Below are 115,343 nucleotides of genomic sequence, written 5' to 3'. Positions count from 1 at the left end.
TAAACAGGTTAAATTTTAAGTTCGATTTTAAATTTCATTATATAATCAAAAAATTTAAAAATTAAATTTTTCTAGTCTTTGTATTCTCCTCTGTCCCATTTTGCTAAAAATTCATCAAAAAAGTCATCTTTTTCTTGATTAGGATTTACAGTTTCTATTGCTTTAATTTTTGCAATTAATTTTTCACTTTCTTCTGTCTTTTTATATTCTGCTTTTATAAAAGCTTCTACAATATCAAATAATAATAATTTTCCTGTTATTGCACCACCAAATCCAATTACATTTGCATTCAAATGTTCTTTTGCATAAAGTGCTGAAGTCATATCTCTTACTAGAGCTGAACGGATTCCTGGAACTTTATTTACACTATTATTAATTCCAACTCCTGTTCCACAAATACAAACACCTAAGTCAGCTTTTCCATTTACTACAGCTTCTCCAACTCTTCTACCATAAATTGGATAATGTGTTCTTGTAAAATCATAAGTTCCACAATCTAAAACTTCATAACCTTTTGATTTCAAAAAATCCGATAATGCCATTTTCACATCGGTTACTATGTGATCACATCCAATTGCAATTTTCATATTTTTTCCCATCCTTCATCATTTTTTTAATTTTTAAACTAAATAAACTAACACATTTTATTTAACATATCTACTCTAATTTGATGTCTTCCACCGTCATAAGGAGCATTTAAAAAATCTTTTACGATATTTTTAGCAAGTCCTTTTCCAACAATTTCAGAACCTATTGTAATAATTCTAGAGTTGTTATGTCTTCTAGTCATATATGCTGATCTTTCATCAGAAACTTCTGCTGCTATCATTCCTTTTATTTTTGTAGCAACCATAAAACTTCCTGCACCATATGCATCAAACACAATTCCTAAATTATCATCATCTGATAAAACTTCTTTTGCTACTGCACAAGTTGTATCTACAAAATCTTTATCTTCAGATTTATCAATTACATCATACCCATTTTCCAAAAGATAATTTTTGATATAATCTTTTAAACTTTTGCCGTCCGTATCAGCACCTAATATTACTTTCATCACGGTCATCTCCTTTATTTTAATATTCTTTTTACTTTTTCTATTAAGAGTATACCTCAAAAAAAACAAAAATCAATACTTTTTGTTTGTATTTCAAACATAAAATTGTTTGTTTGTTTAGTAAACAAAATTTTTAATATATAATTTTTTATGCTATTTATATAATTTTAGTTGTAGTAAACAAAAATTTAATTTATATTTAAACGAAGAAAAATTTTTAACTTAACTTGACAATTTAAATTTAAAATTTGACAAAAAAAAAGTACCTCCGAACTTTTAAGTTCTTTGGTACAATTAATATTTATTTAAAATTTTAGTTAAATAATTAAATTTACATATTTTTCAATTTTAGTTAATGTCTCTTTTTCCGTATTATTTATTACAATTCCTGTTAGTTTATCTAACGTATAAAAATTTATAAAATCCACCTTTTCAAATTTTGAATCATCCACAAGTAAATATTTTTCATCAGAATTATTTAAAACGATTTCCTGTGTATAACTTTCTTCAAATGTAGAAGTCATAACATCATTTTCCTTTATTGCATTACAGCTAAAAAACGTCTTATTAAAATTTATATTTTTTAATGTCATATTTGCTATTTCTCCCACAAATGACCTCGTTATTTTTCTAAATTCTCCTCCAACAAGAAAAGCATTAAAAGTTTCACTTTTCTTTTCAGACAATATTTCAAAAATAGGTAAACAATTTGTCAAAACTCTAAGTGATTTAAAACTGATTTCTTTTGCCAACAATTCAACTGTTGTTCCAGGACCTAAAAAAATTGTATCTCCCTCTTCTATTAATTTCACTGCCTTTAATGCTATTTCTCTCTTTTTTTCTATATTTAAGACATATTTATCCTCATGCGACAGCTCCTTATACTGAAATGTATTTTTACTTTTAGCCCCACCATGTATTCTTTTCAATATCCCTAATTCTTCGAGTTCAGTAAAATCCCGCCTCACTGTCATATCTGAAACATTTAAACTTGTAACTATTTCTGAAACTCTCACCGTCCCTTTTTCCTCAATTATTTTTGTTATCGCCTCTAATCGTTTATTCTTATTTAACATCTGAAAGCACCTTCTTTTTTTGATTATCATTATTTAAAATATAAAAAACTTCCCTATTAATATTTTATCAAACTTCTTCAAATTTTTAAAGCACTAAATCTTTAAATTGCAACAAATGTATAAATATTCTAAACTTTTTTATTTCTCTATTTTTTTAAAATTATTTAATTATTAAAAACGCAAATATAATTATAGTCTACTAGATTTTCAGTTTCTGTCTTATACGGTGTTCGTTCTAAAAGTTTTAATAAAAATTTTCTTTTTCCCTCAGATATTTTCTTCTCTTTTATTAAAGTTTCATCTTTTGAAAATCCTAAAATTCCTAAAAATAAAAAAATCAAAATTAATTTATTCATATATATTCCTTTCATGATTTTATAAAAGTTCCAAATCCAATACTTTTCCTTTTCCCAATTGAGAAATAATCTGGAAATTTCAAATTTACAGAGAAACTTCCTATAAATGCTATCATATTTACATTTTTTAAATCTCTTGATGTTATTTCCAAATTTTGAGATACATAAATTTTATTTTCTCTGTCAAGCCAAATTCCCAATCCTTTTAAAACTTCTAATATATTATTCGTAATAGCTTGTTCCAATGTATATTCTCTTTTCAAGTATTTTGCATAATTTTTTTCATTTAATGGCAAATAAGGCGTCACAAATCTATACTCGTACATTTTATCACCTGTATATTTTATCTCTTCATCGCATATTTCCAGCTCTTTCTGAATATCAAAAATAAAATTTCCATCAATATTTAAATAATCAACTTCCTCAAAAAGTTTTTTATTTATTTCAATAACCTCTTCACCAATTCCCATCACAGAAAGTGTATTCATAATCAATTTATACTGTAACTTAGGATATGAATAATTATATCCATCTGATAAATGATTATGAAATAATACATTTTCTTTATATTTATCTGCCAAAAAGCCTCTTAATTTTTCTAGATCTCTCATTGAGTGTTTTTCGTTTCTTTTGAATTTTAATATTGAGTATTTCACTAGTAGAACTCCTTAAATTTTATTCATATTTATTTAAAAAATTTTATTTAATAATTATAAAACTCAAAGTTTTATAATTATTTGTCCAAATCCGTAATTAGAAAATTTCCCTATTCCATAAAATTTAGCAAATATAAATATCGCATAAATTAAATTTTTATATTGTTCTTCTATTATTTTAATTTCAATCTCTCCTAAATAAGAATTTTTAATTTTTTTATTTCTTTTTATTTCTTTTATATAATATTTCTCTTTTTTAACAAGAAAATTTTTTCTATTATTTATCCAATTAAAATTCTCGTTGCAGTATTCAGAAAAGTTTTTTAAAATTTCACAAAAGATTTTATCAAATTCAAATATAAATTTATTACTTTTTTCCTCAATTACAGGTGTCACAATTTTTATTTTCAAGTTACTTGTCAGTTCATCAAAATCCTTTTTCAATATTTCTTCTAAATTATAGTATCCAGTCCAAATTTTATCATTTGAAATTATGCCCTTTATTTTAAACTCATTTTCACCAATAAAAATAATTTCTTTATTTAAAGCTTTTCTAAATAATTTTTGAATGACCGAAGAAAAATATTCTGTTTTTTTTATTGTTATCATTATTTTATAGTTTTTTTCTTTATCAACTATAAAAACATTTTCAAAAAAATATCCAAAAAAAGATGATACTCTAAAATCATTTATACCCATTTTAGGAAATATTTTATTAAAAGCTTCATGTATTTTTATGCTGCAATCAGCTTCTGTAATAATAGTATTTTTAACAGGGGATAATGCAACTAAAAAACTATTCATTAAATATCTACCTCTTCTACTTTTATTAAGACCCATCCCATAGGATAATTATTTTCATCTAAAATTGTTCTTGAATTTTCACTGGGATTTGTTGTTAGCAAGTTTATAGTTTTATCATTAAATCCTGTATATTTCCCTATTCTAACTAAACTTATATTCTTATTCTTAAAACTATTAAATATTTTTTTTAAAAATTCATAAAAACTTCTTAGATTGTAGCTGTCTTTTTCCCTTTCTTTTTCAATTTCAAAGTTTAATATATTTTCCATTTTATCATCTAAAGAATCCAACAATTTTTTTATCCCTAAATTTTTTTTGTAATCCATCATCGAATTATCTTTTAAAGAATACTCTGTTAAAATAATATTAAAGTTTATTCCTTTTTCAAAATTCACTTTTTTAGTTTTTTTTATTTCATTGTATGTTCCATTTAAAACTTCACAAAATAAATTTCCTTCTTTTATTTGAAGAACATTTACAGAAAATTTTTCCAACTCAATTTCTTCTGTATCAAAAATTTTAACTGTTTTGAAAGGATCTTTTTTAGGCTCTAAGCCTAGTTTTTCTCCTTTTTTATTTCCATATCTGTCTTCTTTTTCAGCCAATAAAACCTCTGATTCCATTATCTTAGCTTCTTTATCAATCTCTTTTCGATTATAGACTCTTTTCCCATTTTTTATTTCATAGCTACTTTTTATTTCATATTTTTTCTCATTTTCTAAAAAATCACTGTATATAAAAGCTGTTCTTAACGCTCCTTTTATTGAACTTCCTGGAATATATTTTTTATTATTATATCCGATAAATTCAGAAATACTTAGCTGACTATTTTCTTGACTTTTATCATCTAACTTCTCTTTATAATACTTTTCAAAATCAGAAGATACTTTTTCTTTATAAATATATCCCCATTTTTCCTTATAATTATTATATATCCAACTTCTTATATTAAAAAAATTATTTTCTTGAAGTATTTTATAAAAATTTTCTTTTTCAGAATCATTCATCTTATCAAAAACTTCTGACATATCAATTCTATACATATATTTATCTTTAACTGTATATTCATATGCCTCTATATCTTTTCCACTTCCAATATAAATATCTGTCAATGGAATTAATTTCACATTGTATTTTTTTGCTACATTCATTAGTCATCAACTCCCACAATAAAAGGAATAAGACACTGAATACTTTTCTCATCATCTTTTTTCAGATTTTTCAATACTCTCCCTTTAACTGAATCAGGATTCCCTTTAAAATAAGAACCCTCTGTATAGCAAATAAAATAATCTTTAAAAGGATTTTCTGTCATATATGCTTTAGGTTTTTTAGTAAGAAGTTTAGAATTTATAACTTCTATATTATCCTTTTTATTTGGAATATAGTTAGAAAGAACTACAAAACTATTCTTAGCTTTTCTTTCACTAAATACTTTTTCTGGTTCCATTTTAATGATTTCAAATTGTCCTTTACCTGTACTCGCACTTTTTCCATATCCATTAAAAGATATATATTTTAATCCTTGTTCAAATTTTTTCATATTAAAATTATCTCTTATTTTTACAAAAATTTCTATTTCTGTTTCTTCAAAAAATCTAATTTCATTTTGTTCAAATAATCTTATATCATTTTCTTCTTCACTAATAATTCCAAGTCTGTTTATTTGATTTCGTATTCTTCCTTCTATCTTAAAAAATTTATTTTCTTTATTTATTTTCTTATTTTCATCTGTTGTTCCATTTAACATTTCTTCCAAAAAATTTTCATTAATTCTTGAATTACGAGGATTTTTTCTTTTTTCTAATGTAGAAAAATCCCTTTTTCCTTCTAAAACCTCCAAATATATTTGTTCTAATTTTTTACCATTTAAAAGTTCTTCAAATACACTTCTGCTAATATATTTTTTCTTTTTCATAGCTTTATAAAATTCTATTCTTTTTCTATCAAATTTTTTTAATTTAGTATTATCTATTTCATTTAAAAATTCTTCACTCAATTCTCCAAAAATAGGATAATTTCCATTAATTATAGGATTCGAAAAAATAAAAGGTGGATTATAATTTTTTGTTTCTTCTATAATATTTTCAATAAATTTTTCTCCTTCTATCATTTTCAAGGCCCAGATCATTGATCCAAATAAAGTATCCGACTGAATAGGTGTTATAAATGAACTTTTTGGTTTTAATTTTATTTTCCAAGTACTATAACCCATCTTCTAATCTCCTAATTTTATATCATTTAAATTTAAATTTTCTTCTTTTTGTTGTTCATCAAATAAATTTTTTATTTTTAAATTTTCAAATTTTATTTGTCCACTTCCTCTTGAAACTGCTCCTCCAAGCCCTTCTATTTCAACTAATTTTAATCCATCTTTTATTATTTTTTCTATTTCATCTTTTTTATCTATATTTAAAACTTTAAAATTAATTTCCATATCAAAAATTAGATTTCTTGGGACTCTCTCTAAATTTCTTGGATTAGCACTTGAATCAAGTCTATTTATACTATTCTCTATTTTTAATTCTGTATCCGTTCCCGTTCTCTCTTTCATTCTCTTTACTTCTTTTTCTGAATCCTCACTCAAAAATATATCTTTTACTGTTATTCTTGTAGGACCTTTTCTACCATTTCCACCTGCCGTTCCACCAAATACATTTAAAAGTGTATCACCTTCACTATCTTTTGATAAATTTTTTCCATCATATACCTTTCCATCGCTAGTCACTTTTCCAGTATACCATTCCAATAAATATCTCATTTTCCCTTTTAAACTACTTCCTGGTATATAAGGATTTTCTGTTGCTATATCTCTTACAATAGGATTATCATTTCCTCCAATTTCTATAACACCTTCATCTCCACCGATATGTAATCCTGTTTCTAATTTTATTTGTCCACTTATTTTATATATTCCCATTAATTTATATTCTGACATTTTTTATTCTCCTTTTCTATCTATTATTTACCCCACCAAGTCCATACATATATCCTAATACTGTTTCAAAAAATACTAAAAAATCTTTATAACTTTGTATTGTATTTTCTTTAATGACAATGTCAATATTTTTTTCCATAAATTCAGAAAATTCATTTGTTATTTTCTTTCCACCTTTTTTATACTCTAATTTTGATTTTAATATCAATAACTCTATATGTAATTTATCTACATTTTTCTCATTTTCATCTATATATTTTTGCTTTAATTTTTTTAATTCATTAAAAAATGCTCTTAACTGACTATTTGTTATTTTCATATTTTCTGCTATATTTTTAGCTTCTATCGATACAAGCTCTTTTCTTAATACATTTTTTGATTTGTCTCGATAACCTTTTTCTAATATTTCTTTCATTATTTCTGTCACTTTAAATTTTGGACTATTCCAATTATTATTTTGTATATTTTTACCATTCCGATTTCGACTATTACTACCTCTTCTTTCTGAATTATTTTCTTTCTTAAAATCACTAAAAGATATTTTACTATTTCCCATATTCTTCACCTGCTACTTTCTATTCAAATAAATTATATAGTTTAAAACTATTCTCATATATTTTGTTAAAAAATTACCTTGCTTATTGTCTATTTCTTCCATAAATTTATTTCTTAATTCTTTAATTATTTCAACTTTTTCTTCCTTATCTTTAATTATTTTTACTATTTTATTTTTTTCTTCATTATCTCTTACTTTTTCAAGTTTTTTTCTATTTTTTTCAATCTCAGATTCAAGTTCCTTCAATTTTGGCAATATATTTCTACCATAGTCATATTCAAATTTTGAAATATATGTTAATAAATTAAAATCTATATTTTTCCCAGCTTTACTATTTTTATCAATTCCTGACAAAGATTTATATAACTTTTCGGCCATTTCTGTATAATTTAAACACCTATATAAAAATGTTTGTGTAATCATTTCTCCTTCTTCTTTATTTCCATATATTTTTTGTAGTCTTTCAGCAAACTCAAATATTTTTTCAAATTCATCCCATTTAAATGATTTATCAAATAAAGTAAGAGCATTTTTATCTTTGTCAATTTCTTTAGATTTTTCTTCAAGTTCTCCAGCTTCATTAATTCCATTTATTATTTTTAATTTTGGGTGTGAAATAGCTATTCCACCAGATAAAGTTATTTCTTCGTTTTCTGTCACAAACTTTTCAAAATTATTTTTTATAAAATATGATACAAAGATAATTTTATCCCAAGGACCTATTATGACTAAATCATCTCCTCCAGAATAAAGAACATATATTTCACTCAGGTCTATTTCTTTCTTAATCTTGTTGCCTAAATAGATTTCTACTTTTCCTTTTTCAAAAATTGAATTCATCCAATACGAAAAAAAGTATTCCATATTTCTGCTTAAAGTAGAAATTCTTGAGATAGAACGATAATCTTTTTTTTCATCAGTTTCTTCTAATTTCTCCAATTCTTCATCCGAAAGATTCTTTTTTTTCTTAAGTCCTATACTGAATATCATTCCTAAATTGTCTACATCTGCTTTATAAACTGCTATTTTTTTATTTCCCGTTGCTGTACTAGAAATATCTTCAAAACTTTTCAATGAATTTTTATTTTCTTCTAAAGGAGCATAGTTACTAATAAATCTTAATATTGTGGGATAATTTTCAACTATTTCAATATTATTGAGAGATATTACTAAATCTATTTTCTCGTTTTTTCCTGAAATATCAATATCTTTCTTTGATTTAAAAAACTGAATAGACATATTTTCAATCACTTCAAAAGTTTTTTTATTATCTGCTTTATGATTGTATCTTATACCTATAAATTTAGCTTTTGGAATTTTCCCTCCCATTTCCTTAAATTTTTCATTTAATCTATCTAGAGCAGTTGTTCCATCGCTTCTATATCTTACATCAAAAATTGGATTTTCTTTTATTTGATTAAAGAATCTTTTATCTTTTTGCCAATTTAATTTTCTATTTCCCTTTTCAAGAATTTTAGTAAAATTTCTAGCTATTTCATTACCATTTGATTCAATAGTTACAATATTTACAAAAAGCTGCCCAAAAAATTCTTTATACAAATAATCATTCAATTTTTCTTTTATTTCCTCTACTTTTTTCGTCGAATCGTCCGTATTTTGAAGTAAAATATAAAACTTTCCACCAGCAGTTAAAATAATATTTGTTAAATTTAACTCAAATTCTTTTATTAAATGTAATGCTATGGCATCGCTTATCATTTTTACAAAAAAAGATTTTCCTCTCAATGTTTTAGCAGCACCTTCTGATTTTATACCATCATAAATAAAATTCTGAATCCCACTAACATCTCCAACTAAAACTGTAAATTGCTTAATTTCTTTTCTAGGCTGATTCCCATTTTCTAATATGTTATTTTCTTTATGATATTTATAAGAAGCCAATGCTAATGCTGAAGTGCTTTTTAAATGATCAAACAACGAGATATCCGATATTTTTGTTTGTGTGTCCGATGCTATACACCACATATATTTTTCCATTAATAAATATAATTGTGAAAAAAATACATCATAGTTACTACTATTTATATTTTTTATTTCATCAAAAAAATTACATATATGTTTATACAATTCTTCTTCATTATTTCCTCTAAAATTATTCGCATCTATTCCTGTTGCAAGTCGTTGACAAAAAATAGATTCATAACTAAGGGAATTTAATTTATATGCAAAATATGATGAATCATTTTTGTTTTCATCATTTTTTAAAGAAATTGTTTCAAATATTGGATTTAAAGGTTTTCTTCTCCAATGAGTGTCCTCTCTTTGATCTTTTTCAATGGACTCTTCTCTTCTTTCAAAAGCAGAATAATTATCTGCTCTTGCTACTATATTTCCAATTCTTTGTAATTTTTTATCTTCAATATCCTTAACTGAAAGCTTAACTTCATTAAATTCTTTGCTTTCGTGATGTTTTAAAACAAGGTCCTTCAAATTTTCTAACAATTCAGAACTTTCTATTATTCTATTTTCTTCTAAAAAACATATAAATTCTTTTGACAACACAGGATGCTTAAATGTTCTATATTCTTTATTTTTTATATTTTTTACATAACTTGATGATCTATTTGTAAACTTTCCAAAATCATGTAACAGTCCAGCCAAGGAAACAACTTGTTCCATATTTTCTAACTTAAACATCACTCCTCCTTTTTTATATTTAACATTGTTATATATATCCATCTAATTTTATTTTTATTACTATATTTATACCACATTTCTTAAGAAATAACAATTTTTCACTAAATTTTTTTAACAAAAATCTAATTAAATTAATAAAAATTATCATGAGTTCTATTTTATTTTAAAATTTGTTGCATTTTATTATACAATCTATCTTTACTAATACATTACTTTTACTTAACTACAAACTTATTTTACTATACTTTTTGATTTTTCAAAGTTTTTTTGAATTTTATATAAAGGTAAATCATAAAGGCACTTTTATAAAACATATTATTTTATAGTAAAACTACCTTAAAATTAAACTTAAAAGTTATGACTATTTTACTTAAACCCTAGTTTTATATAATTTTTAATAGTTCTATTTTAAATGGGTTCGAGCACATTTTGGTAATTATCATTTTTTTCATATCATATTACTTTAAATATTTTGTATATTTTATTCATATTTAATAAATTTTACGTGTTTGAAATAACTAATTTTTTTTACAGTTTCCCCCTCTTTTATTTCTTCAACATTTCTTTCAGTGTAACTGTATACAGGAATTAATTCTTTTTCTATTGACCATTTCACAAGATTGTAAGTATATCCCCAATTGCCTTGTATTAAAATTATATCTCCTTTGCCAAAATTTTCTTTAACAAATTCTTTTATTTTTTTTAAATTTTCTTTATAATCTTTTTTTATTGAAACATTTGACCACATATTTTGTAGTTCTTCTGGCAAATGCTCAATCTCTTTTACTCCATATTCTTCAACTAGTTCTTTTTCTTGATTTTCTGTTAATTGATGCGAAAATACTAATAATGCTTTTTTATTTTTCATTCCCTATCTTTTTCCTTTCATTTTCGTAAAAATCAATTTTTTTTCGTAATCCTCATATATTATAATTAATACATAAATCATAAAGGAAGTACTTCGTTATGCTTGCCACTCTTATCGTTACTTTAGTTATTAATGCTTTAAATGATTAATCTAATTTCGTAAGTCAACTGTTCGTTTCGTAATCTTTACCGTATATAATTAATACATAATCACAAAGGAGGTGATAAATATGAATCCTATTATTATCAATGCTGCTGCTACTATTGTTGCTACTTTAATCATCAAGGCTATAAATGATAATTAATTTCATACTGCCTTATTTTTCTTATTATAGTTATAAAGGAGGTGCTTATTTATGAACTCAATTATTATCAGTGCTATTGTCACTATTATTACTACTCTAGTTACTGATGCTTTAAATGATCTTTAATTCTTATATCTTTACTGTTTATATTTTTAGGAGGTATTCTTATGATTACTAATATTCGTGATATTCTTCTTATTGATATTATTCCTATGGTTACTAATTAATTTTTTCACGTCTAACCAGCGGTTATTCCGCTGGTTTTTTTATTACCATTGAAATTTTTTTGAAATAAATATACTGTAATTTGCTTTTTGTGAATTTAATAGTATGAAATCTTCTCCTGTAAGATTGTTATTTTTCATTTTTCAACTCTTTTTCAAAATCAAAATCAATAACATCTTCATCTCCATATATATAGTTTGTTATTTCATCTAAATTATTAAATTCTTCTTCCATTCCATCAGCTTTAATTTCATCATTTATTTTTTTGACTACTTCATTTAAATAAATTTTATTTCTTTTTCCTGATAAGAAATATCCTTTCGCCATTAAATAATAATAATATTTATCCTTATCAAATTCAAAATATTCTTCTTCAAACTTTTTAAAATCTTTTTCTTTTATACCAAAAACTTTATCATTAAACCTAAACCACTCAATCTCTCTTTTTTCAAAATCTTCATAATCTTCATATAAAATTAAAAATAATAAAAAACATATAACTTTCTTTAACTTATTTTGCGTTTCTTTTTCATAAAATCTCTCATAATTAAAAATTTTTTTCAATATTCTTTCCAGCTTGTCATAAAAACTATAACTGTCCTCATCCAGCATTCTATCAAGATCAAAAATTTTACTTATTTCACTATAAAAAATGCCATATCATCTCTTCCTGTTATCTTATAAAACTTCGCTACATTATGATAATCCATTTTTTCTATTGCTTCATTAATCATTGTGTATATGCTCAAATGCTCTTTTATAGGCTCTTTCATAAAATTTAAAGTCATAGTCGGGTATAAATGTATATTCCCATTAGCTCTCTTTATTCCCCCATCATTTACAATATATTTTGAAATTTGCTTTTCATTCCAATTAATGGCTCTAATTTGTCTTTCCGATGAAATTCTATACATTGCTGTGGATAATGTTTTCATTCCCAATGTAGTGTCAAAAATAGTATCTAATTTCGATATCTTACCTGAATAAATCAATTTTTTTATTTCCTTATAACTTTCTTCGACAGTATTTCCAACTATCTGAATACCAAATGATTTTATATTTCTCCCTTTCATCTCTTCTGAAATTTTATTAAAACTTTCTATAGTTTCTTTAGTATACAAAAAATATATTTTTTTTATATTTTTAAATATCCTTAAATCCTTTTCAAACGACATCTCAGAAAAAATATCTTTCTTTTGCGAATAACTTACAGCTGATACAATTTTTGTAATTCCAAAATTATCAAGATCAGCTTCTCTTGCAAATTTTTCTCCCTGTTCTTGAATTATATTTTTATAATCTCTTTCCAATAATAATTTCTCTTCAAATGTCATTTTATTATTTTCATAAAAATACAATTTTAAAACTAAGTCCAACAATTCATTATTTTTCCATAACTTTCATCAACCATATTTAAAATTTCATTTTTTATATTATCAAGCATTAGTTCCATATTTATATTTCCTATTCTGCATCAAAAACAATTTCTTTTATTTTTTTGAAATTTTTTTCTAGTGTATTTCTAAATGTTAAACTATCTATTTTAGATCTTGGTTCTCCATTTTCTTTATTATCCTTCAGATTAAATCCACCATGATTTATATCATTTCTAATATTTTTTATATTACCATAAAGAGATTTTAGTTTTTGAAAATCTATTTTTCTTTCATTTAGTTTTTTTACTATATTTTGCATTTTTTTAATATCTCCTGAATATTCTTTTATATTTTCAAGACCTATAAAATTTGAAAATTCTTCCCTTTTATTTTTATTTGTGTAATCAATATTCACTTTATCTAATAAGAATGTTATTAATCCTTCCTGTAACATCGTAATTCCCTGTTGAAATAGTTTTTTTTCAATACACCATTCTACAGCATAAAAAACATTATTTACATTTTTAATTTTAAAATTATGAATATCTTTTTCTATCTTATCAATAACTAAAGTAAATGGAGGATACAAATCTTTCTTCATTTTTTCCATTTCTTTTCTAATATTTTTTATTTTCTTACCTTCTACTATGTTAATTCCCCTATTTGTATATATATCTAATGCTATGTCTTCTAATTTTTTTGAAACATTTCCAAAATTAAGTTTATCCATATCTACATCTTTTGATTTAGATTTGAATTCTTTCTTTGCTAAAGCTGAAAAATGTTCTGCCATTCCAGTTTTTACAAAAGAATATCCTGACAAAGACCAATCTTGTAATTTTGAAAAGCTAGTAAAATCCATAATTGGACTTACTTCTATTTCGTTATCATTATCATCTTTTGCCATATATTTCATTTCAAAAGCACCATAACATAGTTTTTTCACTTTTATATTTTTTAAAAATTTTGCATGTTGTAAAAGTAAAAGTCCCAGCATAGGTAAAAATCTATAACTATGTGTTACATCAAAAGTCACTTCATCGTTTTCTTCTAAAACATCATAAATTTTCTGAAAAATAGCCCATATTTCTTCCTCATCTTTTCCTTTTACAATTTCAATACTTTTGTATTTATAATTTTTTTCTTTTTCTAATTCATTAAATCTTTTTTTTAAAACTTCCTCTGTGCAAAAAATATATTTTTCATCAAAATTATTTTCCTCAATTTCAACTACTGCATTTTGTACATATTTCACATTTTTACTAATTTTATTTTTGTCTTTATCAATATAACTGCTCTCTCTATAACCTATTTCAGGATTTCCTAACCCTAAAAAACTTAAAAATACTCTTCTCGATTTTCCTTTTTCCATTTCGTATCCTCTCCTTATACAATAATTTTAATATTCTTATTTTTCTAAAAGTCTATTTGAATATTTATTTTCATAATAGTTAATAAATTTTTTATCATACATTACAGTTTTCAAAAATTCTATAGAATCTTTTAGATATTTTATATCATTATTTACTTGAATTCTTTTGCCTAAAGAATGTGAAATATCATTTCTTATTTCTTGAGATTTAAATAAAATTCTACACAGTCTATGTTCTTTTTTTTCTAATTCATTTTTATGTCTTATACTGTTTAATTTTCTTTGAGAATAATAAAAATAATCCTTTATTTTCAAACCTATGCTTTTTTCACAATTATTTAATCCAAATATATCAATCACAAAATTTCTTATACTTTCATTTATATTAATTGCAACCATAGCATATTTTTTTTGATTAAAATACCAGTTACCTAGTTCTAAAAGTATCTCATAATCTTTTTCTAATTTTTTAAAATGTTTTAAAAAATTCTCAACTACATTTGGTATTATTAATTTCCCTGGACCTTCTAACATATTTATTTGATCACGTAATTTACCTAAAGATTGTATATTTTGTTTTATAGTTCCAACATAATTTAAATTCAGTCCATCAGAAAAATCTTTTATACTATTCTTAACTTCCTTATCTTCCATTATTTCTAATAAACCATAACTATTTCCATAATTTTTAAATTCATTTGCTCCCTTTATCCATTTCATCAAATCATAAAAAGCCTTCAAATCAACTATAGGTGCTCTTTTTTTAGGTCTATTATTTTCTCTAGGAATATCTCTACCTGCTTCAAACATACCATATGTAATTTTTACAATATTTATTTTTTTATCAAGAACATCAGTTATGTAATTCATAATTAAAAACATCCACATAGCACTTGAACGAAATGAATGAGTTATATCAATGTAAACTTCATCTCCATCACTCAACATTTCACCAATTTGCATTATTAAATTAAAATTTTCAAAAATTTCATTTTCATTAATCCCAAATTTCGTTACTATTGCCTTAACTCTCCCTTCAAACTTTTTATTAAATTTTTCTATATTAATTTTTGAAACATCTGAATCTTTAGTTGTATTTATAATTGTATTTTCCAATTCATCTATGTAATCTTCATCTTCTAAACTTAATTCACCTGTTGAATAATGTAAATATAGTTCATCCCACATTGAACCAACTGTACCAATATATATTGTTTTATCTGTTTTATAATGCTCCTCTAGTACCGAAGTAATAAATGTTCTATCTTTATATAAATTATTTTCATTATCAATATAATAATCCGCTAAATTATATCCCTTGCCTTTTTCTTTCTTTCCTCCGCCAATTCCCGCTATCAGTATCTTCGCCATCTTTATTTTTCTCCTTTTCTTTTAATATCAGTCTTATTCTTTTCTTATATCAACTATTATATTGATATTTATTTTTAATTTATTTGTACTTTATCTAAGGATAACCTAAAAAACTTTCAAAGTCAATAGTAATCCGCAATTTTAACTTTTTATCATTTTCCCTATTTTCAAATAATAAAAAAATAACCACTGTATTTTACAATGATTATTAATATTTTTTATTCTTTATTTTAATAGATAAACTACTTTAACTTCTACAAACACCATATTTTTCTCTTTTTTCAAAATTTTTTATTAAATATTTTTCAAAAAAATGGAAGCCCCTAATCAAAACTTCCATTTTCACTCATTTTTTAAATTTAAATCAATTCATCTGCATCTTCATCATCAAATTTAAAATCATCATCATGCAAATGAACAACTTCCAAGGCTTTTTCATAATTTGTAGATTTTTTAGAGAAAAAATCATGCTGAGTTGTTTCCACGTTTAATCCATTTAGCACAATTGGATTTACATTTTTTACTTCAAATTCTTCTTCAAATCCTAAATTCATAAGGGCCTTATTTGCATTGTAACGAATATACTCTTTTACATCTCCTGTAAGTCCAACATCTCCATACACTTCATCAGTATATCTGCTTTCATTTTCATATAATTCATAAAGCAACGTATTCAACTCGTTTCTTATTCCTTCTTTAGTTTCCTCATCAAAAGAATTATATAATTCTTGAAATAGCAATCCAACAAATACTCCATGAATCGATTCATCTGCAATAATTTTTTTAATGATATCACAACTTGCAACCATTTCTCCTTGTCCTGCAAGCCAAAGTGGTAAAAAGAATCCACTATAGAATAAGTAAGTTTCTAAATAAACTGAAGCTGCCAAAGCCATTGCGATATCTCGTCTTGAAGCCTCAGGATTATTCATCTTTTGATAATATCCATCAATTTTTTTAGCTTTGTATTGTAAATGAGGATTTTCTTGAACCCATTTAAAAGTTTCATTTATCTCTCTAGTCGATGCTACAGTTGTAAATATTGTCGAATAAGATTTCGCATGAATCGACTCCATCATACACATATAAGAAAGTACTGATCTATTTTGCAATGAATCAATATGGTCAATAATTTTAGGCATCCCAGTATGACTTTGCAACGTATCAAGCATTGTAAGCCCTCCAAGTGCATGTAAATAAGCCAATTTCATTTCAGGTTTCAATGCATTCCAGCTATCAATATCCCTCGAAGGAACATACTCCGTATCAATCCAAAATTGTCTTATATTTTGCTCCCAAAAAGTTTCCACATAATCATTTTCAGGGGTATTCCAGTTTACTGCTTCGTATATTTTCTTTTCCATTTTTTATTTTTCCTTTCTTGATAAGTTTGTTTTATCAATTTGCATTCTCAATTAACCCTCATATTTTATTTAAGATTTAAAATAATTCACTATGACTACCTGATGCTAATAAAATCAATATTAATTTATCTTCGACTATCTCATAGATTAATATTTATACTTCTCTTTTTTATCTTTCATAGTCTTCTCCCAAGATATTTTTAAATATTTCTTCTGGACTATTATAGGAATTATAATTTGAAGGATTTTTTTAATTTGTCTCGCTTCTTCAAATGCTTGAGCTAACTCTGAGTTTTCAAGTAGAGAGTTTATGTAAAATGGTATTCCTTTTTCTCTTATAGCCTGTTTCAAAAATATATTAATTACCGTACTTAAATTTAATCCTAAATCTTTAAATAGTTTTTGTGCTTCTTTTTTAGTTTCTTCATCTATCTTTATACTTGTATTAACCATTGCCATAAAATATCACTTCCTTTTATGTTTATTATATATACAGAGTATATTTTTTGTCAATCAGTTAGTTTATTGGAATGTCTATTTATGCCAATCTTTTGGAAAATCCATTTTATATAAAATATCATTTATATCTATAATATCTTTTAGTTTAAATTCAAGTAAACTTAATAATTCTCGTAACTTTTTTGTTAGACTTTTATATTCTTTTTTTGATAAAAATAATTTAAGTCCCTCGTATATCGTAAATAATTTTTGTTTCTTATTATTTGTTATACCTATAATATTATTTATGTTTACAATATTTTTTGATGAGAAATCATACATTCTTTCATTATGTGCTGCTATGTTTCTAAATAATGAACTTGCACGTAAAAAAGTTTTTATGAAATTATTGTTTAAATTAGGTAGAACATAGTATTCTTTTTTATATAAATTTCTAAAATGACTTATTATTTTATTTTGTATTCTATGTTCCAAAATCAAATAAAATCTACTCATCTCTCCAAATGTAAAAAAATTAATTACTATCCAAAATGGTATGTTGTCTTTTGTTGTACTATAATGCTTTATTATACTATTGCTTTTATTATTTCTTAAAAAATTTAGTTTTTTTACTAAATGTGAAATGAGATGTATATTTTCATTTCTAACTCCAACATAATAATTATTAAGTTCCAAATAACTTTCTTTATTTGCATAACATTCCGAATAATAATATGCAATTGCCGTTTTAAAAGCTCTTTCCAATTGTGTCAAAACATCAAAAAACAACATTCTCAAACTTTTATCAAAATCATACAACGCTTTCAAATGATTAAAATGAACTCCCGATTTATAAATATCATTTCCTTTTAAATCTTTCCCTTTTAAAAAAGGTTCTTTGTAAAAATTTATGATGGAATAATAATTATACCTCATTAAATAATAAATTGTTTCATCATCAGTTTTTACCCGTAGTTTATCTCCATTTTCTCCATTTAAAATCTCAACTTGTTCCTTAAAAGTTTTAAATGACTTGTCCATTACCTTTCCCCCTTTTATCTCAAAAATGCAAAAAAGCCCTATCAAAATTGAAAGAGCTTTTTCTACAGTCTACAACAACGCACAATTAAGTGGGTTATTCTTGTAGTACGATCACTAAAATTATTATACTCTATATTTTGATATTTGTCAAATGTAAAAAACTTTCATTTTGCTTCGCTTTTTTATAAAATAACATCTGCCTGTATTTAACTATTTATCCCAACCTCTTGGAAAATCCCTCTCTATTTCTGGATAACCCTCAAATCTCTTTTGATAAACTTCTTTCGGATTAATTCCATTCTTTTTTAAATATTCTTCAAACTTCATTTTTGTATCTTCATCAAAATATTTATAATACATCCAAAAAGTATTTTCAGCACTCTTTTCTATAAAACCAGCAAGCAGCTCGTAATTTGATTCAACTTGTGCTGTTTCCAAAGCAGTATAATATTCATCTCTATCTTCATTTCGTATAACTGTAATCGGATAACCATTTTTCATAAGTTCCAAATTCAGAAGTAATCTCCCAGTCCGTCCATTACCATCAATAAATGGATGAATCTTTTCAAAATCAGCATGAAAACAAGCAACTTTCATTATCAAATCATTATTTTCATTACTGTTAAATTCATCAACTAATTCCGTCAACTTTTCTTCAACCAGATAGTAAGGTGTCGTTTCAAATCCTGCACCCAAAATTTCATTATTACTTTTTTTAAACTTTCCTCTATTCTCAATATCATCATTTAATACAAGAGCATGAAATTCCCTTATCAATCTCAACGATAAAGATTCATTTGTTTTTATAACTTCTTTCAGAAAATTAAGAGCATATTCCTGCCCCTTTACTTCTTCATGCTCCTTCAAACTTTTACCTTTCACAGTAACTCCATATTGAAGAATAATATCAGTTTCTTTCAAAGTAAGAGTGCTACCTTCAATCGCATTTGAATTATAAATAAAATTTGTTTTAAGATTACTTTCTAATTTTGTCAAAACCCCTTTGTTTAAAGGTCTTTCTTTTTCTAAAAAGTTTTTAAAAATTTCAATTTTAGATATTCTATTCATTATTCATCCCCTTTGCTTAGTTAAGTAGAGTATTTTTAATGCATTTAATGAATTTATTTTTGATATTTAATTATTGTGCAAGCTTTGTTTTTTTCATTTAAACTTGTTATATCAATTATTCTATTCTCCGAATTATTTTTGACATCTAAAGTACATTTTTTATTTTGATTATTATCTAATATTAATTCATGTTTCTCTTCTTTAAGTAACGGAGTATCTCTCAAAGATTTTTTATTCAATTCTAATTTAGAATCTTTATCTTTTTCTGATTTTATAGTTATTGTAATTTTTTCATCAGTTGGATTAATTAAAGTATAATTGTATTTTTTTTCTTTAGAATCATTTTTTATTTCATTTATAAAAACAAATGGTATTACTATTGAATAGAAAAAAACAAATCCTAGTAAGATAGGGATTTTATAATTAAATTTTCCAACATTTTTTAAACTATTTATATCTATATTACTTTTTAGTTTTTTATATTTATTCAATTCTTTTTCTGTTTCAATTATCTCCCAATTATTATTTTCCCAAATAGCCAAAATATTTTCTTTTAGTTTTTCTTCTTTGCTTAATAATTGTACAACTTTAGGAATAATTACATAATTTTCTCTTTCTTTTATTTCATTATAGTTATACTTTACATTTTTTATATTTTCTTTTTCTTTATCTAGACGTTTTTTCCATTTTTTGGATAACCCTTTTTCTATTTCTTCATATTTTTTTTCTTTTAGTTTTTCTTTAAATATATTGTTTCTTTCTTTTAATATTTCAATCAATTCGTTAAAATTATTTTCGTTGTTTTCTATCTTCTCAAAAGTTTTATCTTCTTCAATACATTCCTTTACTTCAAATATTTCTTTATTATCTATATATTTTTTTTCAATTATTTTAGTTACATTTAGAATTTTTGATGAATGTTCTTCTATTATATTAAATTTTTCATTTAGATAATTTTCAATATCCTCTAATATTTCTAATGTTCCATCATTATTCTTATGACTAAAATAATCAGTAATTAATTTAAATAAAATAACGAATCCTACAATTACTATATTTATAACAAAAATAGGTATTTTTTTTTCATCATAAGATCCTATTGCAGAAATAACAGCGGCCACTGGAAGTACTGTAAGGACATTCCAAAAAGAAAAATTTTCATTTTTTCTTTTTTTCTTTTCTTCATTTAATTCATTAAATAATATTTCTGAATTTTTTATAACATAATTATCATTTATATTATTTTTAAAAACTTCATTACTTTTCTTATCAATTTCCATCAATAGTTTTACTGGGTTAGTGAAAAATTTTTTATCATTTTTTTTATTTAGTTTTTTATTTAATAATAGGTTATTTACTATTAAAATAATATACGGCAAAACAATTATTAAAATAATTGTAATAATAATAACAATAAAACCCATCTTAATATAACAATATACAAAAGTTTCTGACAAAAAAAATATCAACATAGTTAACAAAAATGTATTTTTATGAATAATTAAATTTTCAAAATCTATCATTTGCTTTTCAACTATTAAATTTCTAATATGTTTAATTTCTTTTTTTTTATTTTCCATTCAAATTATCCTTTCAATTTAAAATCAAATTTTCTTATACCGAACAACTTATACACTCCTCAATAGTCGCCTTCCTAGTCCGTGTATAATAAAGCGACTTCAATCCCAATCTATGAGCATAAATATAAAGCCTAGCCAAATCTCTAGTACTGTCTGTACTCTTCGTATACAAAATAGTTGATATTCCTTGATCTACGTGTCTTTGAATTACAGAAATCAATTTCAAGATATTTTTTTGATCCATATCGTAGGCTGATTTATAGAAGAAGAAGTTGTCATTTGTTAAGTATGGCATTGGGTAGAAAGTCGTACTATCTCCATATTCTCTAACTTCTATTGTGTCAACTACTGGCATTACTGAGGCTGTCGAGTTCATTATGTATGATGTTGATTGGTTTGGAGCGATTGCCATTCGGTAGGCGTTGTAGATTCCATGTTTCATTACTTGCTCTTTTAGGTTTGCCCAGTCTTCTTTTGTTGGGATGTAAATTCCTTCAAATAGTGATTTTACTTTTTCTGTTTGAGGCATGTATTCTTTTGTTACATATTTATTGAAGTAGTTTCCGTTGGCGTATTCGGATTTTTCAAAATCTTTGAATGTTTCTCCTCTTTCTTTTGCAATTTCCATTGATCTTTCCAACGAATAGAAATTAACCATCATAAAGAATACATTACAGAAATCAAGCGCTTCTTTACTTTCATACATAATGAAATTTTTAGCTAAAAATCCATGTAAATTCATTGCTCCAAGTCCTACAGAATGTAATTCCTCATTTGCTTTTTTTATTGTCGGAACAACATCAATGTTTGTTAAATCTGAAACCATTGTAAGTGAATCAATTGCAGCTTTCGTAGCTTCTTTTATTCTTTTATTTTCCATAACAGTTGCAATATTTAATGAACCTAAGTTACATGATATTCCTCTTCTTATCGTATCTTCTTCATAATAAGCATTAATGTCTGAAACTTCTGACAATTGCATTATTTCAGTACAGTTTCCAAGAAGCATACCATTAAACATTCCCATATGTCTTTTTTCTTCAGTAAAGCAATATGTATCGTAAAGTCCGTCAATTTCTTCTACGGAAGTTATTTTTTCAAAAGCGCAAGCATCTCTATTTGGAGTATGTTCCAAATCAAATTTCAATCTAAATGTTTCAAATCCTAACTCCACAAGTTTTTGTAAATTTTTATGTGTTATAAGTAATCTATATAATGGATTACATTCAAATTTTCCACATTCGTCTGTTCCGTTATTTAATGGTAATTCTTTGATTTCAGCATCTCGCATTTTATTTATTTTTGAATGAATACCAATTTCTTGAAGCAACAATCTAATGTTAGAAAGAAATTCTAAATTTGTTGAAGCTATTTGTAATGAATTATTTCCATTATTTTTTGAAATAGTACCGTCTGCATCTGCCAATCCGCTTAACCATTTAACAATACTTGAAATTTCATAATTAAAAGGTACAAAAAATTTATCTTTCAGTCCCTTACAATAATTTAAAATTATTCTATCTTCATCTTCTGATTTACTATATTCTAAGTCATCAAATTTATCTAAAAGTTCTTTTTTTTCTCTATATAAATAAATCATTTTATTTGTAAGATTTTTTCTATCTTTCACATCATATTCGCAACCATCACCTGAATAAAATCCATTTGCATAAGCATTTTCAAGTATTTCACGGTTTTCATTTTCATACTTTGGCAAATCAAATTTTATAAGTCTGTCTCCAACTTTAAGTTCATGTGCTCTTTTTTCAACAACTTTTTCATTTTCATCTTTAATATAAAATTTGTGATATGGTGTTACATCTACAGTTTGAAAATTGTCTGTACTAACTTTTAATAACTTTTGATCAGTTCCTGTTTTAATAACTGTAGTTTTACTCCATTCTTCTCCATTCCAAACATGAACTTTTTCATTTTCATGCTGTCCAATTTCTGTATAACCGTATTCTTTTGTTAAAATTTTTGTATACGGAGCAACACACAAATTTGAGAATTTAACTGATCCAATCTCTTTCAAAGCATGTTCTTTATTTGCATTATCTTTAAAGAACAAATAAGGATATCCGCTTTCTTTTTGTGTTTGAGAAATTTTTACAAGAAGTTCTCTTGCGTTTATTTTTTTCTTTTTAACATTTGGATTATCAACTAATTTTTCGTACATTTCATTCATATCCATTTCATCTAAGTATTGTCCATATTCTAGAAATACTGTGTGTGGATTAAATGTATAGCAAACTTCATCTTCCATTGCTAATTGCATAAATTTGTCTGGAACGATAACTCCGATTGATAGTGATTTTATTCTAATTTTTTCATCGACATTTATTTTTTTACTATCTAAAAATTCATTAATATCTGAGTGAAATACATTCAAGTAAACTGCCCCAGCTCCAGCTCTTTGTCCCAATTGATTTGCATAAGAAAAAATATCTTCTAAAATTTTCATAATTGGTAAAACTCCAGAGGCCCTACCTTCTACACCTTTTATAGATTCACCTCTTGCTCTAATTTTAGACAAGTTAATTGCAACTCCTCCACCAATCGAAGACAATTTCATAGATGAGTCAAAAATATATCCAATTCCACTCAAATTATCTCCCATTTCATCTAAAAAGCAAGAAACAAGTTCTCCTGATCTCTTTTTCCCAGAATTCAAAAAAGTAGGAGTAGCTGGTTGATATTCTTGATTTATTAACATCAAAGCATATTCTTTTGCCTTCTCAAAGTTCCCCTGTGCCAAATACAATGAAACTGCCGAAATTCTATCCTCATATCTCTCTAAAAATTTTTCTCCAGTATCATCCATTAACGCATAGCTTTGATAAAATTTGGAAGCACTCATAAATGAAGCGAATCTAAATTTCTTATCATAAACCATTTTAAAAAGCTCTTTAATTTCATCATGACTATACATTTGATAAAAATCGATATAATAGTCATTTTTTATTAAATATCTCATTTTTTCTTCTAAATTGTGAAAAAATACAGTATTTTTATTTACATAATCCACAAAATATGAATAAACAGCTTCTTTATCCTTTTCAAGCTGAAAATCCTCCCCTTGCTTAACCATTATTTCATTATTTAAGTATATCCACTTTTTAGCTCTGTTATCAACCATTTTTCATCTCCTATTTATTATTTATAATTATTTTCCAGATAATTTATATAATTTTCCACTTCCGTATTAGTTCCCGACAATTCAAATTTCATTAAAACTGGAATACCATATTTTTCCTGAATTTTATCAGCCGCCACTGCAAAAAATACTCCCCAGTTTCTATTTCCGCTGGAACTTACTGATTTTATCAATTTTCTATTATTTTCATTTTCTAAAAATTTATCCGTCGTTTCTGGAACTTCTCCAATTTTTGTTGTAAATGTCAGAAAATGCCCTTCATTTTCAATTTTCAGATTTGGATCTATTTTTATAAAATGCCAATCTGAACGTTGTCTTTCCATTTTTTTTACAAATCTTTGGACATTTCCTGTTTTTGAATCGTAATATATATACATTGATTTCACCTTACTTTTTTCATTTTTGATGAATTTCCTGATTTTTTTGTAAAAATATACTCAAAACTGAATATTTTAATAAAAATTGTTTTGAGTAGTATTATTGATTAATTTAAATTGTATTATTAGCTCAAATTATTTTTTTATTACATCATTGAAATAATCTCATTAATTTCTTCCGGCTTGAATCCAATTGTTCTTTTTACTTCTTCATTTTCTTCAAATAAAATTACTGTTGGAACACTTCTCACTCTGTATTTTACAGCCAATTCCGGATTATCAAAGGGATTTATTCTTTCGTATTCTACACCTTTTTTATCTAATAAGTCTGACACCATTGCACATGGATTACAGTCATTTTTTTCAAATTTCACTAATTTTTTCATTCTCTTTTCTCCTTTAAATTTATATATATTTTTCATTTTATTATACAAAAACACAATATGTTGTGTTTATTTTGATTTTTTTACCGTATATGTAGTGTATCTTATTTTTGAAAATTTTTCAATAAGATTATTTTTAATTTTTGATTAAAGAGTTTTCTAAGTTGATAAATAAAGGGATTTATTAATTATATATTTTATATATGGAAAAATGATTATTTATTATTATTTCTAAAGATATAGGAAAAATGACGATTGGAGATGAAATAATAAAAATATATAAATTTATGAAAAATAAAATTAATTTCTATATACACACAGATTTTTTTATGATAGAATAAAGTAATATAAATTTACTTACAGGAGTTGAGCAAATTATGGAAAATAAATATAAAAATTCATATAATTTATTACAAAATGATCTAAAAAATAAAATACTAATGCTGGATGGAGCAATGGGAACAATGATTCAGCGAGAAAATTTGACTGCTGATGACTTTGGCGGAGAAAAATATGAAGGATGTAATGATTATCTTGTGCTGAAAAGACCTGATATTATTAAGAATATTCATAAAAAATATCTGGAAGCTGGAAGTGATATTATTGAAACTAACAGTTTTGGAGCTTTAGAAATTGTATTAAAGGACTATGACTTGGAAGACAAAGTTTTTGAAATGAATAAAAGGGCTGCAGAACTTGTAAATGAAGCTATTGCAGAATATAGAAGTGAACATCCTGAAGTTACACGAAATCTTTATGTTGCAGGAGCTCTAGGGCCTTCTAACAAGTCAATCAGTGTTACTGGCGGAGTTACCTTTGAAGAACTTATTAATAATTATTATACCGCTGTTTCAGGGCTTCTGGCTGGTGGAGTTGACTTGATTCTATTTGAAACGATCCAAGATACAAGAAACTTGAAAGCAGCTTATTTGGGGCTTAAAAAGGCTATGGAAGAAAATTATACTGTTCCGTTAATGCTGTCATTTACGATTGAAAGTACAGGAACTACGCTTGCAGGGCAAACTGCGGATGCCTTTTATTATGCTGTAAATCACATGAATCCATTTTCTGTTGGACTAAATTGTGCGACTGGACCTGAATTTATGACTCAGTTTTTAAAAACATTGAATAATATTTCAAATACTTATATTTCAGTTTATCCAAATGCAGGATTGCCTAATGAAGACGGGGAATATGAGGAAACTCCAGACACATTGTCAGCTAAAATTGAGCCGTTTTTCCAAAATCATTATTTAAATATTGTTGGTGGATGCTGCGGAACTACGCCTGAACACATTCAAAGAATTAAGGAAAAAAGTATAAATTATGAACCAAGAGTTATTGATAAAAATAAAGATTTTAACGATGTTTCTGGATTAATAGCCTTGGAAACACCAAAAGATCGTCCAGTTTACGTGGGAGAACGTACAAATGTAATTGGTTCACGTATTTTCAAAAATTTAATTGCTGATGAAAAATTTGATGAGGCGACTGAAGTTGCCAGGCTTCAAATTAAAGGGCGAGCAGATGTAATTGATATTTGTCTTGCGAATCCTGATAGAGATGAGATTGCCGATATGAAGTCATTTTTGGATAAAGTGGCAAAATTTGCAAAAATTCCGCTTATGATTGACTCGACAGATATAAATGTCGTTAAGGAAGGGCTTACTTACTTGCAGGGAAAAGGAATTATAAATTCGATTAACCTTGAGGATGGAGAAAAGAAATTTGCTGATATGGCAAAAGTTATTAAGGATTTTGGGGCTTCTGTTGTTGTTGGACTAATTGATGAGGAAGGTATGGCTGTTTCTGTTGAGAAAAAATTGAAAGTTGCCAGAAGAAGTTATGAACTGCTTACAAAAAAATATGGGATTGATGAAAGGGATATAATTTTTGACACATTAGTCTTCCCAGTTGCAACAGGAGATCAAAAGTACATTGGCTCTGCTACAGCAACAATTGAGGCAATTAGGCAAATTAAAGCAGAAATGCCGAATGTAAAGACAATTCTTGGAGTGAGCAATGTTTCATTTGGACTGCCGATTGCTGGAAGGGAAGTTTTAAATACTTATTATATGCAAAAGGCTTATGAGGCTGGACTTGATTATGCAATTATAAATACAGAAAAAGTTATTCCGATGAATGAAATTTCAGATGAAGAAAAAGAACTGTCAGAAAACATTTTATTTCATACAAATGATGAAAATGTATCAAAATTTGCAAATTTCTATCGTGAAAAAAAGGCTGTAAAAAAAGTTGCTGATACAAGTAACCTAACTACTGAAGAAAAAGTTGCAAACTTGGTTGTAGAAGGAAGTAAAAAGGACTTGACAATTTTACTGGATGAATTATTGAAAAAATATTCACCAATTGAAATTATAAACGGGCCTTTAATGACTGGAATGGATGAAGTTGGAAGATTATTTAACAACAATGACTTAATCGTTGCTGAAGTTCTGCAAAGTGCTGAAGTTATGAAGGCTTCTGTTTCACATCTGGAACAATTTATGAAAAAAGATGAGTCATCTGTAAAAGGAAAAGTAGTTATGGCAACTGTAAAAGGGGATGTCCACGACATTGGAAAAAATCTGGTTGGAATAATTATTGGAAATAACGGTTATGAAGTAATTGACCTTGGAATCAATGCTTCTGCAGAAAAAATCCGTGAAGCAATTATCGAACATAAAGCTGATTTTCTCGGACTTTCTGGACTTCTTGTAAAATCTGCCACAGAAATGGTAAATACTATGGAAGTTCTGCGTGAAGCTGGAATTGATATTCCGATATTTGTGGGAGGTGCTGCACTTACAGAAAAATTTACTGTAAACAAAATTGAGCCTGCCTATAAAAATAATATTGTAATTTACTCAAGAGATGCAATGACTGCACTTTCTGATTTAAATAAAATGATTGATGAGAAAAAATTTGAAGAATTTAAGGAACACTTGCAAAAACGTAGAGAATTAGTAACAATTAAAGATGCGAAAAAACTTGAACAACTGAAGGTTAAACCGACAGTAAGTGATATTAAAGATGCTGATGGAACATTCGACTTTTCAAAAGTTGAACTGCCGAAATATAACTTTGAAAAAATTTACAAGCCGCAAACTTTGAATAAGCAAATTTTAACAAATATAAAGGCAAAGGATGTATTTCCATTTGTAAACTTGCAAATGCTTATCGGAAAACATCTTGGAATGAAATGGATTGTAAATAATTTGATTGAAAAACAAGATCCTAGAACAATAAAACTATACAATGAAATTTTAGACATTGTCGAAAATGGCGATGAATACTTTGATATAAAGGCTATTTATAAATTTTTCCCTGCACGTAGAAAAGCTGGAAAAAGAAAAGATGACTTTAAAATTGAAATTCTATCAGATGATTTGTCAACAGTTTTGGAAACTTTTGATTTTCCAAGACAAAAATATGGACAATATTTATCGCTAAATGATTATGTAAGTCCAGAAGGAATCGACTACATCGGATTTTTTGTCGCAACTGCTGGAGAAAAATCAAGACTTGTTTCCAATGAATTAAAGGAAAAAGGCGAATTTTACAGAGGGCATATTGTAAATTCTATTGGACTGGAGCTTGCCGAAGCAACATCTGAATATATTCACAAAATGATGCGTCAAGATGTTGGAATCATTGACAAAAATATCTCTCTAAACGAGATTTTAAATGCCCAATATCAAGGAAACCGTTATTCTTTCGGCTATCCAGCCTGCCCAGACTTAAGCGACCAAAGAAAACTGTTTAATTTATTAAAACCAGAAAGATACGGAATTACATTGACGGAAGAATTTATGATGTACCCGGAAGCAACAGTAAGCGCAATTGTATTCTCGCAACCGTTCTGTAAATATTTTAATATGTAAAATTTTGTAAGTGAAGTGTATTACTCTAAAATTGTAATGCACTTTTCTTATGAAATAGATTCCCATTAGAGCAATGGATTTATTATAACCTCTATTTAACAAGGGGCTTTGAACTCCTTGCAATAAAAAATAAATTAAAAAATTAGGATGATAAAATCAATCATCCTAATAAAATTCATCGTATTTTTTAAATAATTATCTTTTTATTATTTTTCTTTTGCAGTCTTGCTTTTCTTTGCTTCTTTTTTCTTTTCTGAATCTTTCTTATCCACAAAAACAATCTTTTTCACATCATCATACGTTTTTGCAAAATAAAATTTCATCTGATCTGCAATTTCCTTTGGAAGTTCCTCTGTATCAACTTTGTTATCAAAAGGAAGCACAACATCTCTTATTCCAACTCTATGAGCTCCGATTACCTTTTCTTTAATTCCGCCAACTGCCAGAACTTCTCCAGTAATCGTAATTTCTCCAGTCATTGCCACATCTTGTCTAACTTCCTTATTAGTCAATACTGAAATTATTGCTGTTGTAATTGTTATTCCTGCTGATGGTCCGTCTTTTGGTACTGCTCCTTCAGGAAAGTGTAAGTGAACATCTGTTGTTTCATTGAATTTTTCTTTTATTCCAAGTTCATTTTTTATGTGCCGTACATAAGAATATGCCACTCTAGCTGATTCCTTCATTACATCTCCCAGCTTCCCAGTAAGCTGCAGCACACCTTTCCCTTCCATTTTTACCGCCTGCACTTCCAGAGTTGTTCCTCCAACCGCTGTCCATGCAAGTCCATTTACAACACCGATTTTACCTTCTTTTTCTTTAACTTTATCAATTCTGAATTTAGCATTTCCCAAATATTTTTTGACTTTTGCCTCAGAAACAGAGATTTTCTTGCTGTCAGATTTTGATAAAAGTATTTCCTTTGCTATTTTTCTAAATAATTTACCAATTTCTCTTCGTAAATTTCTAACTCCAGCTTCTCTTGTGTATTCGTTTATAATTTTCATGACTGCTTTATCAGAAAATGAAATTTTAAATTCTTTTAATCCATTTTCTTCCTGTGTTTGAGGAATTAAATATTTTTTAGCAATATTTAATTTTTCAAATTCTGTGTATGACTCGATTGAAATAATTTCCATTCTGTCACGAAGTGGTCCTGGAATTCCACCCAAATCATTTGCTGTACAAATGAAAAATACATTTGACAAGTCAAAAGTATGATCAATGTAATGGTCTTCAAATGAGTTATTTTGTGCAGGATCTAATACTTCCAGCATTGCTGAAGCAGGATCTCCTCTAAAGTCAGAAGCCATTTTATCAATTTCATCAAACAGCATTACAGGATTATTCACTCCAACCTGTTTCAATGAATTTATAATTCTTCCAGGCATTGCTCCTACATAAGTTCTTCTATGTCCACGAATTTCAGCCTCATCTCTTACTCCACCAAGCGAGATTCTTGTAAATTTTCTGTTCATTGCACGGGCTACCGAATGTGCAAGTGATGTTTTACCCACACCTGGAGGCCCTACAAGACAGATAATCGAACCTTTTAATGTATTGTTTAATTTTTTTATTGCCAAAAATTCTAAAATTCTTTCTTTTACTTCTTCCAATCCGTAATGATCTTCGTTCAGAATTTTTTCAGCTTTCTTTATATCAATTTCATCGTTAGTAGAAACTTCCCAAGGTAATTCAAGCACAGTTTCAATATATGTTCTAATTACTGAAGATTCTGCAGAAAAATCAGGCATTTTCTTCATTCTTGAGAGTTCTTTTACCAATTTATCCTTCAAATCCTGAGGAATTTTAGCATCCTTTACTCTTTGATCAAGTTCTTCCAATTCCTCGTCAGAATCCGTTCCTTCTCCCATTTCTTCACGCATTACCTTAATTTTTTCACGTAAATAATAGTTTTTCTGAACTTCTGCCATCTGTTCCTTCACACGATTTTCAATTTCTCTTTCAAGCATAAAGATTTCAATTTCTCTTTCAAGTATGCTTAAAATCTTATAGGCTCTTTCTTCCACATCCAGCGTTTCAAGAAGCCCTTGCTTCACATCTGTCGCAATCATAAGATTAGTGCAGATCAAATCAAAAACTTTGTCAATGCTGCTAATTTCCTTTATATTATAAATAATATCAGGCAACACTTTATTAGTTTTCTTTGCATATTTTGAAAATTCATCAATAACTTTACGCTTCAAAGCCTCAGCTTTACTTTCATCAATTGGCTTTGAAAAGATTTCTTCATATTCAGCATAAATAATGCCATTTTCATCTTTTGAAAACTGATTGATAAGAACTCTATGCTTAGCTTCAACAAGCACTTTTACATTTCCATTTGGCATTTTTACTGTTTGTATAATGTGAACTAAAACTCCAGTTTCATAAACATCTTCTGGAAATTTCGGCTCTTCTATATTCGCATCCTTTTGCGACGTAAGAATCAGCTTATTATCAAATCTTGCAACTGCTTCTTCAAGACTTTTCAGGCTTGACTGCCTTCCGATAAAAATCGGAGTTACAACGCCTGGAAATACAACTAATTCTCTTGTAGCTATAAACGGTTTATTTTGCATAATTTCTCCTTTCATATTTTATACTAAATCTAGATTTCTTTTAAATTATAATAAATACAATTCATATTCAATAATTTATGTTTTCTGTATATTTTTAAATAATTCAAATAATTTTACTATTCGACAATCACTTTATTCTTATCTGTAACAGCTTCCTTCGTAATTATCACTTTCTTAACATTGTCTTTTGATGGAATTTCATACATCAAGTCAGTCATAACACTTTCAATAATTGAACGAAGCCCTCTCGCTCCAATTTTTCTCTTAAGTGCCAGCTGTGCAATCTCAACAATCGCATCCTTATCAAATTCCAAATCCACATTTTCCATCTCAAAATATTTTTTATATTGTTTAACAAGCGAATTTTTAGGCTCTGTCAATATTTTTATCATAGCCTCTTCATCAAGCCCATGAAGCGCTGTAATTACAGGCAGCCGCCCAATTAACTCTGGAATTAACCCAAATTTTATCAAATCTTCAGGCAATACATTTTCAAATAAAGTCAAGTCATCCAATTTAGTTTTATTTGTTTCCAGCCCAAATCCAACCCTCTTTTCATTAACTCTATCTTTAACTTTCGCTTCCAGCCCTTCAAATGCTCCACCAACAATAAATAAAATATCCTTCGTATTAATTTCAATCATTTCCTGATTTGGATGTTTTCTCCCACCTTGAGGCGGCACACTCGCAACAGTCCCTTCAATAATTTTAAGCAGTGCCTGCTGAACTCCTTCTCCAGAAACATCCCTTGTAATTGACATATTTTCCGACTTTCTCGCAATTTTATCAATTTCATCAATATAAATAATCCCATGTTCTGCTGTTTCAATATCATAATCTGCAGCCTTTATCAACTTCAAAAGCACATTTTCCACATCATCCCCAACATATCCAGCTTCCGTCAATGTTGTCGCATCCGCAATCGCCAAAGGCACATTCAATGTTTTTGCTAATGTCTGTGCAAGCAAAGTTTTCCCACTTCCAGTAGGCCCTACTAGCAGCACATTGGATTTTTGAAGCTCCACATCATCATCTGTTTTTTTCTGCTGTTTATGCGTTATTCTCTTAAAATGATTATAAACCGCCACAGATAAAACTTTTTTAGGCTGTTCCTGTCCGATAATATATTCATCAAGTTTAGCCTTTATTTCCTTAGGCTTTAACAACGTAATTTCCCTATTCTGCTCATTTTTATCATATTCTCTAAAACTGTCCAATAACTCCGCACTGTCTTCTATACACTCATTACAAATAAATACATCATCCTCTTCTGGACTCTGTACCAGTCTTTCCACTTCATCTTCTTCTCTTCCACAAAATGAACAGTAATTTTTTTTCTTTGCCAATATTTTTCACCTCGTTTTTTCTACAATTTAAATCATAAATAATTACAATATCTTATCAATTAATCCATAATTTACAGCTTCTTCTGGTGACATAAAATTATCTCTTTCAGTATCCGCATAAATTTCTTCGACTGATTTTCCAGTTGCTTCTGATAAAATTTTACTTGTAATTTCCTTCATTCTTTCAATTTCTTTTGCTTGAATCTGAATATCTGTCGCTTGCCCTCTTGCACCACCTAATGGCTGATGAATCATTATTCTTGAATTTGGTAACGAATATCTTTTCCCTTTAGCTCCTGCTGCTAATAATACCGCTCCCATACTTGCCGCCTGACCTACACAAACTGTAGATACATCACTTTTAATATGACGCATTGTATCATAAATCGCAAGTCCAGCTGTAATTACTCCACCTGGGCTATTTATATACATAACAATATCCTTTTCATTATCCTGCGCATCCAGGAACAGCAGCTGTGCAACAATCGCATTTGCCATCCCATCTTCAACTTCTCCGCTTACAAAAATTATTCTATCCTTCAAAAGTCTTGAATAAATATCATAGCTTCTTTCCCCACGTCCATCATTTTCAATAACTACTGGACTATATACTGACATATTATTTCCTCCTCTTTCTGTCAATTTTTTCTTTCATTTCTTGTTTTTATTCTTTCTCATTTACTATCAAATAGAGAAAAAGAATTTCGCAATAAACTATTTTATCACAAAATTCTTCTAAAATCAAAATATTCTTTTCAATTCACAATTTTTCAAAAATTACTATTTAACTTTTGCTTCATTTACTAATAAATCAATTGTTTTTTGATTTACTAATCTGTAGTTTGTTTCGTCAATAAATCTTTCATAGTTTCCATTTTTTCTTACATCAGCGATCAATGCATCTTTTTCAAGTCCGTACATTGCAGCCAATTTTTCAATTTCTTTTGATACTTCTTCATCAGTTGCTTTAATTTCTTCAGCTTTTGCAATTTCAGCCAATACTAATTCTGTTTTCACAGCTTTTTCAGCATTTTCCTTTGCATTTTCCCTCATTGAATCCATTGTTTGTCCAGTCATTTGGAAATATTGATTCAAGTTAATTCCTTGCATTTGCAATTGTTGCGCAAATCTGTTGATTTGATAGTCAATTTCCCTTTGAACTAATGCTTCTGGAATTTCAACTTCTGTTGCATTTACTACTGCTTCTACAACTTTGTTCTTAAATTCATTTTCAGCTCTTGTTTCTTCTCTTTTTGTAATATTTTCTCTAGTTTTAGCATACATATCTTCAACTGAATCAAATCCTAATTCTTTTGCCAAGTCATCATTTAATTCAGCTTCTTCTTTTCTCTTGATTGAGTTTACTTTTACTTTAAATAAAGCTGGTTTTCCAGACAAGTTTGCAGCTCCATAATTTTCAGGGAAAGTAACGTTTACATCAAACTCATCCCCTTTTTTGTGTCCTGCAATTTGATCTTCAAAAGTGTCAATAAAACTGTGAGAACCTAATGTCAAGTCATATCCTTCGGCTTTTCCTCCATCAAAGGCTTCCCCATCTATAAATCCTTCAAAGTTAATGTTTACAACATCATCATTTTTAGCTTCTTCATCTTCTGCAATTTCTTTTAATTTTGCAGCGCTTTCTCTTAATCTTTCAATTTCTTCATTTACAGTTTCATCTGTAACTTCTACATTTTCCTTTTCTACTTCCACACCTTTATATTGTCCTAATTCAAATGCAGGTAATACAGGAATTGTAAATACAACTTCCACTTTATCATCATTATTTTCATATTTTTCAAGTTTAATATCAGCAATTGGTTTTAATTCATTTTCTGCAACTGCTTTTCTATATTCATCAGAAATAATATGATTTAGGATTTCCCCTTCAATTTCCTTTTTGAATTTACTTTCAATAACTTTTGCAGGTACATGTCCTGGACGGAATCCGTCAACTTTTGCATCTTTAAAATGTACTAAAACGTGATCTTTTAAGTGCTTTAATTCTTCTCCTTCCCTAACTGCTGATACTTCATAAGTTGTTTCATTTAATTTTTTTACTGCCATTTCTTTAATTCCTCCTAAAATTTTTTTGTTATATATAATTTATATTAATTAATTTAATTATTTAAAATCCTTTATTTTCAACTCGATAAACAAATCTGAATGAACAGACTTAAATATCGGAGTATAAACTATTTTAAACTTTTTCTTATAAAAATTATTTGTTTTTAATTTATGTCCTAAATTGTATCCAATTACCGATATAATACGGTTATTTTTTTTAACAAATCCCTTAAAATGCCTATTATTTATCCCAAACTTTGTCAAATTCAAAAAACTCACATCAGCATCCATAAAGTTAGGCTCTTGATTATCCAGCCCAAACGGTGAAAGCCTGTTTATATCATGAAGTCTTCTCTTATTCAAATTTTCAATATTCAGCCAAGCATCAATATAAAGCACTTTTTGAACATTCTCTCTATTTTTTCTGGCAAGCTTATTTCGCAAATGCCTTTCTATTTCACCCAAATATTTTTCAGATACAAGAAACCCTGCCGCCAAATCATGCCCTCCAAACCGCTCCAGCTTATCTGAAACACTTTTTAAAATATCAAAAATATTAATTCCTTCAATGCTTCTGCAAGATGCCTTTCCATATCCATTTTTTATTGAAACCAGAATTACTGGAATATTATATTTTATGGAAATTCTTGAACATACAACACCAATTACTCCAGAATGCCATTTTCTACTTTTCATAAAAATATACTTTGGGCGTTCCAGACGCTGTATTTTTTCCTCCAGTTCGTTATAAATCTCATTTTCCAAATAACGCCTGATTTTATTCGCACGCTTCATTTCTTCAATTATTGAGAAAAGTTTAAAATCATCCTCTTGAATAAAGAAATTTACAACAATTTTTGAATTATCAATTCTCCCAAGCGCATTAAAAATTGGTGCTACAAAAAATCCAATATCGCTAGTCGTTATATTTTTCGGATTTATCTTTAAATAGTTAATAATATACTTCAAACCTTTTATTTTCGTTTTTTTTAGATTATTTAACCCTTTTTTTATGATAAATCTATTTTCATCAGTCATCGGCACAACATCTGCAACTGTCCCAATCATTATAATATCCAGATAATCATACAATATCTTTTTATTCGCACCATAAGCTTCATAAACCGCATCTGCAAGTTTAAATGCTACTCCAGAGCCGGATAAAAATTTATTTGGATAATTTTTACTGCTTTTTGGATTTATCGTAAGAACTCCAAGATTTTTTTCCTCATTTTCAGAAATGCCTGTTTTTCTGTGATGATCCGTTATAATTATATCAATTCCTCTATCTTTCAGAAGCATCATTTCCTCAAGATTATTTATAGATGTATCAACCGTTATAAACAATTTCGCATCCCATTTTTTCAAAAATGACAGAACATGCTTATTTATCCCAGTTCCCTTATGAACCCGATTCGGAATGTAATAATCCACATTCAGCCCCAGTCTTCTTAGCATTATTACCAAATATGCCACCCCAGAAATTCCATCAACGTCATAGTCCCCGTAAATTATAATTTTCTCTTTATTTTTACCCGCTTTTTGGATTCTCTTAACGGCATTTTCCATATCTTCAAACAAAAATGGGTTATGAATGTCCTTTTTATCTGAATTTAAAAATTTCTGCACTTTTTCCTTCGTGTTAATTCCCCGATTTAAAAGAAGTCTTGAAATTAATTTGCTCTCACCAAATTCAGAACTTTTTGATACCAAATAATTTTTATCATAGCTTTTTAATTCCCATTTCATTACAAGATTAATCGCTTCCTTTTTTTGTATAGTCAAACACCTTAAAATCAGAATTTTTCATATTCAACAATGAATTCTATACAAGTTCAGAATTTAATAAAACAAATAATCCCGTTGTATAGATAAAAAAACTTATGCTATTGAACATATCTATTCAATTACTTTTTAGAAATCCTGATTTTAAAGCCATTTTGCATCTTCGTTCTATTCAGTATCACTATTTTCTTTTTTTATTTCACTTAATATTGAAGCTATCTTCACACCATATTCAACACTGTCATCCAAATGAATTCTCACTTCTGGAACAAATCTGACTGTTAATTGCGACCCAATTTTTTTTCTAAAAAATCCCTTTAACTTGTTCAAATCTTCAGCGATTTTTTCTTTATTCACATTATCATTCAAATCAAGTATTGAAAATGTCAAATCAAGATATCTTCCATCCTTTGTAAGCTCTACCTTGTGAATTGTAACAAGATTTCTTATTTTTTCATTTTTTATTTCTGTCAAAAGCGTCATTCCAACAATTCTTGAAATTTCTTTTTCCAGTCCTTTTTTTCTTCTATCATTCATAAAATTATCACCTATTTTCGTTATCTTGGGATTTCTTCCATAATGTATGATTCAATAATATCCCCAGCCTTAATATCATTAAAGTCCTGGATACCAATTCCACATTCTTGTCCCATTACAACTTCTTTTACATCATCTTTAAACCGTTTCAGCGAACCTAATTCCCCGTCAAAAATAATAATTCCATCACGAATTACACGGATTTTAGAGTCTTTTGTAACTTTTCCGTCAACAACAGCGGCTCCAGCGACATTTCCAACATTTGATACCTTAAATACTTGCTTAACTTCAATTCTTCCAAAGTAAACTTCCTTAAACTCAGGATCAAGCATTCCCTTCATCGCTTTTTCAATTTCTTCAGTTGCATGGTAAATTACGTTGTAGTTTCTAATTTCTACTCCAGTCTTTTCAGCAATAATTCTAGCAGGCGTTGTTGGACGTACGTTAAATGCTATTATAATTGCATTTGATGCTTCTGCAAGTTTTACGTCCCCTTCAGTTACCGCTCCAGCACTTCCTTGAATTACATTAACAACAACTTTTTCCGTATTAAGTTTTTCAAGCGATTCCCTCAATGCTTCAACAGACCCTTTAGAATCGGCTCTTATAATACATTTCAATTCTTTTAATTCTTGTTCTTCCAATTCCTGTGACAAACTTTCCAGTGAAATATGTTTTTTCTTGTTTTGTTCATTTACTTTTCTTTCTCTAATAAAGTCTTCTACAATTTTCTTAGCCTGTTTATCGCTTTCTACACCATACAGAATATCTCCTGCATTTGGCACAACATTAAATCCTGTAATTTCCACAGGTTGCGAAATAATTGCCTTATTTATCTTTTTACCTCTGTCATCAAGCATAGAACGAACTCTACCATGAGATTCCCCAGCTACAAACACATCTCCAATTTTAAGCGTTCCTTCCTGTACGAGCACATCGGCAACTGCCCCCATTTTAGGATCCAGTCTTGATTCTACAACAACCGCTTTAGGACGTTTATTAGGATTAGCCTTCAATTCTTCAAGTTCTGCAGTAATCAATATTGTTTCAAGAAGTTCTTCCAAATTAATTTTTTTCTTTGCAGAAATTTCAACAAATTCTGTATTTCCACCCCAGTCAGGCGCCATCAATCCATATTCAGTCAATTCCGTTCTAACTTTCATCGGATCAGCCCCAGGCTTATCAATTTTATTAATTGCAACAATTATTGGAACTCCAGCTTCCTTAGCATGCGAAATAGCTTCTACAGTTTGAGGTTTTACTCCATCATCAGCCGCCACAATCAAAATAGAAATATCCGTAATATTAGCTCCACGAGCCCTCATTTCAGTAAACGCCTCATGCCCTGGAGTATCAATAAACGTAATTCTTTGTCCCTTCCAGTTTACTTGGTAGGCACCAATTTTTTGTGTAATTCCTCCAGCTTCATCACCAATTACATTTGTATGTCTAAGCGCATCAAGTAACGAAGTCTTACCATGGTCAACGTGCCCCATAATTGTAATAACAGGTGCTCTTGTAATAAGCTCATCTTCCTTATCTTCCTGTTCAAGATGGTATTTTTCACCATAACTGACTTCTTCGACTTCTTCCTTTTCCACGATTACTTCATAGTCAAGCGCCACTTCTTCAGCCTCTTCAAAAGACAAAATTGCATTTGCCGTAAGCAATTTCCCTTCCATAAAGAACTTTTTAATTATGTCAGAAACATTAATTCCCAGTTTTTCAGCCAGATCTTTAATAACAATTTCATCTCCAATTGTTATCATTCCTATGCTCTCTCCTTCAATTCTGATAATTTCATCCTTGACAACTTTTTCATGTTTTTTATTTTTCTTTTTCTTTTTGTCATCCTTTCTAAAATCAGAACGAAGTTCTTTTTCATGCTGTTCCCTGTCTCTTCTATTCTTTTCGTATTTTTTCTTTTCAAATTTTCCTTTTCCTTTTCCACCAGCTTTTCCCTTTTCAGTAACTGTTGCCGCTGGAATTTCAGTCTGCACATCTTTTCTTCCGCCAGAAAAGTTATTTCTATTATCTTTTCTGAAGTCATCTCTATCTCTATTAAATCCGCCTCTATCGGAAAATCCTCTGTTATCCTGTCTATCTCTAAAGTTTCTTGTCCCGTTTTCCCTATTGTCACGGTTATCTCTATTTTGGAAACCTCTGTTATCTCGATTATCTCTCGACTGGTTATTTCCGTCCCTATTAAAATTTCTATTATCTTTTCTAAAGTTATTTTCTCTTCCTTCTCGCTTAAATCCATCTTTATTTCGATTGTCTCTATTTTGGAAGTTTCTTGTCCCGTTTTCTCTATTGTCACGGTTATCCCTATTATCACGTTTTTGGAAACTTCTGTTATCTCGATTATCTCTCGACTGATTATTTCCATCCTTATTAAAACTTTTGTTATCTTTTCTAAAGTTATTTTCTCTTCCTTCTCGCTTAAATCCATCTTTATTTCGATTATCTCTATTTTGGAAGTTTCTCGTTCCGTTTTCCCTATTGTCACGGTTATCTCTATTTTGATAATTTTGCTTATCTTTATTTATTTCATTTTGCTTATTATTCTGATTACTCAAATTAACTTTCATCTCCATTTTCTTTTTATTTTCGTTTTTATCTAATCTATTTGATTTTTCAAATTTTTGATTTTTATTATTATCTAAATTTTTTATGTTATTCAGATTACCTTTATTAATGCCATCTGATTTTTTTTCTGCATTTAGCTTAATATCTTTTTCCAATGGTTGTTTAAATTTTTCGTAATTTTCATTAATATTTTTATTTTCATTATTAATTTTACTATGTTCAGCATTACTGTTTTTTTGACTATCTGGATGGTCATTTTCTTTTTTTGCAGCAAATTTTGCTGCTTTTTCTTCATTTCTATTCAGATTTTCAGTTTTACTGCCATCACTTTGACTTTGATTCTGAACATCCTTCTGAAGTTTTTTCCTTATCAAGTCAACTTCTTCGCCACTTAGCACATTCATGTGATGTTTTTTATCAATTCCAAATTTTCGGATTTCCTCCATAAACTTAGATGCCGTAAAACCATTTTCCTTTGCTAATTCATGCACTTTCATCCGTTCATCACCTCCACTTTGCTCAATATTCCCTTTATTACCTTTTTATTAAAAATACCGACAACATTGACATCTCTTGAAAAAAGCCTTATCAATTCCTCTTTTTTTTCAACAAATATAATCTCAAAATTAAAATTTTCCTTCAATTTTTCAAATTCTTCAATATATTTCGCCTTTATATCCCAAGGAATTATCAAAAGTTTCACTTTTCCCTTTTTCACTCCATCAATCGTTTCATCAATCCCAAAAACAAAATATTCAGAATTTTTCATCGGCTTTAAAATATCAATTATATTTTTTTTTCACATTTTATTTGCTCCAGCATTTTTACAAGCTGCTCAATTTCAATGTTATATTTCCTATTTTTTGAAAGCCTTTCAACACATTCATTAGTTTTACAAACATAAAACCCTCTTGCCTGCACTTTCATTTCCCTGTCAAAAATGTATTTTCCATTCTGCTCAGAAATTCTAAAAAATTCAGATTTTTCACCCTTCCTTCTGCAGCAGACACACATTCTTTCAGGCTTGCTTTTTTCTTTATTTTCTAATTTTTTTTCATCAACTGTATCCAAACTTTCCAATTACCTCCTTGTTCGATACAATTTTAACCACTTGTAAAAGTCATTAACGAAATTTTTAATCTTTTTATTTTCAATTTTCTAACAAAAAAACTTAATTTCCTAATCATAGCATTTCACTTTTACAGCCGTCTAATTGTCCCATTTCTATTCCTTATCTTCGCCAAGTCCTGCAAATGCACTTTCTTCAACTTCAAATGAGTCGCTATTCTTTTCAGCATTTTCCCTTTCATCTAAAGTATCTTGAAATGCACTTCCTTCTTCAAGTTCATCTTCATCACTTTCAGCCACTTCATCTGATTTTGTATGAATGTCAATCTTTACACCGCACAATCTTGCCGCAAGTCTTGAATTTTGTCCTTTTTTACCAATCGCAAGCGACAACTGATTTTCAGCAACTACTACTTTTGCAACTTTCAGATTATCTTCGCCTTCCTCAACAACTTCTACAGACAAAACTTGCGCTGGATTTAAAGCATTTTTTACAAATTCCTTAACATCTTCATTCCAAAGCACAATATCAATCTTTTCCCCTTGCAGTTCATCAATAATAGTTTGAATTCTCATACCATTTCGTCCAATGCAGGCACCCTTTACATCCAAATTCTTATCATCTGAATAAACTGCCACTTTAGAACGGCTTCCAGCTTCTCTTGCAATATTCTTAATCTCAATTATACCTTCATAAATTTCAGGCACTTCAAGTTCCAATAGCCCACGCAGCAATTCTTCAGATTTTCTAGAAACAAAAGTTTTTGTAAACTTAGTTGCCTCCTCAACTTCTCCAATAAATATCTTAATTCTGTCCCCTTGCACAAATTTATCCGTTGGCGACAATTCCTTTTGCGGCACAATCGCTTCAAGTCCATTTATATCAACGTATAAATTCCCCTTTTCATCTGTCTTTCTAACATTTGCAGACACAATTGAATTTTCAATTTCCTTAAACTTATTAAAAATATTTCTTTTTTCACACTCTCTAACCTTTTGCACAACAATCTGCTTTGCATTCTGAATCGCATTTCTCTTAAAACTTTCCGCATTAATTTCAAAATCCAGAATATCTCCCAGCTTAGCACGTTTTTTCACAGAAATTGCATCTTCCAGACTAATTTCCTCTTCAGGATTTTCTACATTTTCCACAATCAGTCTTTGTGAATAAACCTTCACATCTCCGCTATTTCTATTTATAGTTACTTTTACATTATCCTTTTCACCATAATTTTTCTTATAAGCCGCAAGCAATGCAGTTTCTATTGTTTCCAGCAATTCTTCCTTTAAAATTCCCTTTTCCTTTTCAAGTTCATCAAGTGCTTCCAAAAATATTTTTTGATCTCGCCCTTTCATCATTCCTCCTCACTATTTAATATGCCATTTGGTAATTCATATATTAAATTTGCCTTTTTTAATTTAGAAAGTGGTATTTCCACTATTTTCCCCAATTTATCATCCAAAAGAAAAACCGTATCATTCTCAAATTTTTCCAATTTTCCTATAAATTTCTTCGCCCCTTCAATATTGTTCTTAGCCTGGACGTTAATTCTCTCTCCCGAAAATCTCACAAAATCCTTAGGCTTTCTCAATCTACGCTCAACCCCAGGTGTAGAAACCTCCAGAAAAAACTTCTCCTCAATCAAGTCATCCGCAATCCCATCAATCTCACGGCTAAAATCAATACAATCATCAAGCGTTGTAGTCCCATCCATTTTCTCCACATACACTCTCAAATAATTATATCCCCCATCCCTCACATATTCCAAATCTGCCAACTCCAGATTCATTTCCTTTAAATGCGATTCGATTTTCTTCTCAAACTCATTTAAAATCTGTTCCATAAAATTACACCTCATATCTAAAACTAAAGAGTGGGCTAACCCACTCTCTACCTAAAATTATTTTCTATAATTATAATAACATATTTTTACTTTTTTTTCAACCCCCTATTTTATTTCCTAACAAAAAAAACAACCTTATAAAAAAGTTGTTGTTTTTTAATCCTTGTTTTAATGGATAACTTACTTTAACTTATTAGATAAATAAAATACACTTATGTTATATATTAGGTTTCAATCCTTGTTTTAATGGATAACTTACTTTAACTTATCTAAATTATTTTTTAAAGGAGGTTAGTGTTATGTTTCAATCCTTGTTTTAATGGATAACTTACTTTAACCCGTACTTTTGAGAAAATCCTTTATTTATCAGTATTACAGAGATTTTTTCAGACATTAAAATCGTATTTTTTGGCTTAATTTTTATCATTTTTTGCTGTTTTTGTTGCATTTTCCGTAACTCCTAACGTGCATATTTATTGGCTTTGAATAGGTTTTTCCCTGCTTTTTTAATTTTTAGTAGTGGTAGGAATTTTTACTACAAACTTATTGTACCACATTTTTTTGATTTTTCAAAATTTTTTTAAAAAATTATTATCAAAATTTATTCTCCTAAATAAAAAGATACTAACACTAGACTTATACTAAAAAACAGAATTTACATTTTATTTATTGACAAGGGGTCTTGACCCCTTGCTAGAAAATTTATAAAAATAACTTTTGTAATTTAGTATTTTTCTTCAAATTTACTTTCAATAATTTTACTTCATAGATGAAAATATTTTATTCAAGGCTTCTTCAGCCTTTTTTAAAAGATTGCTTTTCGGAAATTCTTTTACTGTATAAGTACATCTTTCAGCCAAGCCTTTTTGTGCCATTCCTTTATTTATTTTTGCTAATTCACCTTTTTTTACAATTATAGCCATGATAATCTCTCCTCGAATTAATTTATACTATTTTCTAATAACAAAGAAAAATTAACAGCTCAGGATATTTATTTTATTAAATTCTAAGTTTGTATAGTTTCTAATAAACCTCCGCACCCTTTAAATTTATCTTCTTCTTCTCGATAGTCCAATTATCTGATAATTCTGCAAGTTCCTTTTTCATATTTTCTAAAAATTCATCATTATCGTAATTTAATGAAATTAAAGTTGGACCTGCACCGCTTATATATTCTCCCAACGCACCATGTTTTTTAGATGCTTCAAAGATTTTTTCTGAATTGTTTATTAATGCAAATCTGTAAGGCTGGTGGATTTTGTCACCTAAAAGAAAACGTAAGTTGTCGTATTCTCCTTTGTTAAAAGCATTTACAAGTAATCCTAGTTTTGAGATGTTGTTTATTGCATCAGAAACTAGGTACATTTTTGGCAAGACACTTCTTGCTTTTTCTGTAGATAATTTAAAATTTGGAATCATTACATAAAAGCATAAATCATCAGAACTTATTAGCGAACTGTAAACAAGGTTTTCCTTGTCGTGAGCAGTAAGTACCATTCCTCCGAAAATTGCAGGCACTACATTGTCAGGATGCCCTTCCATTTCCACAGCAAGTTTTGCTACTTCGTTAATATCCAGCACATCTCCCGCAAATTTATTTGCAATCAAAATTCCAGCAACGATAGCCGATGAACTGCTTCCAAGTCCACGTGAAATTGGAATATCATTTCTCACAATATTTACTTTATAGCTTGGAATATTTTTTACTAAATATTTTTCTGTATATTTTATCGCTTCAAAAATTAAATTGTCCTCAATCGGAATTGAAAATGGCTTTCCATTTTCCAAAAATTCAATTTTATTGCTTTCTTCTACTTCGAGTTCCAAAAAATAATCCAATGCAACTCCTAAACAATCATAACCTACACCAATATTGGCCGATGTCCCCGGCACTTTTACCTTAAATTTTAAACCCATCTTTATTCCTTTCTTTTTATCATCATAATTTCTATAAGAATAGCCTTGCAGCAAGGCTCAATCTAAAAATACAACAAAATATTAATAATAAATACATAACTTTATAATTTTTATTATCTTTCATAAAATACAACACAGCTAATGAAATAATTACAAAATCAATAAATGTAGGTAAAAATATTATATTTACAAAAATAAATAATAAACCTATCCAATAATTTATTCCTAATAATGAAAATCCTGTATGAAATATATCTTCAAATAAACAGAAATATAAAACTATTATACAAATATAATACTTGTATGCCTTGCTCTTTTTTCTTATAAATATATATAGCAGACCAAATAGTATAAAAAACAGAAGTTCTCCGTTTAAATATCTTGCATTTAGTATAACTTTTGAAAAATATTCAATGTCGAATAATTTTATTCCCATTAATAATGTCTGTCTATTCAAATAAAATAAAGTGATGCTTTGGAAAATAAAAATTTCAAAATCAAAAACAAATTTATTTCCAAATTTATCATTTTCTTTTTTTACAAAAGAATTTAAAATAGAAAATATTAAACCTGCATTTGTTATAAAAAATAAATTATTTTTAGACAACACTATTGATACTGTCAAAAAAATTATTTTCAAATAATTTAAAAAATCTACCTTCTTTATTAATTTTTTCAATTCCTTCAAATACTTACTTACATCCATTTGTTAATTATCAACTTTCAAAAAATACTATATTGTCAAATCCAAGTAATGAGCCCATTTTATTTGACTCAATTCTCGTAGTGCCTTCAATGCTCTTCTTCCAACCTCACTATCTACTGTTAAAAGCATAATTGCGCTATTTTCACGTCTACCAACGTTCATTGTAGCAATATTTATATTTTCTTTTCCTAAAGTTGCTCCTACAGCTCCGATAACTCCTGGGACATCTTCATTCCCTAAATAAATCATATTGTCAGAAATTGCCATATCCACATCATGATTTTTTATACTTACAATTCTTTCTTCATTATTCATTCCGATTGTTCCAACAACGTAGATTTTTTTACCTTCTTCATTTGTTATTACAAATTCTATTGCTGAAGAATAATTTTTATATTTATGATCTTTTTTATTTATTGAAATATTAATTCCTCTTTTTTCAGCCAATGGCTTTGAATTAATGTAGTTTACTTCTTCCTTTAGTACAGGCTCTAAAATTCCTTTAATTGCAGTTGAATCTACAAGAGCTGTTTCTTGTTCTGCAATTTCTCCATAATAATTAACGGAAACATTTGTAATTGGAGTTTTTTCAATTTGGAAATAAATTTTTCCTAATTTTTCAGCTAGATTTATATATGGTTTTACAATTAAAAATTCTTCTCTTCCAATTGCAGGCAAATTCACAGCTGTTTCAACTATTTCTCCACGAAGTCCATTCAATACCTGCTTTACAACCTGAGTTCCAACATTTCGCTGTGCTTCATAAGTTGTTGCTCCAATGTGTGGAGTTGTAACCACATTGTCAAATTCATATAAAACACATTCTGAACGTGGTTCAACAGAATGTACATCATATCCAAAACTTGCGATTTTTCCATTTCTTAATCCTTCTGCCACAGCTTCTTCGTTAAAAAGTCCTCCACGTGCTGCATTTACAAGTCTTACCCCATCCTTTAACTTGTGAATATTTTCAGCGTTTATCATATCCAAAGTTTCCTTAGTTTTAGGAGTATGGATAGTTATCACATCCGCCTTTTCCATTAACTCATCAAGCGTTTTAGCCTTTTCACAGCCGTATCTCTTAAATCTTTCATCTGAAATATACGGATCATAGGCAACAAGTTTCATTCCAAATGCCTTCATTCTTGTAGCAACCAATCCACCAATTCTTCCAAGTCCGATAATTCCCAATGTTTTTTCAAACAATTCATTCCCAACAAAAATTTCTCTTTCCCATTTTCCACTTTTAATAAAATTATTTGCCGCAACAATATTTCTCGCAGAAGCAATCATAAGCCCAATCGCAATTTCACAAGCTGAAACCGTGTTACTGTCTGGAGTATTCGCCACAATTACACCGTGTGCAGTCGCTTCTGGAATATTTATATTATCTGTCCCGTTTCCAGCACGCCCTACTATTTTCAAATTTTTAGCCTTATCCAGCAATTCCTTGTCTACTTTTATAACGCTTCTCACAATCAAAGCATCATATTCATGAATTATTTTTAAAATTTCTTCCCGTGAAATTCCCACTTTCACATCAACTTTTACATCTCTAGCCTTTTGCAGCCCAGCAACCGCTTCATCATCAATATATTCACCAACTAAAACTTTATACATTATTTCCTCCTCATAATTCTGTAATCTATATCTAATATATTATCATAAATTAAGCCACAATTCAATATATATGCCAATTCTTTATAAATCTTCCTAAAGTCTGAATAGCAGTTCTCAAATTTATATACCATAAATGTAAAAATTAAAAAATTATGGATTTACAATTTATCATATTTATTATATAATATACCCAAATTATTTTTATATTGAACTATTTAAAACTAATACTAAAATTTCATTTTAAAATAAGCAAAAATCTTACTTTTTATAAAATATAATTATAATCTGAAATTAATTATTGAAAAATCTTGTTTTTTTTATAAATCAAATATATTATAGTTTTAAGTTCTGTTTTAAATTAATTTTTTATGCTTTATATTAAAATAAAAAAGGAGAATTACAATATGGCAAGTTACAAAAATTTTGACTTTAAAAAACTGTATTTTCTCGTGTATATTGCCTTAATTTTAATAGTCGTATTTTTAGCATTTAAATTGGGGATATTTTTATTTCCATTTACAATAGCGCTATTTTTTTCAATATTAGCACGGCCATTTACACGATTTTTACAAAATAAGCTGAAACTTTCAAAAAAACTTTCAACGATAATTTCAATTGTATCATTTTTACTAATATTTTTTGGAATTATCGGCTGGGGATCACTAAAACTAATAAGTGAAATTTATAAATTATCTCAAAATCTTAACAGCTACAGTGAAATGATGCAAAAACTTTGGACTGACGGCATGGGAAAAGTTTATGCCTATTTGGGAAATTTCCCATCAGGCTTTACAAAGCAAGTAAATGATACGATAAATGCTTTTATTTCCACAGGTTCTGCAAAGCTCGGAACTTTTATAAAAGGTTTAATCAATTTTATTACATCAATCCCAACTGTTATTTTATATATCTGTATTACAATTTTAGCAACTTTCTTTATTAGCCTTGACAAAGATGAAATTGTAGTTTTTTTAGAGCATCAGTTTCCAAAATCTTGGCTAGATAAAGTTTTCAATATAAAAACAGATATGTTTACAGTTCTTGGTTCCTATATCAAGGCGCAAATTATTCTGATGACAATTTGTTTCTTTGAACTTCTAATATGCCTAAATTTATTGTCATTTTTAGGATTAAATGTGCCTTATCCCCTACTAATGTCCATAATTATCTGTTTAATTGACGCATTACCAATTTTAGGAGCAGGAACAGTCCTAATTCCTTGGGCAGTGATTTCCTTTGCATTATCAGACATAAAGTTAGGAGTTGCCCTAATAATAATTTATTTATTTGTTCTATCAGTAAGACAAATGATGGAACCAAAATTAGTAAGTCAAAATCTAGGAGTTCATCCTTTAATTACCTTGATTTCAATGTATTCAGGATTTAAAATTTTTGGAGTAATTGGATTTTTAATTGGGCCTGTAGTGATGATTATTTTAAAAAATGTATTTTCAAAAGAATTGGAAGTTGGATTTTTTAGGGACATTTTTGGAGATACTGCTGATAATAAAAGTTCTAATAATAAAAAATTAAAGAAGCAAGATAAGTTCAAGCAATAGATGTGTTCAATAATTTAAGTTTTTTTATTTCTGCAAGGAGTCCAAGATTCCTTGTTTCAAGATATTTATTTTTTCAAATTTTAAGTCTATATGATTATCAATGGGTCTAATATAAAAAAAAGAAGGACAGTTGTTACACTTGTCCTTTTTTTACAAACCTAAATTCAACTCGGCGATTTTTTCCTCTTCCTTCACCTGTATCATTATTTTCAGCTGGATTATTTTCTCCACGTCCTATTATTCCAACTACTCTATCCTTTGAAAGTCCCAATTCTATTAATTTTGAACTAACAACTTCAGCCCTTCTACGTGAAAGCCGTTTATTATATGAAGCCATTCCGCTCGTGTCAGTATATCCAATAATTGACACAAGAAAATCATTTTTTTCAATATAATCCTTTACATCACGTAATATTGGATAAGCCTCCTTTTTCAGATCAATGCTATTTTTATGAAAACTTAATTCATCTGAACTTAAAGATATAATTTCTGAACTCGACATTTTCACTCTTTCTGGATTGCTTATTGGCTCCTTTTGAATTTCAAAAGTTTCTGGCTGAACAGCATTTTGTGAAACCGTTGATAGTTCTTCAGGTTTCTGTTGCATATTTTCAGAATTTTGAGATGACGAAGAATCCTTGGAAATCTGTGTTCCTGTCCTATTCTGATTCAATTCAACTGTTATTAAGTCAGGATTATCTTTAGATGAAACCGCTCCTGGCACTGTTTTTTCAGGATTTGGCGTATCTAATGTAGGAATATCCTTCACATCGTGCTGTATATCCGCCACATTTGGTCTAATTATATCCTTTCGCATTTCAGAAGTAGTTATTTTTTCAGAGGCTAGAGGTACAGTCATTGCCACCATTGAAGAAACTGCAACTAATGTTGGTTTTTTCATAATTATTCCTCCTCCTTTTTCAATCAAATACCTTATTTTTGACTATTTTCCAAACCATATTTCTTAATTAATTCATCATATTTTCCATTTTCTCTCATTTTTTTCAATTCAGCATTAATTTGTTTTATCAATTCTGGATTTTTTCCTTTATCAATAGCCATTGCCATTCCAATTGAAGCAGGTTTTTCATCAAAAATTTCCATTTCAGGATTTTTCTTCATATATTCAGTAGCAACTGCCTTTTCCAAAATAATTGCATCAATTTTTCCTGCCTTTAAATCTAAAATTATATTTACAGTACTTTCATTCGGTACAACTGTAGCCCCTTTAATAGTTCTGGCTTCAATTTCTTGAATTGTCCCCAATTGCACTCCAATTTTTTTACCGCTCAAACTATTTGGAGTAACTGATTTGTCGCCTTTTCTTCTCAAATAAGTTTCTTTAGAAATAAAATAATCATCTGTAAAATCAACCGATTTTTTTCTTTGTTCAGTCGAACTCATTCCAGAAACAATAATATCAATTTTTCCTGCCTTTAATGACGGAATAAGCCCATCAAACGACTGATCTATAATTTCAATTTTATATCCAAGATTTTTCCCAATTTCATTAATCATATCGACATCAAATCCTGTTATTTTACCATTTTCAACATATTCAAACGGAGCAAAGACTGCATTTAATCCAACTCTTAATTTTTTTTCTCCATTATCTTTTTTTCCACATGACATAACTCCAAAAATTAACAATGTCAACACTAAAAATATTTTTTTCATATTTTTTCCTCACTTTCTTTAATTTTTTAATTTTTTCCTGTTTCCAAACCATATTTTTTAACTAATTCATCATATTTCCCGTTTTCCTTTAACTTTTTCAAGTCTTCATTTATTTTCTTTATAATTTCTGTATTTTTTCCCTTATTAAAAGCAATCGCCATACCATAAGGCAATTTTTCTTCATAAAAAACTTCTATATCAGGATTTTTTTTAATAAATTCCTTTGCAACAATATTTTCCAGAATTACTGCATCAGTTTTCCCATTTTTCAAATCCAATATCAAATTAACAGTTGCATCATTTGTCACAACATTTGCATTTTTTATTTTTCTAGCTTCCAGCTCTTGAATTGTTCCTAACTGAACTCCAATTTTTTTACCAGCCAGACTTTCCTTTGAAGTGAGTTGGTTATTTCCCTTCTTTTTAAGAAACATTTGTGTTGACTTGTAATATTCATCTGTAAAATCAACTGATTTTTTACGTTCTTCAGTTGCACTCATTCCAGAGATAATCGCATCTAATTTCCCAGCCTTTAATGACGGAATAAGAGCATCAAACGGCTGAACCTTCATTTCAATTTCATATCCCAAATCCTTCCCGATTTGTTTTATCAAATCAATATCAAATCCAACAAGCTCTCCCTTTTCAATATACCCAAACGGAGGAAATACTCCATCTGTTCCTACCACAAGTTTTTTTGCTCCTTTATCAGCACTATTCTTATTTCCACAAGATAAAATTCCAAAAATTATCATTGTAACTATTATTAATATTTTTTTCATATTGTATTACCTTTCTATTATTTATTAAGCCGTTTCTAATTAATGATTTAACACTTTGTCTAAAAATTCCTTTGCCCTTTCAGTTTTCGGATTTTCAAATAATTCAGAAGGTTTTGCATCCTCCAAAATATATCCTCCATCCATAAAAAACACTCTATTAGCCACATTTTTTGCAAATCCCATTTCATGTGTCACCACTATCATTGTCATTCCTGCATGTGCAAGTTCCTTCATAACTTCCAGAACTTCCCCTATCATTTCAGGATCAAGTGCCGAAGTTGGCTCATCAAACAAAATTATCTTTGGATTCATAGCCAAGGCCCTAGCTATAGCCACCCTTTGTTTTTGCCCTCCAGACAATTTATTTGGATAAACATCCCTTTTATCAGCAAGCCCAACTTTCTCAAGCAATTCCATTGCCAATTTCTCAGCCTCCGGCTTTGATACTTTTCTCAATTTAATTGGACCTAAAGTAATATTTTCCAATACTGTTTTATGTGGATACAAGTTGAAATGCTGAAATACCATTCCGACTTCTTCACGAATTTTATTTATATCCGCTCCACGCTCCAAAATATTTTTTCCATTTATTCTAATTTCTCCAGAAGTTGGCTCTTCAAGCCTATTTATACAACGTAAGAAAGTTGACTTCCCGCTTCCAGACGGCCCGATAACAGAAATTACTTCTCCTTCTTTTACTACCGTGCTAATTCCTTTTAGAACTTCCAAATTTCCATATTTTTTCTTTAAATCCTTTATTCTAATCATTTCCTTATCTTTTTCCCCGCCACTAATTCCTTCCGGCTCTCTGCACTTTTTATTAAAACTAATCATTTTCCTTTAACTTCATCTCCAATCGTTTCCCAATAAACGAGAATAATTTTACGCTTACATAATAAACTACACCTGTAAATAATATAGGTTTTATACTATAATAGGCAGCCTGCAAACTTTTACTGTTCATTGTAACATCCATAACGCTAATATAACCTACAATAGAAGTTTCCTTAAATAAATTTATAAATTCATTTACAAGAGCAGGTAAAATATTTTTTACAGCTTGAGGCATTATAATTTCATTCATTGCCATTCTATAAGGCATTCCTGTAGCTCTCGCAGCCTCCATCTGACCTTTGTCAATACTTTCAATTCCTGAACGGATTGTTTCCTCAACATAAGCTGCACTATTAAGTCCAAGAGCAATTGCAGCTACCCAATAATTATTAAAAATCACTATTACAAAGGAAAGTGTCAATAATTGCAACATCATTGGAGTTCCACGCATTATATCGACATATTCATCAATAACTGCATCTTTTATCATATTAAAAACTTCATTTCCAGTTTTCTGAAATTTTAAAAATGCTAAAAACATTCCAAATAATATTCCAATAGCCGCACCCACAACTGTAAGTCCAAGAGTAGTCACAAAATAACTGCTTGCATAAATTTCCCATTCGTGAGGCTGCATATCATGCGGAAATACAAGAAGCACTGTAATCACAACTACTGCCACAAAAAACGATGTTTTTATTATTTTTCTAGTTTTTTCTAAATCTTCCATATTCTTTATGAACTTTAATTTTTGTTCATATCCTCCTTATATTTAAATTATTATAGTATTATTATACCTAATATTTATTCCTTTTTCAATAAAAAATTTAAAAAAATTATTTTGTATATTATCCTGATTTTTTTAAGAAAATAATATTCCCGTTATCCAAAGCATTATTTTTTATTTTTTTATATTTTTTATAAATATGTTTAATAAAATTATTACAATGGCATTTACACAATTATAAACATCTGAGAAATCACTAATCTCCCAAATGAATTTTTTACAAATAAATCTTCACCAAATCAAATAAAAATATCATAACAAGCGACATCGAAACAATAATTCCAAGTCCAAATTTTTTCAGTGACAAAAAAGCAACGACACCCATTCCAATCAATATTTTTACAATGTCATAAGGAACTGTACCGCCCGAAGTAAAAATATCTGGAAAAACCATAAGTGCTAGTACTGAATATGGCAATGCTTCAAAAAATTTATTCATTATTGGATTTTTCGGAATCTTCACAAACAGTGGCAGCAATCTTAAAGCTACCGTTACCAACGCTGAAATGACAATTACTTTAAAAACTTCTAAATTATTCATTTTCTTTTATCTCATCCTTTCTATGTCTTATCGCATAAATTAAACTTGAACCTATCATAATTAAAATCATCGCCCATCCGCTGCTTACCTTATTTAAAATTGGCAAATACATAAATGCTAGTTTTGCGGCAATTACATAAATTACGACTTCAAAGAATTTTGGCAATTTTTGCAGCGACATTACAAGCAAACTAAAATATATCGAATATAAAATAAAACTTAGGCTTGCACGGAAAACTTCAGGTATCATATTTCCAAAAAGTGAACCTAGAACAGAACTTCCAGCATAGCATAAATACGGAATTGTATTTAGTCCAATAATATACCAAGGTGAATTTTCTTCCTTTATAATCGCATAAGTTATCGTTTCATCAGTAAGTCCAACTCCAACCAGTATTTTTTCAAATAATTTAGTTCCATTTTTTAATTGCCTGAAAATCAATAAATTTAAAAGCAAATATCTCAAATTTATCATAAGTACTGAAATTATAACTTCAATTGCTGTAGAATGTTGCACATAAACCATTTTCAAAAGCATTGCTTCCGAGCCGCCAGCATAAATTCCAAATGACATAGCTGCCGTGACAATCGTATACATTCCGTTATTTTTAGCAATCAGCCCAACTGTCAGACCAAACGGAATATATGCAATTCCCATTCCAATTCCAGCTTTTAGTCCTTTTAGATATTTTTCTGTATTAATCATTTTTCTCTATCTTCTTTCCGTTCTATTTTATTCTATTCTATTATTTATTATTTTTTTAATTTTTATTGTACTCAAACTTATTTAAAAATAAAATGTTAAAAATTATATAAATTTAGATTTTGGATAAAATAGTCATAGTTTTTGAGTTCAACTTTAAACTTTAAAGTGGTTTTTCTATAAATTAAATAAATTTTATTATTTGAAAATTATATCACAATTTTTTCATTAATTGAACTTTATTTAAATTTATTTAAGTTTTTTAATTAAAAAAATAAAAAAAGAAGTTAGTTCATATTCAAGCTAACTCCTTTAATTTTTTTATTTATATTACAATGCGTCTTTTCCTCTCTCTCTCGTTCTAATTCTAATCACATCATCTATTGGCAAAATAAATATTTTTCCATCTCCAACTTCTCCAGTGTAAACGGCATCTATTATAATATCAACTAATTTTTCAACATTAGCATCTTGAGTAATTATTTCGATTTTTAATTTAGCAAGCAATGTCGGTGTAATCTTTTGCCCACGAAAACTTTCTGTGTAACCTTTTTGATTTCCGTGTCCTAAAACTTGGCTTACTGTCATTCCTCTGACTTTGGCTTTTGTCAATGCATCTTTTAAATCTTCTAACTTATCAGAACGAATTATAACTTCTATTTTTTTCATAATTTTTCTCCTTAAATTAAGAATCTAGTCCCATAAATGTTGGGTAAGCAGTTTCTTTATGTTCACTGTCATCCATTCCCACAGCTTCTTCTCTATCTGTAGCTCTAAGTGGTAAAAATATTCCGATAACTTTTATTATCACAAATGTAAAAGCTCCTGCCCAAATAGCTGTTATCAGTATGGCAGCAATTGTTGCACCAAATAAATGAGTTCCGCCGTATAAAAGTCCAAAATTTCCCTTTTCTGGTGTTAAACTTGGCGTTGTAAAAATCGCTGTCGCAATTCCTCCAAAAATTCCACCAACACCGTGACAGCCGAAAGCATCTAATGCATCATCATACTGCAATTTATGTTTTAAACTTGAAATTGCAAAATAGCAAATTGGACTGACTAGCAATCCCATTAAAATTGCTGAGCCGTAGGAAACATAACCTGCACCTGGCGTAATTGCCACAAGTCCTGCAACTAAACCAGTTGAAGTTCCAACTAATGTAGGAGTTCCGTTACTTAACTTTTCAATAATTACCCAAGAGCATGTTGCCGCAGCAAGTGATAGCATTGTCGTAATAAAAGCGTGAATCGCTGTACTATTTGCTTCAAGAGCTGAACCTGCATTAAATCCTAGCCATCCGAATGCCAAAATTCCTGTTCCAAGCAGTACAAAAGGCACATTATGCGGACGATACTCGGTTCTTGTAAATTCTCTTCTTTTTCCAATAATTGTCGCTAAAACAAGTCCAGACACTCCTGATGAAATATGAACGACATCTCCCCCAGCAAAATCTAATGCTCCCATTTTTGCAAGAAGTCCTCCACCCCAGACCATGTGAGCCAAAGGATAATAAACAAATATTAGCCAAATTGGAGCAAAAACTAAAAACGGCGCAAACTTTATTCTCCCAGTCACGGCACCTGTTGCAATACTTACTGTAATTATTGAAAACATCATTTGAAATAATGCAAAAACTGCATCTGGAATTTTATATCCTTTTGTACTTGCTGTTTCACTGACTCCACGGAATAAAACATTTCCAAAATTTCCTATAAATTTTCCATTTCCAGAAAATGCTAGGGAATAACCTACTAAAAACCACATCACAACTGCAATAGCAATTGGAATAATAACCATCATCATCGTATTAATGACATTTTTTCTTCGACCCAGACCTCCGTAAAAGAATGCCAGTCCCGGCGTCATAAAAAGCACTAATGCTGATGAAAATAAAATAAAAACTACACTTGCTGTATCCATACTGATACCTCCTATATTTTAATTTTTCGACATCCTGTGTCCTTTAATAACCTATTCTAGCAATTTTTTAAAAATTAGTCAAATATATTGTATATATACATTTCATATATAAAACTTATTTTTATTTTAATGATCCCCAATTTTTAGCTAAACTGCCATTAGCCTTCAACGGAACTTTCTTAAACTTGACTGTATTTTCCATAATTTTTTCAATTTTTTCCATATATTCCTTAGCAACTTCATCACGTACTTCAAAAATCAGTTCATCATGAACTTGGAGCAGCATTTTAATATTTCCATCATTTTTAAACTCTTCAAAAAGTTCAATCATAACTTTCTTTATAATATTTGCAGCTGTTCCCTGAACAACTGTATTTACTGCCATTCTCACAGCCTGTGCCTGAATATTTTTATTTTTCGCATTAATTCCGCTAATATATCTTCTCGTTCCATAAAAAGTTTCCACAAATCCATGAAGCTTAGCCGTTTCTGTCACAATTTCCAAAAATTTTCTAACTCTTGGATACTCCTCAAAATATGTCCTGATATATTGTGAAGCCTCCTGAACCGTAATTCCCAGTTCCTTAGACAGTCCAAACGGAGTTTTCCCATAAAGAATACTAAAGTTAATTACTTTTGCGATGCTTCTTTCATTTCTTGAAATTTCATCTTCTTCTGTTTTAAAAAATATTTTTCTAGCCGTCAAGCTATGTAAATCCTGATCATCCTGATAAGCCTGCACCAAATGCTTATCCTTCGACAATTCAGCCAAAACTCTCAGTTCAATTTGAGAATAGTCAAATGAAATCAAGCTATGCCCTTCCTTTGCGACAAAACCTGTACGAATCCTGATTCCATCATCTGTTCTCACAGGAATATTCTGTAAATTTGGATTTGCCGAAGAAAGCCGCCCAGTTGACGTTCCATTCTGGTTAAAAGTCGTATGAATTCTGTCCTCTTTATCCGCCAGTTTTGGAATTGGCTCAATATAAGTAGACAACAATTTCTTATAAGCCCTGTATTCCAGCAATTTTTTCCCAATTATCCGCTTATCTTCTGCCAATTCCCCGTTGTTAGCAATCATTTCCAGAACTTCCACATTTGTCGAATATCCAGTTTTTGTCTTTTTCCCCGATGGAATCTGCAATTTTTCAAACAAAACTTCCCCCAGCTGCTGTGGCGAATCAATATTAAATTCTTCACCAGCAAGTTTATAAATCTCATTTTGAAGCATATTTATCTTTTCTTCCAGCTCATTTTGAAATTCTCCAAAATACTTTTTATCAATCTTTATCCCAGTTTCCTCCATCTGTGCCAATACTGGTATTAACCGACTTTCCAATTTATCAAAAATATTCAGAAATTGCTCATTCTGCAATCTATTTTTTAAAATTGTCTCCAATTTATAAATAAAAAATGTTCTCTTTGACAAAAATTCACAAATCACATCATCTGAAACATCGCTAAAATTCTTTTTTCTTCTCTCTTTCTTAAATTTTTCCTCAAAAGTAGCAATCTCCACTCCAAATTCATCTAGAATTATTTCCTCAATTTCCTGCAAACTTTCCGTTCCCAGAACATATCTTGCAAGCAAAATATCAAAATATTCAGTACATTTTATTCCAAACCTGTTATTATTTATCACATAAGTTTTTCCGCCAACAGAATAGCCAAAATACTCACTTTCTCCACTTTTCATATATTCTTTCACATTATAGGCGATAATTTCTTTTTCACTCAATAATTTATAAATATTTTCAACATTTTTTTTATTATTTTTCTTCTCATCAGCATTATTACTTAAAGCAAATAAATTAATTTGTGCTCCAGATTCTACATTTTCTTGATCCCCATTTTGCAAAATATCCTGAAGTTCACTATCTAAAAGCACAATATTTGTCTTTTCATCACAAATGGAGATTCCAAGCATATTTTCAAAAATCGCCACTTTTTTATCCATTTTTTCAATCACAGAATAAGCCTCATTCCAGCTCACAACTTTTCCGTAATTTCTCTCAAAATAAACCTTTTCCTCTTTAACTTTTTTAGTTTTTTCACTTTTTTGACTTTCCATCACGTTTTCTTCAGCTTTTTTCTTCTGGTCTTCATATTCTGCAATCAATTTCCCTTTTAATTTTTGAATCTCATCCATTTTTTTATCCATTTCTGAATTATGTTCATATTCAACCTGCTCATAAAAATGTGAAATTCCATCAAAAATTGGATTTTCCCTATCATACTCCAATTCCTGCCTTTTAATTTCTTCATTTTCCTTTTCCTGCTCTAGTCTCTCTTTTTCCAGTTTCTCTTCATTTAATTTTTTATTTTTTTCTAAAATTTCCTTCTCTTCCTCTGTAAGCCCCTCTTGACCTTCACTTTGCAATTTTTCCCTTTCTTCCTGTATCGCTTTAGAAAATCTCTTAAAATCCAGCTCTTCGTACAATTTTAAAAGACTATCAAAATCCTTTTCCTCAAATTTCAATTTATTCTTGTCATATTCAACATCAAGCCCTCTTTTCACAGTTGCAAGTTCCCGGCTCATAAAGGCATTTTCCCTATCAGTCAGCAATTTTTCCTTCTGTTTTCCCTTGATCTCATCAATATTTTCATAAATTCCTTCCAAATTGCCATAAGCTGTAATAAGTTTCACTCCATTTTTAGGTCCAATTCCAGCAACTCCTGGAATCCCATCCGACTTATCTCCCATAAGTCCAAACAAGTCAGGAATCTTATCAGGTGTAACTCCCAAATATTCAACCACATCTTCATCAGTCCTTATATGCTTAAACGCAGAATTTTTATCCCCTTTTCCAAGCAAGGCAATATTAATTTTTCCATCCACAAGCTGTGCCAAGTCCTTATCCCCAGTTATTATAAAAACCTCAATTTGCTCATCAGCATCATTAGAAAATTTGGTAGCAAATGTAGCAATCACATCATCCGCTTCCTGTCCAGCCTTCTTGTATTTTGGAATCCTATACCCATCCAAAACCTTCATAATAGTATCAATCTGCATAACAAGCTCTTCTGGCATACTTTCCCTATGCGCCTTATAAGTTTCCAGTTCTTCAGTTCTCTCCAGCTCATCCCTTTTCACATCCAGGCAAGCCACCAGATAATCTGGCCTAAACTCCCTAATTACACTTTCCAGAGTATTAATAAACCCAAATGTAGCTCCAGTAGACATTCCGCTGCTATTTCTCATCCCCATCAGTGCAAAATGGCTTCTATACATAATCGCACTCGTATCCAATATAACTGCTCTCTTCAACTTAACTGTCCTCTTTTCTTTTTTTATTTTTGTTTTCACTAATCTAAAATATCTTGTAATTATAAATATTATCAACATCTAATCTTTATAACTTCTACAATTATTTATATTTAATTTTACACCAAAAGAAAATAGATATGATATGATAAAAAAATACCATCCTATTTCTAAGACAGTATTTTACAAAATATATTATTTTTTATTTTATTATGCTTCTGCTCTTTCAGGATAAATACTTACTCTCTTTTTACCATTTCCAAATTTTTCAAATTTTACATATCCATCAGTTAATGCGAATAAAGTATAATCTTTCCCTAATTTTGCATTAGTCCCAGCATAAAATTTACTTCCTCTTTGTCTTACAATGATGTTTCCAGCTTTTACAGCTTCCCCATCATATTTTTTTACTCCTAAATATTTAGGATTAGAATCTCTACCATTTCTAGTTGATCCTTGTCCTTTTTTTGAGGCAAATAACTGTAAGTTTAATTTTAATAACATTTTCCAACCTCCTTGATTTTTTCTTTATGTTTTTAATTCATAGTTTTTTTCAAACTTTACTTTTGTGAATCTGGCATTTTTTATTATTTATTTTCTATCTTCTCTTCAAGTTTCACAAACTCACTATAACTTCTTGCAACCGCCTTCAAATATGAATACATTGATTCAATCAAAATATCCGCTTTTTCCATTTCATCATCAGTTAATTCAGAATCCTTCAAATCACAAGTAATAAGCCCATCTTTCTCAACATATTCCAACTTTTTTTGAAGTTTTAAAGTTTCAATAAGCCCATTAATTGTCATTTGTCCCACCGATGAAACAGCTGCACAAATTATATCATCTCCATATCCTGAAAAATCTGCATGTCCCTTTATTTCAAAATATGTTATTTTACCATTCTGTCTTTGAATTTCTATTTTTATCATTCAAACCACAACATCTTTCACATTTTAAAAGTTAATTTTACAATTTTAATATTATCTCAATTATGCATTAATTGATTTAATTTCAATTGCTGTAAATGATTGTCTGTGTCCTTTTTTTCTGTAGTAAGTTTTTTTGTTATATTTAAAGTTAATTTTTTTATCAGCTTTTCCGTGTGATTTAACTGTAGCTACAACTTTAGCTCCTTCCACAACTGGAGTTCCAACTTTTACGTTATCTCCTTCTCCAACTAATAGAACTTCATTAATTTCGATGTCTGAATCAACATCAGCTGCTAATTTTTCAACTTTTAATACAGTTCCAACTTCTACTTTATACTGTTTTCCACCTGTTTTAATTACTGCAAACATTTATGTTCACCTCCAAATAATTTATCGCTATTATTGGTATTAGCCACCAATTTTACGCGTACATCTTAATTAGTTTACTATATTTTCACTAATTTGTCAAATTATTTTTTTCTATAAATATTAAATCCAGTCGCCTGATTTGTAGCCATTATTGTAATATCTGAAATTTGCACGTGTTTTGGCTGATTTGCAATATAAAGTATTGTATTTGCAATGTCTTCAGGCTTTAGTGCCTCAACTCCTTCATAAACCTTTTTAGCCTGTTCCATATTCCCATGAAATCTCACATTGCTAAAATTAGTTTCCACAATTCCAGGCTGAACAGTTGTAACTTTTATATTTTTATCAATCGTATCAATCCTAATCCCATCACTCAACACTTTTACAGCAGATTTTGTAGCACAATACACAGCAGCCCCTGCATAAGCATAAATTCCAGCAGTCGATCCAATATTTATAATATGCCCTTCATCATTTGCAACCATGCTAGGTAAAATCTGTCTTGTAACATACAATAGTCCCTTCACATTTGTATTTATCATCTGTTCAATATCTGTAATGTCATAATCTTGAAACTTGTCCAGCCCTAGAGCAAGTCCCGCATTATTTATAAGTACATCAATTTTCTTCACATCTTCCAGTATTTTTTTAGTAAATTTCACAACATCATTATACTTTGTGACATCAAGCACAAAAATGTATGCATTAGTGCCATATTTCCTGTCAATATCTGCCTTAATCTCCTTCAATTTGTCCAAATTTCTGGCACACAAAATTACATTATCTCCATTTTTAGCAAATGCATAAGCAGTTTCCTTTCCAATTCCACTTGTAGCACCAGTAATAAAAACATTTCTATTCATAAAACTCACTCCCTATATTTGAATTTCTCATTATTTATTTTAAAAAATATCCACATTTTTATTATACCACAAAATTTTCATTATAAGTATTATTTTATATCAAGTTTATTTTTTTGATGGAATTTTTGTCTTAATTTCAATTTAAAAATTCCAATTCCCTTTTCAATGCTCATTTCCTGTAAAAAATTATATACAAACATATTTGTAAACTTCAGATCCATTTTTTTATTTGATCCCAAATCAACAAACATTTCCAAATTTCGATAATCACTCTTTTGAAGATATGATTCAGCCCATTCCACTAAGTCTATTATATTTTTTTTATTTCTTTCATACAAGTCATCATTCACACTTTTATTTTCAGAATTCAAGTTATTTCCAGCATTTTCCAAATTTGAAATAATTTTTCCAGTTATTTCCATTTCCACCGTACTTCTGCTATTTGCCAGATTCGTATCTTCTGCAAGCCCAATTTTGTATTTCACTTCGATAATCTCATCTTCACTTACATTTATTTCCTTTTTACTTTCCTCATCTGTAATTTTTAATCTATATTTCATTTATCCCACCCCTTAATTTTTTTAAAAAACTGCTATTTCATCAATTTTTACTGTTTCTCCAACACTTACAACTCCAAAATGATTCTTCCAAAAGACCTTCAATTCCAGTCCAAATTCCAGAAATAATAATTCTAAAGTTTTTATTTTTGCAATATTTTCTTTATTTTTTTCATTATTTATATAAATTATTATTTTATTTTTTTGATGTTTTTCTCTATAAATAAGCGAATCTAAAAAAAAGTATTTAATTCCAAATTTAAAATTTTTCATAGAATTGACATTATTAATTTTTTCATTATAAATCAAAAGTGCCACATATTCCTGCTCTTCCCTATCCAAAAGCAAAAAATGTTTTTTTAAATTCTTTCCTAAAATTCCTTTTCTTATATCTTCTGAAATTTTTTCACAAACAATGTCAATCACTGTCGTTCCACTTGCAAAATCGAGTTCCCTTAAATAACTTATCGCATTATTTTCAATATTTCTCTTAAAATTCTTTAAGATATGCTCATTTTTATCTTCTCTTGATTCATCAGCTGCATTTTTTCTACGTCTAAAACTGTTTATTTTAGATTCTTTTTTAATAACATTTTCCATTGTCAAATTTTTAATTTTGTTATCCTTTTGAAGTTTGCTTTCAATTTCAAAAAAATTATCATAATAATTTACAAAATCAGTAAAAATTTTATTAAATCTCACATAAGGATTTACTTTCACAGCCTTTTTCTTCTCGAATTTGTCATAAAAAAAATCATCATTTACCTCAATATATGCTGATACATTATTTTCCAGCTCAAATTGTGTATTTATAGGAACTGCCCATATATACGGATATCCTTTTTTATTTTTATTCGCCATGCAAATACCCCCTGCACTCAAATTCACTGTAATTATTCTGGATTTCTGAAATTAAAAAACTCACTTTATCCTCTGAATATTCATTAAAATTCTTAATTTCCACAAACAGGTTTAACTTAGGCTTTTTATTAAAATATTCCCTTTGAAATTCATTCCTCAAATTTTCGTTGCAGTCATAAATGTCCAGATTTTCTTCAGCATTTTCCTTAAAATTAATATCTTTTAGCACAATTTCATCCTTTGTAAACTCATATTCCAAAAAATATTTTTCCAAAAATGCACGGCTTCTTGTATTTTTATTTTTTTTTTGAATTTTATCAATAAAACTTTCATTTTTAAAATTTGTAAAATGAAAATAATTTTCCTGATTTTCACTATTTTTTTCAAAAATTTCAAGCATTTTCCTGCATTTTTCTATTGGTTTTATGGAAAAAATATCCCATACATCACCTGTATTTTTCTTTGAAACAATGTTTAACTTATTTTTTCCGCTGTAATAACAGCAAAGAATATCTTCATTTTCGTGATTTGACACTAAAATTTGCTCATTATCTTCAAAATTTATTGTATATTCAAAGGATAAATCAATTTTTACTGGACGTACAAATATAGTGCTTATAATCTTCTTTTTTTCAATATTCCAAAGCAATTCCCTATTTCTTAGCACTTTATCTTGAATCTCTTCAAAATCATAAGTAATCTCACAATCCCCATTTTGAATTTTTTCTAAAACATCCCTTTCAATTTCAAAATCATATTCAATCAGCTCAACTTTATAACATCTCATAAAATGCGCCATATTAAGAGTTTTCCAGCTTTTTCCATTCAGCTCAAATGAATTATGCAATTTTTTTATTTCATCCAAATAACTCTCATCCTTTGCAAATCTCACCTTAATTTCATAATTATTCCCATCAATATTTACCCATCCAGTAAATTCCCTTTCAGAAACCTCATTAATTTTACGTAAATCCAAATTTAAATAAACATTTTCTAAATAAATATTTCCATAATCTTCACTAAAAATATCCACTTTATCAGTTACTGGAAAAAATACACCATCCATTTTAAATACATCCTCACTTTTTACCAGCACTGTTTCAACAAAAATGCTTTCATTATCGGAATTTTCAGCAATCTTTACTTCTAAAAACCTGTCTTTAATTTCCTGAAACCTCTCCTGCATTTCCACATTCATTTCAAAAAACATTTCTCTTAGACTTTTTCCAAGCATTTCTTTTTCAAAAATCTCATTTTCTCTATTCATAACCCCTCCAATATTTAACTATATTTTAATTTTATCATATAATTAAATTTTTTTCAAATACTTTTATTAGAAATTTAATATTTTTGAAATATAAAAAATTTTAATCTTTTACAATTGTAAAAGTATAAAAAAAATGCTAAAATTAATTAAAATATAAGACATTATTCTGCTAAAATAAAAAATTGCAAAATGTATTCAGGAGGAAATATTTTATGAGCTATCAAACTATAATTGTCGGAATTGCAGGAGGGACTGGTTCTGGTAAAACTAGTGTAACTCAAGCTATAATTGAAAATTTGGAAAGAACAGGGATTCATTCGATTTTACTTGAACAGGATTCCTATTACAAAAGAAATGACCATTTAACTTATGAACAAAGGACTAAACTGAACTATGACCATCCAGATGCGATTGATTTTGATTTGCTTGAAAAGCATATTTTAGCATTAAAAGATGGAAAATCCATTGAAAAACCCATTTATGATTTCCAAGTTCATAACAGAATTAATGAGACTCAGCATATTGAGCCTGCAAATTTAATTATTGTGGAGGGAATTTTAGTGCTTGCCATCGCAAAAATCAGAAAACTTTTTGATGCAAAATTATTTGTGGATACTGATGATGATGAAAGACTTTTAAGAAGAATTGAAAGGGATCTAAATGAACGTGCGAGAAGTTTTGAAAGTATAAAAAATCAATATATAAATACTGTAAAACCGATGCACTTGGAGTTTGTTGAACCTTCCAAAAGATATGCAGACGTTATAATTCCACGTGGAAAAGATAATAAAGTGGGAATAAAAATGGTAGCAAGCAGACTTCGATATTTATTTAACAAATTAAATAAAAAATAATAATAAGACAAAAAATTGAAAGGAGCGTATGATAAAAAATAAAAAAATTATCATACAATAAATATTATGAAAATAGTTGTAATTGGAGGCGGAGCAGCCGGAATGATGTTTTCGACTCAATATAAAAAGGCAAATCCTGAAGATGAAATTATTTTATTTGAAAAGTCATCTTATGTGGCTTGGGCTGGATGTCCAACACCTTATTTTATCGCTGATGAATTGAAAAAAAGCGATGTTCTGCACGGAACGCCTGAAGATTTTATAAATCGTGGAATTAATGTGAAAATTCATCACGAAGTTACAAAAATAGATTTTGAAAATAAAACTTTAACAGTAAAAGGCAATGAAATTAACGGGACAATTTCTTATGACAAATTGGTAATTGCTGTTGGAGCAAAATCATTTGTACCAAATATTGCTGGATATTCTGAAAATTTGGAAAATGTATTTACTTTATCCCATGCAGAGCATGCCTTTAAAATAAAGGATTTCCTGAATGAAAATAAATCAAGATTAAAAAATGCAGTTGTTGTAGGAGCTGGGTTCATTGGGCTGGAAATGGCTGAATCATTTAGAAAAAATGGATTAAATGTTACATTGATTGAAAAGGCTGACCAAATTTTTCCAAATGTTTCTGAAAATTTGAAAAAAAGAATTTATAAGGAAATAGAAAAAAACAACGTTACATTAAAATTAAATTCAGGAGTTTCGGAAATTATTTCTGAAAACAATGTAGCAAAATCAGTAAAATTAGACAATGGAGAAACTGTGGATTTTGATATTGCATTATTTAGCATCGGAATTACTCCAAATATTGATTTTCTGCCTAAAGAATTAAAAACCGATTCTGGAAAAATTACTGTCAATGATAAATTTGAAACAAATATTAAAGATGTATATGCAATTGGAGATTGTATTTTTAACAAATATTACAAAACTGACAGAAATTTATATGCTCCATTTGGAGATGTGGCAAATAAGCATGGAATGTTCCTTGCGAAACATTTATCAGGAAAAGATGTAAGCTGGAAAGGATTGATCCGTTCTTTTGCAACTTCATTTTATGATGTGAAACTGGCACAAACTGGACTTTCACTAAAAGAAGCACTAGAATTAGGATATAATGCCGAAGTTGTTTCAATGAAAGCAATGTATAAAAATTCAGGCTTTGAAGATTCTGTTCCTGCAAGCGCTGAAATCATTTACGATAAGGATAAAAAAATTGTTCTTGGTGGAGCAATGGCTGGAAAGGAAGCAGTTGCTCAATTTGTAGACCAAATGGCTATTGTTATTACTCTTGAAACGCCTATTGAAAAATTTATAGAAATTGACTTTGCATATTCTCCAACAAATGCAAGTGTTTGGAATCCGTTGCTGGTAACATACAGAAAAGTTATTAAATAAAACAGGTATTTTTATGAAAAAGAAAATTGAAAATTTACATAAAAGCAAAAGATTTAGGATAAGTTATCAGGTTATTTTTATTTTTTTAGCATTATACAGCTTTGTTACTACAATTTTAGATTTACACGGCGATATTAGTATTTTTAATAATCCGATTTTAGAATTTGTTGATGTATCAATTTATCTGATTTTTGCAGCCGATTATTTTATCCGCTTTACACATTCAGACAATAAACTTAATTTTATAGAAAATAATATTCCCGATTTAATTTCAATTATTCCGTATTATTCTATTTTTAGATTATTCAGGATTTTTAAAATAAGACGTTTGGCTAGAGTTTTTAAGCATTTAAAACTAACAAAAACTTATTTATCTATAAAAAAATTCTATAAAAAAATAAAAAAAATTTTAAGGGCAAATGGACTTATTTATTTGTTAATTTTCGCTGTACTAGGAATTATCGTATCTGCCCTGATAGTTTCCTATGTTGAAAAGCTATCCTATTTCAACGGCTTATGGTGGGCATTTGTAACTGCAACTACCGTCGGTTACGGCGATGTCTACCCGCATACATTTATTGGAAGAATAATTGCTATTTTTCTAATACTCATTGGAATGGGAACTTTTGGTATGATCACAGGAGCAATTACAAGCTACTTTTTAAATCGCCAAGCTGACCTGATTCCAGATGATGATTTAGATGAATACATCCTTAATTCTCCAAATTACACGGATGCAGAAAAGCAGGAAATTATATCTTTTATACAATTTGTAAGAAATAAAAGAAAAAAATAAATTAAACTTATGCTAAATCCCATTTAAAAATCAGAAAATATATTTCATGTTATTTGCTAACACGGGAATCTCAACTCCATGTAAAAAATTCATAATTACTCCACTATCTAAAATTAAGTTTTTTAAATACAGGAAAAAAGAGCAGGATTTAGACTGTTTCTGCTACTTTCCTGTATTTTTAAGTCTCTTTACGATAAAATTGTCTTAAAACAAACTCAAAAAATTATGACTATTTTATTAAAACCATAAATTTATATAATTTTTAATAGTTCGACTTTAAACAGATTTAAAATAATATTATACTTAATTACTATGAACTTTCTTCCCTTTAATTCTCACATCTGAACTCAACGATTCCATCGTTATTTCCTTTTCTTTCCCAATAATATTTATTTTAGAAGCATAAAAGTCAGCATCCCCAATCGACTCTATCCCCAAGTAATTATCCGATGCCACCACCAAATTTTGAGTTGCCTTATTTACAAAATTATCTGCATTTTCAACTATATTAGGTGATTCTACACTATATTTTTCAGCTGTCTTAACTTCAAAAGCATTTAAATTCAAGTTAAAATTAAAATCGCTCTGATTTACCTGAAAGTTCCTTTTCGTATAATCGCTAAATCTTCCATTTCCTTTGTTATTAATTGCCCACGACACTTTTGCAAATCGCTCATCTTCGTTTGGAAAATAAACCTCAACAGTGTCATTTACTTCTGGAGTACAGAAAAATCCTGTATTTGTCTGCGAATAAAAAGTCTGATAACTTAATGGAAATCTTTTCAATCCATAATCATCATAAGCCCTGTCATTACTTTCAGAATTACTTCTTTCCTGAACAATTCTTTTTAGCCCTTCTGCAAATTTTACTTCCATTTTTGCAATTCCACCTTCTTCAAATACTCGCTCAACATTAGCCTCAATTCTACATCCTCTAATTTTTTTATTATATTTTTTAAATATATGATAACTGCTCATATTTGTTGCCAAAAATTCACTTTTCAGAATGAAGTCCTTTAAAAATATTTTAGTTTTCAATACAGAAAAACTTCCCTTGTTCCCATTAAAATCTTCACTATTTTTTCTATTTTCTTCAGCTTTGTTCTTCTCAGGATTTTCAGAAATAGAAACAGTATCTCCTAGATTTATTACTTTATTCGACTGCACTTTATAATATAAATTTTTATAATCCCTCACAAGCGAATAATCTGAAAAATATTTATTTTCCTTCTTAACTTCCCCCATTTCCACCATTCCAAACAATATTATCCCCTGCTCAACTACAAACAGCCCAGTTTTCAACTGACTAGCAAGCCTTACTAAAAATTCCCAATCTGTTTCATCAAACTGTACAACAAGACTGCCAATCTGCTTTTTCGCAATATCAGAATATTTTATTTCCAGCTTTTTATCAGCATAATCTTTATTAATCTCATTAATTATATCTGAAAACATAAAACTTGTGTCTTGAAAAACTCTATATTTCTTCTCATTTTTCCTATCAAAAATCACACTTTTGGAAAATGCCTTCATTAAAATCCTGCATCCATAACTTCCATAATCTAATATTTCAAAATAATCAACTATTCCACAAAAAATCTTCCTTCTGACATTCTGATCCAACCCTGAAAGTTCAATTTCAATTTCAACATTTTCCTTTTCAATAATTCTTTCCAGATTCTTCCTTTGCTCTTCATCCATTTCCAGTTGTATTTCCAGCTTCTGATGTTCATTAATATTTTCATTCAGCACAAATTCTCGAATTACAAAATTATCCAGATTTTTCTTATCCAGTATAATTCCAATATTTTTCCCTTCATACATGTTTTCCATATTTGCACTTTCGTTCCCCATTTTCATCACCTCAATTTTACCTTTTTTATATATTATTTAATTAAATATTAATATGTTTTTATTATACTATATTTTAATTATATTTTCAATCTTTTTTTCCTGATATTTAAAATTTTTAAGTTTGCTTTCTTTTGTACAATTTTTTACTTAAATAATGAATTAATTATAGATTTTTTGCAAAAAATCAGGCTCTCTTGTTAAAAAATAATATAAAATATGATTTCTGTTTTTTTAATGAGATATTTAATAATCCTATTATGCCAGAAAATAATAAAACTTAAATTATCTATTGAAAAATACACCTTTTTATAATATAATAAACTTGTTCAAAAACTTATAATTTATAACCTATTATTTATTTAATTTAAAATTATATAATTACTGAACAAATCTAATAAAAAAATAAAAGAAAGGAAGAGATACCTATGTTTATAAATACTATGAAAACAGGTCTTTTAATGTTTGGATTAGTTTTCCTGTTTGTAGCAATTGGCGGCGCATTGGGAAATCAGCAAGGGGCATTAATTGGGCTTATAATTGCTGGCGGAATGAGTTTTTACAGTTACTGGTTTAGTGATAAAATGGTTATTAAGGCTTATAATGGTCAAGAAGTTAATTCCCAAAATAATCCAAGATTATATCACCTGATACAAAGATTGGCAAAAAATGCCGATTTACCTATGCCAAAAGTTTACATAATTCCAGAACGACAGCCAAATGCCTTTGCAACTGGAAGAAATCCAAATAATGCAGCGGTTGCATGTACTGCTGGACTGCTTGAAATGATGGATGATAACGAACTGGCCGGAGTAATGGCACATGAACTTGGACATATAAAACATCGGGATATTTTAATTAGTACAATTGCCGCTACATTTGCTGGAGCAATTGCAAATATTGCAAGATTTTTACCTTATGTATCAAGCGGAGACAATAGAAATGGTGAAAGAAGACGAAACAACGTCGCCACTGCAATGCTAGTATCACTTTTAGCCCCAATAGCCGCTTCTATAATTCAAATGTCTATTTCAAGAAAAAGAGAATACATGGCAGACAGAGCTGGAGCTGAATTTTCAGGAAATCCCTTATATTTACGTAATGCGCTCCAAAAATTGGAAAGTTACAGTCACAGTATTCCAATGAACAGAGAAGATCCGGCAACAGCACATATGTTTATCGTAAATCCATTTTCAAACCTTGGAAATCTAAAAAATTTATTTAGTACACATCCGTCTACTGACGACAGGATAAGAGAACTTGAGAAAATGGCAAGAGAAGAAAATTTATTATAATAAAATTTATTGGGATTTTTATTTTACTTGAGAATTTATTCCAGATATGATAAAATATATAAGGTTTATTAAATATATATGGAGAATAGATAAGACATGATTAATACTTTTACATTTTTAACATTATTATTACTTTTTGTACGTATTTACTCGCTTGTTTCAATTTTATTCCTGAGTGGAAAGCGAGTACAGTTTGCAGAGAGAATAACTGTATCTATACTTTTATTTGAAGTTTTGACTATATTTTTATATGCTTTCTTTAGTTCATTCCGTTATTTGTTACCGCCAGTTTTAATGTTGCTGAAAACTCAAAAAATTTTTATTTTGAAAAACTTTTCAGTAACACTTCTAATATATTCTATTTTAAATCTGGCATTAGCTTTCACATTCGGAAGTCAAAACATCTTCAAATTTATAAATAGATTTCTAGTAGGAATCATATTATTAACAAATATTATTTATGGTTTTGTGTTAATAATATAAATTCATCAAAAAATAGGTAACTTGAATGAAAATCTCAAAAAGCTACCTATTTTTATTTTTAAACTAATTTCATATTATCCTTCCTGTTTTTCAAGAATCATATTTACTTCTTCAATAATTATATCTGGATTTAACCCATGAACAGCAATCCCTTCACCTAAAGTTTCTGCACTCGAAATAATACATCCAACACATCCAAGCCCATATCTCATCAATACTTGCGCAATAATCGGATATTTTTCCACAGCTTCCATTATATTCATATCTTTTGTAACTTTTTCCATAGTCATTTCCTCCCATTTGAAATTTTATTTTATATTTTATTATTTGCAAATCCTTCAAAACAAAATTTAAACTAAATGTTATATTTCAGGAATTAGATTTTAAAGTAATCTGTAATAAATCTCATAAAAAATAGCCAGTAATACTTATTACAAACTCATTATTTAAATGAGAAATAACAATATTACTCTATAAGTATAGCAAATTATATCATTTCAGTCAACTTTTATAAACAAATATTTTTTTAATCAAAATAAAAAAGACTGAATTAGAATTATTATAAATAACGACTCCAACTCAATCTAAATTTATAAATTTATTTTAACTTATTTTGCAGCTTCATATTTTTTAGATACCGCATCCCAGTTTATAACGTTAAAGAAAGCTGTAATATAATCTGGACGTCTATTTTGATAATTCAAGTAATATGCATGTTCCCATACGTCTATTCCTAAAATTGGAGTTCCTTCTGAACATCCACAAGGTGTTACACCTGGCATTAATGGATTATCTTGATTTGCTGTTGAAGTTACTTTCAATTTTCCATCTTTGTTTACAACAAGCCAAGCCCATCCTGAACCAAATCTAGTTGCAGCCGCTTTTGAAAATTCTTCTTTAAATTTGTTAAAACTTCCAAATGCTTCATTTATTTTTTCAGCTAATTTACCTTTTGGTTCTCCACCTGCATTAGGTCCCATTACTTCAAAATATAAATTGTGGTTATAAAAACCTCCACCGTTATTTCTAACAGCTCCACGTATATTTTCTGGCAATGCATCTAAATTTGTTAAAATTTCTTCTATTGATTTTTCCAAAAATTGTGGTGCATTGTCTTTTAATGTGCTATTCAAATTATTAGTATAAGCTGCATGGTGCTTTCCATAATGAATTTCCATTGTTTTTGTGTCAATGCTTGGCTCCAATGCATCAAATCCGTAAGGTAATTCTATTTGTTTAAACATTTTTATCACTCCTAATCTGTTATTTAAATATATTTTATCACATTATTTTTATAAAATCAATAAAAATTTATATTTTTTATGAATTTGTTATTATTACAATTATGAACAGTTTAATAAATTAATTAAAATATTCACTATTTCTATTTTTTTAAAGAAATCTACTCTTTTATGATATATCCAACACTTCTTACAGTTTTTATAATCTTTTGGTCATGTCCTTTATCTATCTTCGATCTCAAGAAATTAACATATACATCTACAATATTACTTTCTGAAACAAAATCTATATCCCAAATTTTTTCTGAAATCATTGTTCTAGTAAGAACTCTGTTTTTATTTCTCAAGAAATATTCCAATAATAAAAATTCTTTATTTGTTAATTCTATTTCTTTTCCATCACGTTTAACTTCCCTATTTGCAGGATTTAATGTTAAATCATAGGCTGTCAAAATTCCCATTTCATCTTCAGTAAGCCGTTTATTCAAAATTCTCACTATTGCTCTAAATTTGGCTGAAAGCTCTTCCAATCTAAAATCATTGTATACATAGTCATCTATTCCCTTCAATAGAGCTTCGGTTTTCGCATATCTGTCATCTTGTTCAATTGCCATTAGAATATAGCTTTGTTTTTTATATCTTGTTATTTTTTCTATTGACAACGGAAAATCTTCAATTGAGTTAATATCTAAAAAAGAAATATCGAGAGTCTCTGTCTTTAGGGCATCTAGCATTTGTTCTTCATTTTCTGCCAATATAACATTAAAACTTAATTCCTTTAATAACTGTCCCACTACCATTCTAGTTTTTTCATTCTTGTTAAATACTAATACTTTCATTTTTCTATTGTATAATAAACATATTACAATTGCGATACATTTAAAATACCTCTCCTTTCACATTTTTTGTCTTACTTATTTTCGTTTTCTGTTTTTTCAATTACTTTAGCAATTATATCATTCATTCTTCTTGATGCTAAAGAATCATTTGAAATAAATGGTAATCCGTTATCGCTAGACTCCACAATATTTCCATCTAATGGTATTGATCCTAGAAAGTCAGTTTTTTTCTCCTGGGCCATTTTTTCAGCGCCACCTTTTTTAAAAATATTAACTTCTTTTTGACAGTCAGGGCAAATAAAACCACTCATATTTTCGATTACACCGAGCACATTCAAGTTAATCAATTTGGCAAAATTTATTGATCTTGTAGAATCCAGCAAAGAAACCTTTTGCGGTGTTGTCACAATAATTGCCTTTGAATCAGTTCCTATATTCTGAGCAATACCTAATGTTTCATCACCAGTTCCAGGCGGCAGGTCAACTATTAAATAGTCAATCTCTCCCCATTTAATTCCTTCCAGCATTTCCATTATTGCTGTAATTTTTTGCGGTCCCTTCCATACAACTGGCGAATTATCAGGAACAAAAAAACTTAATGACGATATATGCAGATTTTCTGTTATTTCCAGCGGTTCAGAAATTTTTGAAAGTTTTACTCCTTCTTTTCCAAACATAATTGGAATATTAGGCCCATGCAAATCTGCATCAAGAATACCAACTTTGTATCCCCGCAACGATAATCCATAGGCTAAATTAACAGACGTAGTTGTTTTCCCAACTCCACCTTTTCCGCTCATCACTACTATTTTATGCTTAATTTTAGACATGTTGGAATCAATTCTTTGCTTCCGTTCAGCTAAAGCCGGATTAGTTTGCATCCATTCCTCCTATTTTAAAAATATTATAATTTTATTTAACTTCCCTACTTTAATTAAATCATAAACTTAGAAAAAATACAAGTAATTTTTTACATTTCTTTTAAAAAAAATTAATTCTTTTATTACATTAAATAAATTATATTTAAAATTTTTTTTATTAAAAAATATGCTGGACTAATTTGTGTCTTTTTTATATAATATACATAAGTTTGAATATTAAACCAATAATTAGAAAGGAACAATCCATTATGAATATTTATTTAAAGGGAAATATAAAAAGACTGATGCTCTTTTTAATCCTGACACTTTCACTTATATGTAAAACCAAACCGGAAGATAAGTATTTCTGGTACACTACGCATGAAGTTATCTCAAATGCCGATAAACTTCAGCCAGGAGATATTCTTATTTTATCAAAAAAGCCGACTTTACGTTCAATGTGGGGACATGCCGCTGTTCTTAATGAACACAAAAAAATAATTGAATTTCCAACATATTCTGCCGGCTACAGCGAAAGTCCTATATATGCCTGGGAAAATATTAATAGAAAAGTTGCTATTTTTAGACTAAAAGGAATAGATGATAAATTTAAATCTGCATTATTCAAAGAAATTGATGAAACTATAACTAAGCCTTATGGATTAACATTTACCAAGGATTTTGACAAGAGGCTTTACTGCTCGCAATTTGTATATTTAGTATTTAAAAAAGCAGGAGAAAGAGTTGGCCGTGAAGTAGATCTAGATTCCAACGGCGGCGGATGGGTTATGCCATTTGACATAATGAATTCTCCTCTGCTTGAAAATATATCTATTTACACTCAATAAATATTTTACTTTTAATTAATAGTTTTATAAAAAAAACTGTCTTGCATAATTTATTTTTTTAAACAAATATTGCTCGACAGCTTTTTATTTTTATTATTTTCTATAAATAATCTATTCCCGTTTTCAAAAATTTTTTACTAATATTTCTTAAAGAATATAACTATTTTAAAACTAAATTTGAAAATTAGGAACTTTTCCCAATGTTGTCAAATCATAAGGAGTTCCTTGATAAACATGATGATTTATCCAATTTGAAAACAATAAATTCGCATGAGCTCGCCAAACAAAAAGCGGCTCTTTGCTTGTATCGTCATTTGGATAATAATTATAAGGAACTTTTATACTTTTTCCTAATTTTACATCTCTTTCATACTCTTTTGCCAATGTCATCCTATCATATTCCAAATGTCCCATAATAAAAATATTACGTTTATCTCGGCTACGTACGATACTCACTCCAGCTTCTTTAGAATTGGCAATAATTTCCAGATCAGGAATTTTTTCTATATCTTCTGCATGTACTTCTGTATGCCGTGATTGCGGCATATTAAACACTTCATCAAAACCACGTAATAACATTGTATGGCAAATATCAATTTTTAAAGGATAAATTCCAAAAAGTTTTTCCTTTAAAGGATATTTCTTTATTCCATAATGATAATAAAGTGCCGCCTGTGCTCCCCAGCAAATATACATTGTAGAATAAACGTGAGTTTTACTCCACTCCATAACTTTCGTTAATTCCTTCCAGTAAATAACCTCTTCAAAAGGAATATTTTCCACAGGTGCTCCAGTTATTATAAGCCCATCAAAATAATCATTCTTTATATCATTGAAGGTCTTATAAAAATTTGACATATGCTCCTTAGAGATATTTTTAGACACATAAGACGCCATTTTTAAGAAAGTTACTTCAATTTGAAGCGGAGTATTGCTTAAAAGTCTTAATAACTGTGTTTCTGTTTCAATTTTTGTAGGCATAAGATTTATTATTATAAATTTTAGAGGACGAATATCTTGTGACAATGCCCTTCTTTCATCCATTACAAAGATGTTCTCCTTTGCTAAAATATCTACAGCCGGTAAGTTATTTGGTATTTTTATAGGCATTGCATATTCTCCTTTCTATTATTCTGACTATATACTTTCTTTTAAAAATGAAAATATAAGCCATTTAACTGTTTCTAATCAATTTAAATTTTTTCTGATTTTTAAACTTAATTAACTTTCTCTAAGTGCTAATGGCATTGTAAAATAAAGCGATTTATCATTATCTTCATCCTTTACAATTACAGAACTTTTATTATTTAGCAGTTCTAACACTGTAACTTTTCCTTTAATTGTAGAAATATAGTCAAGTAAAAATTTAACATTTAAGGAAATTCTTAAATCTTCACCCTCTTGAATCGTTACAATTTCTTCTTTTATCTGTGCATTTTCACTCGTTCCTGTAAGCAGCAGCTTATTATTTGAAAAATTAAATATTCCACCATTTTTAGATTCCTTATTATCTCTGACAAATATGGCAGTTCTTTTTAACACTGACAGAAAATCCTTTGTATTTAACAATATTTTTTTATTATGCTGTGAATTATTCAAAATTGATTTATAATCTGGAAATTGTAAATCAATCGTACGAGTTAATATTTCCACATTTGAAAATTTGAAAAATACTTTTGAGCCATCTGATTTTACTACAATCTTTTCCTCATCTATTAACTTCATAATCTTTATTAATCCATCAATTGTCTTTAATGGAATACTCAAGCTAAGATTTTCCTTATTTTTTTGAGACTCTTCCAAGTCTTCTTCAATATATGTCAATCTATATGTATCAGATGAAATAAGTTTTAATTTATTTTCCTCGATTTCCACTCTAATACAGTTTACAGCAAGATTTTCTGGATTTGGAGAAGCTGATATTTTCACATTTTCAATTTTATTTAACAATTCCCCTTTTTCAAATACATATTCAACCCCATTTTCAAGTTTTGACTGAAGTGGAAAATTTTCTACATTATATAAAGAAAATTCTGTATTTGTCGAACTTGCCTGAATTACCAGCTTACCACTTTCTTCAATTAAAGTTATTTTATCATCAGAAATTTGTTTTAAAAACTCTTCAATCAATTTATGCTTTATGACAATTCTTCCATCTTCTTCCACTTGCGCTTCTATTTCTGTATTTATAGAAAGTTCCAAATCTGTTCCTCGCAAAATTGCCTTTTCACCTTGAGTTTCAATATAAATTCCAGAAAGAACTTCTTTTACTTTGTTTTCAGTTACTGCATTTTCAACTATGGTCATAGCCCTCAATAACGATTTTCTATCTACAATTATATGTAACATACATTCACCTCTTCTTTATAATATATCCTTGTATTCTTCCAAATGTTCCTTTAATTTTGTTATAGCCTTTTTCTCGATTTGTCTAACTCTTTCACGTGTAATCCCCATCTGCTCGCCAATTTCCTTTAATGTATGGATTTTATTGTCATACAATCCGTAACGATATTCAAGGATCAGTCTTTCCCGCTCATTTAAAACTTTTTCAAGTAATTCCTTCATTTCAACAAGCTGATCTTCCTTTATTATTTTATCCTCAACATCATCATTTTTCCCAATAATATCCTCCAGATAAATATTATCGCCTATTGTTTCATTTAATGACATTATATCCTGAAATTCACCTAAAAGCAATATAACCTTGCTTTCCTTCAAATCAACTTTTTTTGCAATATATTCTGTTGATGGAGCTTCACCGTGAATGGCAGTATAATCCTTTATGACTTTATTTACTTTTGATAATTGCTCATACTTATAAGACGGTATTCTAATATCCCTTCCGATATTGATAATTGCCTTTTTAATTGACTGTTTTATCCACCATACTGCATACGTGCTAAATCTATGCCCTTTTTCATAGTCAAATTTATTTATAGCCTTTATCAATCCAATATTCCCTTCGCTAATTAAATCAATTAGAGGCAATCCGTTCCCAAGAGATTTTTTAGCTGTACTTATTACCAGTCTTAAATTTGATAAAATCAGTAATTGTCTTGCCTGTTCGTCATTATCTTCCCTAATTCGTTTTAACAGTTCATATTCTTCTTCTCTTGAGAGTAAATCAAATTTTTGAATATCACTTAGATATAACGACATTAAGTTTAAGTTGTTATCTTCCATTACCTCACTCCAGTTTTATTTTTTATATATTTCTTAATTTAAAAATTCTGACTTCAGATCTCTGCTCATAAATGTAGATTCCAGTTCTGAAACTGGCTTTCCACCATAAATTACTTCATAAAGTGCTGTAAAAATAGGTGCCTTTAAGTTATTTTCCTTTATAATTTTATAAAGAGCCTTTATTGTTTCTGCACCTTCTGATACCATATTCATGTGTGAAACTATATCTTCAATTTTTTGACCTTGCCCCAGCTTTTCCCCAACATATCTATTTCTACTATGCTTGCTTGTACAAGTTACAATAATATCTCCAAGTCCCGACAATCCCATAAATGTTTTTGGATTTGCATTATAAAATTTTGCAATTTCAAACATTTCATTAATTCCACGAGTTATAAGGGCAGCCTTTGTATTATCTCCATACCCCATTCCATCAGCAATTCCCGCTGCAATTGCAAGACAATTCTTTAATGCTCCTGCAAGTTCAGCTCCCATAAGATCCGTTCCCGTATAAACTCTGAAATAAAGATTGCTAAATGTAGTCTGCACGATTTTTGCAGCTTCTTCATTTTTAGATACAGAAAGTATCGCAGATGGCAATTTTTGCGCCACTTCTTCGGCATGTGTCGGTCCAGCTAGTAAAACATAGCTATATTCCTTATTTTCCAGTTCTTCAGCCACAATTTCAGAGATTCTTTTTTTTGTAGCAATTTCTAAACCTTTTGCAACATTCACCAGTATTATATTATAATTTAAGAAATTTTTCAATCTTTTTAAAATATTTCTTAAAAATTGCGTTGGAGTTGCTAATAATAAAATATCAATTTTTCCATATTTTTCAGGATTTTTTAATATTTCTCCATAATCATCCACAACATTAAGGCTGTCAGGCAATTTTATATTTGGCAAAAATTTAGGATTTTCCTTTGTGTCACGAATAACTTTTCTAACCTCTTCATTATGCTCCCACAAATATACTTTATGTCCATTTTCCACTAACAGTTTTGAAAGGCAGGTTCCCCAGCTTCCACCACCAATAACCAATATATTTTTCATCATTATCCCTTCCTTTCACGATATATAAATATCCTAAAGAATTTAAATTTTCATTTACAATTATATCTTTATAAATTCGTTACTTTTTACTTTTCAAGCTAAACTTAGATTCTGTCCCATTTTTTAATCTTTCAATATTGCTCTTATGCTTTACAATAATTAAAATTGCTATTAAAATTCCTAAAATAACATATATTATTTGCTGGTACAAAAAATATGTAAAAATAGGAAGCGATACAGCTGCAAAAATTGAAGAAAGCGAAACATATCTAAAAATAGCAAAAACCACAAAAAATACAATTGCTGCAAACAATATAGCCTTTGGAACTAAAACTAAAAATACTCCAAGCGTTGTCGCAACAGCTTTTCCACCTTTAAAATTCATAAAAATAGAAAATACATGTCCTAAAATCGCACAAATTCCAACCAGCACATAATCAAGATTTTCAATTTTTGTCAAATTTTCAAAAAAATCCACTTTTAGCAAAATTGCAATTAATGTCGGGACTAATCCTTTAGAAATATCCAAGATTAATGTCAAAATTCCTAATTTTGCCCCTAAAACACGTGCAGCATTTGTAGATCCTGTATTTTTACTTCCGTGCTCACGGACATCTATTCCTTTAAATACCTTCCCTATCCAAAGCGCATTTGGCACACTTCCTAAAATATATGAAAGTACCATTAATAAAATTGTAATCATTTTTTATTCCTCTTTTTTTAATAAGTTATTTATTATTTTTATCTATTTTTTCATGCTCTGCAGCTTCTATATTTTTAGATTCCAGTAAATGACTTTGATTTTCAGTCATTTTGTCAAAAAATCTTTTTTCTCTGTATAAAAATACTAGAAGTATCAAAAAGAACAGAAAATCCGTAAATGGCTGTGCAAGCCATACACCATCCAGTTTCCATATATTTGAAAAAACTATGACAACTGCTAGAAATATAACAACTTGCCGCATTAAATTCATTGTAACCGAGTATTTTGAACGTCCAGTCGCCTGAAAATAATTTGGTACAGTTATTCCAAAAGATGAAATTATTACAAGTGAAAAATAAATTCTAATAGCTTTTATTCCTTCCCTTAAAGCTTCAGGCGTACTCTTTTCATTAAAAAATAAAATCAATTGTTTTGGCAAAAGCATTACAATTACCCAAAATGCAAAGGATAATACGACTCCTGCACCTATAGCAGTCATTAAAGATTTTTTAACCCTTGTAAAATTTTTTGCACCATAATTAAATCCAATTATTGGCTGAACAGCTTGAGAAACTGCATAAACACTCATTGTCATAATTGGCAAATAGGAATTTATAATTGTCATAACTGCCACACCGTAAGTTCCACCATAAATATCTACAATTTTATTTGTTACAAGTCCAACTCCTGAACTTGCAGCTTGCAGTAAAAACGGCGACATTCCAATTGAAAAAATATCCTTTACTATTTTGGGATCTAATTTTAATTTTGAAAATCTTATTGTAATAACGCTTTCCTCTTCTAATTTAAATCCAAACATATCAATTTTAAACGGTAGTTTCCCAGCGATTAAAAACCACAATACAAATACCGCAGATAATACATTTCCAATTAAAGTCGCATAAGCAGTCCCTTCAATTCCAGTATGCATGATCATTACAGCCACATAATCTAAAATAATATTTACAACTGCCCCAATTAACATTGAAAACATTGCAACTCGTGGCGCTCCAGCCGCATTTAATACATTTGAAAGCCCAAATGAATAAAATAACGGTAAAATCGCCAGTAATATTATTTCAAGATAAGCCCTTGCATAAGGCAGCGTTTCATTGTTAGCACCAGAGTACCGTAAAACTGTGTCAATATTCAATATTAAAAATGCATACAATAAAAGTCCTAAAATTGCAAATAATGTTACAGCATTTCCCAATATTTTTTTTGCTTCTCCCTTTTTTCCCTGCCCAAGCCTAATTGAAATAATTGTTCCAGATCCAACTCCGATGAACATTGAAAAAGCAATAATTAACATAACAATATAAAAGGCAATTCCCGCACCTGCAAGCGCCTTTTCACTAATTTTCCCAACAAAGAATCTATCAACAATGTTGTAAAGAACAACTGCCGCAGATCCAATAAGTGTCGGTATGAAATATTTTACAAATAATTTCAAGATAGAACCCTTTAACAGTTCTTCACGTTTTTTTTCCATATTTTTTCCTTTTTATAAAGTCAATTTTTATTTTTTAGCAAATAATTGGCAATTTTTTCCAAAACTCCAAAATTACCCAACTTTTCTCTTTCCTTTTTTAACTCTAAAACAGTATTTTTTTTATTTTTTTCCATAATTTCCATTTCTTCAAGCAATTTTTCCACAGAAAAATCCTCCTGCAGCAATTCCTTAAAAATTTCCTTATTAGCATTTAAATTAGTCAGAGTTATATATTTTATTTTTACTATATGCCGTGCAATAAAGGCATTAATTGCCGAAGTCTTGTAAACTACTATTACAGGCAGCCCCATAAGCGAAATTTCAAACGTTACTGTTCCTGAAGTTGCTATTGCATATTTACAATCTTTCCGAATATTTTTTATTTCATCAAAAGTTATTTCTAAATTTGGAATTTTTAAAACATCAATTTTATATTTTTCTTCAAATTCACGAATATATTTTTTATGCTCTTCACTTGCCAATTTCATTAAAAACTTTTCATTCTTAACTTTTTTATTTCTAACCAGTTCTATAATTACTGGCAAAAATTTCTCAATTTCCTGCTTTCTACTTCCAGGCAGCAACAATATTTTTTCTCCCAATTTATCAGAAAAATCATATTTATCAACGAACGGATTCCCGAAATACTCCACTTTCAGCCCTTTTGACTCATCCTTTTTCAAACTCTCATCATAATATTTCTTTTCAAACGGAAAAATTACAATAATATCGTCAAATTTTCGCAATTTTTTTATTCTTCCTTTTCCCCAAGCCCAGACTTTAGGCGGAATATAATAAATCATTCTCAGATTTTGCAGTTCTTTTTTCAAAATTTTCTTTTTCAGCAATTCAAAAAATTTCAGGTTAAACCCTCCAAAATCAACGAATATAACAGTTTCTACTTCATTTTTCCTAATAAACTGCAAATATTCATGTGCCTTTTTCGTGAAATACCTATACTTTTTCAAAGCCTCTACAAATCCCATAACATCATTATTCTTAATATGATTTACAGCCTTAACCCCAGCCTTTATCGACTTATCTCCAACTACACCAAAAAATTCAATATTTTCATCTTTTTTTCTCATTTCCTCCACAATGTACGAAGCATGCAAATCTCCTGACATTTCACCACAGGAAATAAAAATTTTTTTCTTTTTTTTTGAATCTGCTGTATCATAATTATTTTTCATTTTTTTAGCCTTTTATATTTTTTTATTTTGAAAAGGATTTAAAATTTTCTATTTAGACTTTAAATTTTAATTCCCTTTATAAAAATTTTATTTTTATTTGCAAATTTAATAACTTCCTCTTTATCGATAAACAACATTTTGTCAGCTTCTATCACAATTCCACGACCATTTATCTCTGCTACTTTCTTAATTGTTTCTAACCCGATCGTTGGAATATCTATCCTATAATCCTGATTTCGTCTTGCCATTTTCACAATGATGCAATTTTTTCCAGCCAGTTCCCCACCACGTAAAATCGCCTTATCAGTCCCTTCCACACCTTCCAGCGCAATAACCGATTCATCTTTCACAACAACTGTCTGCCCTGCATCAATGTCAGTCAGCATTCGTGCAGCTTCTATACCGATTTCTATCGTTTTTTCCTCATTTTTGTTTGGAGAAGTTTTCGTATAAACTTCATTTCTGGCAATATATTCATCTAGCAAGTAATTTTGAGGTAAAACTTTAATATTTTCAGATTCGATATAATTAATTATCGCCTTTAAAATATTTTTATCCTTTTTATTTTTTGTAGATAGTAATATTTTTGTTGCTGTCAGATCAAATTTTAAATTTGAAAAAATCAGATTTTTTTCAACTTTCCCAAGCATTATTAACTGAGTTATTCCATTTTTCTTAAAATATGAAATTATTTTCCCAACTTGCGCTACACTATATTTTACAGAATTTTTATGCTCCTTTACACTATCTTCCACACTTTCAAACAGATAAACCGAAAATGGTTCAATACCCTTTAAAATGCACTGATTCAAAAATAATTTCGGCAATTTCCCATTTCCAGCAATTAGACCTACTTTTTCCATTGTCATTTTTTATTTTTTCCTTTTTATTCTTTCTCTAAAAAAATATTTATATTAAAAAATTAACTCAAAATAAAACATAGATTATTTTGAGAAATTTTATATTTTAAATCTTTATATACAAATTTTAATATTCAATTTTTTAATTGTATAGTAAAATCACTTTAAAACCGAACTCTAAAGCTACGACTATTTACTCAAATCCAATATTTAATTCTGTTTATTTAAATTCTAATGTTTTTTAGAGTTCAAGTATACTATCTCAAAGTTCTATACTTTATCTTGTAATACCTCTTTTACTTTTTCGTATAAAATTAATAAGATTTTGAGCTTCCTCATATTGTCCGTACTCACGCTCAACTGTCTGAAGAGCTTCTTCCAGTTTCAATTTTTTCTTAAATATAATTTTATACAGCTCTCTCAATCTTTTTATCTGCTCATCTGAAAAGCCTCTACGTTGAAGTCCTACAATATTTATATATACAGCTCTTGCCTTATTACCTTCAGACAGCATATAAGGAACAACATCCTGATTTACAGCCGAACATCCACCTATCATCGCATGCCGCCCAACTCTTGTAAACTGATGCACAGCAGTAAGTCCGCCTACCACCGCATAATCTTCCACTTCCACATGTCCTGCAAAAGTCGCAGCATTTGCCAGCACACAGTTATCTCCAATTATACAATCGTGAGCAATATGAACATAAGCCATTACAAGCGTATTATTTCCAACTCTTGTTTCATATTTATCAGTAGTTCCCCGATGAATTGTAACAAATTCACGAATTTTATTATTATTTCCAATAACAACCCTAGTTTTTTCTCCTGCAAATTTCAAATCTTGCGGATCCTTTCCAATTGATGCAAAAGAAAAAATATAGTTATTTTCACCAATAATTGTTTCACCCTCAATTACAACATGTGATTCTACAACTGTCCCGTTACCAATTGTAACTTCCGGACCTATAATCGAATAAGCCCCTATTTTTACATTTTCTCCAAGTTTAGCATTTGGATCAACAATTGCCGTTGGATGTATATTCTTTGAACTCATAAATTAATACCTCTTCATTTTTTATTTGTCTTTACATATCTGTTACAGCGAATTTTAATTCACCTTCACTTACAACAGCTCCATCAACTAAACATTTCCCTTTTGCTACAATAATATTTCTTCTTACACTTAATTTTTCCACTTCAAGTCTTAACTGATCCCCAGGCACAACAGGTTTTCTGAACTTACATTTGTCAATTGACATAAATAAAGGTATTTTCCCAGGTTCTAGCATAAGCAGCCCAACTGCTTGTGCAAGTGCTTCCATTTGTAAAACTCCTGGCATAACAGGTTTCCCAGGAAAATGTCCTTGAAAAAATTCTTCATTCATTGTCAAATTCTTAATTGCTACCAAACTATCTGTTCCATTTTTTTCTATAACTCTATCTACCAATAAAAATGGGTATCTATGTGGCAATATTTTCATAATATCCTCTACATTCATAATTGTTTCATTTGCTGCCATGTTTTTTATTCCTCCTGAATTTATATTTTATTTATTTTAATTTTTTACTCAAAATCAAATCTAGTTTAATTTCAATCTTTTCAATAAAATTTAAAATTTTATACTTACATTATATTTGATTTTTTACAAATTACAAGTGTTTTTTATATTTTTTACAAATATTTTTTTGCAATCATTCCAGTTAATTGCGAATTTACAAAATGCCCAGCCTTTATCGCAATAATATGAGCTTTTATTGGAGTTCCCAAAACATATAAATCTCCAATTATATCAAGAATTTTATGTCTGACAAATTCATCAGGGTATCTCAATCCTTCTGGATTTAAAGGCCCTTTAGCCCCAACTACCACAGCATTTTCCAAGCTTCCTCCCAATGCCAGATTATTCTTTTTAAGAAAATCAATTTCATAATCAAAGGCAAAAGTTCTACATTTTGCAATATTTTCCACATAATTTTCCAAATTTACTTCCAGCTCATAATACTGCGATTTTAAAAAACTATGATTAAAATCAATCGTATAAGATATTTTAAATCCATCATAAGGCAATGCCATCACATATTTCCCAGCCTTCTCATCTGAAAAAATAACAGGCTCCTTAATCACAACAGGCTCTATTTCCTCATCCAATTCTAAAATCCCCGCATTTTCAATTTTTTCCACAAACTGAATTGAACTTCCATCCAAAATCGGCATTTCATTCCCTTCAATTTCCACAAAAATATCAGTAATCCCACAAACTGAAAGTGCCGACATAAAATGCTCAATCGTATGAAGTCTCACTCCATCCTCATTTTGAATATTAGTCCCTCTTTCCAAATCAAACAAATTTTCATGAGCAACTTTTATAACATTATTTTTATCATTAACATCCAATCTCTTAAAAATAATCCCAGTTTCCTGACTCACAGGTCTTAATACCATTTTTATCTTTTCGCCCTTATGAAGCCCAATTCCTGAAATCTCAACTGTATTTTTAATAGTTTTTCTTTTCACTTTTTGTTCCCTCCATTTCCTAAAATTTTAGTTCATTTTTTATTTATGAAATCTTTTTTATTATCCATAAATATTATATCATAAAACTAGATATTTTTCCTTTTATTATTTTTTGATTTTCGATATTTTTGAAATTGAAGAATTTATGCTAAATCCTGTTTGAAAAATAAAAAAGTAATCGTTACCTTTTACAGCAACGATTATCTTAAAATTTTATAATTCAACTATTTGTTTTTTTTATTTCTAAAACTAAAAAAACTTAACTGCTCTTTTACCAGATTTTTATTCTATCTTCAGGAGCCTTGTACATTTTATCCCCTGGTTTTGTTTCAAATACTTTATGGAATGCGTCAATATTTTCCAAAGTTCCGTTTACACGGAATATATTTGGTGAATGTGAATCTGTTTTTGCCAGGTTCTTTAAATATTCTGGAGTAGATTTTTGTCGCCACATTCTTGCAAAACTTAAAAAGAATAATTTATTTACCGTATCTGGGTAGGCTTTTGAGGAATTTGGATGATCCTTCAAATATAATTGCAATGCATCATAAGCAACGTTTAATCCCCCAAGATCTGCAATATTTTCTGTTAATGTATATTTTCCATTAACATGAACTCCATCTCCAACTGTATATTTTGAAAATTGATTTTCCAGTTTTTTTGTAGCCAAGTCAAATTTTGCCTTATCTTCAGCAGTCCACCAGTTCTTAACATTTCCATCGCCATCATATTCAGCACCAGACACATCAAATGCATGAGTAAGTTCATGCCCAATAACTGTCCCTATTGCTCCAAAATTACTTGCCATTTCTAATTTATTATAGTCATAAAATGGATACTGTAAAATTCCCGCCGGGAATACAATCTCATTGCTTGTTGGAGAATAATAGGCATTTATTGTATGAGGTGACATGTACCATTCTGTCTTATCTACCGGCTTTCCTACTTTTTTAAGCTCTTCGTTATAAGCCCATTCACTAATTCCCTTTAATTGATCATACAACGAATCACTGCTTGAAATTGTCATTTTGCTGTAATCTTTCCATTTGTCAGGATATCCTATTTTAACATTAATTTTTGCCAGTTTTTCAAGAGCTTTTTTCTTAGTTGCGGCGCTCATCCAATCCAGTTTTTCAATTCTGTTTTTCATTGCCTTTTTGATGTAATCAACCATTTCTTTAGCATTTTTCTTCGCTTCAGGTGAGAAATTTCTTTGAATATAAATCTTTCCAATTATTTCCCCAAGACTTCCATCTGTAAAGTTCAATGCTCTCTTTTCAAGCGTTTCCCTTTCCTTTTGTCCATTCAAATATTTTCCAAAAAATTCAAAACTTCTAGCACCAAGCTCATCATTCAAAACTCCTGCCGCAGAACTAATTAAATTATATCTCATATAATCTTTAATTATGTCAATATTCTCATCATTTACAAAATTATCCAAATTTTTATAATAGTTCAACTCTGTTATTATTACTTTATCCGTTTTCACATTTAACTGTTTCAAATATTGAGCCAAGTCTACATTCTTAGACAATGTAGCTAAATCACTTACTTTTACTGGATTATTATACTTTTTAACATCGTGACGTTCTTCATTAGTCATTAAAGTATTTGCAATCCCCTTTTCAAAAGCAACTATCTTTTTAGCTCTTTCAAGAGTATTATCTTCTCCCAAATATTTCAACATGTCACTGACATATTTTGTATATTCCTCCAATATTGCCCTATTTTCCTTAGTATCCTTCTGGTAATAATCTCTTGACAGCCCAATCCCTGCGCTTCCTAAATATACCGCATTATTTTTAGAATTGTTAAGATCAGTGCCTATCCCCCATCCATAAAATTCAGAACTTCCATATTTTGTAACTTCTACATTATATTTTTTCAAATCCTCAATATTTTGAATCCCGTTTATTTTTTCCAAATCCTTTTGAATAGGCGATAATCCTTCTTCATTTCTTTTTTTCATATCAGAATAACTGTCATAAAGTGTCAATACCTTTTTTTCATCCGCAGTCAGCGAAGTCTTCTTATTTTTTAATTCCTTTATCAAATTACGTAAAAAATCCTGATTTTTTTCATTAAGTTCATAAAATGATCCCCAAGCTGGCTTTGTACTCGGAATCTGCGTCTTCTCATCCCAATTTTCATTTACATATTTGTAAAAATCATCTTGAGATCTAGTTTTTGTACTAAGATTATCGAATAACTCCTTATCTTTTTCCTTCAAAAGTTTTGCCTGCTGCTTTTCATAAAAATCCCAGAATCCTGATCTTTTTTGAACAGTCTGCGCTGCTGTATTTCCAGTATTTTGATATGATCTTTCCAATGAAAGTTTATTATTATCAACATTCTCATTTTCTGCATAAATTAAATTAATGCTAGCTAAAAATAGCGAAACTATAAGTAATTTTTTCATCCTTCATTCATTTCTTTATTTCAAAAGAAACTTATCCTTTCCTTTTTATTCTAACTTCTTTTTAAAAAATAAAAACAATATTTTAAAGAAGTTTGGATATATTATACATTTTTCTTAAATTTATTTCAACAAATTTATACAAAAAATAAATTTTTTTATTTTATCTTAAATTTATTTTTCTAATGATAAATAAAAAAAATAGCCTTAAATTAAATTTAAAGCCATTTTTGTCTTGATTATCCTAAAATTAAAATGCTGGAATTACTCTACCATCATATTTTTCTTCAATATATTTTTTAACTTTTTCACTTTGCAATGCCTTTACAAGTTTTTTCACTCTTTCATCATTTTGATTTTCTTTTAAAACAGTAACAACATTTACATAAGGAGAATCTTTTCCTTCTATTAAGATAATCTCATTTTTTGTAACTTTTGCATCAATTGCAAAATTTGAATTTATAATTGCTCCTGCAACTTCATCTAATCTTGGTGCAATTTGTTCATTTGACATTGTCACAATTTTTAAATTTTTAGGATTTTGAACAATGTCAGCAGGTGTTGCTGATAAATTTTTATTGTCTTTTAATTTTATGATTCCAGCTTTGTCAAGTAAGATTAATGCACGTCCTCCATTAGTAGGATCGTTAGGAATTATTAAAGTATCTCCACTTTTCAAATCTTTAATATTTTTTATTTTTTTAGAATACAATGCCATTGGCTCTAAATGAATATTTCCAACTGCAACCATATCAATATGATTTTTCTTTCCAAAGTCTTCCATATATGGAACATGTTGGAAAAAGTTAGCATCTATACTTTTATCTGCAAGTGCCTTATTTGGCAAGATATAATCAGTATACGGAACAACTTCCAAGTCAATTCCTTCTTTTTTCAAATCATCCTTTACTAAATTTAATAAATCACCATGTGGTATTGGTGTTGCTCCCACTCTTAATTTTTGGCCTTTTCCACCACAAGATACGATAAACAGCGCTATCATCAGCACTAATGTAAACAATTTTTTCATTTTTGCCTCCTAATTTTTTATTTTTTATTTTTTATTTTTTTATTTTATGCCCTTTTTCTTTTTTCAAGCAATGCCCTTACAATTCTATCTCCAATAAACTGAATAATTTGAACTAGAATAATTGTAACAACTGTTGCCTGCCACATTAATTCAGGATTATTTCTTTGAAATCCATCTATTACAGCGGCATTTCCAAGTCCACCTCCACCAATTGTACCAGCCATTGCAGAATATCCAATTAAACTGATTAATGTCAATGTAATTCCATGAACAAGCGACGGCAATGCTTCGGGTATCATAACTTTAAAAATTATTTCAGATGTTTTTGCTCCCATTGATTTTGAAGCCTCAATAAGTCCTTCATCAACTTCCTTTAAAGCCCCTTCAATTATTCTTGCCACAAACGGTGCTGACCCCAATGACAGCGGCACAATAAACGAAACACTTCCAAATGAATATTTAAATATTAATTTTGAAAGCGGAATTAATAAAACTATCAAAATTATAAACGGTATAGATCTTGTTATATTTACAATAACTATATCCAGTATTTTATGTAAAGTTTTATTAGGTTTTATTCCTTTTTCATCAGAAGTGACAAGTAAAATTCCAATCGGAAGTCCGATAATTAATGCTACAATTGTTGAAGAAAACACCATATAAAATGTCTCCCATAACGGCTGAGCCATATTTTGAAACTGAAAAAACTTAATCCAATCAAATCCCATTATAACACCTCCGAATCTATTTTATTTTCTTTTAGCCATTCGATAATATCTTTAGATTTCTCTTCACTTGCAGAAATTTCTATCAGTAAATTTCCCACGATAACATCGCCTACTTTATCAATAAATCCGCTTAAAATATTTACTTCAACATCATATTTACGGATAATTTTTGTAATATACGATTCATTTACCTGATCCTCATTATATTTTAGCCTTAACCGCAATTTTCCATTATTTTCCTCACGATGTTTCTTTTCTTCTTCTGTGCGGAATTCTTCATGGGAAATATTTCCTACAAATTCTTTTGCTAAATCTGTTTTAGGATTCAGGAAAATCTCTTTTGTTTCCCCTTTTTCAATAATTTGACCATCCGACATAATTGCCGTTTTATTGCATATTTTTTTTATAACTTCCATCTGGTGAGTAATAAGAATTATCGTTATCCCAAATTTTTTATTTATATCCTTCAATAGTTCCAAAATAGAATTAGTAGTTCTTGGATCAAGTGCTGAAGTTGCCTCATCCGACAGCAATATTTTCGGATTATTAGCCAACGCCCTTGCAATCGCAACTCTTTGCTTTTGCCCTCCTGAAAGCTGTTCAGGGTAATTCAGTTTTTTATCTGAAAGTCCCACAATTTCCAGCAGCTCATCTACTCTTTTTTCAATATCCTTTTTTTTCCATTTTGAAATTTCCAACGGAAAAGCCACATTTTCCGCCACATTTCTTGAATTTAGCAAATTAAAGTGCTGAAAAATCATTCCCGTTTTTTTCCGATATTCACGCAGCATTTTCATATTAAATTTCAAAATATTTTTATCCTCATATCCAGTAACTGTATTATCTTTTTTGTCAACAATTTCCTGTTTTACCAAAATTTCTCCAGAAGTAGGCTCTTCCAACCTGTTAAGAAGTCTAATAAGTGTTGACTTCCCAGCTCCACTAAGCCCCATAATTCCATAAATATCGCCTTGTTCAATATCAAGGTTTACATTATTTACAGCTAATAATTCTTTACCGTTATTAAGCTGATATTTCTTAACCAAATTTTTTATCTTAATAAAACCCTCCATATTTCACCTCTTTTTATTTTTTCATCTTAATTTCTCAAAAAGATTATATTATTTATCACTTTAAAAGTCAACTTCTTTTTAATTAATTTCATAATTTAAGTTTTAATAAAAAATAAACATTATGATAAACTTAGTCACTCAAACTTTTTTATATTATAACATTTTTTTATTGTATATACAAGCCATATTTCAAATTTTTTTATACTAATTTCATATTTAATTTAAATATAAAAATAATATTTATATAATATATAATAAAAGGGCATTATAATTTAGTTTCATAATACCCTAAAATTAATGTTAAATTTTATTTATTTGCATTCAGAAATTCCCTTACTCTTTGAGAAGACGGGTTTTCAAATATTTGCTTTGGAGTTCCTGTTTCCAGTATTTCACCCTTTTCCATAATAATTACTCTATCTGAAATTTCACGTACAAAGTTCATTTCGTGACTTACAATCAACATCGTTATTTTCTGACTCTTCAATTTTCTTATTATATCCAGCACCTCTTTTACAAGTTCTGGATCAAGTGCCGATGTAGGCTCGTCAAAAAGCATAATATCTGGCTTCAGCGCCAATGCTCTTGCTATTGCAACTCTTTGCTTCTGCCCTCCTGAAAGTTCATTTGGATAATTATTAATTTTATCAGAAAGCCCTACTAGACTCAACATTTCCTTTGCAAGACTTTCAGCCTTTTCTGTATTCATATTCTTTACTAATTTTAAAGTTCTAACTATATTATTTCTAACTGACATGTGAGGAAATAAATTAAATGTCTGAAAAACCATTCCAGTTTTTAACAGCATTTCCTTTTTTATTTTTTTATCTACATTTTTATCTGTTAAATTGTTTCCTTCAATCAAAATTTCTCCAGATGTTATCGACTCAAGATCTGCTATACATCGCAAGATCGTTGATTTTCCACTTCCTGAAGGCCCTATTAATGAAACAACTTCCCCCCTGTCAATATGTAAATTTATATTTTTTAAAATTACATTATCGCCATACTGTTTTTTCAGATTTTTTACTTCTACTATTTTTTTTTCACTTTTCACGATTTATCTCCTAAATTTACATTACTTAAATTTTTTTATTTAAATTTAATGTTTTTAATTTTCTAAATTCTAACTTTATTTCTTTTTTCAATATTTTTAAACAATCTGTCAATCGCAAAACTTAGTACAAGATAAATAATAATTGCACAGATATACGGCGTAATATTATAATAAATGTTAGCCAGCTCCTTTGTCCGCTTCATAACTTCAGTTACAGCCAGGACATATATAAGTGAAGTATCCTTTATAAGCGTAATCGCCTCATTTCCCAATGTTGGCAGCACTCTTCTTATTGCTTGAGGTAAAATGACATATATTATTTTCTGCCAATAACTGTAACCAAGCACTTTTGCCGCCTCATGCTGTCCCTTGTCAATACTTTCTATCCCGCTTCTCATAATTTCTACAAGATATGCCGCATAATTTATAATAAATGTAATAGTTGCCGCAGTATATGGCTCAAGCACGATTTTATATCCACCAATTTTCATAAGCGGAATTCCATAATAAACTACCATTAATTGCAACATTAAAGGTGTACCACGAAAAATCCAGGTATAAACCGAAATAAAGAATTTTACTATTTTATTTTTTCCTGTATATGCCAATGCTCCTAAAATTCCCAACGGGATGGAAAATATGATTGTAAGTATATACAGCATTATGATATTTGGTAATGTTTTTACCAGTTCAATAAATATTGTCAACGCTTGGTTCATTACTAATCTTTAAACCACTTAGAATAAATTTTTTGGTAAGTCCCGTCTGCTTTTAATTCTTCAATAGCCTTGTTTATTGCTTCTATCAACTTAGTGTTGCCTTTTTTAGCGGCAATTCCGTATTCTTCTTCTCCGTAATTATCGCTTAAAATATTGTAAAGCTCTTTTTTAGCTTGAGTTTCTTTCGTTTTTTTAGTATATTTTGCCAATACTTCATCAGCTATAATTGCATCAATTCTCCCGGCATCAAGATCCATAAATGCCTGATCATACTGCGCATAAGTTTTAAATTCCTTGAATGTTTTGTCTTCACCCGATTTTTTAACAGCTTCTTCTCCACTGCTTTCACTTTGGCTTCCAACAATTTTCCCTTTTAAATCAGCCTTTGTCTTAATATTTGAACCTGTTTTTGTTATTATAAGCTGATGACTTGTCAAATATGGCTTTGTCATTTCAGTTTCTTTTTTTCTCTCATCTGTTATAGTAAGCCCATTCCAAATCAAGTCAATATTTCCACCATTTAAGTCAAGTATCTTAGAATCCCAGTTTATTGGCTTAAATTCAACTTCACTTCCTAACTTTTGAGCTACCGCCCTAGCCAAATCAATGTCAAATCCTACAATTTCACCTTTTTCATTTTTAAATCCCATTGGAACAAATGAATCATCAAGTCCAGCTACAATTTTCTTAGGAATTCCATTAGCATTATTTTCTTCTTTCTTTTCCTCTTTCTGGACACTGCACATAAAAACGCTTAATGCCAGAACCATCAACAACAACATTTTTTTCATTTCAACTTTCCTCCTGCCTTTATTTAAACTAAAAATTTATTACTTTCTTTATAAAAATAAATTAATTCCTTTTCTAACTTTACCTTTTTATAATATACCATTTTTTTTAGCTTTTTGTCAATAATTCTAATATATAAGTTTTATATAATTCAATATATTTTATTAATGATTAAATTTTTTCAATTAATCAATAAAGTTAATTTTTTACTTTTGTATCAGCAAAACATTAAAAACATTTTCCAAATCAGTTTTAGCACTTAAAATATTACTTGCACTTATCACTACATCCTGAATATTCTGATTTTTTACTCCTGTCAGCATTTTTTGCGTATTTTCAGACAACGCCTTTGAACTTTCCTTTATCTTTTTAAAATCTGATTCGCTTATATTTTCTTTTTTGGCATTTTCAACTGTCATTCCTGCTATATTTTTATATGCCTTCTGCAGCTCATTATTAGCTTTTTCCAGGCCTTTTACTTCTTCTTCGTCAAAATTCAAGTTATTTTTACTAAAAGCTGCTTCCTCAAATCCATTTGCCGAATTTACAAATTTTAGAATATTCAATGTAGCTGTTTTTCCATCCTTTTGTAACTGTGCTTCCATTTTTTTATTAATTGCTTCTGCAAATTCATGCAAAGAATTAGAAAATATTTTGCTGTTTTCAAGCCGATTTCGCAAGACAACCCTATATTTATCATTTAATTCATCAACTCTTCCCAGTTTATCAGTTTTGTAATCTCCCTTTTCAAAATAGTCATTAATTTCCGTCAAAACCTTTTGCTCCTGAATTAAAGAATCAACTAAATTTTGAGCATTTGTATCAATAGCTTCCATTTTTGGACTTTTTTGCATTACATCGGTTATTTCTTTAATATAATTGCCTATTAAATTAATTGAACCATCAAGATTTACAATAGATATTATTTCGCCTGAAATATCTTTTATATTTCCATTCGCATCAGAAAATTCATCTTTTTTTATTTCTGTAAAAAAATCATTCCACTCTTCTGAATTTGGCTCTTCACTTATTTTTAAATATTCACTGTATTTTTTTATTTCCTCATTGGAAATATCCTTTTTTACATTTACTGCCTTCACTTTTTCTTTATCCTTATTATTTTTTTTATTATCACAAGCCACAACAGCTAATAAAGCCGTCATTCCAATTAGGATGTATTTTTTTAATTTCATCGTTTTTACCTCCAAATTCCTTTATTTATACCAATCCTGCAACTTTTAAGATGTATAGCCAGCCTGTTAATGTAAATATGCTCATAATCGTTGTAACCATAACTGTTCCAGAAGTTACCGAGCCGTTATGCCCCATTCCTCTCGCCATTGTAAACGAAGTTGGAGTTGTCGGACTTCCCAACATTCCAAGCACTGCAACCAGTTTTTCATCCTCAAATCCCATTTTTACCGCTATTGGCAAGAATATCGCAGTAAGTATTATTAATTTAAATGAAGATGAAACTAGCACAACTTTTATTTTAGAAAAAACTTCCTTCACATCAAAACTCGCTCCAAGTGCCAGCAATCCAAGCGGAGTCGCTGCAGCCGCAAATGTCGAAATAGATTTTTTCATAATAACAGGCTGTGGAATTTTTAACATTGCCCAAATCATTCCAGCTAAAATTCCCAATATTAAGGGATTTTTAATAACTCCCTTTAACGTATTTTTCAAGACAACTCTGTTTAATTTTCCCTGTTCTGGGCGAAGCAGCATCAAAATCACAACTGAAGCTACATTATACAACGGAACCGCTCCAATTACCATAAGCGCCACAATCTTAGCCTCTCCATAAACATTCTGCACAAAGGCATAAGCAAGTAAAGCCGCACTGCTCCTAAAGCTGGCCTGAATAAATTCTCCACGAATTGACCTGTCCTTCAAAAAAATTGATGAAATACACATTATTAAAATTGAAAGAAATGTTGTAAAAAAGCAAAATAATAAATATTTCAAATCCCAAATTGCTGAAAAATCAGACAATGACAATTCCTTGAATAAAAGCGCAGGCAAAAGAGCCAAAAATACAAACCTGTTCATCTTATCTGCAAATTCCAAGTCTATTACTCCAACTCTTCTAAAAATATACCCAAGTATCATAAGTAAAAATACAGGCATAGTTGCATTTAAACAAAATATTAATTCTTTCATTTTCCTCCCTTATTAAATATTAAATTAGTCATTTAGATTTTGAAGTTCCTTTCTTTCAATTGCCTCGATCTTTGTGATTAAAAATACTGTTATTATTCAGTACTTACCACTTTGATACCTACAAATATTAAAAGTCAAAATGCATATAATCAGCTCTTGAAAATCCAGCTCCCCAAGTCCATCCTTTTTTAGAAAATGCTTTTACAACATCTCCGTCTGGAGTAATAGAATAAGGATTTATTCCTGGTTCCCATTTTTTACCTACTAAAACTTCTCCATCAGCACTTATCTGAGGATTTTCATCAGGATTTATATCTATTGCACGGCCAGTACTATGAAGGCTAGTTAGCCCATTAGATCGCCAATTATAGCCTCCTAATGATTTAATAGGAAATTTTTCTGGTCCATTGTATATTTCAGTAAATATACTTTTCACATCTTCTGCTAATAAATTTAATACTTGTACTTTTGCCTTGCTTGAAACCTTTTGCCCATTTTTTAATTTCCATATAGGAACCTCAACCCAAACCATATGTTTTACTGCAGTTTCGTGAGAAGGATTATCATAAACATCTTGTAATTCTGCATCAATTCTTTCATGATATTCAATATAATATTCCCACATAGGATCAACAACAATTTCTACTTGTGGAGTTTGAACATTTTCGCTTCTTGATTGACTATTATCTGGTATATTTTTATTTTCTTGATTTCCTGGTTTAAATATACCTTGTATTTCATTATAAGCATAAAGTTTATTTCCTGTTGAGATTACACTTAAAATAGAGAATACTCCTATAAAAAGTTTTAATTTTTTCAAATTCTATCATCTCCTTTTTTTATATTAGACATGTTCGATAACCTAATTTTTTTATTTTTACAAGGGAGCAAGACTTATGCATCTTCTGCCAAATATTTAAATGTTATAGCAATCGAAAGAAAAAAACTTCAAAATCTGAATGACTGTTTTTTAAAAGCTTGAACTAATTTCAAAAATAAACAATTTATTTTATAATTTTATCAATAACTCCCCCGCCGAGGCAAACCTCACCATCATAAGCAACCACAATTTGCCCTAATGTCACAGCCTTTTGCGGTTCATCAAATATCACTTCATATTCATTTTCATCAAGTTTATTAATTACAGCTTTTGTATCCTTTTGTCTATATCTGAATTTCACAGTACATTCCAATGGAAACTGAACTTCATTTATAAAGTTAAAATCTGTTGCAATTAAACCTTTTGAATAAAGCACTGAATTATCCCCTTGCGTTACAATCAATTCATTTTTTTCCAAATCCTTATCCACAACAAACCAAGGCTCTCCAGTCCCTTCCTTCGTATTTCCGATTCCAATTCCCTTTCTTTGTCCAATTGTGTAATACATAAGTCCATTATGATGTCCTAGCACTTTTCCTTGCGTATTTACAATATTTCCACCCTTTGCAGGCAAATATTGGGATAAAAATTTATTAAAATCACGTTCTCCAATAAAGCAAATTCCTGTACTGTCCTTCTTCTTAGCCGTTGCCAAATTATATTTTTCAGCAATCTCACGAATTTGAGGCTTTGTATATTCTCCCAATGGAAACAGCACCTTTTCCAATTGTTCCTGACTTAATTGACAAAGAAAATAAGTTTGGTCTTTATTGTCATCAACTCCTCTTAACATAGTCGACTTTATTCTTTTCCCATTTTCATCTTCCACTTCCTCGTGAATAATTCTTGCATAATGCCCTGTCGCCACATAGTCTGCCCCAAGTTTCATCGCATAATCTAAAAATGCACGGAATTTAATTTCCTTGTTACACATCACATCAGGATTTGGAGTTCTTCCCCTTTTATATTCATCAAGAAAATAAGTAAAAACCTTATCCCAATATTCCTTTACAAAATTTACCGAATAATAGGGTATTTCCAATTGTTCAGCCACAGCAATTACATCCTTATAATCCTCTTCTGCCATGCAGACCCCATTTTCATCCTTTTCTTCCCAATTTTTCATAAAAACGCCAATCACATCATATCCTTGTTCTTTTAATAAAATTGCCGCAACAGAAGAATCCACTCCACCCGACATTCCTAATACAACTCTTTTTCTTTTTTCCATAAAAATTCCTTCTCCTTCCCTCTTTTCATAATTCTTTGACTTCTTTCACTACTTAATCGCTTTATAAAAATAAGTATACCACAATATCCATTAACAGACAAGAAAATATATTTGAATAATTATTTCCTTAACTTTTTGGTTCGCGATTAACTTCATACTTAATCTCTTTAATACCAGATTATTTTAATAAATAAAAAAACGGAAATTAATTATAGTTTTCAAAACAAATTCCGTTTTTTACTTTCTAAATCAGACTTTTTTAAAATTCACTTATTCTAAAAGAATCTAAATTTATTTTATTTTTTTTATAATTTCCTGAACATCAGATACTTTCACATCTTCATTAATTCCAGTTTCACCTTTCACTTCACCAAATCCCCATTTACAGTAAACAATATCAACTCCAGCATTTTTAGCAGTATTTACATCCACAAGCATATCCCCGACAAATAATATTCTATCTTTTGGAACATCCAAATTTTGTGCCATTCTGTCAACATTATAAGGATTCGGCTTATTCGGATACTCCTTTTCATTCGATCCAAATATCCCATCAAATCTCCATTTCGACAATTTTTTTTCAACAGCAGACAAAGCCGTTTCATGATCCTTATTCGTCACAATCCCTTTTTTTATATTATTTTCTGTCAAAAAATCCAGCAATTCAGGTATTCCTTCATAAGGCTCAACACCATAGTCAAAGTAAATATCATAATATTTTCTTATAACTTTTTCCATTTCCTCATTCGTTACATCCGTATACTTCTCTTTTCCCAAAATATTCCGAGCCAACCCTGAAACTCCACCACCAACAAATTTCACACACTCATCAATAGAATACTGCTTTTTCCCAAGTTCTTCCATCGCTGAATTTACAGTCTTTGTAATAGATTTTGACGTATCCATAAGCGTCCCGTCCAAATCAAATATAACTAAATCATATTTCATAAATTTTTATTCACTCCTTCCCCAATTTGCTTTATTTTTTTACGCTTCAGGCTCAATAACATTCCCATCATCATCAATCGGATTCCCGTCATCATCCACTCTAACAACCTTAATACTGTCCAAATGCCCTCTCACACTTTCCTTAAATTTCTCAATATACATTTTTCTATATTTTTCACGCTCTTTCTTCTCTTCCTCCGTCAACTCTCTCTCACGTGCTAATTTTGAAAATTCATTTATTTTTTTTATAATGTCTTCCATTTTTAAATCTTCCTTTCTAAAAATATTACTTTATATTTCTAATTTCCACCTTAATTTTATCTAAAATATGGCATAATAGATATGTTCGATAACCTAATTTTTTTATCTATACAAGGGGTCAAGACCCCTTGCTTCAAGATATTTATTTTATTAAATTCTAAGTTTGTATAGTTATCGAACAGGTCTAATATATTAAAGTAAAATTCTATTGTGTTTAAGCCCTTAATGTTGGGCTTATTTTTTTATCTTTTTTCTATTGCAAAAATTTCATAATCCAAAAAGTATATAACAATATTATTATACTGCATTACTTGTAATTTATCAACACTTTTTACTAAAGCATTTCTTTAAAAAAATTTATACATTTTCACAAATATCTATAGCAAAAAATCACAGTTAATCTTAATAACCGTGATTTTTATTTAAAGAAATTTTTTACTTATTATTCTATCTTATTATTTTTTAAAATGCCGAAACAGCATATCCTATAAATGCAATATATGATATAAAAATATTTGCAATATCCAGTAAAGATAGTGTTAAATATCCACAATCTCGCAATTTATCTCTATCTTTTCTTAAAATTACAATTATAAAAATATACACAATTACTGTAATGAACGTAATAAGATATAATTCTAGCATATTTAAAAGAAATAAAACAATTATTATATCAATTGTTATTATTGAAAATAAAATATAATTATGAATTTTTTTGTTTCTTTTATTTATCAAAAATATTAAAATAGCAACATAGTAAAAAACTGAATGAAATATTTGACTAGGTACTAAAATAATTGCATTTCTCATCAAATCTATCCATTCTAAAAAATAAATTATTTCAGAAATTAAATCAATTTTCAAGAACCTTTTTACTTTTTTCTTTAAAAAAATTATTCTTATAATATTAAAAATAATCTTAAACAGATTATAAAATACTACTAATCCCATAATTATTAAAAACTCGCCCATTTATTCTCCATTCTTTGTAGTATTTTTAATTACTTCATAAAAATTCATAAATTTTAACTAAAATATTTTTTATTTTCTTTATTTCACGCTTCCAAATAAATCATTCAAAGCCTCGCTCATTGTCGGATGAGTAAATATCATGTCTTTTAGGAATGTATATTTTTGTTCAGCTTTCATGGCCGCTGCAACAATGTTTATCATTTCGTGGGAAGTGTTACATAGTAAAGTACATCCCAATATTTTATCTGTTTTTGCATCTACAACTGCTTTAAGAAGTCCATCTGTTACACCTTCTATTTTTGCTTTTGGAATTGCCATTGCTTCAAGTCTTCCTGTTTTTACTTCATATCCTTTGGCAATTGCTTCACTTTCAGTCATTCCAACTCTTGATAATGGTGGATTTACAAATACGCTGTATGGAATTACATTTCTATCGTTTACTGTTCTATTTCCTCCATTGTAAAGATTATCCCTTATTATTCTAAAGTCATCAAGAGAAATGTATGTAAATTGAAGTCCGCCTTTCACATCTCCCATTGCCCAAATGTTATCAGCTGTTGTTTTCAATGTTTCATCAACTACAACTGCACCTTTTCCATCAGTTTTTACTCCTGCTGCTTCTAAATTAAGCCCTTCTGTATTAGGTTTTCTTCCGATTGCCACAAGAATTGCGTCTGATTCAATTTCGCTCTTGCTTGCTCCTTGTGAAATTTGCACATATCCTTTTCCATTTTTATCAATAATTTCCTCAATTTTTGATTCCAATAAAAATTTAATCCCTTTTGCCTCAAATATAGCCCTTGCCCTATCAGCAATTTCTTCATCTTCTCTAGGCATAAGTCTTTTTGCTAAATCAATTACCGTAACTTCTGACCCAAAATCAGCATACATCGAAGCAAATTCCAATCCAATGTACCCTGCTCCCAAAATAGTCAATTTCTTAGGAAGTTCCTTTAGTTCCATAATTGAAGTGCTTGTATAAACGTGATTACTTTCTTTAAGTCCTTTTATACCAGGAATTATTGTAGTCGAACCTGTATTTATAAATATCTTTTCCCCTTCAATCTGAACATTTTCCCCATTACTTTCAATATTAACCACATTTTTTGAAGCAAAACTTCCAAATCCATCATAAATATCAATATTTTCCTTTGTAGCCAGCATTTCATAATTTTTTCCACGCAATGCACCAATCAATTTATTTTTATTATTTATACTTTCTTCATAAAATCTTTCTTTTTCTTCAATACCATTTAACCCTTTATTTTTAAGAACTTTTGTACTGTCAACAAGCTTTTTCGTAGGAATACATCCAATATTTATACAAGTTCCTCCATACATCTTATCCGATTTCTCAACCAAAGCCACATTCTGACCTTTCCCAGCCAAAAACCCTGCCAAAGTTTTTCCACCTTTTCCAAATCCAATTATTATTGCATCATATTTTTTCATCTTTTTCATCCTTTCCATTTTATACAATTATAATTACATAATTGTATTTATTATAAAATTAATTTTTATATTATAAGAGTACCACATTTTTCACAAAAAAACAAGAGTATTTGTGTTTACAAATTTTGATTCCTGTTTTATTTAATATTTTGCTTTTCTACTTCTTATATAAAAATATCTGATAATATTTTGATACATTTAACAAAATACAACCTTTCATTGCTTTTTTCTCTTTTAAAACAAATCTCACTTCTTTAATTCTTCCTAGATTTTAACTTCTCGATATTTCTATTTTTTTAACTCTTTCAATTCATCGTTTATTTTTATAGCTTGATTATATTTTCCTTGCTTTTCATACAGCGCTGCCAAGCTCGTTAACGCAAGCTCCTTATGTGCAAGTTCTTTTGCTTTTAAAAGGTTATTTTCAGCCTTACCGTAATCTCCTTTCATTTCATAAACTTTTGCTAACAGACGTAATAATCTTGCTCTTTTTTCTTCAATATGTTTTACATTGTCTTCTGAATGTGAAAATAATTTTTCCGATTCTTTTAATAACCATTCTTCAGCTTTGCCATAATCTTTTTTCGACATATAAAGTTCCCCTAAAAGTCTTTCTGCATTAGGATATTTTTCATTAACAAGTTCCTTGTAGAGTTTTTCAGCTTCGTCAAAGTAATCGTGTCTCTGATAATAAAAAGCCAAAGCATTTTTTACCTCAATATTTTTATTTAAATTTCTTTTAAATGCTTCCACCACTTCGCTATCAATTTCTTTCCTTTCTCCATATACCCATACTCTAAACAAGATGTCCTCGCTGTAATCTCCTTGATCCATTGCCCTTATATAATACTTTCTCGCATTTAACTCCTCCATACGATTAGCATATATCCACCCTGCAAACGCACTTGCTTCCTTTACTCCTCTGTCCGATCCTTTTCTTGCCCATTTCAGTGCCTCTTCTTTTTCCCCTCTTGCACTATAATTTCTTGCCAGATAATAATCTGCCATCGGAATATCCTTTTCCACACTTTTAAAATACACTACCCCAATTCGTAAATATTTTCTCTGGACTTCTATCCCTTTTTTCAAAACTCTTTCTTTTTCTGCAATTGTCGGATTTTTCTTCATTTCAGCAATCTCTATTTTTGCCTTTTTTAAAGTTCCTTTTTCCTCCTCCGAAAAGGGAATATTCCCACTACAGCTCACTAAAAATAATACACTTACCAAAATTAAAATTATCTTTTTCATAACTTGCCCTTTCTATATTTTTTCAATATTAACAAAATTTATATTTTAAATTTTATATAGTAATATTATACCCTATTTTTTTCATAAATTTTCTTTAAATAGAATTTTTCTTAAAAATGACTCTACACAATAATATTTACAAATTTTGTTATATAAATTTCAAAAAGACAAAAAAAAGACCACTTAAATTAAGATTTTCTCTCAATTTTAAAGAAGTCTGTTTTTTAATCATGCCTTTATTTTTCGTAATTTCTATTATTTATGATGACTTGCACAGGCAATAACTACTATACTTGTTTCTGTCAGTTTATATATAAACCTGTGCTTATCAGTAATTCTTCTGCTCCAATATCCACTCAGTTCATGCTTTAAAGGCTCAGGTTTCCCTATCCCTTCATTTCCGTTTCTTTTGATGTCTTTTATTATTTCATTTATTTTTTGACTATTTTTTTATCCTGTTTTTGCCATTGGAGATATTCTTCCCAAGCCTCATTATTCCAAATCAAATTCATTATTCCACCTCAATTATATCATGTATTTGTACATTTCCCGCCTCTACTTCTTCTTTTCTTTTTAACAGTTCATTATAATATTTCTTATTTGACATAATATAAAGATTTTCCATCAAATTGTTATATTCCTCTTCACTCATCAGTACCACATTTTTGTCATTTTTTCTTGTTATGATGACTGTTTCATAATCATCAGTTGCCTTATCACAATATTTTTTTAAATTGTTTCTCACATTTGAATAATTTGTAGCTATCATACTAATCACCTCTACTTATTGTACAATATTTTTGACAAAAAATCTACATGTTTTATATCATTTTTTATTTCTAAAGTCAGTTTACATTACAACAAATTCTTTTATTCTAAAATCTACCATAATATTCTGTTCTAAACTAAATAAAAAAATTTGAAAACCTTTACCAAATGTAGTAAAATACTCATAAGATATTATTTTTTACTATACTAATATGATGGCTTAAAACTGGGATTTTTTCTCAGTTTTCTTGTTACAAAAAATATTTTCTCTTTTTATCAGAGATAATTTTATCATATTTAAAAATTTTGGAAAGGAAGGAAAAATGGGAAAAACGAAAGCAATAAATGAACGGAAAACTAAATTTGGTACAGAACCTGTTGGAAAATTACTGGTTTCACTTGCGGTTCCTGCTATCATTGCTAACTTGGTTAATGCTCTTTACAATGTTGTGGATCAGATTTTTATTGGGCAAAAAATTGGGTTTCTTGGGAATGCGGCTACAAATGTAGCTTTTCCACTTACGACGATTTGTCTTGCGATTGGGCTTATGACTGGAGTTGGAGCTGCGACTAACTTTAATTTGGAATTGGGAAGGAAGCGTCCGAAAAGGGCAAAAAGCGTGGCTGGAACTGCGGCTACAATGTTACTTTTAAGTGGTATTATTTTGTGTATATTAATTAATATTTTTTTAAGACCAATGTTGACGGCCTTTGGGGCTACTAATCAAATTTTTGATTATGCGATTGAATATACTCAAATTACATCTCTTGGAATACCGTTTTTATTATTTTCGATAGGAGCAAATCCTATGGTTAGAGCTGATGGAAATTCTTTTTATTCAATGCTTGCAATAGTTATTGGAGCTATTACAAATACGATTCTTGATCCGCTGTTTATGTTTGGATTTAATATGGGAATGGACGGTGCTGCTTGGGCGACTGTAATTGGGCAATTTATCTCAGCAATTATGCTAGGATTATATTTTTTTAGATTTAAAAGTGTAAAATTTGAATTGAAGGATTTTAAGATAAAAATACGAGAAATTTGGATTTTGTTTATGTTGGGAACATCGCCTTTGATTTTCCAATGTTCTGCACTAATTGTTCAAATTGTGACAAATAATTTATTGAAAATTTATGGTGCGAAATCTATTTATGGAAGTGAAATTCCTATTGCCGTTGCTGGAATTGTTATGAAAATAAATGTCATATTTATAGCAATTTTATTGGGATTGACGCAAGGAGCTCAGCCTATTGCTGGATTTAATTATGGAGCAAAAAAATTTGCAAGGGTTCGAGAAATTTTAAAATTATCTCTAAAAGTGGCTTTTATTATTTCTTTAGTAGCATTTGCAATCGCTGAACTTTTCCCTGTTCAAATAATTTCTGTCTTCGGTAACGGAAGCAAACTCTACTTTCAATACGGAACAAAATATATGCGAGTATTTTTATTCTTCATATTCCTAAATGGTATTCAAGGTGCTATTACAATGTTTTTAACATCAATTGGAAGGGCCTCAAAAGGAGCTTTTTTGTCACTTGTAAGACAAATTATATCACTTTTACCATTACTAATAATTTTACCATATTTTATGGGTATTGATGGAATTATGTTCGCATTCCCAATAGCAGATTTCATAGCTTTTGTTGTATCTGTGATTGTTTTGAAAGGGGAAATGAAGAGCATTCCGAAAATGAATCAAGATGTATAAAAAATTTAGAGAATTGTAAGATTTGAAATTTTTAAAAATAAATTTTATTGAATTAAAAGCTATCTCATAAGGGTTATTTTATGAAATAGCTTTTTTATAATATTTTTGCAACGAAAAGCTTTTCGTTTCATTTTTTATTTGTCGTAATATATTATATAATTTGTGTATAGAGCTATTTTTAAGATTTATTCAATCATTTTCTTTATATTTCCACAATTTATACCAAAAGGTAACTATATAACAAAAAAGTGCATTCTTGCTATTTGTTTCATTATGTTATAAAATAAACACATAAAAGAAAAGGAGGAATCATATATGAAAAATTATTCAATAGGAATTGCGGATGGAGCAAGAACAGAGTTCCATCAAACATTAGGATTAACAGGAGCGGAAGTAAGTTTTAACAGTTTACCTGCAGGTGTAAGTGTACCATTTGTTCATTCGCATAAAGAAAATGAGGAAATATATATAATTACAGAGGGTAAAGGTACTCTGACAATTGATGGTGAAGTTGTTAAAATAAAAAAAGGAAATGTAATTAAAATATCCCCTAATGGTAAAAGACAATTTGCAGCCGCAGATGATGAAGGTATCAGCTATGTATGTGTTCAAGTAAAGGAAAATTCATTAACTTCATATACTGAAAATGATGGTATTATATATTAATAGGGTTTGTCTCAAAAAGAAAATTTAAAAATAATGTGGGAGCTGTATTTTTGAATTATTTAAAATTTTAAAATTTTGAGACAGCTCTTTTTTTGTACTTACTTAAAGTATCATATGATGATATAATGAATACAAGAGGTGATTTTATGAGAAAAATATATACAGAATGTCCAGTTGAATATACTGCTTCATTAATAGCTAATAAATGGAAAATACTAATATTGAGGGATTTATTAACTGGTACAAAAAGATATAATGAATTAACAAAATCTATAGTCGGAATCAGTGCAAAAGTTTTAACTGAAAATTTAAGACAACTTGAAAGTGATGGAATAGTTACAAGAAAAGTATATCCAGTTGTTCCACCAAAAGTAGAATATTCTCTTACAAAGAAAGGTAGTGAACTAAAACCCATTTTTGATTTAATGAACGAATATGGAAATAAATATAAGAAAAAATAAGTATACTGTACCCAAAATTTTGTACACACCCTATAAAGTGATATTACAAATTTTAAGCTAATATCACTTTTATTTTAAACTTATAATCTATTTCCTAAAAAATTCAATTTAAATCTCCTAATCTCTTCATCTTCTTCTCTCATCTGTGAATCATTTTCATTTCTTATTTCCTGTATTACAGGATTTACCTTAGCTACAGCATACACAGCAGTATTGAATGAAAAAAACATACCATAAACAATACAAAATTCGTTATTTTTCTCATAACAAAATATCTCCTTTTCTATTCTTCTTCAGGATAGGTCATTCCTCATTCTTTACGTAATTTTCTCATAATATCTATTCCAGCTTCATTTTGTTAATTTCTACTCAATAAAGTATATCCTTGTTTCAAAGTGAAGTCAAGAAGAAGAATACTATTGTTTATTTTCTTCTTTTTGCCGCTTTATATTGTGCGGGAAGTACAATTCCAAGTAAAGTAATATAAACACTTATCATCATTGCAGGCGGATAAAAGGTGCACGATATTATTAATCCCATAATTTTTATAATTATATCAATACTTAACCATCTCATCCTTATTTTTAATGATTCCTGTGATTTCTCATCGTTTCTATTTGCTTTTCCTATCAAATGCCCAGAAATTATATTACAAAATGTAACAGCCAGAACTATTATCCCATAAAATCCTTGTGCTACACTACTGTTGTAATATGAAGTGACAAAAGAAGTCACATAAGGAAAAAACGAAGAAAAAAACAGTAAAACTACGTTTGCCCAGACAACTGCCGGTGTAATGTATTTTATTTTATGCCATTCATTATGCAGATTTACCCACATTGTTCCAAGCCAGAAAAATGAAAGCGTATATGCAAAAAAATTTACTCTTAAATTCCAAAGGGCTTTTAAAGTTGCTGTTTCAGGCTTTTTTAGCTCTAATATGAGAATTGTCATAATAATTGCAAGTACGGCATCCATAAAAGCTGCCAATCTTTCTTTATTCATAGTTAAACTCCATTCCATGATTTTATAATAATAGTACAATTGTATCATAAATCAGTAGAAAATTCAATTTTCAGTTTTTCATATTCTTCATCTGAAACTTCTTCAAACCACTCTGCATCTCCAGCTGTAATGACAATATGTGAAAACCAGCTGTCTTTCGTTGCTCCATGCCAATGCTTTACATTTTCATGATCAGTATTAGATTTACTACTCCTATTAATCCCTTCTTCTTTTTATTGCCTTACACTGTTCCGGAAATGCAATTCCAAATAAAGTAATATAAACACTTATCATCATTGCTGGCGGATAAAATATACACGATATTATTAACCCAATTATTTTTATACTTATATCAACTTTTATCCATCTTATCATTATTTTTAATGATTCCTGCAATTCTTTATCATGTTTATTCACCTTTTCTATCAGATACAACGAAATTATATTGCAGAATGTAACAGCTAGAACTATTATCCCATAAAATCCTTGTGCTACACTACTGTTATAATATGAAGTGACAAAAGAAGTTACATATGGAAAAAATGAAGAAAAGAAAAGTATTACTACATTTACCCAGACAATTGACGGTGTAATATATTTTATTTTATGCCATTCATTATGCAGATTTACCCACATTGTTCCAAGCCAGAAAAATGAAAGCGTATATGCAAAAAAATCTACTCTCAGATTCCAAAGGGCTTTTATAGTTGCCGCTTCAGGTTTCTTCAGTTCTAATATAAGAATTGTCATAATAATTGCAAGTATGGCATCCATAAAAGCTGCCAATCTTTCTTTATTCATAGTTAAACTCCATTCCATGATTTTATAATAATACAATTATATCATAAATCAGTAAGGAATTTAAATTTTTAGTTTTTCATATATAATCTTCTTCATTTTCTTATTTTTATTTCCTTATCTTTATATAGTAATAATACTAAAATTTAAGATAGAAGTACAATACCGTTTAGAAAATGTGCTATAATTAAAATGCATACTAGAAATAAAAATTATATAAGGTGATTAATATGATAGAATTGGAACAACTTAAACAGCTTATTGCATTTGCAACATATGGAACATTATCAAAAGCTGCTGAAGAATTATATATTTCACAGCCTGCCCTTTCCCGTTCGATACAAAAGCTGGAAAAAACTTTAGGGGTTGAACTTTTTGACAGGAAAAAAAATAAGATGGAATTAAATCAAAATGGAAAACTGTTATCCAGTACGCAGAAAAAATATTAAATCTTGTAGATGAAATGGAAGAAAAAGTTAATAAAAATAATCAGGTTCTAAATAATTTTTCAATTGGTTCATGTGCTCCAGCTCCATTGTGGGATATGATTTCATTATTTGGAAGATTTTATCCTGAAAAATATATTCTTCATAAAATAGAAAATAATCTTCAGTTATTTGAAAAACTTAAAAATGACATTTATCAGATGATTATACTTTCTGAACCTATTGATAATTCTGAATTTTTCTGCATAAAATACAAAACTGAACAACTATTTTTATCAGTTCCTTTGCAGCATCCACTGGCTAAAAAGAAGGAAATACATTTTTCAGATATTACAGATGACAGAATGCTCTTATTCAATCCAATAGGAATATGGAAGGATGTAGTTTTAGAAAAAATGCCTAATATGAACTTCCTTATCCAAAGTGACAGGATTATTTATCAGGAATTAGCTGAAATGCAAAATTTACTACATTTCCGTTCAAATTTCACACTTGAACGTGAAGATAATTTTAAAAATAATATTTCAATTCCGATTATTGATAAAGAAGCAAAAATGACATTTTACTGTATTTGTAAGAAAAATATAAAAAATGAAATAAAAAAAATATTTGATAGTTTTAGTAAAGATTCTTAAAAAATAAGAGGGAAGAAATCTCCCTCTTATTTTTATTATTTCCTTCCATTAAGCCATTTTACTATTTCCACATCATCATGATTTAAGAATAGACTTTCCTTTTTATCAAGTTCAGATATTTTCTCCATATCCTCACTGTTCAATTCAAAATCAAATACATTAAAATTTTCTTCAATTCTTTCTTTTCTGACTGATTTTGGTATTACAACTACATCTCTTTGAATTAGCCATCTTAAAATTACCTGAGCCACAGATTTATTGTATTTTTTACCAATTTCAGACAAAATTTCATTTGCAAATATTCCATTTTTTCCTTCTGCAAAAGGTCCCCATGATTCTATTTGAACCCCATATTCCTTCATTATTTCATTTGCTTTAACCTGCTGATTGAAAGGATGTGTTTCCACCTGATTTACAGCTGGCACTACTTCATTATTCATAATAAAATCAACCAGTCTGTCAGGATAGAAATTACTTACACCAATTGCCTTTATTTTCCCTTCCTTATACAGCTCTGTCATCGCTCTCCAAGCTCCATATACATCATTAAATGGCTGATGTATCAGATATAAATCAATATATTCCAAATCCAATTTTTTTAAAGATGTTTCAAATGCTAATTTTGCCTTTTCATAATTTACATCACTTGCCCATAATTTTGTTGTAACAAAAATTTCTTCTCTAGGTATACCACTTCTTTTTATAGCTCTTCCCACAGCTTCTTCATTTCTGTAGGACGCAGCTGTATCAATTAATCTATATCCTGCTTTTAACGCATTATAGACTGCTTCCTCACATTCTTTCATATCATCAATTTGAAATACTCCAAATCCCAATATAGGCATTTTTACTCCATTGTTTAAAGTTACGTATTTCATAATATTTCCTCCTAATTTTTATATGTCATTTTTTAATTACAGTTGTACTTTTAATTTTCTTGAACTTATTTTATCAATTTTTTCCTCTGAAGTCTAATATCAATTTTGCAAGTTCACTATAACTAAAATGTATACTATAAAGTTATCCCTCATAAATTGTAATATTAAATACAACATTCTTTTTATCTTGACAACAACAATTTTTGAGATACAATATATTAGAGAATTTTTGAGATACAATATATTAGAGAAAAATAAAGAATTAAAAATTTTTTTATAACATAAATTGCACCAATCTATTGATGCAATTTTCTCCCTAAATTTATCATAACTTAAATAATAAATATCTAATATAATCAATGAATTTGTTATTTTAAATCCCTATAAAAATTTCTACCATTTTCCGTATTTTCTCTAATACAGATTGTTTTTTTACCTCTCTTGCCCCTTTTCTTCGTGAAGTCGGCGGAAGAATACTATCTAATTCAGAGCCAGCATAATCAACAAAACCTTTATTTATAGATTTTTCAATAAATCTTCTAGAATCTTCTTTTAAATTCTCATCTTTAACTAATTCATCAATTTTTTCCTTCTTTTCTTCTTTTGCATATTTATAAAAAGCGTCAAGAATTTCTCCATTATTTTTCAATTTTTTTAAATCTGTTTTGTTAATAAAATTTATAACTAAATTCTCTTTAGCTCTAGTTCCTAAACTTGTACGTATAATTCTTCTTATTTCAGATTTCAATGTTTCAATATTATCATGTTCTTTTGTCTTTTCTAAAATTAACTCTAAAATATAATCTAAATTAATTTCATCCGTTTTCAGCAAATCAATTTGAAATTCAATATCAGAAAAATCAATTCCTTGTTCGTTACTATTATTTTGATCATCTTTTCCAGCATTTCTTATTTCTTCACAAATATCCACATAAACACTCTTCATATCCTGCATTTGTCTATCAGATATAATTTTCTCAAAATTTTCAAATTCATCGAAATTCTTAAGTATATTTTCTGTTTTAAGCAATTCTCCAAATAATTCTGCAAATTCCTTTTTATCTTGATTTTTTTCAATTTCAACAGGCTTTGGAAATTTTTTAACTATTTCATTACACAAATCTATATATCCTTTTACTGATTTTCCTGTTTCCTCATCTTTAAATCCCTTTATATAGTCGTTATAACTTTTTTCAAGAATTACATTTACACTATTTTCATCTCCAAAAGTTTTAATAGCATTTTTTGTAGCCTTTTCCAAATCTCTAAAACATACAATATTTCCAAAAGTTTTGACTTTATTCAGAATACGGTTTGTTCTTGAAAATGCTTGAATTAATCCATGGTATCTCAAATTTTTATCAACAAACAAAGTATTTAATGTTGGTGCATCGAAACCTGTCAAAAACATTCCCACAACAATTAAAATATCAATTTTTTTATCCTTAACCTTTTTAGACAAATCTTTATAATAATTCTGAAATTCACTTCCATTTGTTGAAAAATTTGTTTTAAAATAATCGTTGTAATCAGATATCACTTTATCCAAAAATTCTTTCGCTGTCGATTCCATTGCACTTGGCTCAAAATTTTCATCAGGAATATCTCCTATCGCATTCCGCTCTTCATTCGCAGCAAAACTATAAATTGTCGCTACTTTCAGTCTTTTTTCTTCAGGCAAATTTTCTTGCTGTTTTTGAAATTCTTCATAATAAAGTTTTGCCGCTTCTACACTTTGAACAGCAAATATAGCATTAAATCCGTTTAGCCGTTTCTGTTTTATATTATAATATTCATTTCTATGAGTTTTTGTATTATATACTTTTAAAATATATTCTACTATTTTAGAAATTCTCTCAGGATGCAACAACATTCTTTTTTCAAGTTCCTTAAGCTTTTTATCATCTGTTTCTGTTTCAGCCGCTTTAAATTTTGCCCTAATATCATTATAATCCACTTTAAATTTTAAAACTTTTTTATCACGAATAGCATCTGTTATAACATAACTATGTAATTGAGCTCCAAAAATTCCAGCTGTTGTATCACTTCCAAGAGCATTTTCAGGAAAAATTGGTGTTCCTGTAAATCCAAACTGATAATAATTTTTAAAAGATTTCCTAATATTTTTTTGTGCATCTCCAAATTGTGAACGATGACATTCATCGTAAATTATGACACAATGTTTATCGTAAATTTCATGGCTTGGATTTTTTTTGACAAATTCATTTAATTTTTGGATTGTTGTAACAACTATTTTGTTATCCTGTTTTTCAATACTTCGTTTAAGTTCTTTTGTATCTTTACTACCATTTACACTATCAGGCTGAAATTTCTGATATTCCTTCATTGTCTGATAATCCAAATCTTTTCTGTCAACTACAAAAAACACTTTGTCTATATAATCAAGCTCTGTAGCAAGTTTTGCAGTCTTAAAGGAAGTCAAAGTCTTACCTGAACCTGTTGTATGCCAGATAAATCCTCCTGCTCCAATTTTTCCTGATTTTCTGTTTTGAAAACTGGATTCTATTTTCCACAAAATACGTTCTGTCGCTGCAATCTGATAAGGTCTCATTATAAGTAGTGTATTATTTGAGTCAAAAACACAATATTTTGTCAAAACTTCTAAAATAGTTCGCTTTTCAAAAAATGTTGCTGTAAAATCTTTAAGATCTCTAATAACTTTATTTTTCGCATCTGCCCACTCACATGTAAATTCATAATGATTTTTATTCTGTGCCGTAGTATTTGCAAAATAACGAGTATAAGTTCCATTTGAAATTACAAAAATCTGAACAAATTTATAAAGTGAATTTTCAGCATTGAAGCTTTCCTTGCCGTATCTATCAATCTGACTAAATGCCTCATGAAGACTTACTCCACGTTTTTTCAATTCTATATGAACAAGCGGCAATCCATTAACTAATATCGTTACATCATAACGATTTTTATGCTTACCTTTTTGCTTAATTTGATTACAAACCTGTAAAATGTTATTATGTATATTTTTTTTATCAATAATTTTTATATTTTTCAAATGTCCGTCATCAAAAATAAAATCATAGATATAATTTTCCTGAATCTTTCTAGTTTTCTCAATCATTCCGTCATTTGGACAATCAAGATATTCCACTAAAAATCTTTCCCATTCTTTATCTGTAAAAGCAACTTTATTTAATCTTTCAATTTGAATCTTCAAATTTTTATAAAGTTCCTCCGATGTCTTCCCATAAAATCTTTCATAACCTTGACTTTCTAAATCCCTTATCATCCCATCTTCAAGTTCTTTTTCACTTTGATATGTATCTTGAACTTGAAGTATTTCTTCATAATTAGCTAAAATAATTCCATTCGTCATCTCAGCAATTGTTGATCTTTCATAAATCGCACTTTTTTCCGACATTTAAACTCACTTCCTTTATCTTCCCCCTTTTAAATGTCTATTTTTCAAAATCCAATAATTTTTCCCTGTAATATTCATACTGTTTTTGTCTTAGCTCTATTTCTCTTGGTAAGCCCTGTGATAAATCATTGACTAAAGCGTCAAATTTATTCAGAATTGATACAATATATTCTTGTACTGGCAGTGGAGGTAGCGGGATTTTATATTCCATTATTTTTTCTTTATCTCCACGTGGCATTTTAGCTCCTTTTGAATACTTGATGTTATAATCAAAAAACTTTTCATCCGATAAAATTTGATAAAGATATCTAGATAATATTTTATTTTTATGTTTCTTATCTATGCTAATTACTAAAACATCTCCATTCGTTCCCCCCTCAATATCAGCAAGCCATATTTTACGCAAATATGGTCTTATATTTCCAATTAAAATATCTCCCATATTAAATTTTACTGAATTTCCTTCTGTTGGAACATTATTTGAATCTATTTTACCTAATCTATTTTTTAATAAATTTTCTACTCCAACGTAGTTTTTTTCATTTAAATATTCAAATGATATTCTATCTTTTGAATATTTTGCTACTTCACTCAATGTTTTCCATTCAACTTTATCATTTATATCAATGCTCACAACCTTTGCTGCTTCTTTTAGCAATTCAAAAAATTTACTCGTTATTTGTCGCTGTGCTGTGCTGTGCTGTGCTGTGCTGTGCTGTGCTGTGCTGTGCTGTGCTGTGCTGTGCTGTGCTGTGCTTAGAGCATATCCTTCTTCTTTATCAAATGTCAAGAGTTTTTCTCGATAATATTCGTATTGTTTTCTTCTTTGTTCTATTTCCAAAGGCAATAATCCTTTTGTATCAGAAAGAAGTTCCTGAAACCTATCTAAAATTTTTACAATTTTATTTTGGATTTCTATTGAAGGGACTGGTATTTTTAAATTTGAAAGTGTTGTCCCATTTGTTAATGCTCTAGTTGTATACGTGCTATATCTGATAACATTTTTTCTAAATTCATATGTTTCAAAACAATAAGCACAATATTCTGGTAATAATAATTCTGTAATTGGTCTTGCTCTTAATACAAATCCACTAAAAACTCCCTTTTCAACATCATCTAATAAAACTGATGTTTTTCCTATTTCTTCTTTTGTTTCAGAAGTTCTAGTAAAAAAAACGTCTCCTCTTTTTATACTATATCTTTTTTGTTCATCTTCTGTTGTTTCTACTGAACCTATCAAATCATTTGAATAAATTTTATTCCTTTTATAGACATCCATATAATTTATAATTGGTGTTCCTTTTCCAAAAAAATCCTTTCCTTTATTTAAACCATTTTTAAATTCAAAAAGTTCTCCTAATATTTTCCATTCTATAAATTGATTTTCTGTAAATTTTTCAGAAATTTTATTCAAGTAATCTTCACTTAATAACATATCTCTATAATAGTTATACTGCTTATTTCTTGCCTGTAATTCTGCCTGTAATTCTGTAATATATTTTGTAAAACTACTAAGTTTTTTTATGACCTCTTCTTGTTTTTTTTATGAAGGTAAAGGTATTTCGATTTTATTCCATCTTTCAAAATCAAATCGAAATCTAGCACCTGGTTCTTTTATAGAATCAATTTTTTGTAAAATCTTAGAAGATTTTAAGTAAAGCAACAAATAATTTGGCATTATTTTTTTCTCATCAATTTTAAAAATTACATACATAGGACTTAACAGACCAGGTTCTTTATCAAACAAGCAATCTATCGAACCTATATTTAACCTTGCCGGGTTATATGCAAACATATTTTCTCTAATAACATTATAATTTCCCGTATCTTCACTATATATTTGATACTCATTTTTCTGTTCTTTATTTTCCCAGTATTCTAAAGAAGGAATTATTCCATAATCTTTACTAATAGTGTAGACTTTTTTTATATCTTTGTTATGTTGTGCTTTTTCAGAATATTTTTCTATTAAATCCCCCAGTTTCTTCCACTCAACCTTTTCCCCCACTAAAAGTTTTTCCATAAATTTCATTATTTCTCTCCCTCTTTTAGTCCTTTTCCCTCAATTTTACTTTGTCGAGTGGTAGTCAACAGAAGAGTCTTTTACCACATTTTACAAATTCCCACCCATAATATTTAATATTACTTACTTATTCACTTTCAAGCTCCTTCACTATCTCATTTATAGAAGCTCTTAATTCATCTATTCTTTTTACTGTTTCTTCAATTTCCTTATT

Annotated in this window: 109 protein-coding genes, 1 pseudogene and 1 CRISPR repeat array (1 of these 111 only partly in view); of the genes and pseudogenes, 12 read left to right on the top strand and 98 right to left on the bottom strand. The window is 28.8% G+C overall.

Annotated elements, in window-relative coordinates:
- Positions 1–71: 71 nt before the first annotated feature.
- The 24 genes from lacB to HW276_RS05605 form a co-directional block, all read right to left on the bottom strand.
- Entirely contained in the window at positions 72–587 is a 516-nt protein-coding gene (gene lacB / locus HW276_RS05720; RefSeq protein ID WP_178937748.1) for a galactose-6-phosphate isomerase subunit LacB, read from the bottom strand.
- Positions 588–634: 47 nt separating this feature from the next.
- Positions 635–1,057, bottom strand: a complete 423-nt coding sequence (lacA, locus tag HW276_RS05715; RefSeq protein ID WP_178937747.1) for a galactose-6-phosphate isomerase subunit LacA — start codon at positions 1,055–1,057, stop codon at positions 635–637.
- Positions 1,058–1,374: 317 nt separating this feature from the next.
- Positions 1,375–2,133, bottom strand: a complete 759-nt coding sequence (locus HW276_RS05710; RefSeq protein WP_147003561.1) for a DeoR/GlpR family DNA-binding transcription regulator — start codon at positions 2,131–2,133, stop codon at positions 1,375–1,377.
- Between the two features lie 164 nt (positions 2,134–2,297).
- Positions 2,298–2,504 carry a hypothetical protein gene (locus HW276_RS05705; RefSeq protein WP_178937746.1) on the bottom strand — a complete coding sequence of 69 codons (207 nt, stop codon included), beginning with the start codon at positions 2,502–2,504 and terminating at the stop codon, positions 2,298–2,300.
- Positions 2,501–3,145 (bottom strand): CRISPR-associated endonuclease Cas6, encoded by a 645-nt coding sequence (locus HW276_RS11970; RefSeq protein ID WP_147003559.1) that lies wholly within the window; start codon positions 3,143–3,145, stop codon positions 2,501–2,503. Before HW276_RS11970 ends, HW276_RS05705 begins: the two co-directional genes overlap by 4 nt.
- Positions 3,146–3,208: 63 nt before the next feature.
- Complete coding sequence (locus HW276_RS05695) at positions 3,209–3,949, bottom strand: hypothetical protein (protein WP_178937745.1); 741 nt, start codon at positions 3,947–3,949, stop codon at positions 3,209–3,211.
- Positions 3,949–5,100 (bottom strand): type III-A CRISPR-associated RAMP protein Csm5, encoded by a 1,152-nt coding sequence (csm5, locus tag HW276_RS05690; RefSeq protein WP_178937744.1) that lies wholly within the window; start codon positions 5,098–5,100, stop codon positions 3,949–3,951. Before csm5 ends, HW276_RS05695 begins: the two co-directional genes overlap by 1 nt.
- Positions 5,100–6,164 carry a hypothetical protein gene (locus HW276_RS05685; RefSeq protein WP_147003556.1) on the bottom strand — a complete coding sequence of 355 codons (1,065 nt, stop codon included), beginning with the start codon at positions 6,162–6,164 and terminating at the stop codon, positions 5,100–5,102. Before HW276_RS05685 ends, csm5 begins: the two co-directional genes overlap by 1 nt.
- 3 nt (positions 6,165–6,167) lie before the next feature.
- A complete protein-coding gene (gene csm3, locus HW276_RS05680) occupies positions 6,168–6,887 on the bottom strand; it encodes a type III-A CRISPR-associated RAMP protein Csm3 (protein WP_178937743.1) in 720 nt (239 codons plus the stop codon).
- A gap of 16 nt (positions 6,888–6,903) precedes the next feature.
- Positions 6,904–7,443 carry a type III-A CRISPR-associated protein Csm2 gene (csm2, locus tag HW276_RS05675; RefSeq protein WP_178937742.1) on the bottom strand — a complete coding sequence of 180 codons (540 nt, stop codon included), beginning with the start codon at positions 7,441–7,443 and terminating at the stop codon, positions 6,904–6,906.
- Positions 7,444–7,455: 12 nt separating this feature from the next.
- Positions 7,456–10,101: a type III-A CRISPR-associated protein Cas10/Csm1 gene (gene cas10 / locus HW276_RS05670; protein WP_178937741.1), complete on the bottom strand. Its 2,646-nt coding sequence runs from the start codon at positions 10,099–10,101 to the stop codon at positions 7,456–7,458.
- Between the two features lie 481 nt (positions 10,102–10,582).
- On the bottom strand, positions 10,583–10,969 hold the full coding sequence (gene csx20 / locus HW276_RS05665; RefSeq protein ID WP_178937740.1) for a CRISPR-associated protein Csx20: 387 nt from the start codon (positions 10,967–10,969) through the stop codon (positions 10,583–10,585).
- Between the two features lie 658 nt (positions 10,970–11,627).
- Entirely contained in the window at positions 11,628–12,110 is a 483-nt protein-coding gene (locus HW276_RS05660; RefSeq protein ID WP_178937739.1) for a hypothetical protein, read from the bottom strand.
- A 23-nt stretch (positions 12,111–12,133) separates the two neighbouring features.
- Positions 12,134–12,877, bottom strand: coding sequence for a hypothetical protein (locus HW276_RS05655; RefSeq protein WP_178937738.1), 744 nt, complete (start codon positions 12,875–12,877; stop codon positions 12,134–12,136).
- Positions 12,878–12,962: 85 nt separating this feature from the next.
- Positions 12,963–14,246: a TIGR02221 family CRISPR-associated protein gene (gene csx2, locus HW276_RS05650; RefSeq protein ID WP_178937737.1), complete on the bottom strand. Its 1,284-nt coding sequence runs from the start codon at positions 14,244–14,246 to the stop codon at positions 12,963–12,965.
- Positions 14,247–14,282: 36 nt separating this feature from the next.
- Positions 14,283–15,617, bottom strand: coding sequence for a TIGR02221 family CRISPR-associated protein (gene csx2, locus HW276_RS05645; RefSeq protein ID WP_178937736.1), 1,335 nt, complete (start codon positions 15,615–15,617; stop codon positions 14,283–14,285).
- Positions 15,618–15,976: 359 nt separating this feature from the next.
- Positions 15,977–16,981 carry a class 1b ribonucleoside-diphosphate reductase subunit beta gene (gene nrdF / locus HW276_RS05640; RefSeq protein WP_147003548.1) on the bottom strand — a complete coding sequence of 335 codons (1,005 nt, stop codon included), beginning with the start codon at positions 16,979–16,981 and terminating at the stop codon, positions 15,977–15,979.
- Positions 16,982–17,128: 147 nt separating this feature from the next.
- On the bottom strand, positions 17,129–17,440 hold the full coding sequence (locus HW276_RS05635) for a type II toxin-antitoxin system RelB/DinJ family antitoxin (protein ID WP_178937735.1): 312 nt from the start codon (positions 17,438–17,440) through the stop codon (positions 17,129–17,131).
- A gap of 75 nt (positions 17,441–17,515) precedes the next feature.
- The gene (locus HW276_RS05630) at positions 17,516–18,460 is read right to left on the bottom strand and encodes an Abi family protein (RefSeq protein WP_178937734.1); all 945 of its coding nucleotides are present in this window, start codon (positions 18,458–18,460) and stop codon (positions 17,516–17,518) included.
- Between the two features lie 210 nt (positions 18,461–18,670).
- A complete protein-coding gene (locus tag HW276_RS05625; protein WP_178937733.1) occupies positions 18,671–19,528 on the bottom strand; it encodes a Fic family protein in 858 nt (285 codons plus the stop codon).
- Positions 19,529–19,581: 53 nt separating this feature from the next.
- A complete protein-coding gene (locus tag HW276_RS05620; protein WP_178937732.1) occupies positions 19,582–21,108 on the bottom strand; it encodes a hypothetical protein in 1,527 nt (508 codons plus the stop codon).
- 34 nt (positions 21,109–21,142) lie between these two features.
- Positions 21,143–24,247, bottom strand: coding sequence for a ribonucleotide reductase N-terminal alpha domain-containing protein (locus HW276_RS05615; protein ID WP_178937731.1), 3,105 nt, complete (start codon positions 24,245–24,247; stop codon positions 21,143–21,145).
- A gap of 17 nt (positions 24,248–24,264) precedes the next feature.
- Positions 24,265–24,642 carry a class Ib ribonucleoside-diphosphate reductase assembly flavoprotein NrdI gene (gene nrdI / locus HW276_RS05610; RefSeq protein WP_178937730.1) on the bottom strand — a complete coding sequence of 126 codons (378 nt, stop codon included), beginning with the start codon at positions 24,640–24,642 and terminating at the stop codon, positions 24,265–24,267.
- 146 nt (positions 24,643–24,788) lie between these two features.
- Positions 24,789–25,028 (bottom strand): thioredoxin domain-containing protein, encoded by a 240-nt coding sequence (locus HW276_RS05605; RefSeq protein WP_018498041.1) that lies wholly within the window; start codon positions 25,026–25,028, stop codon positions 24,789–24,791.
- Between the two features lie 374 nt (positions 25,029–25,402).
- On the opposite strand from HW276_RS05605, the gene metH reads away from it, so the two are divergent.
- Complete coding sequence (gene metH / locus HW276_RS05600) at positions 25,403–28,909, top strand: methionine synthase (protein WP_178937729.1); 3,507 nt, start codon at positions 25,403–25,405, stop codon at positions 28,907–28,909.
- 206 nt (positions 28,910–29,115) lie between these two features.
- Here metH and lon read toward each other — a convergent pair whose 3' ends face one another.
- The 15 genes from lon to serA form a co-directional block, all read right to left on the bottom strand.
- Positions 29,116–31,491 (bottom strand): endopeptidase La, encoded by a 2,376-nt coding sequence (lon, locus tag HW276_RS05595; RefSeq protein ID WP_178937728.1) that lies wholly within the window; start codon positions 31,489–31,491, stop codon positions 29,116–29,118.
- A 116-nt stretch (positions 31,492–31,607) separates the two neighbouring features.
- Positions 31,608–32,837: an ATP-dependent Clp protease ATP-binding subunit ClpX gene (gene clpX / locus HW276_RS05590; RefSeq protein ID WP_060917923.1), complete on the bottom strand. Its 1,230-nt coding sequence runs from the start codon at positions 32,835–32,837 to the stop codon at positions 31,608–31,610.
- A 42-nt stretch (positions 32,838–32,879) separates the two neighbouring features.
- On the bottom strand, positions 32,880–33,455 hold the full coding sequence (gene clpP / locus HW276_RS05585) for an ATP-dependent Clp endopeptidase proteolytic subunit ClpP (RefSeq protein WP_060917922.1): 576 nt from the start codon (positions 33,453–33,455) through the stop codon (positions 32,880–32,882).
- 162 nt (positions 33,456–33,617) lie between these two features.
- Positions 33,618–34,904, bottom strand: coding sequence for a trigger factor (gene tig / locus HW276_RS05580; protein ID WP_178937727.1), 1,287 nt, complete (start codon positions 34,902–34,904; stop codon positions 33,618–33,620).
- 57 nt (positions 34,905–34,961) lie between these two features.
- Positions 34,962–36,653: a single-stranded-DNA-specific exonuclease RecJ gene (gene recJ / locus HW276_RS05575; RefSeq protein ID WP_178937726.1), complete on the bottom strand. Its 1,692-nt coding sequence runs from the start codon at positions 36,651–36,653 to the stop codon at positions 34,962–34,964.
- Positions 36,654–36,857: 204 nt separating this feature from the next.
- Positions 36,858–37,226: a 30S ribosome-binding factor RbfA gene (gene rbfA / locus HW276_RS05570; protein ID WP_147003538.1), complete on the bottom strand. Its 369-nt coding sequence runs from the start codon at positions 37,224–37,226 to the stop codon at positions 36,858–36,860.
- A 20-nt stretch (positions 37,227–37,246) separates the two neighbouring features.
- A complete protein-coding gene (gene infB / locus HW276_RS05565; protein WP_178937725.1) occupies positions 37,247–40,312 on the bottom strand; it encodes a translation initiation factor IF-2 in 3,066 nt (1,021 codons plus the stop codon).
- On the bottom strand, positions 40,309–40,584 hold the full coding sequence (locus HW276_RS11775) for a hypothetical protein (RefSeq protein ID WP_255460347.1): 276 nt from the start codon (positions 40,582–40,584) through the stop codon (positions 40,309–40,311). The genes infB and HW276_RS11775 overlap by 4 nt, the downstream gene beginning before the upstream one ends.
- A gap of 17 nt (positions 40,585–40,601) precedes the next feature.
- Positions 40,602–40,895: a YlxR family protein gene (locus HW276_RS11770; RefSeq protein ID WP_255460346.1), complete on the bottom strand. Its 294-nt coding sequence runs from the start codon at positions 40,893–40,895 to the stop codon at positions 40,602–40,604.
- A gap of 144 nt (positions 40,896–41,039) precedes the next feature.
- A complete protein-coding gene (nusA, locus tag HW276_RS05555; protein WP_178937724.1) occupies positions 41,040–42,239 on the bottom strand; it encodes a transcription termination factor NusA in 1,200 nt (399 codons plus the stop codon).
- Entirely contained in the window at positions 42,239–42,727 is a 489-nt protein-coding gene (gene rimP / locus HW276_RS05550; RefSeq protein WP_178937723.1) for a ribosome maturation factor RimP, read from the bottom strand. Before rimP ends, nusA begins: the two co-directional genes overlap by 1 nt.
- A 147-nt stretch (positions 42,728–42,874) precedes the next feature.
- Positions 42,875–43,065: a CRISPR direct-repeat array (repeat unit 32 nt; unit sequence AATCCTTGTTTTAATGGATAACTTACTTTAAC).
- Between the two features lie 420 nt (positions 43,066–43,485).
- Positions 43,486–43,650 (bottom strand): hypothetical protein, encoded by a 165-nt coding sequence (locus tag HW276_RS05545; RefSeq protein WP_178937722.1) that lies wholly within the window; start codon positions 43,648–43,650, stop codon positions 43,486–43,488.
- A gap of 100 nt (positions 43,651–43,750) precedes the next feature.
- A complete protein-coding gene (thrB, locus tag HW276_RS05540; protein WP_178937721.1) occupies positions 43,751–44,644 on the bottom strand; it encodes a homoserine kinase in 894 nt (297 codons plus the stop codon).
- A 31-nt stretch (positions 44,645–44,675) separates the two neighbouring features.
- Positions 44,676–45,350 (bottom strand): hypothetical protein, encoded by a 675-nt coding sequence (locus tag HW276_RS05535; protein WP_178937720.1) that lies wholly within the window; start codon positions 45,348–45,350, stop codon positions 44,676–44,678.
- Between the two features lie 27 nt (positions 45,351–45,377).
- Complete coding sequence (serA, locus tag HW276_RS05530; RefSeq protein ID WP_178937719.1) at positions 45,378–46,970, bottom strand: phosphoglycerate dehydrogenase; 1,593 nt, start codon at positions 46,968–46,970, stop codon at positions 45,378–45,380.
- Between the two features lie 404 nt (positions 46,971–47,374).
- Between serA and ytvI the strand changes: the two genes are divergently transcribed.
- Positions 47,375–48,529, top strand: coding sequence for a sporulation integral membrane protein YtvI (gene ytvI / locus HW276_RS05525; protein ID WP_178937718.1), 1,155 nt, complete (start codon positions 47,375–47,377; stop codon positions 48,527–48,529).
- Between the two features lie 133 nt (positions 48,530–48,662).
- On the opposite strand, the gene HW276_RS05520 is transcribed toward ytvI, so the two are convergent.
- The 17 genes from HW276_RS05520 to HW276_RS05440 form a co-directional block, all read right to left on the bottom strand.
- Positions 48,663–49,430 carry an OmpA family protein gene (locus HW276_RS05520; RefSeq protein WP_178937717.1) on the bottom strand — a complete coding sequence of 256 codons (768 nt, stop codon included), beginning with the start codon at positions 49,428–49,430 and terminating at the stop codon, positions 48,663–48,665.
- 32 nt (positions 49,431–49,462) lie between these two features.
- Positions 49,463–50,206 (bottom strand): basic amino acid ABC transporter substrate-binding protein, encoded by a 744-nt coding sequence (locus tag HW276_RS05515; protein ID WP_178937716.1) that lies wholly within the window; start codon positions 50,204–50,206, stop codon positions 49,463–49,465.
- Positions 50,207–50,232: 26 nt separating this feature from the next.
- The gene (locus HW276_RS05510; protein ID WP_178937715.1) at positions 50,233–50,988 is read right to left on the bottom strand and encodes a basic amino acid ABC transporter substrate-binding protein; all 756 of its coding nucleotides are present in this window, start codon (positions 50,986–50,988) and stop codon (positions 50,233–50,235) included.
- A 39-nt stretch (positions 50,989–51,027) separates the two neighbouring features.
- On the bottom strand, positions 51,028–51,756 hold the full coding sequence (locus HW276_RS05505; protein WP_178938528.1) for an amino acid ABC transporter ATP-binding protein: 729 nt from the start codon (positions 51,754–51,756) through the stop codon (positions 51,028–51,030).
- Between the two features lie 58 nt (positions 51,757–51,814).
- Positions 51,815–52,552 carry an amino acid ABC transporter permease gene (locus HW276_RS05500; RefSeq protein WP_147003527.1) on the bottom strand — a complete coding sequence of 246 codons (738 nt, stop codon included), beginning with the start codon at positions 52,550–52,552 and terminating at the stop codon, positions 51,815–51,817.
- A 274-nt stretch (positions 52,553–52,826) separates the two neighbouring features.
- Entirely contained in the window at positions 52,827–53,150 is a 324-nt protein-coding gene (locus HW276_RS05495) for an AzlD domain-containing protein (RefSeq protein ID WP_178937714.1), read from the bottom strand.
- The gene (locus HW276_RS05490) at positions 53,143–53,856 is read right to left on the bottom strand and encodes an AzlC family ABC transporter permease (protein WP_178937713.1); all 714 of its coding nucleotides are present in this window, start codon (positions 53,854–53,856) and stop codon (positions 53,143–53,145) included. Before HW276_RS05490 ends, HW276_RS05495 begins: the two co-directional genes overlap by 8 nt.
- A gap of 327 nt (positions 53,857–54,183) precedes the next feature.
- Positions 54,184–54,522 carry a P-II family nitrogen regulator gene (locus tag HW276_RS05485; RefSeq protein ID WP_147003524.1) on the bottom strand — a complete coding sequence of 113 codons (339 nt, stop codon included), beginning with the start codon at positions 54,520–54,522 and terminating at the stop codon, positions 54,184–54,186.
- Positions 54,523–54,538: 16 nt separating this feature from the next.
- Positions 54,539–55,774 (bottom strand): ammonium transporter, encoded by a 1,236-nt coding sequence (locus HW276_RS05480; protein WP_178937712.1) that lies wholly within the window; start codon positions 55,772–55,774, stop codon positions 54,539–54,541.
- A gap of 121 nt (positions 55,775–55,895) precedes the next feature.
- A complete protein-coding gene (polA, locus tag HW276_RS05475) occupies positions 55,896–59,045 on the bottom strand; it encodes a DNA polymerase I (RefSeq protein WP_178937711.1) in 3,150 nt (1,049 codons plus the stop codon).
- Between the two features lie 207 nt (positions 59,046–59,252).
- The gene (gene rpmA / locus HW276_RS05470; protein ID WP_147003521.1) at positions 59,253–59,546 is read right to left on the bottom strand and encodes a 50S ribosomal protein L27; all 294 of its coding nucleotides are present in this window, start codon (positions 59,544–59,546) and stop codon (positions 59,253–59,255) included.
- Positions 59,547–59,629: 83 nt separating this feature from the next.
- Complete coding sequence (locus HW276_RS05465; protein ID WP_178937710.1) at positions 59,630–59,974, bottom strand: ribosomal-processing cysteine protease Prp; 345 nt, start codon at positions 59,972–59,974, stop codon at positions 59,630–59,632.
- A gap of 60 nt (positions 59,975–60,034) precedes the next feature.
- The gene (gene rplU / locus HW276_RS05460; protein WP_147003519.1) at positions 60,035–60,343 is read right to left on the bottom strand and encodes a 50S ribosomal protein L21; all 309 of its coding nucleotides are present in this window, start codon (positions 60,341–60,343) and stop codon (positions 60,035–60,037) included.
- A 101-nt stretch (positions 60,344–60,444) separates the two neighbouring features.
- Complete coding sequence (locus HW276_RS05455; RefSeq protein ID WP_178937709.1) at positions 60,445–61,206, bottom strand: SDR family NAD(P)-dependent oxidoreductase; 762 nt, start codon at positions 61,204–61,206, stop codon at positions 60,445–60,447.
- Between the two features lie 89 nt (positions 61,207–61,295).
- On the bottom strand, positions 61,296–61,766 hold the full coding sequence (locus HW276_RS05450) for a hypothetical protein (protein ID WP_178937708.1): 471 nt from the start codon (positions 61,764–61,766) through the stop codon (positions 61,296–61,298).
- Positions 61,767–61,787: 21 nt separating this feature from the next.
- Positions 61,788–62,624, bottom strand: a complete 837-nt coding sequence (locus HW276_RS05445) for a hypothetical protein (RefSeq protein WP_178937707.1) — start codon at positions 62,622–62,624, stop codon at positions 61,788–61,790.
- Entirely contained in the window at positions 62,614–63,891 is a 1,278-nt protein-coding gene (locus HW276_RS05440) for a hypothetical protein (protein ID WP_178937706.1), read from the bottom strand. The genes HW276_RS05445 and HW276_RS05440 overlap by 11 nt, the downstream gene beginning before the upstream one ends.
- Before the next feature lie 212 nt (positions 63,892–64,103).
- Between HW276_RS05440 and udk the strand changes: the two genes are divergently transcribed.
- The 3 genes from udk to HW276_RS05425 all read left to right on the top strand — a co-directional run bounded on the left by udk (position 64,104) and on the right by HW276_RS05425 (position 66,945).
- Positions 64,104–64,745, top strand: coding sequence for a uridine kinase (gene udk, locus HW276_RS05435; RefSeq protein ID WP_147003514.1), 642 nt, complete (start codon positions 64,104–64,106; stop codon positions 64,743–64,745).
- 66 nt (positions 64,746–64,811) lie between these two features.
- Positions 64,812–66,149 carry an FAD-dependent oxidoreductase gene (locus HW276_RS05430; RefSeq protein WP_178937705.1) on the top strand — a complete coding sequence of 446 codons (1,338 nt, stop codon included), beginning with the start codon at positions 64,812–64,814 and terminating at the stop codon, positions 66,147–66,149.
- Between the two features lie 13 nt (positions 66,150–66,162).
- A complete protein-coding gene (locus HW276_RS05425) occupies positions 66,163–66,945 on the top strand; it encodes an ion transporter (protein ID WP_178937704.1) in 783 nt (260 codons plus the stop codon).
- Between the two features lie 303 nt (positions 66,946–67,248).
- Here HW276_RS05425 and HW276_RS05420 read toward each other — a convergent pair whose 3' ends face one another.
- Positions 67,249–68,799, bottom strand: coding sequence for a contractile injection system protein, VgrG/Pvc8 family (locus HW276_RS05420; protein WP_178937703.1), 1,551 nt, complete (start codon positions 68,797–68,799; stop codon positions 67,249–67,251).
- 425 nt (positions 68,800–69,224) lie between these two features.
- Between HW276_RS05420 and htpX the strand changes: the two genes are divergently transcribed.
- Positions 69,225–70,091, top strand: a complete 867-nt coding sequence (htpX, locus tag HW276_RS05415; RefSeq protein ID WP_147003510.1) for a zinc metalloprotease HtpX — start codon at positions 69,225–69,227, stop codon at positions 70,089–70,091.
- 557 nt (positions 70,092–70,648) lie between these two features.
- Here the strand turns inward: htpX and HW276_RS05410 are convergent.
- From HW276_RS05410 to HW276_RS05395, 4 genes are all read right to left on the bottom strand, one after another.
- Positions 70,649–70,858 (bottom strand): DUF1858 domain-containing protein, encoded by a 210-nt coding sequence (locus tag HW276_RS05410; protein WP_018450121.1) that lies wholly within the window; start codon positions 70,856–70,858, stop codon positions 70,649–70,651.
- A gap of 324 nt (positions 70,859–71,182) precedes the next feature.
- Complete coding sequence (locus HW276_RS05405) at positions 71,183–71,818, bottom strand: superoxide dismutase (protein ID WP_178937702.1); 636 nt, start codon at positions 71,816–71,818, stop codon at positions 71,183–71,185.
- Positions 71,819–71,976: 158 nt separating this feature from the next.
- Entirely contained in the window at positions 71,977–72,654 is a 678-nt protein-coding gene (locus HW276_RS05400; RefSeq protein ID WP_147003509.1) for a response regulator transcription factor, read from the bottom strand.
- Between the two features lie 71 nt (positions 72,655–72,725).
- The gene (locus tag HW276_RS05395) at positions 72,726–73,535 is read right to left on the bottom strand and encodes an Mrp/NBP35 family ATP-binding protein (protein WP_147003508.1); all 810 of its coding nucleotides are present in this window, start codon (positions 73,533–73,535) and stop codon (positions 72,726–72,728) included.
- Between the two features lie 248 nt (positions 73,536–73,783).
- On the opposite strand from HW276_RS05395, the gene HW276_RS05390 reads away from it, so the two are divergent.
- Positions 73,784–74,362, top strand: coding sequence for a YiiX/YebB-like N1pC/P60 family cysteine hydrolase (locus HW276_RS05390; protein WP_147003507.1), 579 nt, complete (start codon positions 73,784–73,786; stop codon positions 74,360–74,362).
- 171 nt (positions 74,363–74,533) lie between these two features.
- On the opposite strand, the gene metA is transcribed toward HW276_RS05390, so the two are convergent.
- From metA to HW276_RS05245, 29 genes and pseudogenes are all read right to left on the bottom strand, one after another.
- Entirely contained in the window at positions 74,534–75,472 is a 939-nt protein-coding gene (gene metA / locus HW276_RS05385) for a homoserine O-succinyltransferase (RefSeq protein WP_147003506.1), read from the bottom strand.
- Positions 75,473–75,583: 111 nt separating this feature from the next.
- Positions 75,584–76,711, bottom strand: coding sequence for a DNA polymerase III subunit beta (gene dnaN / locus HW276_RS05380; RefSeq protein ID WP_178937701.1), 1,128 nt, complete (start codon positions 76,709–76,711; stop codon positions 75,584–75,586).
- Between the two features lie 15 nt (positions 76,712–76,726).
- The gene (locus HW276_RS05375) at positions 76,727–77,548 is read right to left on the bottom strand and encodes an RNA polymerase sigma factor RpoD/SigA (RefSeq protein ID WP_147003504.1); all 822 of its coding nucleotides are present in this window, start codon (positions 77,546–77,548) and stop codon (positions 76,727–76,729) included.
- A gap of 33 nt (positions 77,549–77,581) precedes the next feature.
- Positions 77,582–78,604 (bottom strand): NAD(P)H-dependent glycerol-3-phosphate dehydrogenase, encoded by a 1,023-nt coding sequence (locus HW276_RS05370; RefSeq protein ID WP_147003503.1) that lies wholly within the window; start codon positions 78,602–78,604, stop codon positions 77,582–77,584.
- 79 nt (positions 78,605–78,683) lie between these two features.
- Positions 78,684–79,307: a glycerol-3-phosphate 1-O-acyltransferase PlsY gene (gene plsY / locus HW276_RS05365; RefSeq protein ID WP_147003502.1), complete on the bottom strand. Its 624-nt coding sequence runs from the start codon at positions 79,305–79,307 to the stop codon at positions 78,684–78,686.
- 25 nt (positions 79,308–79,332) lie between these two features.
- Complete coding sequence (locus HW276_RS05360; RefSeq protein WP_178937700.1) at positions 79,333–80,799, bottom strand: MATE family efflux transporter; 1,467 nt, start codon at positions 80,797–80,799, stop codon at positions 79,333–79,335.
- A gap of 20 nt (positions 80,800–80,819) precedes the next feature.
- Entirely contained in the window at positions 80,820–81,992 is a 1,173-nt protein-coding gene (lpxB, locus tag HW276_RS05355) for a lipid-A-disaccharide synthase (protein ID WP_178937699.1), read from the bottom strand.
- 59 nt (positions 81,993–82,051) lie between these two features.
- Positions 82,052–82,861: an LpxI family protein gene (locus HW276_RS05350; RefSeq protein WP_178937698.1), complete on the bottom strand. Its 810-nt coding sequence runs from the start codon at positions 82,859–82,861 to the stop codon at positions 82,052–82,054.
- Between the two features lie 268 nt (positions 82,862–83,129).
- A complete protein-coding gene (gene lpxA / locus HW276_RS05345; protein ID WP_178937697.1) occupies positions 83,130–83,909 on the bottom strand; it encodes an acyl-ACP--UDP-N-acetylglucosamine O-acyltransferase in 780 nt (259 codons plus the stop codon).
- 31 nt (positions 83,910–83,940) lie between these two features.
- The gene (fabZ, locus tag HW276_RS05340) at positions 83,941–84,375 is read right to left on the bottom strand and encodes a 3-hydroxyacyl-ACP dehydratase FabZ (protein ID WP_147003497.1); all 435 of its coding nucleotides are present in this window, start codon (positions 84,373–84,375) and stop codon (positions 83,941–83,943) included.
- A 152-nt stretch (positions 84,376–84,527) separates the two neighbouring features.
- The gene (lpxC, locus tag HW276_RS05335) at positions 84,528–85,370 is read right to left on the bottom strand and encodes a UDP-3-O-acyl-N-acetylglucosamine deacetylase (RefSeq protein WP_178937696.1); all 843 of its coding nucleotides are present in this window, start codon (positions 85,368–85,370) and stop codon (positions 84,528–84,530) included.
- Positions 85,371–85,641: 271 nt separating this feature from the next.
- A complete protein-coding gene (locus HW276_RS05330) occupies positions 85,642–87,789 on the bottom strand; it encodes a M13 family metallopeptidase (RefSeq protein WP_178937695.1) in 2,148 nt (715 codons plus the stop codon).
- Between the two features lie 247 nt (positions 87,790–88,036).
- Positions 88,037–88,816: a MetQ/NlpA family ABC transporter substrate-binding protein gene (locus tag HW276_RS05325; RefSeq protein ID WP_147003494.1), complete on the bottom strand. Its 780-nt coding sequence runs from the start codon at positions 88,814–88,816 to the stop codon at positions 88,037–88,039.
- Positions 88,817–88,860: 44 nt separating this feature from the next.
- On the bottom strand, positions 88,861–89,544 hold the full coding sequence (locus HW276_RS05320; RefSeq protein ID WP_178937694.1) for a methionine ABC transporter permease: 684 nt from the start codon (positions 89,542–89,544) through the stop codon (positions 88,861–88,863).
- The gene (locus tag HW276_RS05315) at positions 89,544–90,617 is read right to left on the bottom strand and encodes a methionine ABC transporter ATP-binding protein (RefSeq protein ID WP_147003492.1); all 1,074 of its coding nucleotides are present in this window, start codon (positions 90,615–90,617) and stop codon (positions 89,544–89,546) included. The genes HW276_RS05320 and HW276_RS05315 overlap by 1 nt, the downstream gene beginning before the upstream one ends.
- Before the next feature lie 307 nt (positions 90,618–90,924).
- The gene (locus HW276_RS05310) at positions 90,925–91,656 is read right to left on the bottom strand and encodes an amino acid ABC transporter ATP-binding protein (protein ID WP_178938527.1); all 732 of its coding nucleotides are present in this window, start codon (positions 91,654–91,656) and stop codon (positions 90,925–90,927) included.
- Positions 91,657–91,736: 80 nt separating this feature from the next.
- Positions 91,737–92,393, bottom strand: a complete 657-nt coding sequence (locus HW276_RS05305; RefSeq protein ID WP_178937693.1) for an amino acid ABC transporter permease — start codon at positions 92,391–92,393, stop codon at positions 91,737–91,739.
- Positions 92,394–92,395: 2 nt separating this feature from the next.
- Positions 92,396–93,184 (bottom strand): amino acid ABC transporter substrate-binding protein, encoded by a 789-nt coding sequence (locus HW276_RS05300; protein ID WP_178937692.1) that lies wholly within the window; start codon positions 93,182–93,184, stop codon positions 92,396–92,398.
- A 204-nt stretch (positions 93,185–93,388) separates the two neighbouring features.
- Positions 93,389–94,375: a DUF3829 domain-containing protein gene (locus tag HW276_RS05295; protein WP_178937691.1), complete on the bottom strand. Its 987-nt coding sequence runs from the start codon at positions 94,373–94,375 to the stop codon at positions 93,389–93,391.
- A 25-nt stretch (positions 94,376–94,400) separates the two neighbouring features.
- On the bottom strand, positions 94,401–95,345 hold the full coding sequence (locus HW276_RS05290; RefSeq protein WP_147003487.1) for an AEC family transporter: 945 nt from the start codon (positions 95,343–95,345) through the stop codon (positions 94,401–94,403).
- 127 nt (positions 95,346–95,472) lie between these two features.
- On the bottom strand, positions 95,473–96,165 hold the full coding sequence (locus HW276_RS05285; protein WP_178937690.1) for a M15 family metallopeptidase: 693 nt from the start codon (positions 96,163–96,165) through the stop codon (positions 95,473–95,475).
- A 184-nt stretch (positions 96,166–96,349) separates the two neighbouring features.
- On the bottom strand, positions 96,350–97,456 hold the full coding sequence (gene mnmA / locus HW276_RS05280; RefSeq protein ID WP_147003485.1) for a tRNA 2-thiouridine(34) synthase MnmA: 1,107 nt from the start codon (positions 97,454–97,456) through the stop codon (positions 96,350–96,352).
- Between the two features lie 291 nt (positions 97,457–97,747).
- Positions 97,748–98,404 carry an HAD family hydrolase gene (locus tag HW276_RS05275; RefSeq protein ID WP_178937689.1) on the bottom strand — a complete coding sequence of 219 codons (657 nt, stop codon included), beginning with the start codon at positions 98,402–98,404 and terminating at the stop codon, positions 97,748–97,750.
- 39 nt (positions 98,405–98,443) lie between these two features.
- Entirely contained in the window at positions 98,444–98,665 is a 222-nt protein-coding gene (locus tag HW276_RS05270; RefSeq protein ID WP_018449912.1) for a DUF896 domain-containing protein, read from the bottom strand.
- A gap of 462 nt (positions 98,666–99,127) precedes the next feature.
- On the bottom strand, positions 99,128–99,637 hold the full coding sequence (locus tag HW276_RS05265; protein WP_178937688.1) for a hypothetical protein: 510 nt from the start codon (positions 99,635–99,637) through the stop codon (positions 99,128–99,130).
- Between the two features lie 78 nt (positions 99,638–99,715).
- Entirely contained in the window at positions 99,716–101,089 is a 1,374-nt protein-coding gene (locus HW276_RS05260; protein ID WP_178937687.1) for an FAD-dependent oxidoreductase, read from the bottom strand.
- Between the two features lie 288 nt (positions 101,090–101,377).
- Entirely contained in the window at positions 101,378–102,337 is a 960-nt protein-coding gene (locus tag HW276_RS05255) for a lipopolysaccharide assembly protein LapB (RefSeq protein ID WP_178937686.1), read from the bottom strand.
- Between the two features lie 255 nt (positions 102,338–102,592).
- Positions 102,593–102,849 (bottom strand): annotated as a pseudogene (locus HW276_RS05250) (Txe/YoeB family addiction module toxin).
- Positions 102,849–103,106 (bottom strand): type II toxin-antitoxin system Phd/YefM family antitoxin, encoded by a 258-nt coding sequence (locus HW276_RS05245; RefSeq protein WP_053393071.1) that lies wholly within the window; start codon positions 103,104–103,106, stop codon positions 102,849–102,851. Before HW276_RS05245 ends, HW276_RS05250 begins: the two are co-directional and overlap by 1 nt.
- Positions 103,107–103,428: 322 nt before the next feature.
- Between HW276_RS05245 and HW276_RS05240 the strand changes: the two genes are divergently transcribed.
- The 3 genes from HW276_RS05240 (at position 103,429) to HW276_RS05230 (ending at position 105,944) form a co-directional block, all read left to right on the top strand.
- On the top strand, positions 103,429–104,817 hold the full coding sequence (locus tag HW276_RS05240) for an MATE family efflux transporter (RefSeq protein WP_178937685.1): 1,389 nt from the start codon (positions 103,429–103,431) through the stop codon (positions 104,815–104,817).
- A gap of 315 nt (positions 104,818–105,132) precedes the next feature.
- Positions 105,133–105,483 (top strand): cupin domain-containing protein, encoded by a 351-nt coding sequence (locus tag HW276_RS05235; RefSeq protein ID WP_094080280.1) that lies wholly within the window; start codon positions 105,133–105,135, stop codon positions 105,481–105,483.
- 146 nt (positions 105,484–105,629) lie between these two features.
- Positions 105,630–105,944 (top strand): helix-turn-helix domain-containing protein, encoded by a 315-nt coding sequence (locus HW276_RS05230; protein WP_178937684.1) that lies wholly within the window; start codon positions 105,630–105,632, stop codon positions 105,942–105,944.
- A gap of 80 nt (positions 105,945–106,024) precedes the next feature.
- On the opposite strand, the gene HW276_RS05225 is transcribed toward HW276_RS05230, so the two are convergent.
- From HW276_RS05225 to HW276_RS05215, 3 genes are all read right to left on the bottom strand, one after another.
- Complete coding sequence (locus HW276_RS05225) at positions 106,025–106,174, bottom strand: hypothetical protein (RefSeq protein WP_178937683.1); 150 nt, start codon at positions 106,172–106,174, stop codon at positions 106,025–106,027.
- Between the two features lie 193 nt (positions 106,175–106,367).
- Positions 106,368–106,949: a TMEM175 family protein gene (locus tag HW276_RS05220; protein ID WP_178937682.1), complete on the bottom strand. Its 582-nt coding sequence runs from the start codon at positions 106,947–106,949 to the stop codon at positions 106,368–106,370.
- Positions 106,950–107,165: 216 nt separating this feature from the next.
- Positions 107,166–107,750 (bottom strand): TMEM175 family protein, encoded by a 585-nt coding sequence (locus HW276_RS05215; RefSeq protein ID WP_178937681.1) that lies wholly within the window; start codon positions 107,748–107,750, stop codon positions 107,166–107,168.
- A 227-nt stretch (positions 107,751–107,977) separates the two neighbouring features.
- Between HW276_RS05215 and HW276_RS11765 the strand changes: the two genes are divergently transcribed.
- A complete protein-coding gene (locus tag HW276_RS11765; protein ID WP_255460340.1) occupies positions 107,978–108,196 on the top strand; it encodes a LysR family transcriptional regulator in 219 nt (72 codons plus the stop codon).
- Positions 108,197–108,210: 14 nt separating this feature from the next.
- Entirely contained in the window at positions 108,211–108,828 is a 618-nt protein-coding gene (locus HW276_RS05210) for a LysR substrate-binding domain-containing protein (RefSeq protein WP_255460339.1), read from the top strand.
- A gap of 35 nt (positions 108,829–108,863) precedes the next feature.
- Here the strand turns inward: HW276_RS05210 and HW276_RS05205 are convergent, their stop codons facing one another.
- From HW276_RS05205 to HW276_RS05185, 5 genes are all read right to left on the bottom strand, one after another.
- Positions 108,864–109,706 (bottom strand): aldo/keto reductase, encoded by an 843-nt coding sequence (locus HW276_RS05205; protein ID WP_178937680.1) that lies wholly within the window; start codon positions 109,704–109,706, stop codon positions 108,864–108,866.
- A gap of 373 nt (positions 109,707–110,079) precedes the next feature.
- Positions 110,080–113,106, bottom strand: a complete 3,027-nt coding sequence (locus HW276_RS05200) for a type I restriction endonuclease subunit R (RefSeq protein WP_178937679.1) — start codon at positions 113,104–113,106, stop codon at positions 110,080–110,082.
- 37 nt (positions 113,107–113,143) lie between these two features.
- Positions 113,144–114,541, bottom strand: coding sequence for a restriction endonuclease subunit S (locus HW276_RS05195; protein ID WP_178937678.1), 1,398 nt, complete (start codon positions 114,539–114,541; stop codon positions 113,144–113,146).
- Positions 114,542–114,649: 108 nt separating this feature from the next.
- Positions 114,650–115,138 (bottom strand): hypothetical protein, encoded by a 489-nt coding sequence (locus HW276_RS05190; protein WP_178937677.1) that lies wholly within the window; start codon positions 115,136–115,138, stop codon positions 114,650–114,652.
- Between the two features lie 118 nt (positions 115,139–115,256).
- On the bottom strand, positions 115,257–115,343 hold the final stretch of the coding sequence (locus HW276_RS05185) for a type I restriction-modification system subunit M (protein WP_178937676.1). The gene runs 1,596 nt beyond the window's last position; 87 of the gene's 1,683 nt are visible here — the last part of the coding sequence; the start codon falls outside the window, past its right edge; it ends in the stop codon at positions 115,257–115,259.

The sequence above is a fragment of the Leptotrichia sp. oral taxon 417 genome, assembly GCF_013394865.1.
In the GTDB taxonomy this organism is placed as follows: Bacteria; Fusobacteriota; Fusobacteriia; order Fusobacteriales; family Leptotrichiaceae; genus Leptotrichia; species Leptotrichia wadei_A.
The sequence above is the reverse complement of the archived record's forward strand: the minus strand, read 5'-3'. Positions and strand labels throughout refer to the sequence as shown.

Bases quoted from the DNA above. Each gene is read 5' to 3' on its own strand.
- rbfA (WP_147003538.1), bottom strand. From the start codon at position 37,226: ATGAATGATAGAAGAAAAAAAGGACTGGAAAAAGAAATTTCAAGAATT.
- plsY (WP_147003502.1), bottom strand. From the start codon at position 79,307: ATGATTACAATTTTATTAATGGTACTTTCATATATTTTAGGAAGTGTG.
- HW276_RS05245 (WP_053393071.1), bottom strand. From the start codon at position 103,106: ATGATAGCTACAAATTATTCAAATGTGAGAAACAATTTAAAAAAATAT.
- lacA (WP_178937747.1), bottom strand. From the start codon at position 1,057: ATGAAAGTAATATTAGGTGCTGATACGGACGGCAAAAGTTTAAAAGAT.
- HW276_RS05620 (WP_178937732.1), bottom strand. From the start codon at position 21,108: ATGGAAAATAAAAAAAAAGAAATTAAACATATTAGAAATTTAATAGTT.
- udk (WP_147003514.1), top strand. From the start codon at position 64,104: ATGAGCTATCAAACTATAATTGTCGGAATTGCAGGAGGGACTGGTTCT.
- HW276_RS05505 (WP_178938528.1), bottom strand. From the start codon at position 51,756: ATGATTAGAATAAAGGATTTAAAGAAAAAATATGGAAATTTGGAAGTT.
- csm2 (WP_178937742.1), bottom strand. From the start codon at position 7,443: ATGGGAAATAGTAAAATATCTTTTAGTGATTTTAAGAAAGAAAATAAT.
- HW276_RS05685 (WP_147003556.1), bottom strand. From the start codon at position 6,164: ATGGGTTATAGTACTTGGAAAATAAAATTAAAACCAAAAAGTTCATTT.
- HW276_RS05260 (WP_178937687.1), bottom strand. From the start codon at position 101,089: ATGAAAAAATATGATGCAATAATAATTGGATTTGGAAAAGGTGGAAAA.
- nrdI (WP_178937730.1), bottom strand. From the start codon at position 24,642: ATGTATATATATTACGATTCAAAAACAGGAAATGTCCAAAGATTTGTA.
- metA (WP_147003506.1), bottom strand. From the start codon at position 75,472: ATGCCTATAAAAATACCAAATAACTTACCGGCTGTAGATATTTTAGCA.
- nrdF (WP_147003548.1), bottom strand. From the start codon at position 16,981: ATGGAAAAGAAAATATACGAAGCAGTAAACTGGAATACCCCTGAAAAT.
- infB (WP_178937725.1), bottom strand. From the start codon at position 40,312: ATGAAAGTGCATGAATTAGCAAAGGAAAATGGTTTTACGGCATCTAAG.
- lon (WP_178937728.1), bottom strand. From the start codon at position 31,491: ATGCAAAATAAACCGTTTATAGCTACAAGAGAATTAGTTGTATTTCCA.
- HW276_RS05695 (WP_178937745.1), bottom strand. From the start codon at position 3,949: ATGAATAGTTTTTTAGTTGCATTATCCCCTGTTAAAAATACTATTATT.
- HW276_RS05630 (WP_178937734.1), bottom strand. From the start codon at position 18,460: ATGGACAAGTCATTTAAAACTTTTAAGGAACAAGTTGAGATTTTAAAT.
- HW276_RS05450 (WP_178937708.1), bottom strand. From the start codon at position 61,766: ATGAAATATAGATTAAAAATTACAGATGAGGAAAGTAAAAAGGAAATA.
- HW276_RS05220 (WP_178937682.1), bottom strand. From the start codon at position 106,949: ATGAATAAAGAAAGATTGGCAGCTTTTATGGATGCCGTACTTGCAATT.
- HW276_RS05430 (WP_178937705.1), top strand. From the start codon at position 64,812: ATGAAAATAGTTGTAATTGGAGGCGGAGCAGCCGGAATGATGTTTTCG.
- HW276_RS05480 (WP_178937712.1), bottom strand. From the start codon at position 55,774: ATGGATACAGCAAGTGTAGTTTTTATTTTATTTTCATCAGCATTAGTG.
- csx2 (WP_178937737.1), bottom strand. From the start codon at position 14,246: ATGGAAAAAGGAAAATCGAGAAGAGTATTTTTAAGTTTTTTAGGGTTA.
- HW276_RS05390 (WP_147003507.1), top strand. From the start codon at position 73,784: ATGAATATTTATTTAAAGGGAAATATAAAAAGACTGATGCTCTTTTTA.
- lacB (WP_178937748.1), bottom strand. From the start codon at position 587: ATGAAAATTGCAATTGGATGTGATCACATAGTAACCGATGTGAAAATG.
- HW276_RS05315 (WP_147003492.1), bottom strand. From the start codon at position 90,617: ATGGAGGGTTTTATTAAGATAAAAAATTTGGTTAAGAAATATCAGCTT.
- HW276_RS05325 (WP_147003494.1), bottom strand. From the start codon at position 88,816: ATGAAAAAATTGTTTACATTAGTGCTGATGATAGCGCTGTTTATCGTA.
- rplU (WP_147003519.1), bottom strand. From the start codon at position 60,343: ATGTTTGCAGTAATTAAAACAGGTGGAAAACAGTATAAAGTAGAAGTT.
- ytvI (WP_178937718.1), top strand. From the start codon at position 47,375: ATGGCAAGTTACAAAAATTTTGACTTTAAAAAACTGTATTTTCTCGTG.
- recJ (WP_178937726.1), bottom strand. From the start codon at position 36,653: ATGAAATGGGAATTAAAAAGCTATGATAAAAATTATTTGGTATCAAAA.
- HW276_RS05625 (WP_178937733.1), bottom strand. From the start codon at position 19,528: ATGAATAGAATATCTAAAATTGAAATTTTTAAAAACTTTTTAGAAAAA.
- mnmA (WP_147003485.1), bottom strand. From the start codon at position 97,456: ATGGAAAAAAGAAAAAGAGTTGTATTAGGAATGTCGGGTGGAGTGGAT.
- HW276_RS05615 (WP_178937731.1), bottom strand. From the start codon at position 24,247: ATGGTTGATAACAGAGCTAAAAAGTGGATATACTTAAATAATGAAATA.
- HW276_RS05330 (WP_178937695.1), bottom strand. From the start codon at position 87,789: ATGAAAAAATTACTTATAGTTTCGCTATTTTTAGCTAGCATTAATTTA.
- HW276_RS05320 (WP_178937694.1), bottom strand. From the start codon at position 89,544: ATGGGATTTGATTGGATTAAGTTTTTTCAGTTTCAAAATATGGCTCAG.
- HW276_RS11765 (WP_255460340.1), top strand. From the start codon at position 107,978: ATGATAGAATTGGAACAACTTAAACAGCTTATTGCATTTGCAACATAT.
- HW276_RS05495 (WP_178937714.1), bottom strand. From the start codon at position 53,150: ATGAATAATTTAGAAGTTTTTAAAGTAATTGTCATTTCAGCGTTGGTA.
- HW276_RS05465 (WP_178937710.1), bottom strand. From the start codon at position 59,974: ATGATAAAAATAGAAATTCAAAGACAGAATGGTAAAATAACATATTTT.
- HW276_RS05510 (WP_178937715.1), bottom strand. From the start codon at position 50,988: ATGAAAAAAATATTAATAATAGTTACAATGATAATTTTTGGAATTTTA.
- csx20 (WP_178937740.1), bottom strand. From the start codon at position 10,969: ATGAAAAATAAAAAAGCATTATTAGTATTTTCGCATCAATTAACAGAA.
- HW276_RS05240 (WP_178937685.1), top strand. From the start codon at position 103,429: ATGGGAAAAACGAAAGCAATAAATGAACGGAAAACTAAATTTGGTACA.
- HW276_RS05225 (WP_178937683.1), bottom strand. From the start codon at position 106,174: ATGTTTTTTTCATTCAATACTGCTGTGTATGCTGTAGCTAAGGTAAAT.
- HW276_RS05425 (WP_178937704.1), top strand. From the start codon at position 66,163: ATGAAAAAGAAAATTGAAAATTTACATAAAAGCAAAAGATTTAGGATA.
- csx2 (WP_178937736.1), bottom strand. From the start codon at position 15,617: ATGGCGAAGATACTGATAGCGGGAATTGGCGGAGGAAAGAAAGAAAAA.
- HW276_RS05295 (WP_178937691.1), bottom strand. From the start codon at position 94,375: ATGAAATTAAAAAAATACATCCTAATTGGAATGACGGCTTTATTAGCT.
- HW276_RS05350 (WP_178937698.1), bottom strand. From the start codon at position 82,861: ATGACAATGGAAAAAGTAGGTCTAATTGCTGGAAATGGGAAATTGCCG.
- tig (WP_178937727.1), bottom strand. From the start codon at position 34,904: ATGGCAGTAAAAAAATTAAATGAAACAACTTATGAAGTATCAGCAGTT.
- HW276_RS05375 (WP_147003504.1), bottom strand. From the start codon at position 77,548: ATGGAAGATAACAACTTAAACTTAATGTCGTTATATCTAAGTGATATT.
- thrB (WP_178937721.1), bottom strand. From the start codon at position 44,644: ATGGGTTTAAAATTTAAGGTAAAAGTGCCGGGGACATCGGCCAATATT.
- HW276_RS05290 (WP_147003487.1), bottom strand. From the start codon at position 95,345: ATGAAAGAATTAATATTTTGTTTAAATGCAACTATGCCTGTATTTTTA.
- rimP (WP_178937723.1), bottom strand. From the start codon at position 42,727: ATGGAACAGATTTTAAATGAGTTTGAGAAGAAAATCGAATCGCATTTA.
- HW276_RS05420 (WP_178937703.1), bottom strand. From the start codon at position 68,799: ATGGGGAACGAAAGTGCAAATATGGAAAACATGTATGAAGGGAAAAAT.
- htpX (WP_147003510.1), top strand. From the start codon at position 69,225: ATGTTTATAAATACTATGAAAACAGGTCTTTTAATGTTTGGATTAGTT.
- HW276_RS05200 (WP_178937679.1), bottom strand. From the start codon at position 113,106: ATGTCGGAAAAAAGTGCGATTTATGAAAGATCAACAATTGCTGAGATG.
- HW276_RS05440 (WP_178937706.1), bottom strand. From the start codon at position 63,891: ATGAATAGAGAAAATGAGATTTTTGAAAAAGAAATGCTTGGAAAAAGT.
- HW276_RS05205 (WP_178937680.1), bottom strand. From the start codon at position 109,706: ATGAAATACGTAACTTTAAACAATGGAGTAAAAATGCCTATATTGGGA.
- csm5 (WP_178937744.1), bottom strand. From the start codon at position 5,100: ATGAATGTAGCAAAAAAATACAATGTGAAATTAATTCCATTGACAGAT.
- HW276_RS05370 (WP_147003503.1), bottom strand. From the start codon at position 78,604: ATGAAAAATATATTGGTTATTGGTGGTGGAAGCTGGGGAACCTGCCTT.
- lpxA (WP_178937697.1), bottom strand. From the start codon at position 83,909: ATGAGTTCAAAGAATATACATCCAACGGCAATTGTTGATCCAAATGCT.
- HW276_RS05710 (WP_147003561.1), bottom strand. From the start codon at position 2,133: ATGTTAAATAAGAATAAACGATTAGAGGCGATAACAAAAATAATTGAG.
- HW276_RS05660 (WP_178937739.1), bottom strand. From the start codon at position 12,110: ATGCTGGATGAGGACAGTTATAGTTTTTATGACAAGCTGGAAAGAATA.
- HW276_RS05305 (WP_178937693.1), bottom strand. From the start codon at position 92,393: ATGAACCAAGCGTTGACAATATTTATTGAACTGGTAAAAACATTACCA.
- HW276_RS05360 (WP_178937700.1), bottom strand. From the start codon at position 80,799: ATGGAAAAAAAACGTGAAGAACTGTTAAAGGGTTCTATCTTGAAATTA.
- HW276_RS05255 (WP_178937686.1), bottom strand. From the start codon at position 102,337: ATGAAAAAGATAATTTTAATTTTGGTAAGTGTATTATTTTTAGTGAGC.
- HW276_RS05190 (WP_178937677.1), bottom strand. From the start codon at position 115,138: ATGAAATTTATGGAAAAACTTTTAGTGGGGGAAAAGGTTGAGTGGAAG.
- clpP (WP_060917922.1), bottom strand. From the start codon at position 33,455: ATGTCAGTATATAGTCCAGTAGTTATTGAAAATGATGGACGTGGGGAA.
- nusA (WP_178937724.1), bottom strand. From the start codon at position 42,239: ATGAAAGGGCGAGATCAAAAAATATTTTTGGAAGCACTTGATGAACTT.
- metH (WP_178937729.1), top strand. From the start codon at position 25,403: ATGGAAAATAAATATAAAAATTCATATAATTTATTACAAAATGATCTA.
- HW276_RS05515 (WP_178937716.1), bottom strand. From the start codon at position 50,206: ATGAAAAAAATATTTTTAGTGTTGACATTGTTAATTTTTGGAGTTATG.
- dnaN (WP_178937701.1), bottom strand. From the start codon at position 76,711: ATGTTACATATAATTGTAGATAGAAAATCGTTATTGAGGGCTATGACC.
- HW276_RS05400 (WP_147003509.1), bottom strand. From the start codon at position 72,654: ATGAAAGTATTAGTATTTAACAAGAATGAAAAAACTAGAATGGTAGTG.
- csm3 (WP_178937743.1), bottom strand. From the start codon at position 6,887: ATGTCAGAATATAAATTAATGGGAATATATAAAATAAGTGGACAAATA.
- HW276_RS05445 (WP_178937707.1), bottom strand. From the start codon at position 62,624: ATGGCGAATAAAAATAAAAAAGGATATCCGTATATATGGGCAGTTCCT.
- lpxB (WP_178937699.1), bottom strand. From the start codon at position 81,992: ATGAAAAATAATTATGATACAGCAGATTCAAAAAAAAAGAAAAAAATT.
- HW276_RS05270 (WP_018449912.1), bottom strand. From the start codon at position 98,665: ATGGAAGACATTATAAAAAAAATAAATGAATTTTCAAAATTAGCACGT.
- HW276_RS05235 (WP_094080280.1), top strand. From the start codon at position 105,133: ATGAAAAATTATTCAATAGGAATTGCGGATGGAGCAAGAACAGAGTTC.
- HW276_RS05500 (WP_147003527.1), bottom strand. From the start codon at position 52,552: ATGGAAGATTTAGAAAAAACTAGAAAAATAATAAAAACATCGTTTTTT.
- HW276_RS05545 (WP_178937722.1), bottom strand. From the start codon at position 43,650: ATGGCTATAATTGTAAAAAAAGGTGAATTAGCAAAAATAAATAAAGGA.
- HW276_RS05265 (WP_178937688.1), bottom strand. From the start codon at position 99,637: ATGGGCGAGTTTTTAATAATTATGGGATTAGTAGTATTTTATAATCTG.
- HW276_RS11775 (WP_255460347.1), bottom strand. From the start codon at position 40,584: ATGAAAAATTCTGAATATTTTGTTTTTGGGATTGATGAAACGATTGAT.
- HW276_RS05605 (WP_018498041.1), bottom strand. From the start codon at position 25,028: ATGAAAAAATTAGTGAAATTTGAAAAAAATGACTGTAATCCATGTGCA.
- HW276_RS05485 (WP_147003524.1), bottom strand. From the start codon at position 54,522: ATGAAAAAAATAGAAGTTATAATTCGTTCTGATAAGTTAGAAGATTTA.
- HW276_RS05405 (WP_178937702.1), bottom strand. From the start codon at position 71,818: ATGTTTAAACAAATAGAATTACCTTACGGATTTGATGCATTGGAGCCA.
- HW276_RS05635 (WP_178937735.1), bottom strand. From the start codon at position 17,440: ATGGCAATGGTTAATACAAGTATAAAGATAGATGAAGAAACTAAAAAA.
- HW276_RS05215 (WP_178937681.1), bottom strand. From the start codon at position 107,750: ATGAATAAAGAAAGATTGGCAGCTTTTATGGATGCCATACTTGCAATT.
- HW276_RS05275 (WP_178937689.1), bottom strand. From the start codon at position 98,404: ATGAAATATGATTTAGTTATATTTGATTTGGACGGGACGCTTATGGAT.
- fabZ (WP_147003497.1), bottom strand. From the start codon at position 84,375: ATGGCAGCAAATGAAACAATTATGAATGTAGAGGATATTATGAAAATA.
- HW276_RS05195 (WP_178937678.1), bottom strand. From the start codon at position 114,541: ATGTTATTAAGTGAAGATTACTTGAATAAAATTTCTGAAAAATTTACA.
- HW276_RS05230 (WP_178937684.1), top strand. From the start codon at position 105,630: ATGAGAAAAATATATACAGAATGTCCAGTTGAATATACTGCTTCATTA.
- cas10 (WP_178937741.1), bottom strand. From the start codon at position 10,101: ATGTTTAAGTTAGAAAATATGGAACAAGTTGTTTCCTTGGCTGGACTG.
- HW276_RS05520 (WP_178937717.1), bottom strand. From the start codon at position 49,430: ATGAAAAAACCAACATTAGTTGCAGTTTCTTCAATGGTGGCAATGACT.
- HW276_RS05535 (WP_178937720.1), bottom strand. From the start codon at position 45,350: ATGGATGTAAGTAAGTATTTGAAGGAATTGAAAAAATTAATAAAGAAG.
- HW276_RS05490 (WP_178937713.1), bottom strand. From the start codon at position 53,856: ATGATTAATACAGAAAAATATCTAAAAGGACTAAAAGCTGGAATTGGA.
- serA (WP_178937719.1), bottom strand. From the start codon at position 46,970: ATGTATAAAGTTTTAGTTGGTGAATATATTGATGATGAAGCGGTTGCT.
- rpmA (WP_147003521.1), bottom strand. From the start codon at position 59,546: ATGTTATTAAAATTAAACTTACAGTTATTTGCCTCAAAAAAAGGACAA.
- HW276_RS05410 (WP_018450121.1), bottom strand. From the start codon at position 70,858: ATGGAAAAAGTTACAAAAGATATGAATATAATGGAAGCTGTGGAAAAA.
- HW276_RS05455 (WP_178937709.1), bottom strand. From the start codon at position 61,206: ATGAATAGAAATGTTTTTATTACTGGTGCTACAAGTGGAATTGGAAAG.
- HW276_RS05395 (WP_147003508.1), bottom strand. From the start codon at position 73,535: ATGCAAACTAATCCGGCTTTAGCTGAACGGAAGCAAAGAATTGATTCC.
- HW276_RS05705 (WP_178937746.1), bottom strand. From the start codon at position 2,504: ATGAAAGGAATATATATGAATAAATTAATTTTGATTTTTTTATTTTTA.
- HW276_RS05210 (WP_255460339.1), top strand. From the start codon at position 108,211: ATGGAAGAAAAAGTTAATAAAAATAATCAGGTTCTAAATAATTTTTCA.
- HW276_RS05300 (WP_178937692.1), bottom strand. From the start codon at position 93,184: ATGAAAAAAATGTTGTTGTTGATGGTTCTGGCATTAAGCGTTTTTATG.